This is a genomic window from Agrobacterium bohemicum (assembly GCF_002896715.1).
GTDB classification, from domain to species: domain Bacteria; phylum Pseudomonadota; class Alphaproteobacteria; order Rhizobiales; family Rhizobiaceae; genus Agrobacterium; species Agrobacterium bohemicum.
In genome coordinates this window covers 1-115,343 of the sequence record NZ_PGEL01000016.1, presented here as the reverse complement: position 1 = coordinate 115,343, position 115,343 = coordinate 1, and the positions used below count along the sequence as shown (strand labels likewise).

Here is a 115,343-nt window from a genome sequence, read left to right as displayed (position 1 = left end):
TGGCCAACGCCTACGGCAAGACAGCAACCTTCATGCCAAAGCCAATCTTCGGCGATAACGGTTCGGGCATGCACGTTCACCAGTCCATCTGGAAGGGCGGCAAGCCGACCTTCGCTGGTGATGAATATGCAGGCCTGTCCGAGAGCTGCCTGTACTACATCGGCGGCATCATCAAGCATGCCAAGGCAATCAACGCCTTCACCAACCCGACGACCAACTCCTATAAGCGTCTGGTGCCAGGCTACGAAGCACCGGTTCTGCTGGCCTACTCCGCCCGCAACCGCTCTGCCTCGTGCCGCATTCCTTTCGGCTCCAACCCGAAGGCAAAGCGCGTCGAAGTCCGCTTCCCTGACCCAGCCCAGAACCCTTATCTCGGCTTTGCCGCGATGCTGATGGCTGGCCTTGATGGCATCAAGAACAAGATCCATCCTGGCAAGCCGATGGACAAGGATCTCTACGATCTGCCGCCGAAGGAACTAAAGAAGATTCCAACGGTGTGCGGTTCGTTGCGTGAAGCACTCGACAGCCTCGACAAGGATCGCAAGTTCCTGACCGCTGGCGGCGTCTTCGATGACGACCAGATCGATGCCTTCATCGAACTGAAGATGCATGAAGTCATGCGCTTCGAAATGACACCGCATCCTGTCGAATTCGACATGTACTACTCGGCTTGATCGAGAAAACAAAAAAGGCGCCTTTCGGGGCGCCTTTCTTTTTGCTTAGCCTATTGCCGAGTGACTGAAGAAAATGCGGGATCGACACCAAATATCTTGATATTTTCCATTCAGACCCCAAATTGTGTTGGGAAAGGATGTGCATGCCATGAAACAAAGAGACGCAAAATTTACCATTGGCGAGGTTGTTCGTCACAAGGTGTTTCCGTTCCGCGGTGTGGTATTCGACGTGGACCCGGAATATGCAAACACCGAAGAGTGGTGGAACGCCATTCCGCAGGACATACGCCCGGATCGCGACCAGCCGTTTTATCACCTGCTGGCAGAAAACGATGACACCGAGTATGTCGCCTACGTGTCGGAGCAGAACCTCGTTCATGACGAGAGTGACCAGCCGCTTCGCAACCCCAATATTTCCCGCATATTCGACACCACTCCCAATGGTGAGCTGCGGGCGAAGTCAGCAATGACGCATTGATCTACTGAACGAACATATAGACAACAAAAANCCGGCCTGAAATTTCAAGCCGGTTTTTTATTGTCTGAATGATTAGTTTGCAGGCTTGGACTTTGCAGCGTCCTGAGCGGCTTCGAGCTTCTTGCGAGCTTCTTCAGCCTTCTTCTGCATGCCTTCCTGCAACGAACGCTGGCTTTCTGCAAGCTGGGACTGCGTGATAGGCTGGCCATCATAAGCACCGGTGAAGCCGGACAGGGCAATCTTAATCGGGTTTGGCGCGCGACGGAAGTTGATGGAGGTGAACACGATCTCCGTGCCCTTCTTCATGCTGGCAATCATCGCATCCGTCAGAGGTACTTCAGCCGTGCACTTGTCTGGAAGGCAAACAGCGTAATCCAGCTTCTGGCCCTTGGCACCATCGATCTGCATCATCACGCCGGGTGGCAGAAGACGCGCCGTTGGTACGGAAACCTGAAGCAGCTTGCGGTTGACCTTGCCTTCGACGCTGATGAGGCCGACAGCCGTGATCATCTGGCCGTTCTGCGCGAGAACAACGTTCTGCACGACGCAAACATCATTGTCTTCCTGCTTGCTGCATGTCTTGAACCAGCCGAGCGGTGGTGCGCCAGCGCCTCCGGCAGCCGCCTGCTGGGCCTGCGACACGACAGGTGCAGACACGGCACCCAGAGAAACAACAACAGCAGCCAAGGCTGCGCGGGTGATTGTGTTTGCGGTTGGCATCATAACAGTTCCGTCTCCTAAATTTTTATGTGAAGCAGAACGGTACGAACTGCTTAACATCACCGGTATCCGTCTGCCCGTTCCACTGTCTTTTAAATGAGGCAAATGCGTGACCCGACTGTTTCGGCAACTCTGTTACATCCCGCTGGGCGCGATATCCAGCACTTCTTTGACTTTTTGTTGAAGGCCGACAAGTTTTCCGTCGTCCGATGCCTGCCATAGTCGTGTGTGATACATTCGCGCGGGAATCAATACAAGGCGAGCGGTCTCGCGTCAAAGCGACATACCGTGATTAGATAGCCAGAATGCGACAGGACATTAACATGCGAAGCCTTTTGGCGTTCATCCCCGCCCTTCTTTTTTCAGGTCTGGCGCTGGCGGAACCTCTTCATGGAATTTCGATGCATGGGACACCTGCCCTGCCCGCAGATTACAAGAGCTTCCCCTATGTGAACCCTGACGTGAAAAAAGGCGGTCGCGTTTCCTACGGTGTAGTCGGCACCTTTGACAGCCTAAATCCCTTCATTTTGAAGGGCATGCGCACAACGGCACGCGGTGTCTGGGACCCGGAATTCGGCAATCTCTTGTATGAGCCGCTGATGCAGCGCTCCGGCGACGAACCGTTCTCGCTCTACGGTCTGCTTGCGGAAACCGCCGAGTGGGACGACGACCGCACATACATTCAGTTCAACCTCAACCCCAAGGCAAANTGGCAGGACGGGCAACCGGTCACGCCAGAAGATGTGATCTTCACCTTCAATCTTCTGAAGGACAAAGGCCGCCCGCCATTCAACAGCCGCCTGAACGGGGTGGCAAAANTGGAGAAGATCGGCGAGCATGGCGTTCGCTTCACCTTCAACGAAAATGCCAACCGCGAAACGCCGCTGATTCTCGCTTCCTCGACGCCGATCCTGCCGAAACACGCCATCGACCCCGCTACCTTCGAACAGAGCGGTCTGGGCCCGGTTGTCGGCTCTGGTCCATACCGAATCAAATCCTTGCGTCCCGGAGAGCGGGTCATATGGGAGCGGGACCCTGATTACTGGGGCAAGGATGTGCCATCGAAGGTCGGCTTCGACAATTACGACGAAATCAGCATTCTCTATTTCCTTCAGGTCACCACCATGTTCGAGGCCTTCAAGAAGGGCGATATCGACATCTACCCCGAAGGAGATGCCATCAACGGATCTGCCGACACGTCCCATTGGGGACAGGCCTATAATTTCCCGGCAGTGCATCGCGGCGACATCGCGAGAGACATTTTCGAACCACGAATGCCATCGGGCATGTTCGGCCTCGTCTTCAACACCAGAAAATCCATTTTCGCGAATGAAAAGGTGCGTGAAGGCCTGTCTTTCGCGCTCGATTTNGAATGGATGAATCGCAACATCATGGGCGGATCGTTCAAACGCACGCAGAGCTACTACCAGAACTCGCCGCTCGGCGCTTTCGGCAATGCCGCCGATGCACGAGAGCTCGCCCTGCTTGGCGATGCAGCCAAGAAGCTGCCGCCAGAACTGTTGGCCGGCACCTACGCCATGCCGGTTACCGATGGTTCAGGTGCTGACCGCACCGTTTTGAAACTGGCTGTCGATACGCTGAAAGACGGTGGCTATACGATCAAGAACGGCAAGATGACGAACGCGCAAGGCCGCCAGCTCTCGTTCGAGATCATGACACAGAACCCGGCGCAGGAACGGATCGCACTTGCCTACCAACGTTCGCTGCGGCTGATCGGCGTCGACATGGCCATCCGCTCGGTGGATGACGGGCAATATCAGGCGCGCTCAAACAGCTTCGAATACGACATGATCATCCGCTCACTGCCATCCTCCCTTTCACCGGGTGCCGAACAGTTGAACCGTTGGGGATCAGCCTCACGTGATGCCAACGGCAGCTTCAACTATGCAGGCGTTGCCGACCCTGATGTGGACCGCATGCTGGAGGCGCTTTNGCAGGCACGTTCCACGGAGGATTTTCAGGCGGCGGTACGGGCCTATGACCGGCTGCTGACGGCCGGGCATTATATTATTCCGCTGTATCACATCGGCGCGCAGTGGGTGGCCCGCTGGAAATATATTGCCCGCCCGGAGATAACACCAATGGTCGGCAACCAGAAACAGACATGGTGGGATGCTCGCGTTCAGTGAACGCCCACACGGTTCTCTTTTGGTAACGTCTTGCGCATGGTCGGCAACGCCCCTAGATGGGGCAGGTATTCAAATTCTGAAAGGAAGCACCATGCAGCGTATTGTTATCGACGTCGTCTCGGACATGGTTTGCCCCTGGTGCTACCTAGGAAAGGCGCGNCTCGATCTCGCACTGGCTGAAGTTATGGATGAAGTCAGCGTCGACGTGAACTGGCGTCCCTACCGCCTCAACCCGGATTACCCGTCAGAGGGCGTCGATCAGAAGGCCGAGTTGGAAAAGAAGCTCGGTGGCAAGGAAAAGGTCGAGCAGGCGCATGAAATGCTGACACAGCTTGGCAAGGAAGTCGGCATCAACTTTAACTTCGACGCCATCAAAGTCGGTCCGAACACGCTGGATGCACACCGTCTGTCGCTGTGGGCACATGCGGAAGGTCGTGAGTTTCAGGACAAGGTCGTAAACGAACTGTTCCGCGCCAATTTCGAAGAAGGCCTCAACATTGGCGATCACGCCGTGCTGGCTGATATCGGTGAAAAAGCCGGAATGAACCGGGATGTGGTCACCAAGCTGCTCAGCTCCGATGCCGACAAAGAGACGATTGTCGCGGAAATCGATGCCGCTCAGCAAATGGGCGTTGCCGGTGTTCCCTTCTTCATCCTCGACCAGAAATATGCGGTCAGCGGTGCGCAGAGCAAGGAAGTACTGATTAATGCATTGCGGGATATTGCCAGATTGAAGCTGGAAGAGCATAGGGCAATGAACTGATTGGCAGCGCAATATCGCTGTCGATTTCCGGCCCCTAATAGCTTGGTGTTTCTGTGTCCGATAGCACGTTGAAGGGCATTTTNGCTCGCATTTGCAGCCTTTGCGGCTTACGCTTGGAGCGATGCGAGCGTGAAGCTCATAGAAGGGCAATTATCGCCCATTCAGTCTGCCTTCTTCGGCGCATTGTTCGGGCTCTGCGCCCTGCCCTTCATTCGCAAGCGCAATGACGACTGGCGCGATATCGTCCGCACCACCAACCGCCCCCTATGGCTGCTGCGTTTCGTGACATCCGGCCTCGGTGCCATCACCTCGGTCACCGCTTTCACCCATCTCTCGATGGCCGAAGCCTTCGCGCTCATCTTTCTGCTGCCTGCCTTCGTCACCATTATGTCTGTCCTGTTTCTGAAGGAGCAGGTCGGCATAAAGCGCTGGTCTGCCGTCATCATCGGCTTTGCTGGCGTGCTGGTGATTCTGAGACCCGGTTTCCGCGAGCTCTCGACCGGCCATTTCGCAGCCATCGTTGCGGGTCTGTGCGGTGCGATTTCCATCGTCATCTTCCGCGCCATGGGGCCATCGGAAANGAATATCTCACTTTATGGTGCGGGCTTGCTTGGAACGCTGGTGATTTGCGGCGTGGCGATGACATCGTCCTTTACGCCACCCAATGCCGAACAATGGATGTTTCTGGCCGGTTACGGGCTACTCGGTGCTCTCGCTAATGTGCTTATCATGTATGCGGCGAAATACGCGCCTGCGGCAGTGATCGGACCCACTCAATATAGTCAGATGCTGTGGGCCATCCTGTTCGGTTATCTGATTTTCGGCGATCACGTCGATGGCTGGATGCTGGTTGGCATTGCCCTCATCATCGGTTCAGGGCTGATCACGCTCATCCGTGAGCGGCAAAGACACGTTACGTTGCCAACGTCGATTGCGGCGGCAGACCAGAATGTTGCCATCGCAATGACTCCGGAGAGCAATGGGGAAAAGGCGGACTGATCAGCCCGCCCTCGGCACACATCAATCGCAGACACGCACTCGATACATGTCGCCGTAGCCATCCTGACGCCATGCAAGATGGCAGCGAGGATAAACGGGTTCATAGGCGACCGGCGGGCCGTAAACCGGTTGACTGTAAACCGGTGTGTAACCATACCCGGGCGAGCCGTAATAGTGGTGAGATGCCCCAGCGATAAGCGCACCTCCGACGATTGTTCCGGCAATACCGGCAGCCAATCCGCGCCCGAAATTGTTACGTGCTTCTGCCTGACTGGTGGTGGCAATTGTGGTGCCCGCAATTGTCAAAGCAACCAGACCAGCGGTGACGAACCTGTTCATGGTGGTCAACATAGTCCTGCTCCTTCGTTCAACGGCTGTCGGCGAAAAATGCCGAGCCGATAAAGCCAAGACTATGCCTCTCAATCCTACGGCCAGATGTCCGTTTGATTAAATCGCCGTAAGAAACGGCGACCCTTTATTCGTCAGGATTTCGCCAGTTCTGCCAGCTGCGTCATCACCATGGCAGCCCCCGCCAGACGCTTCTCCGGCGTCGGCAGATCACGGGTCAGGAACACGCTGTGGTCAGGCCGGATCTTGGCCATGGAGCCCTGCTTGGCGATATAGCCGACCAGTGCTGCCGGGTTAGTGAATTCCTTGTTGCGGAACTGCACGACGACGCCTTTCGGGCCAGCATCCAGCTTTTCGACATTGGCGGTTCTGCACAGCGACTTGACGTAGACGATCTTGAGCAAGTGCTGCACTTCCTTCGGCAACGGACCGAAGCGGTCGATCATTTCGGCACCGAAGCCATCGATTTCGTTCAGATCGGTCAACTCGCCAAGGCGGCGGTAAAGACCCATGCGCAGATGCAGATCGGGCACATAATTTTCCGGGATCATGACCGATGTGCCGACCGAGATTTGCGGCGACCAGCCGGTGTCGATGACATCGTCCTCACCCTTCACTTCGGCCACGGCCTCCTCCAGCATTTGCTGGTAAAGCTCGAAGCCGACTTCCTTGATGTGGCCGGACTGCTCTTCACCCAGCAGATTGCCCGCGCCGCGAATATCCAGATCGTGGCTGGCAAGCTGGAAACCGGCGCCCAGCGTATCGAGTGATTGCAGCACCTTCAAACGGCGCTCAGCCATCGTTGTCAGCACCTTGTTGACCGGCAGCGTGAACAGCGCGAAAGCGCGAACCTTGGAGCGGCCCACGCGACCACGCAACTGATAGAGCTGCGCCAAGCCAAACATGTCGGCACGGTGGACGATCAGCGTATTGGCCGTCGGCACGTCCAGCCCGGATTCCACGATGGTGGTAGAGAGCAGCACATCATATTTGCCGTCATAGAAGGCGTTCATGATGTCTTCCAGCTCGCCCGCCGCCATCTGGCCGTGGGCCACCGCTACTTTCAATTCCGGCACATCCGATTGCAGGAAGGCGTGGATATCGGCGAGATCGGCAAGACGTGGGCAGACATAAAAACTCTGGCCGCCGCGATAATGCTCACGCATCAACGTTTCGCGGATGACCAGCGCATCGAATGGCGAGATGAAGGTGCGCACCGCCATGCGGTCCACCGGCGCAGTGGTGATCAGCGACAACTCGCGAACGCCGGTCATCGCAAGCTGAAGAGTACGCGGAATGGGCGTGGCCGAAAGCGTCAGCACATGCACGTCGCTCTTCAGTTCTTTCAGACGCTCTTTATGCTTCACGCCAAAATGCTGCTCCTCATCGATGATGAGAAGGCCGAGATTGGCGAAATTGATGCCAGCACCGAGCAGCGCATGCGTGCCGACGACGATATCCGTCTTGCCTTCGGCCACTTCCTTCTTCGTCAGCGCCAACTCTTTAGCGCCGACGAGGCGCGACGCCTGCTGAACGCGAATCGGCAAGCCACGGAAGCGTTCGGAGAAGGTGCGGAAATGCTGGCGTGCCAACAGTGTGGTCGGCACGACAACGGCTACCTGAACGCCGTTCATGGCAGCGAGGAACGCGGCGCGCAGCGCCACTTCCGTCTTGCCGAAACCAACGTCACCGCAGATCAGGCGATCCATCGGGCGACCTGCACCCAGATCGTCGCGAACGGAATCGATTGCATTCTGCTGGTCTTCCGTCTCGTCATAGGGGAAACGGGCGGCAAATTCGTCGTAAAGGCCATCGGGCGCAATAAGCGTCGGCGCGTGGCGCACCATGCGCGCGGCTGCAATACGGATGAGATCGCCCGCCATATCCAGCAGGCGCTTTTTGAGCTTGGCCTTGCGCATCTGCCATGCGCCGCCACCCAGCTTGTCAAGATTGGCTTCCGCCGCATCCGAGCCGTAACGCGAAAGAAGATCGATGTTTTCGACCGGCAGGAAAAGCTTGGCCTCATCGGCGTAATGTAACTCAAGGCAATCACGCGGCGCACCCGCCGCCTCGATGGTGCGAAGACCGACGAAGCGACCGATACCATGTTCGGCGTGGACGACCAGCGAACCCTCGTCCAGACCGGCGACTTCAGAGATGAAATCCGCACCGCGCTTGCGACGCTTGGATTGGCGCACCATGCGGTCTCCGAGAATATCCTGCTCGCCGATGACGGCAAGATTGCCGGTTTCGAAACCCGCTTCGAGGCTCAGAACCGCAGCAGCGGCCTCGCCCTTGCCAAGCTTTTCAATCTCTTTGAACGACTGGATGGTCTTGATATTCTCAAGCCCGTGCTCGTTCAGCACCTGCAACATGCGGTCGAGCGAGCCCTCAGACCAGCCGGTGATCAGAACCTTCCAGCCCTTGGAGCGGCGCTCCGCGATATGCTTGACGGCANGCGTGAACACATTGACGCGCTCTTCGCTCTCACTCTCCGTCTGCGACTTTGCCCAGCGCGGACCGACATGGGCGTCCAGCGTGGCGACCGGCTTGTCTTTCGAATCCTGCTCGTTGAAGGGTGTCAGGCGCACCGCGTTGACGGCATTCAACGCCTCGTCAAAGCTCTTGCCGCCAAGATAAATCTGGCTGGGCGGTACAGGCTTGTAAGGTGCGCCCTGCGTTGCGCCCTTTGTCTGGCCGGAGGTTTGGCGCGCGTCGAAATAATCATGCACCAGCTTGGAGCGCTCAACGGCGGCTTCGCGGGCTGTGTGGTCGGTGACGATGCGGAAACCCTTGAGATAATCGAAGGCCGTTTCCAGCTTTTCGTAAANCAGGGGTAGCCAGTGCTCCATGCCGGCATAACGGCGGCCCTCGGATACGGCCTGATACAGCGCATCGTCCCGCGTCGCAGCGCCGAACATCGACAGATAGTTCTTGCGGAAGCGGCTGATCGTATCCGGCGTCAGCGTCACTTCGCTCATCGGGCTAAGGTCGAGCGACCGAGCCTGACCAATGGTGCGCTGGCTGGCGGGATCGAAGGTGCGGATGCTTTCCAGCGTGTCCCCGAAGAAATCCAGCCGCACCGGCTCTTCCGTCCCGGGAACGAACACGTCGAGAATGCCACCGCGCAGGGCAAATTCACCCACTTCGCGCACCGTCGCCACGCGGTCGAAACCATTGCGCTCCAGCCGGGCAGCAATGTCTTCCATACGGATCTGGTTGCCGGGCTTGGCCGAGAAAGCGAGGCTCTCGATGACATCGCGCGGTGCCATCTTTTGAAGCATGGCATTTACGGTAACAAGAACGATGGCAGCATGCGGTTTTTTCTGATGGTGGATGAGACCGGACAGGGTGGCAAGACGGCGAGCCGATACATGCGCGCTGGGCGACACACGGTCGTAAGGCAGGCAATCCCAGGCGGGCAATGACAGAACGGGGATGTCAGGCGCAACGAAGCCGAGCATCTGCTCCAGATCGGCCACGCGCTGGCCATCGGACAGCACATAGGCAACAGGCGTGCCCTGTCGCGCCAGATCAGCCAGAAGAAACGCTTCCGTGCCGGTCGGCACATTTCCAATGGTCAACGGCGTATCGGCCGATGCCACCAGCCTGACATCGAATCCGGCTATCATTTNGAGCTGTGTCCATTCTGCGCAGTGACCAGATCGAAATCCGGGCGGTAGGAGATGATCGTGTGGAACAACGGCGTCTGGAATTTTNCAGGGATAGCCTGCGCACCCGTTACCATCTGCACGAGGTCCTGATCTTCCTCGTCCATGATGATTTCAAGCTCGTCCAATTGCTCTTCCGAAAGGTCCGCAATGTTCTCCTCCGCGAACTGGCCGAGAACAAGGTCCATTTCCCTGATGCCGCGATGCCAGCACCGATAAAGAATCCGCCTGCGCCTCGGATCGAGGTCAGCGCTTGTGCGCACCAGTCCTGTCATCGCATTCACCTGTTTGTTGACTTGGCCTTTCCTATAGAACAGGACAGGAACGATTGGGAACCGGTTTTTATCGAAATATTGCCGCACATGCCAAAAACTGCCGGTGATAAACCGAGTTTATCGCCCCGCCGCTCTTGCATTGCGCACGCCCTTCCACGATTTTGCTCGCCATGCGCCCCGCCCTCCTCGATCCGCTATTTGCAACCGTCGCCACGCTGACCGGCGTAGGGCCGAAGCTTGCCGATTTGCTGGCGAAGCTTTTGGGCCGGGAAAGCGCCGAGGAAAGCCGTGTCATCGACCTCCTCTTCCACGCGCCTTACAACATCATAGACCGTCGCAACCGCCCGGGCATTGCGCTCGCGCCACAGGGCGCCATCGTCACCATTCAGGGACGCGTGGACCGCCACCAACCAGCACCGCCGGGCAATCGCTCTGCCCCTTACCGTGTTTNCCTGCATGATGAGACCGGCGAACTGGCGCTGACCTTCTTCCGTGCCAAAGGCGATTGGCTGTCCAAAGCACTGCCGGTGGACGAAGAGGTGATGGTCAGCGGTAAGATCGACTGGTTCAACGGTCGTGCCTCCATGGTGCACCCAGACTTCATGGTGAAGGTCTCGGAGGCGGAGAACCTGCCGCTGGTTGAGCCAGTCTATCCGTTGACCGCAGGGCTTTCGCCCAAGGTCCTGAGACGCGCGATCGATGGTGCGCTCACTAAANTGCCGGTCTTTCCAGAATGGATCGACGAAGCACTTGCGGCGCGTGAGAGCTTTCCGCATGTGGCCGATGCCTTTCGCGATCTGCATGATCCACGCGACGTTGCCGATATCGACCCACAGGCCCCTGCACGCCGACGCCTCGCCTATGACGAATTTTTGGCCGGTCAGCTTTCCTTGGCGCTGGTGCGCCAGAGGCTGCGCAAGGTCACCGGCCGACCAATCCGCGCCAAAGGCGAGTTTGCCGCCAAAATTCTGGAGAACCTGCCATTTTCTTTAACGGCGAGCCAAAGCGCTGCGGTGAAGGACATTCTGACCGACATGGCGGGCGAAGACCGCATGTTGCGCCTGCTGCAAGGCGATGTCGGCGCGGGCAAGACGCTGGTGGCATTGATGGCCATGGCCACCGCCGTGGAGGCTGGCGGTCAGGCCGTGCTAATGGCACCGACCGAAATTCTGGCCCGCCAGCATTTCGCGACGATCTCAAAATTCGCCACAGCGGCTGGCATTTCCTGCGCGGTTCTGACAGGCCGCACCAAGGGCAAGGAACGCCGCGACATCGAAGACCGCATCGCATCCGGTGAGGCACAGATCGTGATCGGCACGCATGCGCTGTTTCAGGATAGCGTCAGCTACAAGAACCTCGTACTGGCGGTGGTGGATGAGCAGCATCGTTTCGGTGTGCATCAACGCCTGCGGCTGACCGCCAAGGGCATCTCTCCGCATATGCTGGTCATGACGGCAACGCCCATTCCCCGCACGCTGGTTCTGGCCGCCTTCGGAGACATGGACGTTTCAAAGCTCACTGAAAAACCGGCGGGCCGCAAACCGATCACGACGGTAACCATTCCAACCGAGCGCATCGGCGATATCGTCGCACGGCTGCGAAGTGCTCTTTCCGAAGGCAAGAAAGCCTACTGGATCTGCCCTCTCGTAGAGGAATCGGAGGAATCCGATCTCATGTCGGCGGAGGAACGTCACGCCGTTCTGTCGAAGTCACTGGGCGCAGACATAGGCCTCATTCATGGCCGTATGAGCGGGCCCGAGAAGGACGCAGCAATGCTGGCCTTCAAGACCGGCGAGACCCGCCTGCTGGTGGCGACCACTGTGGTCGAAGTGGGCGTCGACGTGCCGGATGCGACGATCATGGTTATCGAACATGCCGAGAATTTCGGCCTCGCCCAGCTTCATCAGTTGCGGGGACGCGTGGGGCGTGGCGAGGAGGCATCCACCTGCATTCTGCTCTACAAGGGACCGCTTAGCGAAACCGGCAAAGCGCGCCTTTCCATTCTACGCGACAGCGAGGACGGCTTCCTGATTGCCGAAGAAGACCTGAAGCTGCGCGGCGAAGGTGAGCTTCTTGGCACCCGCCAGTCCGGCACACCGGGCTTCCGCATCGCCAGTCTCGAAGCCCATGCCGACCTTCTGGAAATCGCCCGCAAGGATGCGGCCTACATCATAGAACGCGACGCGGAACTGGTGAGCGACCGTGGCCGCAACCTCAGAACCCTGCTCTATCTCCATCGCCGCGACGAAGCGATCCGTTTCCTCCATGCAGGCTGACCCATCATGAATGACATGCCCCTACCGCCCGCAGCTTTCTGCAAGGGCTACGCCCTTTGCTCTCCTGACAACCTGCTGCTGCCGGAAACCTTCGCGAAAAGCGAGAAGAAGGCAATTGGCAAAAACTTCAAAAAACCGGATCGCAAAAAAGCCTGGGCAAAAGCGCTGGAAGAAGGCTGGAGCGTAAAGTTCGTCTATATGCGCGTTTTTGTACCGGTGTTCCATTCAACGTCGACATCGACGGAAGTCTATGACGACGATTGATCAGGCACCGGCTCGACTGCGGTCTTCGGCGTAAANTCCGGTGCGACGAGGCCGCCTGAAATCAAAAGCTTTGCCCCGTCTTCCGGCGACATGTCCAGCATGATGATTTTATCTTTNGGCACAAACAACAGAAAGCCCGCCGTCGGAACCGGCGTCGGCGGAAGGAAGACCGCGACCATTTCCTGGCCGATCTCGTTGAAGCGGTAGGCCATCTCGCCGGTGGCGTCAGATGCAACGAAANCCATCGCCCATGTGCCGGGTGACGGAAACTCGATGAGGCCTACTTTTTNGAAGGAACTGGAATGCTCTTTCAGAACGGATTCGAACAGCTGCTTGATGCTTTTATAGATCGGCCGCACAAACGGCATGTGGTTCAGAACGGACTCGCCGACGCCCACGATCCATTTGCCGATGAGGTTGTTACCGAGAAAACCGATCAGCGTGATGCCGATGACAGCCACCAGAAGGCCGAAACCCGGAATGGCGACATCGAAATATTGCTCAGGATCGTAACGCGCCGGGATATAGGGCTTAACCCAACTGTCCACCCATTGCAGAAATGTCCAGACCAACCACATGGTGATCGTGACGGGCGCAAGGATGAGCACGCCGGTCAGGAAGCTGTTGCGCAAGCGGGTTGCGAAGGAGATTTTGACAGGGATTTCGGTCATGAATCCGCATAAATTCGAGAAACTTCAGAGATGAAGACTTTCTTGAAACGGACAGTGGCGAAACGCGTTCCGCCTTTCAAGTGAATTATCGAGCCGATGTGCACTGCGATACAAAATCCTGTTCGCAAGTGCGTTATCGCCACGGCTTATCGAGCGGTATCTGGCGCGGTCGTGACCGCGGATTTTACTCCACCGTCACCGACTTTGCCAGATTGCGCGGCTGGTCCACATCCGTCCCCATGAAAACGGCGGTGTGGTAGGCCAGAAGCTGGATCGGCAGTGAGAAGACCATGGGCGCGATAATCTCGTCCACGTTCGGAAGAACGATTGTTGCCATGGTTTCGAGCTTGGAGGCGCTAGCACCCTTCTCGTCCGTGATGAAGATGATCTTGCCGCCGCGTGCCGCGACTTCCTGCATGTTGGAAACGGTCTTTNCGAAAANGCGGTCATGCGGCGCGATCACGATAACAGGCATGTTCTCGTCGATCAGCGCGATAGGCCCATGCTTCAACTCACCAGCGGCATAACCTTCGGCGTGGATATAGGAGATTTCCTTGAGCTTGAGCGCGCCTTCCAGCGCCAGCGGATAGCTGGTGCCGCGCCCGAGATAGAGCACGTCCTTGAAGCGGGAAAGATCGCGCGACAGGGTTTCGATCTGTGGCTGGATGGTGTTCAGAACTTCGCTCATCATGCGTGGCATTTCGATCAGGTGGCGAACAAGGTCCGTTTCCTGCTCAACCGTCAATGTGCCGCGCGCCTTGCCAGCGGCAATGGCGAGCGATGCGAGAACCGCGAGCTGGCAGGTGAAGGCCTTGGTGGAGGCCACACCGATTTCGGGACCGGCAAGAATCGGGAACACCGCATCCGACGCACGCGCCATGGTGGATTCGCGCACATTGACGACGGTGCCGATCTTCAGGCCGTTTTCCTGGCAATAGCGCAGCGATGCCAGCGTATCAGCGGTTTCGCCGGACTGAGAAATGAAAATTGCAGCCTGCGTGGGCAGAAGCGGCATTTCGCGGTAGCGGAATTCCGAAGCGACATCGATCTCAACCGGCAGACGCGCATAACGCTCGAACCAGTATTTGCCGATGAGGCCGGAAAGATAGGCCGTGCCGCAGGCGGAAATGGCAAGGCCTGTCAGTTTGGCGAAGTCGATGGCAGGGTCGGCATCCTTCACGCGTTTCTCAGCGAAATCGATATAATGGCTAAGCGCGTGAGAGATCACCTCCGGCTGCTCGTAGATTTCCTTCTCCATGAAGTGGCGGTGGTTGCCCTTGTCCACGACATACGCCGTTGCCTGCGAAATCTGACGCTGACGCTCGACTGGATTGCCGGCGAAATCAATGATCTCCACGCCATCGCGCGTCAGGATGGCGCAGTCGCCGTCGACCAGATAGGTGATTTCATTGGTGAAGGGCGACAGAGCGATGGCGTCTGACCCTAGGAACATTTCACCCTTTCCATAACCGATAGCGAGCGGCGGGCCGGAACGGGCAGACAACAGCGTGTCAGGATCATCCTGAAAGATCACGCCCAGCGCATAGGCACCGGTCACGCGGTTGAGCATCGCCAGCATGGCGGCGCGGTGACCAAGCCCTTCGCGCGTAAATTTCGCCAGCAACTGCGCTACGACTTCCGTGTCCGTCTGCGTGGTGAAGACGGCACCTTCCGCCGTCAATTCGTCGCGCAATTCTGAGAAATTTTCGATGATGCCATTGTGAACGACAGCGACGCCATCCACGAAATGCGGGTGGGCATTGGTTTCATTGGGAACGCCATGGGTCGCCCAGCGGGTGTGGGCGATGCCGGTCAGGCCTGATAGGGGCTCATCGAACAGCTTCTTTTCCAGATTGAAAAGCTTGCCTTCGGCACGGCGGCGGGCGAGTGCGCCATTATGAATCGTTGCGACGCCAGCGGAGTCGTAACCCCGATATTCCAGACGCTTCAGCGCTTCCACAAGGCGCTCCGCAACCGGCTGCGTTCCAACAATTCCAACTATGCCGCACATGCACTTCTCCAAAACATTTTAGCTAGCGGAAGTCCTAGCGATTTCCGCGAAATCTGCAATTGCGGTTGCAGTCACTTTCAGTGTCTATCCGTTACGATCTCAGGACTTTTTTCTGGCGTCCTTGATGGCCTGCGCACGGGCGCGCAAAGCCTCGGCTCGCCCCTCCTTTGTCTCTTGCCGCGCGCGACCGAAAGCCAAAGCACCTGCGGGTACATCTTCGGTAATGACGCTACCGGACGCGACATAGGCGTCGTCACCAATCGCAACAGGTGCGACCAGCGATGAATTGGAGCCGACAAAGGCATTCTTGCCAATGCGCGTTTCATGCTTGTTGATACCATCATAATTGCAGGTAATCGTCCCTGCCCCGATGTTGCTGCCAGCTCCTATGAAGGCGTCGCCGATATAGGTGAGGTGATTGACCTTGGCCCCCTCGCCGATCTCGGCCTTCTTGACCTCGCAGAAATTGCCGACCTTGGAATTGGCGGCCAGATTTGCACCTGGGCGCAGCCGTGCGTAGGGACCAACGGTCGCGCCACCGCTCACATGCGCACCTTCGAGATGCGAAAATGCGTGGATGACAGCACCGGATTCGATGGTCACACCCGGCCCGATCACCACGTGGGGCTCAATCAATGCATCCTGACCTATCTTTGTATCCCAGGATAGAAACACGGTTTCCGGCGCGATCATCGACACACCGTCAATCATGAACTGATGGCGCGCGCGCTCCTGCCAGAGCTTTTCGATATAAGCCAGTTCAGCGCGATTGTTGCAGCCGGTCAATTCTGTCTCAGGCGCATCGATGGCAACTGCCTTGCCGCCCAGCGAACGGGCGACTTCAACGATATCCGTCAGATAATATTCGCCCTTGGCGTTGTTGTTGCCGATGCGAGAGAGCAAATCGAGCGCCCGGCGGCCATTGATCGCCATCAGGCCGCTGTTGCACCAGGTAACCTTGCGCTCTTCCTCCGTCGCATCCTTCTCTTCTCTGATCGCAACGAGTTCGCCGTTCTCAACAAGCAGACGGCCGTAACCGGCCGGCTTATCGGTATGGAAACCGATGACCACGACATCGACATTGTCAGTCAGCGCCTGACGCGCCTTGTTGAGTGTTTCGGATGTCAGAAGCGGCACGTCGCCATAGGCGACCAAAATATCGTCGTAACCGCTTTCTATAGCCGCGCGCGCCGCCAGAACGGCGTTGCCGGTGCCCAGACGTTCTTTCTGAAGATACGGCTCAACGCTGACGCCAGCACTCCGCGCCGCATCCGCCACCTTGTCCGCATCACGGCCGACGACGAGTGCAGCAGAACTGACGCCTGCGCCCGCGACAGCCTGCATCACATGCGCAATCATTGCCCGGCCAGCGACAGGATGCAGCACCTTCGACATGGACGATTTCATGCGTGTGCTTTCACCAGCGGCGAGAATGACGGCGAGGCAACTGCGTTCCATTGATATCTCCGACTTGATCGTTCATTTGGCCGCCAATCAAACGGCAGACTGTTTCGCCACGCTATAAACGCTCGAGAATAAAGAAACCATGGAAATTGCGTGACAGCAGGAAACCTGCCGTGAGCGGGATATGAAAAGTCGCGCCTGTTTACGGGCGCGGCTTGAATTGGTGAAACTCCACGGTCGTCATGCTTGGTCCCCGGATCAAGTCCGACGATGTCCCGGACATCTACCACGTTGCAATTCAGGAGACCTAGGTAGATCCTCGGGACAAGCCCGAGGATGACGACGGAGAGCAAGCGAACTGCTTACTGCGGCAGCTTGTCGTCCACGCCTGCGACGTAGAAGTTCAGGCCGAGAAGGACCTTGTCTTCAGCCTTTTCGCCAGCCTTCAGCCACTCGGAGCCATCCTGCTTCTTGATCGGGCCGGTGAAGGGGTGCAACTCGCCGGACTTGATCTTGGCTTCGGTTTCCTCAGCCATCTTCTTCACGTCATCAGGCATGTTGGTGTAAGGCGCCATGGTGAGAATGCCGTCTTTCAGGCCGTCCCATATCGATTCTGACTTCCATGTGCCATCGAGAAGCGCCTGTGTGCGCTTGATGTAATAAGCGCCCCAAGTATCGACAATTGCCGTCATTTGCGTGGTTGGGCCAGCCTTGATCATGTCGGATGCCTGACCGAAGGCCTTGATGCCGCGCTCGGCAGCAACCTGCATCGGAGCGGTGGTGTCGGTGTGCTGGGTCAGAATATCGACGCCCTGGTCGATCAGCGCCTTGGCAGCATCGGCTTCCTTGCCGGGGTCGAACCATGTGTTGGCCCATACGACCTTGACCTTGAATTCCGGGTTAACCGACTGCGCGCCCAGAACGAAGGCGTCGATGCCCATGACCACTTCAGGGATCGGGAAGGACGCAATGTAACCGGCGACACCCTTCTTCGACATCTTGGCTGCGATCTGGCCCTGAATGTAGCGGCCTTCGTAGAAGCGCGAATTGTAGGTGGCGAGGTTCTCGGCGTTCTTGAAGCCGGTTGCGTGTTCGAACTTCACCTTCGGGAATTTCTGGGCAACCTTTACCGTCGCGTCCATGAAGCCGAACGACGTCGTGTAGATCAGTTCACAGCCGGAACGGGCCATGCGCTCGATTGCGCGCTCGGCATCTGGTCCCTCTGGAACGCTTTCGAGGAAAGGCGTTTCGATCTTGTCGCCGAAATGCGTCTGCAATTCCTGACGGCCGATATCGTGCGCCTGCGTCCAGCCGCCATCAGTCTTGGTGCCGACATAAACGAAGCAGACCTTCTTGGCGTCTGCGGCTTGGGCTGCGGGAACCACGCCGACGATGGCGGCGGCCGAGGCGGCCAGTGCGATGATAAGTTTCTTCATTTTTACCCCTGATTGGTTAGGTTTGATTTTGTTTTTAGCGATCCGGAACGAACGGTTTGCCGAGCGATGCCGGTGTGTTGATCAGCGTTGTGCGACGATTATGGGAGATGATGATGAGGACCACAATAGTCGCTATGTAAGGCATTGCTGAAAGAAGTTGGGACGGTACGCCGATGCCGAAAGCCTGCGCGTGCAGCTGGCCGATGGTGACGGCCCCAAAGAGGTAGCCGCCCGCCAGAACCCGCCATGGCCGCCAGGAGGCAAACACCACCAGCGCCAGCGCAATCCAGCCGCGTCCGGCCGACATGTTTTCCACCCATTGCGGCGTGTAGACCAAGGACAGCTGCGCCCCGGCCAGCCCCGCGCAGGCACCTCCGAACATGACGGCAAGGTAGCGCGTGCGGATGACGTTGATGCCCAGCGCATGGGCGGAGCCGTGATTATCGCCAATGGCACGGATTTTGAGGCCCGCGCGGCTCTTGAACAGAAACCAGCCAATACCGATGACCAGCGCAATCGACATGTAAAAANTCAGATCCTGCCGGAAANGCGCAGGTCCAATAACGGGAATTTCGGACAGCATCGGAAAGACGATAGGCGGCAGCTTGACGCCGGGAAGGCCGACGAAGCTTTCACCCAACATGCCGGACACACCGAGACCCAGAAGCGTCAGCGCAAGCCCCGTCGCCACCTGGTTCGTCACCAGCGTCAGCGTCAGGAAACCGAACAGCAGCGAGAAGACAGCACCGGATGCGATACCGGCGACGATGCCGATATAGGGAGAACCGGTAAGATGGGCGGCAGCAAAGGCGCAGACGGCACCCATGATCATCATGCCCTCGACACCGAGGTTCAGCACGCCTGCACGCTCCGTCACCAGCTCGCCGAGAGCGGCGATGACCAGCGGCGTTGCAGCGGTAATGACGGTCAGAAGGATCGCCTGAAACATATCCATCATGCGGCTCCTTCGATGTTGCTGCCGCGCCCGAAACGGACCCGTATCTTGTAGATGATCAGCGTATCGCAGGAGAGCACGAAGAACAGCATCAACCCCTGAAACACACGTGTGACCTTGTCGGATACACCGATAGACAGTTGCGCTGCCTCGCCACCAAGATAGGTCAGCGCCAGCACGAAGCCGGATGCGATGATGCCGAGCGGGTTCAAGCGACCGAGAAACGCGACGATGATAGCGGTAAAGCCGTAACCAGGCGAAATCGAAGGCTGCAAATGGCCGATGGAGCCTGAGACTTCCGAAATGCCCGCAAGCCCCGCCATGGCGCCGGACAGAACCAGCGAAAACCACACCATGCCGCGTGAAGAGAAACCGGCAAAGCGCCCTGCCCTTGGAGACTGGCCAAGCACGGTCACCTGAAATCCCTTGAGCATGAAGCGCATCATGAACCACAGCGCGATGGCGGCGATGATGGCAAAGACGATGCCCCAATGGGCGCGACCGGATTCGAGAAGCTCAGGCAGCACGGCGCTTTCGTTGAACGGCGTCGTCTGCGGGAAATTATAGCCAGCCGGATCACGCCAAATGCCGCGCACCAGCCAGTCAAGGAACAGCTGGGCGACATAGACCAGCATCAGGCTGGTCAGAATTTCATTCGTGTTGAAACGCGTTTTCAGCAGCGCCGGAATGCCCGCATAAAGCGCTCCACCCATGGCCCCCATGATCAGCATCAGCGGCAGGATCATCGGCGATTGCCATTCAGGATACAGAACCGGCAAAATGGAGCCCGTGATCGCGCCGGTGGTGAATTGCCCTTCGGCACCGATATTCCAATTGTTGGAGCGATAGCAGATCGACAGGCCAACCGCGATGAGGATCAGCGGCGCGGCCTTGATTGCCAGCTCATGCAATGACCAGACTTCCAGCAGCGGATCGATGAAGAAACTGTAGAGCGCGCTGAACGGGTTCTTGCCCAGCAGCGCAAACATGATGGCGCCGAAGACAAGCGTCAGGAAAAGCGCCAGTAAGGGCGACAGAAAGGCGAAAATGTTTGAGACGCCGGTCCGTTTCTCGAGTTCAATGCGCATGGGCTTGAGCCTCCGCATGTCCAGCGTCAAGACCGCCCATCAGAAGTCCGATCTTTTCACGCGTCATTTCGCCCGCCGGATAGGATTGCGACAAACGCCCATCGGAAATAACGGCAATGCTGGAGGCCACTTCAAAGATTTCATCCAGATCCTGACTGATGACGATGACAGCCGAACCTGCCTTGGCAAGATCGACCAGCGCCTGACGGATACGGCTGGCGGCACCCGCATCCACGCCCCAGGTCGGCTGGTTGACGACCAGCACCGACGGCTGGCGATCCAACTCACGACCGACGATGAATTTTTGCAGGTTTCCACCCGAAAGCGAACCCGCCAGCGGATCATCCCCGCTTTTGCGAACATCCATGGCGGCTGAAATACGCTTGGCGGCATTCTTGATGGTGGAACTGCGGATGACCTTTAGAACCCCAGCGCTGAGGAAGGCTTTTCTGTCGGAGCGACAGCGGGCCAGAAGCAGATTGTCAGACAGTGTCATGGTCGGCACGGCGGCGTGGCCGTGGCGCTCTTCGGGCACGAAACCGGCACCCAGCAGGCGGCGACCATTGATACCCATGCGACCGACAGGCTTGCCACGCAGGAAAATCGAGTCATCCTTNGCCACCGGATATTCGCCGGAGAGAGCGTCGAACAATTCCCCCTGCCCGTTACCGGCAACACCGGCAATGGCCAGAACCTCGCCAGCGCGGACCTTCATGGAGATGTCTTTGAGAGAAACGGCAAAGGGCGTGCGGGCTGCAACGGAGAGACCGATCACTTCCACACTCACGTCACCGGTTGTACCGGTGTCATCGCGCTCAATGCCAGCGACATCGGAACCCACCATCATGCGCGCTAGCGAAGACGGTGTTTCCTTGCGGGGATCGCAGGCGCCCGTGACTTCGCCATGACGCAGAACCGTGGCGCGGTCGCAGATGCGTTGCACCTCTTCCAGCCGGTGACTGATGTAAAGAACCGAGCGGCCCTCGGCCTTCAGCTTCGCCAGTGTTTCAAACAACCGGTCCGCTTCCTGTGGCGTCAGCACGGAGGTCGGCTCGTCCAGAATAATAAGTTGAGGGTTTTGCAGCAGGGCGCGGACGATTTCGATACGCTGACGCTCGCCCACCGAAAGATCGGCGACATGAGCGTAAGGGTCAAGCGGCAAGCCATAGGCCTTGGACAACGCTTCTGCCTCACGGGCAATCTCTTTCAGCGAGATTTTCGGGTCGAGCGACAGCGCGATGTTTTCGGCAACCGTCAGCGCTTCGAACAACGAAAAATGCTGGAAANCCATGCCGATGCCGAGCCGACGCGCCTCGCCTGGGGAACCGATGCGAACCGGCTCGCCCTTCCACAGGATATCACCTGCCGATGGCTCCAGCACGCCAAAAAGCATCTTGACCAGAGTGGATTTGCCAGCACCATTCTCACCCAAANGCGCATGAATTTCACCGGGTGCAATATCGAGATCGATCGCATTGCAAGCGCCGAATGTTCCAAACAGCTTGGTCAGCTGGCGAACGGACAATAGAGGCAAGGCCTCAGACGTCACCGATCCCGTCACCTGTTCCCCTTTNCCAACCCGCCGCCGCACTTTCTTCGAAGTGTTGAACGACTGAGCCGATAGTCATGCACTAAATTTGGGCAGTGCCCTTAATTGATACTAGATACCCGTTTTACGGCTCTGTACAACTGAAAACGCATTCAAAACCACAGTTTTGAACGACTGTTTNCAAGACGGGGTTTTTCCACCCAGTGACGGCAGCAACTGCATAACGCCACCGACGCAGTAAAGGTAGATGCTGGTAATAACGACGCCTGCCACCACCCAATCTGGCGTAGTGAAGTGCAGAAGGAGAGAATACCCGCCCAATGCGCACCAGATAAGGAAAATAGTCATGTTGAGCGGCCGCAAGCGCTTCACCCGCACGGGATGCAGGAAGTTGATCGGCAAGAAGGTCAGGACAACGGAAATCGTAACGATGATCATTGCGGTCGTCGCACTGGCATCGATGACGAAGAGCGTAAAGACGAGCATATTCCACACGACGGGGAAGCCAGAGAAGAAGTATTCATCCGTTTNCATGCCCATGTCAGCATAATAAATCGCACTGGAAACGACGATCATGCCAGCAGCCACGAATGACCATGGCTCGCCGATCATACCGCTTTGATAAAGGGCGAAAGCAGGCAGAAGAACATAGGTCACGTAGTCGATGATATTGTCCAGCGTATCGCCGGACCAGTTGGGCAAAACCTCTTTGACCCGCACTTTTCGTGCAATCGGACCATCGATGCCGTCAACCAGAAGCGCAAGCCCGAGCCACCAAAACATATCCACAAAGCGATGCTCTGCCGCCGCGACCACGCCCAGAAATGCCAGAAACGAGCCTGAGGCGGTGAGAATATGGACGGAAAATGCGCGTATTTCAGCGTAAGGCACACGCTTGTATTTGAATATCTTCATAGTCAGCGCAGGCGCCTCGTGTTTTATCCACTACGTCCAGTCCGGTATGCGGCCATTTATCGCTGTTTGCAACCATGCGCGAAAGCTTATCCTGATGCTAATATGCATTTTACTTCGTCCTCATGACGATTGCGACACAGATGGGTTCTGGATTCGGCACGTCCGAACTTCTATGTTGGAACGCGTATTAGGTGTTGAAGGTAAANGCTGGATTGGACAGGACGATGAGAAACTTCGAGATTGCCATCGTGGGTGCAGGACTTGCAGGTCAGATCGCCGCCATCGCACTCGCCCGTTCAGGCCGCAGCGTCGCGCTGATAGCGCCTATATCCGATAAGACGGATCATCGCACCACGGCCTTGATGGACCAGTCCATTCGTTTTCTGGATCGCCTTGGCCTCTGGTCACGGATCGAGCCATCCGCGGCCAAGCTTTCCACCATGCAGATCATCGATGGCACGGACCGTTTGCTGCGCGCGCCAACGGTGGCTTTCCGCTCGTCAGAAATCGGCCTGCCCGCCTTTGGATGGAACATGGCCAATCACACGCTCCTGACGGTGTTAAGCGAGGCAGTCGCGCAAGAAAATAACATCACTGTTATCGACGGCGTCGCTGACGCGATAGAAATCACAGAACGCGAGGCGACCGTCACCCTTGAAGATGGCGAGCAGATTTCCGCAAGTTTCCTGGTCGGTGCAGATGGCAAAAAGTCGAAGGTGCGCGAAGCCGCGAAGATCGGCGTGCGCTCGTGGTCCTATCCACAGACCGCCATGGTGCTGAACTTCGAGCATAGCCGCCCTCATGGCAATGTTTCCACGGAATTTCACACACAAACGGGGCCTTTCACGCAAGTGCCTCTGCCCGGCAACCGTTCCAGTCTTGTCTGGGTGGTAACACCGCAGCAGGCCGCCGAAATCACCATCCTTCCATTGGAAGACCTCAGCCGCCGCATCGAGGACCGCATGCAGTCCATGCTCGGTAACGTGAAAGTCTCCGATGACGTGCAGACGTGGCCGCTTTCCAGCATGACCGCGCATCGTTACGGCAAGGGCCGCGTGGCGCTGGTCGGTGAATCCGGCCACGGTTTTCCGCCGATCGGTGCCCAGGGCCTGAACCTCAGCCTGCGAGATATCATCGTGTTGACCGAACTTCTCGGCACGCTGACGGGCAAGACGATACCCGGTGATGCAGGCTCGACATTCGACCGTCGCCGCCGCGCAGATGTCGTCAGCCGGACGCTCAGCGTCGATCTTCTGAACCGCTCGCTGCTATCAAGCCTTCTGCCCGTACAGATGGCGCGCGCAGCGGGCCTGCATGTTCTCTCCAGCGTCGGGCCTTTGCGGGGTCTGGTCATGCGGGAAGGCATCGAGCCAGGCCGCGGCATCAAAGCCCTGCCCTCGATGATTTNCGGCAGCCTCAGACGCTCATGGAACGGATGAGATAAAGCACCAAGGAGACGGTGAAAACCGAAAGGCCTGTGGTCACAAGAATCGTTGCCGACGCGCGTTCCTGCCAAACCCCATATTGCTGGCCGATGACGAAGACATTCGTGGCGGTCGGCAGTGCGGCCAGCAGCACCGCCGTTGAAACCCATATCGGATCGAAAGAGCCGAAGGACGACAGAATGAAATAGGCCAGCAGCGGGTGCAGAATGAGCTTCGCAGGAACGATATAGCTGATTTCAACCGGTACTCTTTTCAGCGGGCGCAAAGCCAGCGTCACACCCATGGCAAACAGAGCGCAGGGTGCTGCCGATTGCGACAGATAGTCCACCAGTTGCTGCACCGGTTGAGGTGGCTGCCAGCCGATGACGGCGGCGAGAAANCCCGCGATGACAGATAGAATGAACGGATGGGTCAGAACCTTGCGCGTCACATCGCCCGCCAGCGTCAGCGGCGGTCGTTTGTCTCCCCCGGCAATCGCCATCAACGCCGGGGCCGTCACGAAATGCATGGCATTCTCAAGACAAACGATCAGCGCAACAGGAACGGCGGCGCGCTCTCCGAAGGCCAGAAGTGCAAGGCCCGGCCCCATATAACCGATGTTACCGTAACTGCCGGCGAAGCTTTGAATCGTGGTATCAGCCAGGCTGTTGCGGCAGACCAAATAGCCGATCACGAAGAGCAGCGTAAAAATGGAGTACGTCGCCAAAAGGCTAAGGCCAACGAAATCCATGCGCGCCAGCTGATCGACGGGCGTCTTGGCAACCAGCTTGAAAAACAACGCCGGCAGAGCCGCATAAATGATGAAAGTGTTCAGCCAGCCAAGCGCTTCGGCAGGCTGCTTGGTAATGCGCCCGGCGAGATAGCCGATCAAGATCAGTCCGAAAAACGGAAACAGCAATCCGGCGATCTCAGCCATGGCTCCCCCTCACCGCTTGTAATGCCATAAGTGCTTTAACCGATTTGCATAAGTATTGGAAAGCTTTCCTGAAACCAGATTGCGACATTGGTGATGAAACCGGACATAAAGGCTATCCCCGTCAGGATGAGAAGCACACCCATCGCTTTTTCCACCACGCCGAGATGACGACGAAAGCGGGCCAGGAACCGCATGAAGCTTCCCGAAAATACGGCCGCGATCCAGAATGGAATGGCAAGCCCGGCGGAATAGACGGCGAGCAACATCGCCCCTTCCCCCACCGTATCTCTCGCAGCCGCCACACCCAGAATGGCACCGAGGACAGGCCCGATGCACGGCGTCCAGCCAAAGGCAAAGGCGAGGCCCATGACATACGCCCCCGACAGTGTCGCTGGCTTGCCGCCGCTCTGAAACCGAGCCTCGCGTGAAAATAGCCCGATGCGGAACACGCCGAGGAAATTAAGCCCCATGAGAATGATGATGAAGCCGCCGATCTTGGCGAGGATATCCAGGTTCTGGCGCAGCACCATGCCGATACTGGACGCACCTGCGCCCAACGCCACGAACACCGTCGCGAATCCGAGCGTAAAAAACAGTGCAGCAAACATCACCGCTCGTCGAACTTGCGGCTTTGCCTCAAATCGCTCATCCCGGAACTGCTCCACGGAGATGCCCGCCATGTAGCACAGATAGGGCGGCACCAATGGCAGCACGCAGGGCGACAAAAACGAGAGTGCACCGGCCAGAAGCGCTGTAAAANGAGAGATATCTGCGATGGACAAGGACTGACTCCGCTACATTTCGAAACGCATTTAACGCGGCCAACCCCTTACGACCAATCACCTTTTNGCGCTCGCGACAAAAAANTGCGGGAACGAGAAATATTCGCGTTTTTATGGGTTGACCGCAGACGTGCCTCTACCTATGTTCCGCGCACTTCCAAAGGGCGCTTCACCGCCGCAGAGGAACACGCAGCCCGGCTTTTGAAGCAACTGAATTTGACACAGCTTTTGTGTTTATGTGTCAGAGGGATACGCGGAACGATATGGTGAGAGAGGCTAGCTCAGCTGGTAGAGCAGCGCACTTTTAATGCGCGGGTCGTGGGTTCGAGTCCCACGCCTCTCACCAACAAATTCAAAAACTTACATCTTGATAACGGCCGAGAACGGGCTAGAATCACTCTCACACATGTCTCGCACAGTTTGAGAGGATTAAATGACCTCACATTCCATTCTTGGCGATAAGGTTCGCGTCTATCGCCGCGCCAACAGTTCGCTGTGGCAATGCTCCACATACCTCGAAGGCCGAGAGTGGCGGGTCAGCTCCAAAACCGACAGTCTGGCACTGGCCAAAGAGTTTGCCGAAGACTGGTATCTTGAACTGCGCGGCAAAAGCCGTATCGGCCAGTTGAAGATGGAACGGACGTTTGCCGACGCCGCCAAGCAGTTCATGACCGAATACGTGCCGCTGACCAAAGGCGAGCGCAACCCAAAATACGTCAAAGACCATCAAGCGCGGCTGGACAATCACCTCATCCCCTTCTTTGGGAAGCTCGGCCTCAGCACCATCACGGCGGGCAAGGTACAGGAATTCCGCGTTATGCGNCTGGTGCCTCATCCAGAGACCGGCAAGGTGCCCTCACGCGCTACCCTGCACCATGAGACCGTCACCCTCCGGCAGGTTATGAAAACCGCGCTGCGGCACGACTGGATCAGCCACCTCCCCGACTTTTCCGCGCCGTATCGCGCGTCCGGCAAGATCAGCCACCGCGCGTGGTTTTCACCCGAAGAATACAAGCGGCTTTACACGCATACCCGCGAGCGCATTAAAACCGCCAAGGGAATGCCTTGGGAATATCCACTTGCGCAGATGCATGACTACATCCTGTTCATGGCCAATACCGGCTTACGGCCCGATGAGGCCAACCGCCTGGAATACCGTGACGTAACGTTCGAGACCGACCCAGATAACGGCGAGCGCATCCTGTTGATCGAAGTGCGCGGCAAACGTGGGTTTGGTTACTGCAAGAGCACCACGGGCGCTGTGCATCCGTTTGAGCGGCTGGTGAAGCGCAATGCGCCCAAGCCAACCGATCTGGTGTTTCCGCAGGATCACAAGAAACAGTTCAACAAGGTTCTGACTGACTGCGAACTCAAGACCGACCGCGAGGGCAACCGGCGTTCGGCTTACAGCCTGCGCCATACCTATATCTGCCTGCGGCTGCTGGAAGGTGCCGACATTTACCAGATCGCCAAAAATTGCCGGACAAGCGTGGAGATGATCGAGAAGCACTATGCGGTACATCTAAAGAACACGCTGGATGCCAAGGCTATCAACGTGCGTAGAAAGGTGAAGGCGGTTACTGCCGAGGCGTAACCAGCTTGAACATTTGCGGGCTGCATGTATCAATGCGTAACAGCGCACCTACGCATCACCATGTGTACGCATTGAAGAGGTGGTGATGCGATGCACGGTTTTCTAACCAGCCGTAAGACGAACTGGAGAAAACCGGCAAGTGCGTCAGGGGGACACCCCCTGAACCCCCGTCCGTGCCGGAGCAAGGTGAATTGGCTATCTATCACCTGAATGTCAAAAATATCAGCCGGAGCGACGGACGCTCCGTCGTCGCTGCCGCCGCGTACCGCGCTGGGGAAGTGTTACCCAACGAAGCGGAAGAACGGCTGTCGGACTTCGGTGGACGCCGCGACGTGATCACCAGCAGCATCCGCCTGCCTGTTGGCGCACCCGACTGGATGGCCGACCGGTCGCGTTTATGGAACGCGGTCGAACTGGCCGAAAAGCGCCACGATGCGCGGCTGGCCAAGGAAATAGAATTCGCCCTGCCCCGTGAACTGCCGCGCTCCGCGTGGCTGGGCATTGCCCACGCGATGGCTGACGCCTACACCGCGCAGGGCTTTGTCGCGGATTTCGCCATTCATGACGATGGCACCCAGCACAATCCCCATATCCATATCCTGCTGACCACCCGCGTTATTACGTCGGAGGGCTTTGGCCCGAAAATCCGCAGTGCCGACGGGCGGCAGTTTATCAGTGAAGCACGGGTGACGTGGGAGCGGGTTGCCAACGCCGCCTTGACCAAGGCGGGTGTGAGTGCCGCCATCGACAGCCGCAGTTACGCCAAGCGCAAGCTTGACCGCACACCGGGCCAGCATCGCGGGCCGGACCGAGAGGAACGGCGTGCCCGCAGGCAGCGCCAGCGAGAAAGGGAAAGCATGACTCCGAACCATGATGACCGCGACCTGCCAGTGCCCGACCCGGACGGATCACCTATCCATCCGCGCGAGCTTGCATCAGCCGAACGGCGGATGCTTGACGAAGTCGAACGGGAAGACCTTCCCGTGACTTTAGCGCCGAACGGCGTTCCCCATGCCGCATGCGATGAGGTTGAGCGGCTGAACAGCCGCGAAATCAGTGAGGATGACGCGCTGAACTACAGGCTGGCACCTGAAAACTTGCTGGACTGGCTTGGTGATCCCGCTCCAGCGCAGGATGAAGCGACGCTGGAACGGTGGGAAANCCATCTTGATTGGCTAGAAGTGGATAACAGACAACCCACAAAGAGTGGTCCGGAAGAGCGGCAACGTGAACAAGACCGCAATCGGTGATACATGGGAGCAGTCACTCAATCTCTAAATCGGACGAGATCGCCTTGCCATTCGTCACCATCCCGGAAAAANTACCCGATATAGTCGTTTCTCGCGAACTGCTTATGATCTGGCCCCGCTCTGTGTGTTCCCAACCCGCCGTCTTTCTCCACCCAGACACGCCAAGCAACTTTTAAATCATGATCTTCTGCAAATTTTTCGATAATATCGAGGCGGAAGCACGCAGCGTTATCACCCTGATTTGGCTTGTCTGCAAANGCTGGCTTCTCATCCTGCGTCACGAAAACGGATGACCACCCGTTCTTAGGTTTTAATTTCATATAGCCTAATATGGCTGGATGAGGCGCAATGAAGTCGGGCTCGTCACGTACCCCGCTGTGGTCAAACTCTGTGTATTTGGGTGAGAACGCTTTTTTCGGCCTTGCAAACTGAAAGTCCGCTGCCTGATACTCCAAAGATAAGACGGGCGGAGATGCTTGATGCTTGTAACTCAATTGAGCCCAGAGGTGAAAATCTGTCGAGCCATGGTCAAAGACGTCACTGTTATTTTCGCTGATCTCATCGGTCGTCAAATTAGCTAGTTTGTCCAGATCAAAACGTTTCACCAAAATTAACTCTACGCCATACTGAGCACTTCGAAAGGGCTCCTCTACTTCAAACCCACGCATGTAGTTTTGGCTTCTGCAATGGCAGCGTTGCATCGCCCAAAGTGTTCCTTCCGGATCAGATTGGACAAGATATTGCGTTAGGTCGGGAATATCATCGAGTGTTTNCGTCCAATTCATATTTCGTTTCGGTGTATCCACCACAAACGCCATCGGTGGTACCACAAAGCCGTCAGGCATAAATGTTTCCACTGGCCTACTGTAACTGCCGCTAAAATAGGTTGGATCAATATCCGCGTTTTGGAACGATTCTAGGCACGCCAGAATAGTTGGCTCTTGATCCCAATTCACATACCAGTGATAATCCGCTAGATAGCCAACTAGTTCGCCGTAGGCAATATGCTGATATTTCTTGCCAATTCGTTCGACACGATGATCGCGTCTTCCATCTGAAANTGCGAGTGATTCCCTCTCAACGTTTTCATGCAGAGCTCGATTCCACCCCAATTCCAACGTGCGTTTGAATACCCAGTATTGAGCCTCCAATAGTGAAAATTTACGAATACCTTTTNCACCGTAGCGGTTTAACGGCTTAATACGATAAANCTCGACCCGCAAGTGCTCGGGCAATTTGGCAACAAGCTCTTGCTGTAACTCTGTAAGTCTCGTCTCGAAGTCCTTGGCGCTATCAACGTCTTCCTTGCCTGCGTTTTCGGGATCTACCGACGCCAACAAATCCGAGAAGCGTGTCTCTGTAATCAGGCTGGAAACGTCCGCTATCTCAGTGTGCAGGGCCGTGGCTGACTCCCNAAGTGCGTCCACTTGCTCCCAAAAANCGGAAATTTCCTGCTCCCGCGTTGGGGGCGGAGTGCCTCTACGAACTTCTTGCGAAAAGCTGCTGGAGATTCCTCCCATCGTATAACGGCCAAAATCGCCTGCCATGGTAGGCGCTCTTCCGTCAAACCGGGCTGGAACGAAGCCGATGACCGAACCGAAAATTGATCGCGCTGTCTCCCTCTGCTCCACGACGTCTTCGAGTCTAGGCCAATCTTTAATTGGCTCTGAAGCATAAGGTGGTGCCGCCCTCGCAACCACTTTATCATCGATACCCGCGCTATTGAACACAGCGTGATCCACAATGATCTGCGCATAACGCCTCGTCCATGCATGCCGTTCAACCGGCATTCTAGTGAACACCATATTGTCGACTGCAATTGCCGCTTCTTTTATTAAAGCCTTATCCTCGCAATAAAGGACACCGGCCGAGGCAGCGGCAAGAACTCGCTCCCGCACGTAAGCATCGTCCCACGTTTCAAACTCGTTTATAAGCGCAGGAATTTCCTCTGGATATTTCGTAAGCAGACTAGCAAGCGCTTTCGTCGCACAATCACGCAATTGTCTGTCTGTAGTCGAAGTCATCAACGCCAATGCGGTGGCGGCCAGATGAATCTTACTCAACTCGACGGATATTTTGGGGGCGACCCACGCCCAATCTATCAGTTGCTGCACGACTGACCAGTCATCCTCGTACGTCTCGCTCTTGCCAACCAAATAAACCGACCAGCTTGCGTCCCTTTCACCAAGCGTTAGGGATGCAAGCTCTTGCTTCAAGTATGCAGCATTAATGGGACTATTGGGCAGAGTTGCCATTGCAAGGAGTAGAGTAAACCACTGCGTATCATCAATAACCTGTTCATCACCATGAACTGGTTTGCGTTGCGACTCCAGGAGCTCGACAGTTCGCTCAGTGATAGCCTCACCACGTCGCCAGAGAAGGGACGCAAGAAAGTCTTCAACCGATACATCAACGGCTTCCATGAAGTTGTCATCAAGGTCGAGGAGCTCAACTTGCCAGAGGATCGGCGTCAACGCGAGAAGAGCAACCCTTAACCCTGCAAACTCATGGATGCGGTCTTCCGAAAAAACATATTCGTATGTCCCGCCATTTTNCAGCGCCTCGGCGAGTTGACCGGGAGTTTNGCAATCTCGCAAAATAGCTTCAGCGACAAAGAAGTCGCTAAACTTCTGGAAACCGAAGGAAATCCGTTTCCCACTTTCTGCATCCCGCGACGGAGAATCTAAAAGCACGCCCTCATCGATAAGACGGGAGATGAACCTGTCGCTTTCTTTTGCTGGCGGACCTAGGTTTATGGCGTCTTCACAGAGTTTAGCTGCAACCTCGTAAGCCAGATATTCGCTTCCCGTCGAAGCCATCTCTGCCGCTATTTTGTTCAAGGCATTGGAGATTTTTCCGTCGTTCAATGAAAGTCTGTCAAATCGCTTTTCAACGAGATTTTTCTCGACGGCTTTGAGCCAAAACGAGATAATTTTGGCAATAGAATCCATTCCTCGGGGGAACGAAGTTTGCGCGGATGATTTGAGGAAATCAACAGCTGTCGATAAAAACAGTGGACTTAAAAGAAGCTCATTCAGGCCGAAAACTGGAGCGGAAAACCGTTCAATGCCATGGCGATCCAAATATTCTTTAGCTGCCTCTCCCAAATGGCCTCTAAATCCATAGTGGAAGACCCTTGGAATATCCACATCGGACCGAATGCATAAGTCGTGATAAGAAGAACGCACGGTGATACAAANTGCTAGCCGCTCAAATTTTCTGAGCTGGCCATACAGTGCCGGAATACCAGCCTGCCAGCCCGCAGCATTCAAGCTTTCATTGATGCCATCGATAATCAGTAACGCAGGCCCACCGGCAGCGAGCGCTGCGCTATCGAGCGCCGCCAGAAACGTTTCAAATCTTATATCCGCGATATCGAGATATCTCAGGATCTCCTGTTCGGGTCTGTCGCCGTGGTCCAGTGTTCTTGCTGGTATAAACAGAGCGGGATTACCATCTCTGATGTGAGATTCGACCTCTTTCGCTACTAAATGCGATTTACCAGCTCCGGCGTCCCCCTCCACTAGCAGCGCTGGTTGCCCAAGGATTTTTCGATCTGAAACAGAAAAAACAAGGCTGGCGTTCCTCAAATATCCTGCGACGTCATTTATGGCACTCCTAACTGCACTAGAATAAACATACACAGAGTTTGTTTCGTCCGTTTTAGGGGTGATAACGTCAATTCTCTCAAATCGGGCTTGAAGGAGCGCTTGGTAAGCAGGCATAGCCCGGTCTATCGTCTGGACGTCATCGAGACACTCAGACAAATCGCAGGCGTACAGGTTGTCTACATTAAGGGCCTGCAAAAGCGCGAGAATTCGCTCCACTTCAGCTTGGATCTTGTCGCAATGTTCGCGTAGCGGCTCCGCGCCACTGCCCGTCCCCATGATGTCACGGAGCGCGATGCTCGCGTCAATTAAGTTTTTAGATACAGAGGTAAGACGGTCCCGAACGCTATGGTGGCGTCGCAGTATTTGCAATTTTTTGTTAATGCCGACATCAACGTGATCGTCAGGGCGATACCGCTTACCAATGTAATCGCGCGATTTACTCAGTTGGTTTTCAAACCACTGCTTGTCAAAGGAATTTTCGTCAAACCAATACAACCGCATTCCGGAGTAACGCGCTTCATTCCGTTGCAGCTTACTGACGAAGTAGGTTTCATCCCAAAGCTCTATCGAAACTGACCGCCCTCTTTTATTAGATTCTTGTTGGCTCCATTTTTTGAAATTGATCCACTGTTTCGTCTGAGTATCGTTTNCACCCTCAGCAGAACCTGACAGATTTCGTGGAATAGCAACGTAATAGCGTTCCAACTGAGGAAANTGAGTTAGTGCAGATCTGAATGATTTTTTGAGTTGTGTTACCTCTGATGCCCCAAATCCATCAGGGAAGTATTTGCTCTGCCAGCCCCACACACGCCCATCCGAAAACTTCACGGCAATTTCGACGCCGCCGTCTGCGCCAGGACCACGATTCTCGATGGACGAGTAATTTTCAGGTGGATCAGCCAACACAAGCTGACGAGTGAGTTCCTCAAACCCATCGTTCTGGGAGCTTCGGTGTTTGCGGATATTTCTGAAGTTTATATCGGGAAGTTTCAAGGCACGCTGCTTTCCTGCTGTGTAGGCATGGGCATCATCTCGTATCCGACGGGAACACTCAACATTAGAGTTTGCTGGACAATATCTTTCCACAACGCAAGGAGGTAAATCTTCCCCAGCAGAAGTGAGGATCGCCACATCGAACACTGTTTTAGACTAGCTCCTCAAATCAAGAGGGGCTAATCTTCAAAAANTGAACCAAGACATGCGCACGTTCCCGGCCAATCGTGCCGTCGTACTCAAAAATATCCGCTGCGTGTATTGCGGCGAGATGCTATCGGGCCTGAACCGGACCAAAGACCATGTGATCGGGCGACGTTTCGTTCCCAAAGGCAAGTTCAACGCTCAGTTCAATCTTATCGTCAACGCCTGCCGCGCCTGCAACAATAAGAAAGCCGATCTTGAGGACGATATTGCCGCTATCACCCTTGCGCCTGATGTCACAGGCCGCCACTCCCATGACGATCTACCTGCCATCGAAGAGGCAAGACGACGTGCGGAAAATTCCATAAGCCGGAGAACGCGCAAGCCAATCAGCCAAAGCCGGGAAACCGTCAACTTAAACGGTAGCCTAGGCCCCGGTATTAATCTGAAANTCGCGTTTACCTCGCCCCCCNAAATCGAATTACCACGCGCCTTTGAACTGGCAAGGCTTCAGCTGATGGCGTTCTTCTACCTCCAGACCTACAAAACGGAATCGCAGGTCGGTGGCTATTGGCTTCATGGATATCATCCCGTCCAGATGGTGAGGTGGGAAGACTGGGGAAATGCGGTCATGCGCCAGTTGATGACGGAAATTAATGATTGGGATTNCAGGTTTCATTGCATCACCGCAGACGGATTTTTCAAAGCAATGACACGCAAACACCCTACCGCTGAGACGTGGGTATGGGCGTTAGAGTGGAACCGCTCACACAGGCTGATCGGCTTTTTCGGAGAGCGTGATCCCGCCCAAGCTATCGTAGACAAGTGCCGGATGACTCGCCCAGTCACCATTTNCGAACAGCCCAACCAATCGCTTCATTACCGTGTTGAGACACCTCTGAGCGGCGATGACGACACTCTGTTCGATTGGACCGAAAAAGTCGCGACATAGCCGCTCCCTAGAGCTAGATGATCTCTTTTTACTTGCACGGCGGCAGCATGGCCGGATCGCCGCGCATCGCTTCTAGGTCTTCAAGTTCCTGAAGAGAGGCAACGTTGAGCTTGTGGGTGATGTAGTCAGGAAGCGCGAAGGGGCCGACCGCTTTCTTCGCCGCCACCACGGTGATCCAAACTACCCCGTCGGCGTATTTTGCGTCGAGGCGACCTAAAAGCGATTTCTCATCGCTGACGAGTACTGTCATCGAACGACCCGAAGGGGAGATCACACTCAGCGAGAGTTTGTCGGCGATGACATTGATCATCAGGACCCATGCCCCCGGCCAGCTTAACGCTTTATTTACTTCGGGATTGTTCGGAGATTTTAGGAACGATGAACCTCGCACGGGAATAGCCCGTCGCTTTTCAAAGTCCCCTTCCCGCATCGCCGCCCGCAGATGGCTTGCATACTCTGTGGCCAGGAACGCATCACCTAGCAGCTTATATCCCACCGCCAAGCCAAGTTTGGCGAGCATACGTCCACCCGTGTCAATTGCTACAGCCGGTCGGAGGTGCAGCTTCTCTCCAGCACGGCCTTTCCTATCGACCGCATCTACGGTCTTCATATCTTCGGCTTGAACGGTGTTTTCCGGATCGGGAACGCCGATTCCCCAGTCGGGTGAAATATTGGCATTCACCACGTAACGCTCAGCTTTATCGAAGTGATGGCGGAAGGATTCAAGGCTCACCATGATCCAGAACGGTTCTTCGGAGGTGAGCGCAATGTATGCTCTTCCGCCCGAGCCTTTCTTGATAATCGGATTACCACCTGAGTAAGTGGTCCAGTTGGGATTACCGTCGTCTGGACGAATATGGATAATATTCGCGCCGCACGGACCTGCCCAATAATCCGCGATATGTCCGACAGGAACCGGAATGCCTTGAAGAGGTCCCAAATAGTCCAAGGGTATTGGCGCTACAGCTTTTTNACCGGCCAGATATTCCAGTGAGCCTTGTGACCGTTCCGCTTGTCCGATCCACCCACGGATAAACTCCCCGTCCACAAACAAACCGCTTATACTGTTGCATCGCTGGCAAACCTCGTCTGTTCTCCAGATATCTTTGGGTAAAAANTCGCCTCCAAGGGCATTTGGCCAGATATGCTCGTCAGAAAACTCCTTCTCTGCCTTTTCTTCACTACAATACAAACAGGTCTTCATCCGGCGCTCCGCCTTTCCGATCAATGGGTGCTGTTGCCGCTCGCTTTCGTTGCTCGGTATATTCTGAAATCACTGTAAATGACTTCAAACGACTTTCTTTCAGGTGATCACTTTATTCGATAGGTGCATTTCTTATAACGTGAGCGTCGACAGCTTGCATGAAACGCAAGGTCTCCCGCGTCACGTCCCTAAATAAAATTGCTTGTTCTTGTCCGTAGACAGCTGCAAAAANCTCATCGCCGCCGCCTTCAACAGTTGCCGTCGCCGTATCGATGAACTCGTCGATCTCCATTGATCGCTCATCGCTCAGTTGACATTTTTTCGATATTTCTTCGTAGATATCTTTTTCTGCGGGCCCAAGTTTTGCGAACCAATACTCTTGCGTCATACATATCATCTTATCTTGAGAAATAGCATAAGCTGGCCCAAAGCATGCGCTAACAATCACCACCAAAGAGAATGTTGCAATTATACTGAGCTTCAATCGCCCTGTGGTTTGACCATTCGAGGGCCGAGGTATCTTTGGATTTGAGGCCTTTTTCGCGATGCGTTTTGGTCTCTTCAACATAGGCATCAATCCTCGACTTAATTAGATGTTTTGCTGATCCAGTCGTATCGGCCGCCCGTTTCAGCATAAATCCGGTAGCCTCGTCCAAAGCTCCAGCGGATTTACGTTCAAATTCGCGCACTCTGTTTGTTTCCATCTTTTNCATGTCTTCCAATGTCAATCTTGCGTCATGAGGAACTGAAACAGGTTCGCAGGTAATAAATTTACCCGACAGATAGGGCTTAGTCACATGATTTGTATTCGTGACTTTTATAAATATGCCGTCTTTACCAAGGATAGCCATTCCTTCAATTTCAATAATCTCGTAAATCTCATTATTATCATCACCAGACATCCCCCTGTATTTTGTTTTGAACTTCACTGCATTACCGTTTCCTAGGTTTGTAACTAGCATTCGCTGGGGCTCGAGTCGGACATACTGAATATTTATATTCAGTATGTCACGAAGTAGGTCTTTGATGCTGTGTTGCCAATCTGGTCGTGACAACGTGTACTTACACGATTGGTCCTCTTGGTAAACAATCGTTTCGAGACGGAAAACCTCAGAGCGAACGGCACTTTGCGTTGAAACGAGAAATACAAACATCAGACTCTTAAGTTTCCAGTTCATTGACGCTCCCCGTCTCGCTGAAGACCTTGTCGGTGTAAAAGCAACTGCACTTTCTAATTCTATTTCGAATTTACATAAGCCATCTCCGCCACCAGCGGCAACGTCACCGGGGCTGCCAACACCTCCTCCGCCACCACCGGCTTTTTTACGAACCGCAGATACTTTTCCTTTTCGAGCGCCCGCTTTCGCTGAAGAAAATTGGGATGCGTGGAGAACACCGAGCTATCGACACCATGAATCATGAGCCGGGCATGGTGCCGCTCGTAGGAACTGAGGCGTGGCTTGTGGTGAAGTTTTTCGAGCGCTGAAATCATGTCCTCTTTGCTGGTCAGCGCCGCACCTACGGCGTCGGCCCAGTATTCGCGCCTGCGCGACATCGCAAGGATCAGGAATTCCGACATCCACGTTAGTATCCAGCGGACCCAACGTTGAAGGGTGCGCGAGAATCCAAAATACCAGACCAAGGCGTTCTGGAATGAACGGGCCAGCCCCATGCGCCGCATGTCATTGGTGGCGATGTGGCCAAGTTCATGACCGATGATGGCATCAAGCTCGGCATCGGTCAGGGTGTTGATCAATGGTTGCCCAAGCACCACCATGGCGCTGTTGCGCGTCGCACCGATAGCAAAGGCATTGTTGTGCGGCATGATCGCCACCCACGGGCGAGTGGTGAGGCCCAGTCGCGCCGCGAGAGCCCCAACCCGCTGGGTTAGCGGGTCGTCATCAGGCAAANCCTTAATGCCGAGATCACGTAATGCCTTATTACGCTGACCACTCAGGCCGGTCAGACCCCAGAACGTACCCCACAGCGGCACCGCGATGTAGCCGCCCATGGCACTGGCTGCTGCAATGCCAAATCCCGCGCCGACCGGCATAAACAAAAGACTGCCCCAGAGCAGTCCAACCCAACTGCCCAGCACCAGCCCGACCCACGTCAAAAAACTGCTATTGCGTATGCGACGAACGTCCACGTCCCCTGTCATGACTGCCCCCTATGGCGTTTGCATTCCCACCCTTTGCCTGCATGCTTCGCTTTTCTCGTGGATCACGAGTTGCGTCTTGAACGGGCGTTTGCCCGCGATGTCGGTAATGCCGTAGCGCCAGCCGTCGCCCTGCCATTCCCCGAGTAGTTCCTTGATCTCGTCGCTGGTCAGCAGCGGACGACCAAGGAACTGGATGCCCTCCGTCATGGAAANCCCGCTGTTGGTCGAAGCGTCACCGCTCCAGCCGCCCAGATGCGATGACACGTTGGTATTGCTGCTGGTGGTGCGGATCGCATGGGTCTTGTGACCGAGATAGCCGCTGACCATTCTGGCGGTATCGTCGTCATTGATGCCGAAGAACTGCTTGACCGCGCAGTTCAGGAACGGACGCCAGCTGTTGTTCGGATAATGTTGTTCGATTGAGTAGATGTTCTGGAGAAAAAACCACAAGCGGACCCCTGCCCCCGCATGGGTGTGGATCGCGTCGCGGTATTCGGGAAAGGAGCCAAGACTTAAGAACTCATCGAGGACGAAGAGTACCGGTATGTCCGGCTGGCGCGGATTCACCAGCATGGCATCGAGGGCGGCTTTCAAGACTACACGCAGGTAGCCTGAAAACGTCGTCATCATGTTGAACGGGATTTCGATGTAGACCGTGGCGGTCTGATCCTTGAGGTTTTCGAAGCTTACGTCGTTACCACTGACGCTTCGCTGAATATCCGCGTCTTTCCATTCGTAGAGCTTGCTCGACAGGCTGTCTTGTAGGGTTTTGAGGCTGGTCTGGGAGTTCTTTTCGAGGATGATTGTGCCCGCGTCCTTCGACGGCGGGAACGTGAGCATATCGCGGGCTACGTTGAGCAGCGCCTGCCCCTTCAGCATCGCCATCTGGCACACCGTCGCCATGGTCTGGCGATGTGGTGGAGCCTTGAACCGGACGTACATAATCATGCCGGTCATGATTCCGACGGCGTCGTCCATAAAGAACGACGGGGCCTTTGAATCGTGGGGAAAGAGTTGCATAGCGATAGCGCGGGCGTCGGACTCGCGTTTGACCCGGCTGAGCGGGTCGAACCGGTGGACAGGTTTACCGGAACCGGCATCGAGCGGGGCGATCCGGTACACCGGGCCTAGGGTGCTGCGCCACTTGGACGTTTCCTCGAACAGTTCTCCCTTGGGGTCGAGCACCACGCAGCTTCCCTGATAGCGCAGGAGGTTCGGAATGATCGTGGTTAGTGCCTTGCCCGTCCGTGTACGGGCAATGGTCAGCAGATGGCCGTCGCCATCCCAGTGGACGAACCCAGCAGGTGAGGTTTGGCGTTCGTCGGTGAANGTGCCGAGCAAAATGGAACATGGGTCGTTGAAGGCGGCGCGGTCGCGCAGGAGGCGTTTGAGATCGTCAGAGGTTGGCCAGCAGGCGGAGCCATACAGCGGTGTTGGGTCGGCAAGTTGGCGCTCGCGTTCTTCGCGGGCAGCAAGATCGCGTTTGGCGCGTTCGATGATGGGCTTGGGATCGCGGCCTGAGGTGACAGCAGCTTCGACGGCATCGGCTACTTCGGGACCGTAGAGTTGCTCAACCCGTTTCCGTGCGGAACGGGCTTTAAGATGACGTCCTGCTTTGAAGCCCCATTTGCCCCAGTTGAAGAAGGACGCGATATCGCGCTGCCATCCTCCGAATGGATCGTATTTGCCCATATGACTGCCCCGGCCTGACTTGAGCAGACTAGCGATCGAAACTCAAATTGAAAAGATCGAGCAGGAATAACCTTAAGTTTTATCTCCAGTTGTCTCGGCAGAGATAATGCCTTGGCAACGAGGAACATCGCTTCGATATATATGTGGGAAATTAACAAAGAAATTTATTGGACCGCTAGCAACGTTGAGCTCGGTGGCAAATCGCACGGAGAGTTCTTTCAATCCCAAGAAATTCCCGTAGGAGTTAAATACATTTTGAGATCTAAATGTTGCGAACATCACCAACTCGCCATGCCTGATGGCCACTTGCACCGCACTTAAACAGGGTATCCTCGGGCCGGGATCATTGGGTACAACTAAAGGAATGAAAACTGATTTNGCGTATTTGTTCTCTTTTAACTTTTTGACCGCCAATTCAAATTGATTAACTCCAATATTGTTGAAAAATCGATCCCCATATGTCGAATTTAATTCTTCAATAATTTCCGTTGAAAACATTTTCCTTGTGTATAATTCGATTATTTTTTTTNGAGAATGGCGTGATAAAATGCCATTAACATCATCAAATTCTGATATTGTGAAACATATCGATGTGGTCTCAAATATTTCCTCGCGGTTATCAAAANCCCATTCACCGTTACTAAGCACAGACTGAATATACTCCAGCCAAACCTGACCTATTTCGCTGTTTTNCAATAAAATCATGCTATTTTACTTCATTATCAATATTCTTAAGCAACGCATCGACAGGCACGTGGAATATCTTGAGTCTATCCAAATCTGCCGTTTTAATTTCACTCCATACGATAAGCCCATGCAATATTATGCTAATAAAAACACTAAANGCAATATATGTCCATGAAGATTGCGCTCCATCAGAGTAATATACTCCAATACACATGTACAATGTATTCGTAGCGCAGACTATTACAGAAAAANTTGACGTCCAATGAAGGTTTAATGTGGCCTTAGGGTGCCTAGGATCTTTCTCAATAACAGATCTCCACTTGAGATCATTGATATCATCCTTCAAGAACTGAAANTACAGAAGGCGATAGTTGTTCATGTACCTCATCATTTNGTAAGAATTACAATGAGCAGCGACAAACCGGTGAAACGGGACCAAACCAGCCGCTCCAACCAGTAAGAAAAGCCAAAACACCCAGTTGGGAAAGCTCTTAATCAGCGCTTCAAGTGTGTTGTCGGCTGGATTTATTCTAGTTGCCCATCCAAAAATAGAAAGAGAAACGAAAGGAACCGTCAACAACGTAAGAAACATTTTGATAGATTCCGACCGTTCGCTATGTGAGTACAGGTAAACATCGTATACTTTTTCAAANTCTTTAAGTAAAAATGAAAAATTTGTCTGCCTGTCAATGGATCTTGATTGCTCAATCGTAGCTTCAGCTTGTCTCTTCATCGCCTCTGCTTGCATTTTCAGCAACTCCAACTCGGCCTTTCCAGTGGATGCTTGCTGCGGTGACGTTTCTCTCGGTGGCCTGCTCATCTTTNATCTCACCCGCATGGAATCTGATAAACAACTTATGGAAGAAGAATCGCTGATATTCAAGCAAGACAAAATCTTAAGCCTTAAGAAATCACAGAGAAGAAACTTAGTCAGTTCGGCCGATTTTCTTAGGGAACTACTCAACTTACCATAATACCACTAACTCCGGATGCTCCGTCGCAATCGAAGGCCTGAACGCATCCTGCTCCAAAAACCGTGGCGGCCACGTATAGCTGAATTTCTCTTGATCCAACCACATCTCAAGCGCACGGGCCGCGGCGGTGCCGGACAGATCGAATGGTATCTCCTGCACCACGCGATACTGGCGATGGCCCTCCGCCGCCACGGCGTCGATAGCCGTGGCGATGGTGGCGGGGTTGAACAGTTTCTTGGCGTACTGGGCGCGGTGGTTCATGGCCATCAGAACATTGCCGTCGGAACGTTTCATCAGAATGCACTCCCCAGATAGATATCGGTGATCTTGAGACGGCCATGGCCCAGTTCGGCAGAAATCTGCCGACGCGCGGCGCGGTCGGCTTCGCGCTCAGTCTGGGTCATGGTTGCCCAGTTCTTGCCACCTGCCAGCGGGCATACCTGTCCGCTCAGTGCCACGTAGCGCTTTTGCGCATACGCATGGCGCAGACCGTGCGTATTCCGCAGGTTCACCTTGAGGGTCTGGTATTCAAACCGCTTGAGGTGTTCGATGTAGCTGAGGTGTGCCGGTATCAGCGAGCCGCGACCGGGCATGAGTTTCATGACGTGCTGGAGAACCTGGCGCTGTTCCAGCGTGGTAATTGGCACGGTGCGAGCCCTGCCCCCTTTGGTCCAGCTGCCTTGCAGCGAGATGTACTCGCCGCGTATCGCTGTCAGCGGCTGGAACTTCATCGCCTCTTCGCGGCGCAGGCCGAATGCCGATTGCAGCAGCAGTGAGGCTTGGATGTACGGGCATTCAATCGCTTTGAACTTTGCCGGGTCAAGTGTCTGGGCGCGGTTGCGGGTGATTTCGCCACGCTCCCCGACGCCATAGGCGGCGTTGTCACGGTTGACGACGTTCGGTTTGTTGATCTTCTCCGCCCACCAGCGCAGCCAAGTAAGCCTGTTACGAATACTGGCATCAGTGGTGTCGGCATCGAGCCACTTCTCCACCAGCGCTTGAATATGTTTCGGTTTCAGCGACGCGGCCGATGGCAGCTTATAGCCGAGATCGTCAAGGTCATTCGCCATAGCGGTCAGGCCGCGCCGGCGGTTGGTCTGGGTGCCATACGAGCCATCACGGTTACGCTGGCTCAGACGCACGAGGTCCATAGTTAAGTTATCCATCTTGTTCTCCTCCACAAAANTGGCGGTGAGTGTTGATGGCTGATGGCGATTCCTTGGAAGTCGTCATCCCGCGAAGGTCATTCGCGGCAGAAGCCGGAATGCGTCAGTCATGTCCTTTCGTCGGTAAAAGCCTCCCGAGCCAGCCGGATGGCTGGCCTGCGTGGTTTGCCCTGCTGGGCACCGGCACGGGTTCGCATGTGAACGGGTGTCGGGAGTAGGTACCGCTGCGGCGGCGCGCGAATATAATGAGCATGCATGATGCCCTCCTTTTTGCTGGGGAAACGGTGAGGTAGATGGATCAGCGTTAGGCGTGATCTAGCGGGATAATGAACGCACCCGGTTTGTAATTTCCAGCGGTGTGCGCTGAAANTGATCAGCGAAGCGGAGCGTTAAACCGCGCTCATTTGCGGGTCATGTGGAAACCTTTGCGTGAAGATAGCGGCTGCCGTGGGTTTGGCTGCGGTTCGTCACTCCCCAATAAATTGGCGAGTGACGAACCGCCCGCCGCCCGCATGTCGGATGTTGCACATCCGACCGGTCTCGCCTTTTCACTCCGCTGCCTGCACGCGCACCATGCAATCTCTTCGGCAGACGATGGGACCCTGCCCCGTTTCCGGTAACCCTCCAGCCGTGTGCCGCCGCAAGCGGTCTCCCGAGCACAGGCTGGCCGAACACCGGAGGTCACGGGGCTGATCGGGCCATCTGCCCAAGAGATTGCATGGTACGCGTTCCGCCTGCTCCGTTCCGGCGAGAATGCGGGCGACGGGAGGCTCGTGACGGTGCTTCGCGCTTCCCCCTGTCCTGTGGCGGGAACGGAAGGTGGCGATTGGCTTTCATGTGCCTCCCATTGGCACGATCACGCCCGCGACCGGTATTGGTCGTGGTTAGTCCCTGCGGGTCAGGCCGCAAGGCATCCAGCCGTATCCCAAGGGAGCCTCAGCCGGACCCTCCATTGCAGCCTGCCCCTTATCAGGGCCTTGAGACACCCCGACCGGTCGCGAAGGACGTGACCGTAAACCAACGGGAGAACCTGACATGAGCCAACCTAAAACCACCCTCCGCCCGACCCATGACGTTTACGTGGTGGACGGCGAAGGCGACAAAGCCTTCTGGACCAAAATCGGAGCCGCATGGCAGCACCCCGACGGCGACGGTCTCAACATGACCCTGCATGCCGTGCCGCTCAACGGACGCATCGTAATCCGCAGCGCCAAGGCCACGGAAACACGTAACCGCAAGGGGCGCAGCTAATGCGCCCCGCCAACTACGGCGTCCGTGATGGCCACCTCGTCTTCCCCGAGGTGGCTGTTCCCGAAAACACGGTCATCCATGGCGACTGCATTGCCGTCATGGCCGGATTACCCGCCGCGTCGGTGGACTTCGTCCTCACCGACCCGCCGTATATCTGCAACTACCGTGACCGGCAGGGCCGCACCATTGCCAACGACACCAACGTCGACCGGCTGGAGCCTGCGTGCCGTGCAATCCACCGGCTCGTGAAGCCAGCCGGACACGCTGTGCATCAGCTTCTACGGCTGGACCGCCATCGAAGCATTACCGTCGGCGTGGGCTGCCGCCGCGTTCAGGGCGCGTTGGTCACACTGAGCTCTACAAGGACTATACGTCCCGTAGAGAGCGGTCTGAAGCGCAGCACGAATTATCTGCACGTATTGTCACTAGGCGAGCTGGTGCCTGATTCAGCCATGGTCCGAGGTCAATGCTCTAGCTAAGGCGAAAGCACTTAGCGTCAATATTAGCATCGTGCCCCTAAACGGTTATGCCCTAAGTGCACGAAAAGGTTACGGACGCAGATTAAGAAAAGGCTTGAAAGCTAGGCATCGAAGCACTTCAAAATTGTGAGTAAAAATTGAAATTACCCGGCTAGATTTGATTAAAAAANTCTACTCAGAAGAGATTTTAATTTTTCCACTTGCAACCTGATAATACCAAATATATCATGGTTAACCTAGGGGATTAATACATAACTATCCGATTTTTNATGATTTCATCGCGAAGCGTTGCTTACGATGTCAGTAGCGCATATTTTTCTCCGTTCAGGAAACGCAGATGGCCACGATATCACCTATAGCTGCTATATCTCAGCTCACAAAACTCAACAAAAGTGCTTCAACTATAATAGTTTCAGCTATAGCAATATTCGCTGCTATATCTATTATTACGAACTTTAATATTGATATAAAAACATCAATTCTTGTGGCAGCTTATATAATCGGGATTGGAACAGTCCTGATAATCATCGCTAATATTATTGATGATAGGGTAACAAAATATATCATTGGATACACATTGACTGTTTGCTTTTGTGTCGTCGCAGTATGTTTTGTAGTGTCGGCGTTGTTTAGAGATCAGGGTATTATTAACCCAACGTATTGCTTGGTAAGGTTTNGGGAGAGATGCAACGTCATTGAAGACCGCGTCGCTGAACTCAATAGCCAAGCTATTGATTCTAAAANTGAANTTCCACAGGTTATATCGGGAAATAACGCAGGTGTTACTTCCTCAAATTACAAAGTATTTATCCAATTTGCTGGCCTTATTACACGCGAAAGTATTCAAGACTTGAATGCAGCGCTTAAAGCAGGTGGCTGGAGAGTACAAAGTGATAGTGGTGAGCGCATCAGATCAGCCGCAGGAATAAACGAGATACGATACAAAACTGGTGAAGACAAAGCTGCGGCTGAGGCCTTGGCAAAAGCTATATCGGCATCACGGATCGCATCTGTTCCGTTGGCGGTAAAGCAAGTTTCTCTCGTCGACACAGGAACTCTAGAGGTCTGGATTTCAAATTAATCATCGTAGCGAAAGCTGCCATGTATAGGTGGTAGATTGTACCATCACTGCTTTAAATTGGAGACATTATATGCTTCAAGTAACGCGATCCGACTGGAATGAACTCTTTCCCAAAGCTCCTCAATTGTATATCGACGCATTGGTAGAAAACCCTACCCCTCTACAAAAGGTTGGGATTACTGAAANCCGAACGCGCCTTGCCTATACTTTAGCTAATGTCGAGCACGAATGCGGCGGCTTCACCGTTAAAAATCTGACTGAGAATATAAACTACTCTGCCAAACGGATGGCAGAGGTATGGGACAACCGTTTTTCATCAGCGGCAGATGTTGTCGCAAAATACGGTTATGGGCTGGGATGGCAGAAGAAAGCATTTGACGACATATACGGAAACCGCATGGGCAACAGACCTAACACGAGCGATGGGTCACGGTACATAGGCCGCGGAGCACCGCAAATCACCGGTCGCGATGGCTACAAACAAGTTGGAAAAAGATGTGGGCTTAACCTAGTAGAAACCCCCGAGCTAGCCACTCTTCCAGAGAACCAGCCCGCGATTATTGCAGCCTTCTACGACTGGAAGCAGCTGGAGAAATACGCCGATGAGGGCAACTTTGTAGGTTTCGTTAAAGCTTGGAACGGCGGAACGAATGGGCTTGCAGACCGCAAGTCTGCGATGAAAGGCAATGACCCAATTATTGAACGTTTGAAGAACGTGACGTCGGCGATGCCGATCCTCGACAAACTTATCTAAAANGGAGTTGAAATATGCCATCAGCATTCGTGAATCAACTAATTCAAGTGGCCGCAGATGAATGTGCGTATTTCGGAGATGGAGCAAAGAAAGAATATGAGAGCTCTGTTTTCAAACGCGTTGGGGAATATTGGACTAAACTAGCGAAACATCCGCCCTACTCTTCATGGGCTGGATACAATGGTCGCTCAGGAGTTAAGTTCGACAAAAACGGAAACGTCTCCTCTAATAAAAATCAGCCTTGGTCTGCCGCATTTATTTCATATGTTATGAGCGTTGCAGGCGCAGATAAAAANTTTTCATACGCCCCCTCCCATTCCGTCTACATCGTTAAAGCGTTGGAGCAAGCCAAGAAAACGAAACCGACTGAGGAATTCATCGCTCGCCGCCATAAAACGTACACTCCCAAACTCGGTGATCTCATCGCATGTGAACGTAAACCATCTATTGATCCGAACTTTGACACCTACAAATCGTACGTTGCCGCTGGTCAGTATGAAGCTCACTGCGATATCGTGACGGAAGTTCATGATAAGTTTGTCATCACGATTGGCGGAAACGTCAAAAACTCCGTCACTCGCAAGAAGTGGCCGCTCGATGGCAACAAAATGATCGGGAACCATGATCCTGGGAGCTCAACCTCCGGCGTGATCTGCATTATCGAAAATGGCCTATAGTAACCATCGTACGATAGAGCACACCGGCATTATAGGTAATGCGGAATCACGCGAGGCTAAATTACGCGTCGGATTTCGTCCGTGAGGGTGTCGATATCGCCGCTGAAACTGCCGATCATCGCGTGCAAAAAAGGCTGTGGGCGCAGTTGGTCTTCATTGAAATCAAGGCCCGCATTGCGAGTAAGCAATGTTAAAAACACAAGTTGAATTCGGCCATTGCCTTGTCAGGCTCACTGCGGTCTTTCAGCCAACTTTCTGACCGCCTCCAACAAACGTGCAGCTTCCTCGTCACGCCGGTTCAAGACTTTAACAATCTCTTCTGCCATGCGCTGGTCGTTTAATCGAAGCTCCTCAACGATCCGTTTGGTCTCCGCACGGCTTGCCTCTTGGGTGGCAACGATGTGGTGCGTAAGTTTTTCGAGCGATGGAAGCGTTTGGTCAGGCCAGACGTAACCAACGCCCATCGGTATAAACTGCGTTACGACCGAAATCACGATGGCGAAGACAGCAATACGAATAGCACTTTTAGCGGCATGATCAGTCTGTTCCGACGCCTTGTCGAATTTGTCTAGGAACTGGACGGCATGCGACTGAATATCGGTGGCTATTTTGGCAGCGCCGCCCATGACATCAAGCATATCCTCAAACTTTGACTCAATGTCCTTGAGTTTACGGTTCGTCTCCAAAATTGGATTAGGTGGAATCTTCGGCGTCACAAGCGCAGGGGCGTGAGATTTCACAACTTTTGGCTTCTGAGAGGCTGTGAACTCACCAATTCGCCTCCGCTGCGCGTCTATATCCTCATGAATCTGCCGTATGCTGCCTGTGGAAGCGATCATCGCAGCCATACGCGCGCGTTCTTCTTCCTTTCGCGCAAATAGATTCACCAGGCCTTCCGAGGTGGAATGAAGTCCCATCGCCTTCGCCATTGGGCTCACGCGCCCCTCCCCTTCAAACGTGTTTATAACATCTGAAAGCTTAAAGGTTTTTTTGGAGGGATCACGTTCATCGGTCATATAAATCGTCTCGGAAATCGAGTGAAATAGCCTGAGAGCACCTACGCGCTGCCTTTTGCCTCTGACAGGGCAAGCAAGCGGGAGAAAAAACTCTCGGAATTAAAGTGAGCTTCATCGTTGATCTCAACAAGCGGTTCTTGCGCCGCAGCCTCAAATAACAGTTCACTTCCATAAATCGCATCTTTGTCTGTACTTGGTAGCGTCCACGCCCCCAACTGAGAGTGACCGTGCATTTCCAGTCGCGCCAACGCCTCAAGGCGGAACTGGATAGCCCTTAGTAACGCACGGCGCTCTTTACCGGAAACGGGCTTATTATCCAGCAATCTGGAGAAAGCTAGCGCTGTTGCCGTTCCATCCTGCCTATCTTTTNCAGGTAAGGCAGCGTGGGCAGCGTTGGCTTCCACCAGCAAGCTGGCATCAATACGGGTCTCATTCACTTCGTCCAAAATGCCCAGCGTTAATCCTCCCAGTAGACACGTTCTAGTTTTATCGCGGAAATCACGTGATTCTGTGGATGGTACTTTCACTCACGCCAAACGCCCTTGCAATACGTCCACACGGTTCCCCTTTAGCCCGACGCGCGGCAACCATTTCACGTTCTTTTGGTCCAAGTTTTCGCGGTCGGCCAAACTTGACACCGCGCTGCTTGGCACGCTCCCGACCAGCAGCGGTGTTATAGAGGATTTTAAGGCGATGCTGGCGAGCAGCCCAGCCATAGACGTATGCGATAAGATCATCCGTCTCCGAAAACGTATCGACAAACGCCTCATCTAATAATCGCAAGGTGGCCCCTGCATTTCTAACGGTATTAAGAATAAGCAGCATATCAAGGGGATCACGCGCGACGCGATCACCAACTGTAGCAAGCAAGGTATCGCCAGCTTTCAGTGTTACCAAAAGCCTGTGTAGCTCTGGCCTGTCGGTGGTGTTTTTACCGCTACGCTTTTCATGGAACACGCACTCGCACCCGGCCTTTCTGAGCCGTTCAAGCTGGTAGGCCAAATCCTGGGCTTCGGTGGAGACGCGTGCATAGCCGTAAATCATGACCGCACCTTGCAAGGCAATTTTACGGGGACAGTGGGCAAAGCCATGCTGATAAATACTTTATATCAATTAGGTTTAATCCCAAATTGCACGCGTCACAAATCACGACTTATGCAAGTAGGGCAGATTCACAATTTGTAACTGAACCTCTATTTTAGAACTACTGAAAACTCTCGGTTTTTCTACTTGGGGCCGCAGGGACCGTGCTTGATCTGGCAACCGTCAAAAATCGTGATTTTTGATAGTCAAAAGGCTCCGTACCGCACGCATCCCGCGTAGCAGGCATTAACTTGGAGCCGTTCATGCGTGGCATGCGTCGTTTTCACCCTGTTACCGTACTTGCACTCGCATGCCTTTCCTCACCTGCCCTCGCCGATCCAACACCGGTGGACGTGGTCATCCCCAACTACGAGATCACTTTCTCTGAACTGCCTGAAAAANTTGATGTTCTCGGCCTGCGACCCGGAATGGACGAAGAAACCACGAGAAGTGTGCTAAAAAACGCTGGGTATAAGTATCAAGGGAAAGAAGGCGGTACCGACTGCACATTCCCCACGACGCCTTTTCAGCGGTTTAAAGTGTGCATCGAGAAAGACACCGGCGCGAGGCGCTTCACGTCTGCTAATCCCTTAGAAACGGTCTATCTAAAGTTCGCGCCGGTGCAAGCTGGTGGCAAGCTCCTAGAGATCATACGCTATATCGACTATCGAAACGCGAAGAGTTCGGCAGACATACCCAAGCCGGAGGACGTCGCAAATGCTCTACGGGAAAAATATCCAGCCCCGACGACAGGCACTAATTTNGACATGACCAAANTCCAATGCTGGGCGTACCGCAATGGACAGCCAGTGGAAGAATTTGCATGGAGCCAGACCTATTGCGAAGGAAATGGCAAAGTCGCGGTGGACGTCCGACTGAAGTTGTCCATCTCTGATCGCATGGATACGGTCCTCAGCGACCTTGCCGCATCCCAACAAGCGGAGGAGAAATACCGGGCTTTTCTGAAGGCGGCAACTCAGAAGATTCTTGAAGACAGCGTCAGTGAACGTGCGACAGCACCAAAGCTATAATCGCTCCTCCCACATCTGCTCCGAATATGAGGCCGCGATGAACAAGAATCTTTGCATACTTACTCTGTTGTGCGGCTCCTTGTTGACCGCACCAGCGGCGGCTGCGCAATCGGTTGCCATAGCCAACGCGTGCGGTATTCCGGTCCACCATGCGTTCATAGAGGTTGGCAAGCACGAGCCGCCGCAGGTGTTCACACCGGATAAAANCGACGGGCGCTGGGAGTTCAACTTCCTCGCCACCGCCACCGAGCCGCTGACCGCGATGTGCTTCCGCACGACCGACAAGGCCACCCTGTTCCGCGTGCCGTTGCCGGAGGGACTGACCCGTTGCCATTTTGAGGACAAGGCGCTGGCTTGCTCAAGTGAGAGCGTCCGTGTGGCACCGGTTCCCACCGAGCAACGCTCCATGGAGGGGATGCCCTCCGCTGTGGCGCAAGCTTTTCTGGCATGGCGCAAGGCATGTGGTGATACTGCCGAGGCAGTGTTTNCGGACGACTACCTGACGGTGGTCGATATCGACCATGACGGCGATGATGACTACGTTCTGAATGGCGACGAAGCCACGTGCGTTGCCGATGGCAAGGTCGTGTCCCGTAGTGGCGGTAACGGCGGCACCAGCCTGACAATTTTCACGCAGCAGGCCAAGACAGTCACGAAAGCGTTGGCAGTTTTTACGCAGAGTGCGGACGTGCGTGCCCATAAAGGGTTTGCTACGGTTGCGACAGCCGACGGTATCTACCGTCTCACCAACGGCAAGGCCGCAAAGATCAAGTCCCGCAACGGTGGCGATGTGGTTTACAGCCTCGGACGGTGAACAGGAGGCACAGCCTTGGTGGTACGAAGAGTTATGATGATTTNGGCATTGGTATGCCCAGCCGGGGCTGCCAATGCGCAAGGCGTATGTGGCGACGCCGCCAACCAGCGGGCCATCAATGAATGCTATGGCACGCTGTACAAGCAAGCCGACAGTCAATTGCAGGCCACCTATGATAGTCTACGTAAAAAGCTCACACCGGAGGCGGCCACCCGTCTCCGCGATGCGCAGCGGGCGTGGGTCGCTTATAAGGAGAACTGGTGCGCCTTGCAGTCTTCCACCGTTGAGAACGGTTCGATGTATCCGTCCGTCCTGGCGCAATGCCTGACCCAACTGACCAATGAACAGTTGGAGCGGCTCACCTATCAAAACACCTGCGTAGAGGATGTGGACTGCTGGCCGAAACGATAAATTACAAAACTGAGGCCTAAGACCCACCTTTTGCGCGATATCGGCGGTAACTAAAAATAGTCGCCCTGCATTATATTGAAGGGTGGGGAACAGCGCTCCGGAACTGTCGACTATGCGGCTTTGGAAGCTGACGGCTTGTTGTCTCGCCGTGCATCAATCAAAACTACATCGGGACTGTTCGTCAATTTGAGATCCTTCAAAATACCCCTGACTTTAGCTAACTCTGAGGTAGTGAAATAGATGATGGCTTTGATACCTGTCTTGGCGTCGCTGGCCTTCTGATAAATCTCGACCTGATTTTGAAGATTCTTGGCAAGCTTCGTGTTCTTAGCGAGCTTCATCTCTACGAGGGTCTTCTCTGTCCCTCGGCTTATTTNGAAATCAACCGGTCCGCGACCATCGTTGGCTTCGGCACCAAANTCGGAAGGCGTCCCAAACCAGACCAATCGATAAAGAACGTGCAGGTCCTTTTCTCGCTCGATTGGCACGCCCTTGTCGTTATAGAAGAAACGGTGACCGCCTTTGTTCTCGATGACATCTTTCAGGTACGCGAGGCGCGCATGAGCCTCCTCATATGTCGACTTGCCAATTTCATAGAACTTTGTGTTTGCGACAAGAGATGCTTGCAAGGCACGCAGTTGTTCAATGAACATGTACTCGATTGCCATGACCTTTTCCGCGCTCACATCTGAAGCGTTGTCGCCATTTTGCTCCTTAAGCCGGATGTAATAATCAATGATTTCGGGGAACTGCCGCATTGTTGCGACCGCAGCCTGAGCACGCTCTTTCTGCGTGGGCTCGGGTTGTTTCTTTCCGGGTTGTTTGGGACGGCGTTTCAGCGCGGTCTCGAAATAGTTAAACACAGATGAGCGCAATTGCACGTCAGGGATCGCGGTAGGAATGTTCTCGAACCCGTCGATCAGATCCTCTTTGTTGATCCAGTTCTCATCTCGGGTCAGCATATCCTTGGGCGTAAGTATTACATAGTCACCGTTCACCACCGGCAGCCTGTATTTCGCACGCGACCAGGCTTCGGTGTCGTAGTTGAACCGAGCGCGCTCAACCCAAACTTCACGTACGGCTTCTGGAGGTAAATGGGCAGCAGCAAAGGTTTGGGTGTATTNGCAAAGAAAATCTTTGATCAAATTCGTGGTAAANTCGCTGATATTGTCCCGGCCTACGCCATCAGAAACCAGGCAGACCTTTTCCAAGTGACTACTTTCGGTAATCTGCTCTTGCCCGAAATTTGGAAAAATAACGTTTAGGTTTGCATGAAGATTGCGCGCGAACTCCATCCCGAGACCAGCGCCACCATTTCCTGAAACTGAGAACCCCAGCCAGTTTTGTTTTACCTCTTTGAAACAGTACCAGTTTCGCAATTCGCCCTCGTTAACAGGGCCCGCTGCGGCACGGTCGCGCAGAAAGACAAGATAATTGATTATCGCTTCATGTAATTCTACATATTCAGGTCGGTCGCTATGAAAAAGCAGAAAGGGATCGATGAAGAGCGGCAGGTCATTTACAACTGAGATGTTTAAAGCGCCGTAATCCTCAAAAACCTCCGCGTCCACACCGAAATAGTCGCTGATAAAAGTTGCCATAAGTTCCCCCTTCCTTTTTGACAGTATAAAGGAAGTTAAGACTGAACAACAGTTTACTGTGTAAAGCACACGGTTCTCCCCAAATAGTTGTGAGAGCCGACCTCGTCATCAAATTTTGACTATTTCACTCCGCCCAACGCCGAGTCTGCGGGCCTCCCCTCACCAACGTCGTTCCGAACCCCGTTAATGAACGGTCTCTTCCGGCAAATCGAAGACACGACCAATAGAACGGAGATAAGCGGCAATTTCCAACCGCAAGTGATCGCGTTCGCCGTAGTTGTCACAGATTTCCTGAACCTCTCTCACCACGCGGTCAAAGTCTTCATCCAGTACGTCGATCTCCCCAAATACATAGGTGTCATGTCCCACCGCACATATGGGGCATCCTGTCGCGATAATCTCGTCTACGAATTCTGGGATCTGGTCTTTGCGCATTTTGGCCTCCATGCGAATTGACCAGCAGCCTTAATGTTCGGTCTAGGCGTGGCAATATGCAGATCTGCACTGCCGCTGTGGGTTGTCTGTTATTTGATGGCACGGTTATGCAATTCTGGCACAGATATGACAGCCAGACTTCTTCGGCCACGATAGGGTTTAGACACTTCCTGCGCTTCGGAACGTAGGAAGTACCCGAAGGTCAGAGAGTGGGCCGTCCTCTCCTGAACACGTAATCAGGAGGGGACGGTTTTTCGTTATCAACAATCGCGCCGATGAGAAGCTGTCTCTACATCTTGCATCTGGCACAGCTGTTCAAAGCTCAAAGGCGGCGCGACCGTGCAGCCGAGGCATTGAATCGGATAGTTCGGTTGACTCATTGAATGGAATAATTGCTCGTTTTCAACGTGGGTAATAAACCATCGGTGTACGGGTGTCTGACCTCTGACGGGCGTGATGTCGAATAAGTTGCCCTCTGGGCACCGTACGACAGAGTGCGGGGTGTATTGCTTTTGCTCGCCAAACACCAAANGGAGTAGCCATCCCNTGACTGCCACATATCCACGGTGATGTTGCACATAGTAATCGACGTTCTGATGGCACTCGGACGGTTGCGGCTTCCAGTCGCCAATCGTGACGTCGGGATTAAACGGGACGTTGAGCGCTTCGCCACTCCGGGCGCACACATCACGCTGATACTCATTTCGGTTCATTATTGTTTCCCAACCAGTGCTCCGACGGCGGCAGTTTCGCAAAGCGCCACATAATGCCGGGTGGCCTAACTATCTTTCTGCAAGCGCAGTTTGCCGCGCTGACGCGCATCGGCACGCCAAAGTTTTTTNCGTGCATCCGCTGTTTCGAGATGCCTATATTTCCCGCCTGAGAATTTGGGCCAGTCCAGCGCCATGCCAGCGCTGACCATTTCAGCCGCCAGATCACGGCCATCCGACAAGAAAAATTCCGCGACAACTCGGTCGTACGACAATTCCGGCCTGATCCGGGCGGTGATGGTTTGTCCCTTGCAGAGCTTAACCAGCGCCCATTTGGCTTGTTTGCCATAGGGATGGTCGAGTTCGGGAGCATCGATCCCAGCAAGTCGAATATGGCGGCTATCGATGACAATCGTGTCGCCATCAACAACCCAGCACGGCCCTTGCAGAATGGTATCGACTGGCGCTAGCGGAACAACAATTGAATGTGGGGTCGCATTCTGCTGCGGAGTTGGGCGAGTCACAATCACAACCGGATGCGATTGTTTCTTCCATGAAGACGAGCGCCTTTTCCTCCCGAAAAATGCCCGTACTAAANTACGAAATAACCCCATGTCCCCAACCCACTACACGCATTGTTCCCTTTATCTGGACAATACCCACAAGTTGTAAGTGAGGGAAAGAGAACATCTCGCGGATAAGCGTGTACGGCTGAATCTTTCAGNCGATATCGCTAACATTGCAGCGCGCACTTCAATTACCGTCGACGGTAGTATGCCCCCCACGCCAGCCGGATATCGGCAAACGACCATTCGCGGCGGCGGCCATAGGCAGGGCTTGGACGGGTGTAGCAACTGGCAAGTCCGGTCTCTCGCTGGAATTTCATGAACCATGCCGATGATTTNGGTTTACCGCGAGGCGTGGACTCGATCTGGCGGATGATACCGCTGTGCGCCCAGCAGTCGTTCGGGTTCGGGATTGACGCTGGGTTTGTGAGGTATGTCCTCAGTCTCTGCAAAGTGACATCGTCCGGTGACTGGTGAAGGTCCTTACGCAATTCGGCCACAGCTAAGGCTACGCCCTGTCGTGCCGCCTCCCGTAGCATGTCGTTCAGTTGGATATCTGAAAGCACAATCGCACGAAGGGGTTCCATATGCCGATCCTTTCCTTATGAGGCATTAGGGCGACGGATACCAGTTTGGTCGAGCCTCCCTCCCGTTGAAATGATCCTGCTTAAATGCCTGCCAGTTCGCCAAGGCGCTGGGTTACAGGTCGGAGCGGATCGACAAGCCCGAGGTCGTAGATCATCGTCGTCTCAAGATTGCCCTTGTGATCGACGTAGTGGGAGACCGCTTCGCGGGACACCCCCTGCCCCGTCAGCATCAGCGAAATTGCGATGCGTTTGAGGTCGTAAAGTTGGAAGTGGTCGGGCACACCCGGTAACGCCTTAAACCGCGCCAGTCCCTTGCGGAAATTGTCGCGTGGCTTTGATGGATCAGAATGTGACGGGAACACAAGATTGCTACCGGGCCAACGATCCCGCTGGGCCCGGACCATTGTCGCCACCTTGCTGTGGATCGGCACTGTGCGGTAAGCGTATTCGTAGAGAGAACGCGACAACTTGATGCCTTTGGTGTTGTGCTTGTTCCAGATAAGCTGGTCCAGATCGAAATGCGCAAATTCGGCGTTCGCGAGATCACTAGGGCGAGCCATAGTAAGGAAANGGACGCCCATGTAATTGCACAGCTCTGCCATCTGGTCATTGGCTGTAACGATATGGGCTTTGACGAGAGCCTCATCGCGTTTCGCGATACCGCTCAAGTCCTTGATGTCGGGTACGGCATCGAAANCAGGGTAAANGATATGCGCGGTGATTTGGCGAATTTGCTCCATCGAGTAATCCCGCCGCTGGCGAATGACTTTGCGCTTTTNCAGCGGGTGGGCAGGATTGCGCATATCCACCAGTTGCATGCGGATGGCCCAATTAAACAGTGCCAAAACGTGCCGGAGCGCTGTGTTGTAAACGTACGGTGAGGTAAACTGTTTCTGGTAACGCTCGATGTCCAATGGTTTGATTGTGGATAAGGGCCTATCCAAGAACATCGTGCCGAGATCGGTGTAGTTCCGAATGTTCTTGCCCCTTTTGGTCGCGACNGTCGGGACGCGGCGGAGCCACTTCGCCATCAGCATGACAAATGAATGCTTGTAGCCGTCCGACAAACCGGAGACGTGGCTCTCCCAATAACGGTCTATCGCTTCGCGGACAGTCATGAGGTGAATGCGGCGTGGATCATTTNCATCAAGGTCAGGGTTTTCGCCAGCTTTCAGCCGTTGTTCGCGGTCTATCACCGCCAATCTTGCGGACGCTACGTTCAGGACGACGGTCGATCCCAGCGCTTTCCGATGCCGCTTTNGGTTGAAANCATAGGCATGCACGAATGTCTTGTTTCCAAGCGCCGTGACCCGCAAGCCCAGCCCCGACAAGGAGCCATTACGGATGACACCATCCTCCCCGACGGGGTAATCCCAGAAGATTTCTTGATCCTTTCCGGCAGGACACGATGACCCAAAAACAAACGAGTCGGTTAAGAACAATTTCGGCATTTCATGTAACTTCCATGTAACGGATTTATAGTTCATGTAACGCAGAATGTGAAGTAATGACGAGTGATCATATTGATAAAATGACGTAATAACATGCACTTGTTGTCATTTTATATTTCGAATATTTCGAAATGTAGCCGCTACGAATCTGAGGGTCAGGAGTTCGAATCTCTTTGGGCGCACCAAATTTTCCAAACAGTTACGTGAATTTCACCCGCCATTGCCAGGTTCATGTAACTTTGGTGTAACAGGCAGCTTTTCGCCTTTACCTTCCGATGTGCCCAGTTAGCAGACAGTGTCGCGGCAACATATCTCATCTCAACGTTGCGATTCGACACCACTTCGCACATTATCGCGTGTAACTACGGACTGATATAAAATGGGATGAGTCGCAAATAATGCTTGATCAGATGTTCACTGCGGAGAACTTCCGACGCATCTACGATGCTGAGAACCGCAAGGGGCTCGATCTGGCGACCCGGTATTTCCCAACACTCGAGAATCACACACTCGCGATTCGCGAGAAAGTGAAGGACATCCGCGGACACCGTGCGCTCGGATTGACAATGGCGACCGATGTATTTGAAGCGACGATGCTGGCTTTGAAAGCAGAATTGGCGGAACTCAAGAACGCCAAATCTACAGCGATCGATGATCTCATGGATGAGATCAGCCTGAAGGTACTGAAGCCCAATTTCAAGATCGACCTCTCCCAGAAGACTGGGCCGGGAGGGAAGCCGGTTTTCTGCATCGACGCGGAGCCAGCGACGTTTTTCGTCATCAAGCAACTCCAGCGTAACATCCATCGCATCTATGGCGTGAAGCAGGCGAACCGTCATGACTTGGTCTGTCAGCTTCGTGATATGCTCTGTAGCAGCTTTCCGTTCGAGCTGGTCCGTACCGATATTTCATCATTCTATGAGAGCATCGACCGTAAGCGACTGGTCGAGAAACTGGACCGGGACCAGCTATTAAGTCCCGCCTCGAAGAAATACATCAAGCAGGTGCTAGACTCCTACGGCAAGGTTTCTGGCACCGTGACCGGCGTACCGAGGGGCGTCGGGATCAGCGCATATTTAGCAGAGCTGTATCTTCGACCGGTCGACAAGGCCATAAAGGCGATCCCCGGATTAGTTTTATATTGCCGGTTCGTCGATGACATCGTGGCTGTATTCGCACGACCGCCCGCAGGCACAAGCCTCGGTTCCTACAAAGACCGTACTATCGCCATCTTCGATGACAACTCCCTCACGCACAATACGACAAAGACGTTTGAGGTCGCGATCGCAGATTCCAATCCCAAGGATTTCGAGTATCTCGGTTATAGTTTTAGCCCGAAAGGCGGAAAGCTCGAGATTGGCCCGAGCGCAGCGAAGGTGGATAAATATCGCACGCGCATGAAAGCTGCGTTTGACGCCTACTGGCAGGAAAGGCCCATCAGCCCGAGGATCGCGTACCGAGAGCTAGTGGGTCGCATAAAGTTTTTGACGGGTAACACGCGCCTCTCAAACAGCAAATCGCAAGCGGCTACCGGCATTTATTTCAACAACTCGGTCGTCACCGACTTGTCGAGTTTCGGTCAGCTTGACAATGAGCTAAAGGTACATATCGGCACGCTGAAAAGCACCAGTCTGCAAAAACAATTGAAAAAGCTCAAATTCACCACCGGCTTCGAGCAACGCAGATATCATAATTTCAGTACGAGAGAGTTGCAGATGATCGTAAGGGCTTGGAAACATGGCTAAGCGACGCGTCTCGCTCACCCACCGAAAACAGCGATCCGTGCTGACGGATATGCTGCCATTCGAGGTGCCGCCGACTTTTTCCAATCGAGGCTTTTACCGCTTTCTTCGGGACAACAGCGTCGAGATCGAAAACAAGCAGCTGCGCTGGGTATGCGGAACTGACGCCCTTGATCGAACTATGCGGCTGCTGTTCGGGATCGATACCACTTTTGCGATCACGACCACTGTCGTGACCGAATGGGGCAAACTGAAAACGCGCCGCTCAGTGCCCATCGGCAAATGCAAGATGGCAACTATACCATTTAATTTTCGCGTATCTCACAACCTAGATGGTCGTACATTAAGCGTTATTCATCCGCGCAATCAGGTCGCGGTGGCGAGCTTCTACGCAACGCATAGCGCGCTTATTATCTATCATACGTCTGTCAGCGAGTTTTCGATCCGTCGTCCGGTATCGGTGTCACGCTACGCATACTTCAAGGACAAGCTTCATGAAGAACGCCTAGATGGCGTCGCCGGGCTGGAGGAGGAGGATCGGGAATACGAGCAACTCGGCTCTTATTTCGTTTACCGGAAGTACCGCAACATCCATCGCTTCTTCGAGTCTTACAAATATCACCGCAGTGAAAAAANGTATGATGCGATGGTGCAAATCGACGTGAACAAATGCTTTGACAGCATATACACTCACTCTCTGCCATGGGCTCTTCTGGGCAAGGACCAGACAAAGTTCCATCTTGATGATTCGAAGGCAACGTTCGGCGGGCGCTTTGATGCCCTGATGCAGGATCTCAACCATAAAGAGACCAACGGCATCGTCATTGGTCCTGAGTTTNCAAGGATTTTTGCCGAGATCATTTTGCAATCTGTCGATGCTGAATTGATCACACAGTTGGCTGAAGGAGCGAATCTTACTCACAAAGTCGATTACGAAATTTTCCGATATGTCGATGATTTCTTTGTTTTCTACAACGAAGATTCCACGCAGCTCAAAATTTTCGAGACCCTTCAGCAAATTCTAAAGGCCAAGAAGCTCAGTATCAATACGGCAAAGATCAAGCATTACAAGAAGCCTATCATCACCGAGATCACAATTGCCAAAGAGCGGATTTCGATCCTTTTGAACGGCGAGGTGAATCCGATTTGCGAGGAGGAGCCTCTGGCCGACGCTTCCAAGCCGCCGAAGCAGAAGCTGGTATGCGCCATAAACGCGAACCGTCTGATCATCAGGTACAAAGCGGCTATCAAAGAGGCGGGCGTCACCTACGGCGATCTGCTAAATTATACGTTCGCCATTATCGAGAACAAGCTCGAGAAGCTGTTCGAGGCGTACATTACAAGCAACAAAACGGACCGTGACCGCAAGCATCTTTCTAATGCCTTACTGGCAATTATGGAGTTCGCATTCTTTGCATACTCGGCAAGCCCGAAGGTCAACCACACCATCCGACTTTGCCGTATGATCACGGCTTCGGTGGAGTTTCTACATGTTCAGGGGCTTCCCTACGAGCAGAAGCACCTCCTGTTCAAGTACGTCCACGACAACGTAATGCAGCAACTCGAAAAAANTACGATGAGTGTTCATCGTGAAGTCGAGAGCCTATACCTGCTCATTTCCCTGTCACAGATTGGTCGCGAATACTGGCTGCCCGTGTCGGTGCTTCTCCAGCACTTCCTCATCAAGGAGGAAANGGATACGGGGAATTATATTAGACCCACTGGATTCATGAACCACTTTTCGATCACGATCCTGCTGGCATATATCAAGGACAAGGTCAGATACGGAAAGTTGAAAGCCTTTGTTGAGGCGCATATCATCGCGAAGCTCGAATACATGAAGGCACATTGCCCAAACGATGCTGAGACGCTGATCATGCTGCTTGATCTTGTCGTCTGTCCCTACATTAACGCAGTTACCAAAGATACCATCGGGTTGATCTTCGGACTGGATGCCGTAGGCCTTGCATCCGTTCAGTCGGCTAACGATCACTGGTTTACTGCCTGGGGCGATAAGTTTGATCTGGGGAAGGAACTGGACGCGAAGCGCAGCCGTGAGGTATACTGACGTCGGCGCTCCGCTTTACCCTTAATGGCTGTTGGCAGCCCACACACAAGCGCCCTCACTTCCCCTATATCAATTGGGGGTTGGGTAACTGGACGGTAGGAGCGGGCCGTCCCTTTTCATTGTAGTTGCGAACAAGCGAATTCGGTAGTTGGCTGCCTCCTTTCCGGCTTCCAGTAACGGTCAATATGTGTGAGGCTGGTTTTAACGACTTAATTGCGCAACTGAAAAGGGTCGCGGTGCCCGCGCGATATTTCGCTGTGTGGGGNCCGAGTGGCTTCGCCCCTTCTCTTCCCCAAACAGGTTTTCCGCCCAGCTTCCTCCATTACGCTGCGCTGCATTGCGTGCAGCCGGTTCCCCGCGAATCCCTGTTGTCCCCTTCCAGCCCCACCGCTCACGCGGCTCCGGGAAGCAGGACGGGGTCTTGTTTCTCTGTCCATTTCAAATCAAGTGAAGGGACAATCCTATGACAACAATCCAAACCACCCGCATCCGTGAACTGAATGACGTGTTCCGGACTACGTGGCTCACCGGCACCGTGTTGCTGACCTCCGGCATTCAAAGCCTTGCGGATGCGACGCAATCCCACATCGTTGAAGGCGTCCAAGACTTTAACGCCTTCACACCCGACAATGACCCCCATGGTGAGCATGATTTCGGCGCGGTGACTGTCGATGGGCATAAGGTCTTTTGGAAAATCGACTACTATGACCTGAGCGTGCAATTCGGTTCGGACGATCCCGCTAACCCTGCTGTCACAAAGCGGGTTCTCACGGTCATGCTGGCTGAGGAATATTAGGCAACGAACCGGAAGCCTTAGAGGAAGACGTGAACACTTCGCGCCTTCCTTCATCCTGTACGACCTTGCCACCGTTTTGGCGATTGTTGTATGTTGCTTCCATAAATCGAGCCCCAGATTTCCATTCATCGCACCGTCAGGAAAGTGTAGGATTAAATCGTGTCGCGTGTTATAAATAGGTAGAAACGAAAGTGACGACCATGCGCACCACGCAATCATTAAGTATCACCCTCCCCATCGACATGGCCGAAATGGTCAAGTCCAAGGTCGCCTCTGGCGAGTACGCTACCGAAAGTGAAGTTATCCGCGACGGACTGCGCACACTCGCCGCGCGTGACGCCGCCGTGGAGCGCTGGCTGCGGGACGAAGTTGCCCCTGCCTACGATGCTCATAAAGCAGATCCTACACGGGCGGTTTCCCTCGATGAAGGCATGGCGCAAGTCCGGGCGCGGATCGCCAAAGGCGAAGGCCGCCGCTAAATGAAGTATTATGCCGTGCGCTTGTCGCCCGAGGCGCAGACCGACCTCGTGTTGATGCACGCTAACATCGTGGACAGGTCCAATTCTAACGTCACTGCCGACACATATATTGACCGTATCAGTGGGTTTGTAAGTTCGTTGAACGTCTTTCCAGAACGCGGCACGGTTCGTGACGAGACGCGCGCGGGGCTGCGTATTATTGGGTTTGAGCGCAGCGCCAGCGTGGCTTTTGTCGTAGAAGACAATGAAGTCGTGGTTTTGCGCATTCTGGCTAAAGGTCAAGAGTTCGACCGAACCATCAGCCTCTAGGAAAATGGCAGCGCAAAGCATGATGAATATCGGTGAAGAATTTACTTGGACGAATTGCGGAGCAGATATTAGCAAATACGCGAACACTAGAACTATCACTGATTATCTGAAACACGTGATTGGTCCCGCCATTCTCTCAATTGAAANCAAGATTGAAGAGTACGAGGCCCTAGGCGATGCGTACGCCATTTTTGGTGTTTCAGATCTGCAAAATGTAAAGCGAGAGACCTTACTTGCCTTCAGCTTGGGAATGCAATCGCTCTGGNAACGCCAATTCAGAAACTATCTCCGTCAATCTGCAAGTGAACTGAAGCCCAACGACAAGAAATTTGCCGAAAGATCAAAGGGCCCGAAGTGGGACGATCTGGAAAAACTTTTTGAGGAACTGAGGGGAGTCGAGTTAAAACGATTCAAGTCCTATTATGCCTTGAACACGTTAAACCGTTTGGGAAATGCGGCACGCCATGGGGATGGATATGCACTCCAACACTTGCGAAAAANCAATCCTGAGCTGTTTCCACTTGCCAACAAATTTTCGAATGAAGCGCCGCTTGAGATTATGCAAATCCATCTTAAAGACTTTGCATCGGCCATTTGCTCTTTCTGGAATGAGATGGAGCTCGTTCGCCTTCGCAGTCTGACAGCACGCGATACCAGAATATCAAAGGCAATTGAGGATTTAGTTACAGATATAAACGCATCTTTCCCCTTGGCTGCAATCGGCGGCAATAATGGCTCATCCGAAGCAGTCAACACTTGACCGATTAAGGGTAAAACAATTGCCTCAGATCACGAATCCATCAGACGCTCTTGAGCTTTTTCAAGAAGCCTTCAGCAAGGGCAATATCCCTTTGATGATTTGCAAGTTCGATCCTTCTATGTCGATGTGCGTGGACGAGCCCAACGGGAAACGTCGTATTAGCTTTGTAAAGGTCGAGGGACAGACGCTAACAATACTCGTTATGTTTGTTGTGGTCGGTCTAAGAGATGGCACTCTCTGTTTCAACATCGGCTATGCGGTGCCGCCGTCACATCAGGGGCAAGGGATTGCGAAAATGGCTGTTGAAAACGCGATCATAGAGATGAAAANCGGAATAGGTCGCCCATTTTACGTCGAGGCAATTGTTGGATTAGACAATCCTACCTCACAACGCGTGGCGAATACGACCATCTCTGAGCATGCGACCACTATAACGGATGATGTCTCAGGCCTTCCCGCTTTACTATATCTACGAAGAGTGGATTGACGACTGGTTCATATATTTCTTTAAAAATCACAGATCACATTTAGTTACAGAAGCTAGCAGCTATACGTAGAAGCCGCACACTCACACGCACATTTTTACGCACACTGAAAATCAAACTCGAAATAAAAAANTAGAATCAATATCTTACAGATAGGTCGCGCTGACTTTTAATGCGCGGGTCGTGGGTTCGAGTCCCACGCCTCTCACCACTTCCAACTTCCCCTTATAAGACTACTGACTTCGACAAACGTAGCGAGAGCGTCATTGTTACGCCCGTTCATCCTGCTTTGAGTTGCGCGCCTAGGCATTTGTTAAAGCAAATAATCCCTCTAGTTGAAACCAAACATGCTGATACCACATTGTTATGTATGATGAGTTCAGCCGATTAACGGCTTTGAACAAATTGGAGGAGGCACTTATGAACAACCGTACGATTACTATCGTGATTGCGGGCATCGTCGTGGTTATGGCGATTGCCTACTTTATGACGGGTACCAGCACCACGAGCACGACCGGGACGCCAGCCAGCCCACCGCCAGCAACTACGACTCAACCGTCAACACCTGCACCAGCACCGGCCACACCGGCTCCTGCTACCCCAGCACCGGCAACACCTGCGCCATCAACTCCGGCTCCGGCAACGCCGTAATCTATATAGCCGTTGGCTAATATCGAACATTGAATAGGCAAGAGATACAAACGCCCNGCTATTTCCATGCGGGNCGTTTTTGCGTTTGATAAGTTAATTTTAGAGGCTCTTAGAGGTTCTGCGGCAACGCCAGTTCCAGTCGCGTGGCTCACCCAAATCCATATGAACCGATTCTGTATGGCAGTAGGTGCCCACGCCACCCCTATCCGGTATGGAACGCAAATAATTTGCCAAGTCCCACTTGGAAACGCCGCTGACCTGAATGTCGGCCGCATCGCAGGTATAGTGCTTGGAACCTTGCGTTGTCGCCCTGGGCGGGCGATATCCGGACGTCACTGTTGCGGGCCGCCCATAATGCGTTTCGACTTCCTTGATTCGCTTGATCAGCTCCGGCTTGAAACAACCGACATTAACCTGTTCTGTCTGCACCAACAGCCCATTGGGCGCGATGCGGCTAAGGCCAGACAGCGAAGCAAGCTTCATCAGCCCCGCAGGCTTGTCGTCTTCTTCGACATGGGTATCATCAAACTCGTCGGACATCGTCTGGCGACCGTTGAGAGCGATGCCTGTGGCCTGCTGCGCAGAAACCGGCAAGGCTGCAATCTGGGTCAACCCCGCGGCACTGCCAGAGCCTCGTTTCTTCGCAGCGGTGGCAAAAAACGCAGCGATTGGAACGGCGGTCGTATCCGCGGGAAGGCTCGGCTTTGTCGGCGCAGCAGTGTTCGCCATCGCCTGCGCTGTCCCTGAAACTGCAGGAGAAACACCGCTCGCAGAATGCTGCTCACCGGCTTGCGCAGTAACGGGATTGGTGGATGGCTGAGGTGGGGTTACCGGTGCTGAGTAAACGCTGTTCAGCGCAGGAACAATTTTGGGCGATGGCGCGTAGGCCGGGACGCTTGCCGTTGCAGCACTAGCAGCAGGAGCCACCCCCGAGGCAGAATTTGCGTAAATACTTAGAGAACTGGCCGATATACCCGTCGGCTGTGTCGATAGCCCGGAAATCTGCGGTGTCTGTCCATTGACCTGCTGTGTTGCCTGACCTGGGGCTGCAGCGGCGGCAGTGTGTTGTGCCGCAGTCGAATTAGATCCCGAAACCATTGCGGGATCGACGTAGCCATTACGCTGGCCCTGCACTGGGGCGCCAGCCTGTGCCGCGGAAGCAACCGCAGATGGCGCGGTAGCCGCCGGCATCGGCGCCACAGACGCATTCTTGTCTTCAGAGACTGCCGAAACGCAGCCGGATAGCGCCAGAATAACGGCTGCAGCGAGATAGCCCTTAGCCAAATATGCCGAATTGCCATTGAGGTTTTTCAAGGCAAAGCCTCCGCAAATGCGTTTAAACTCGACCAACCCTCTAGCACAGCGCTGCCGAAACTGGATAGGCATATTCGTCCATTGACGAAACCTGCCAGGCCAGCAACGCCAGCGCCGTTGTGTTTGCCCCCCTTAAAGAGGGAGAATCACCTTACCAGGAGCCGGTATTCTCCATGGATATCCACGGTTCGGCTGGTGCAAGGCTTGCGCCTTTCTGCAATATCTCGATGGAGATGCCATCTGGCGAGCGCACAAATGCCATATGTCCGTCACGCGGAGGACGGTTGATGACGACGCCGCTTTCGTGAAGTTTGGCACAGGTCTCATAGATATCATCGACCTCATAGGCAAGATGGCCAAAGTTGCGGCCACCCGCATAGTCTTCCGCGTCCCAATTATATGTCAGCTCAAGGCACGGCGCCTTGTTGTCGCGGGCTGACGCAACATCATCGGTTGCAGCCAGAAAAACGAGGGTGAAGCGGCCTTTTTCATTTTCGATGCGGCGGACTTCTTCCAGGCCAAAGACTGTCCCATAAAAATGCAGGGATTTTTCGAGGTCCTTTACCCGAACCATAGTGTGCAGATATCGCATGTACTTCTCCTTCTCGTTTTAATCTTGCCGTTACGGCAGGTAAGTCAGCCCTGAGCAAGCCCAAAGACATAAAAGCAGGTGGATAAATCAAAAACTAGGGCTTGCGCGAAACCGTTACCAAGATGTTAATCTATCTTCAGGGAATCAGTTGACCGTAATGGTGCGTGCGTAGAGGGGCTGGGTGGAAATGTCGGACAGAACGTCGTCGAAAAGCGTTGTCGATTTCGAAGATTTTTCGGGCGATGCAGTCGACCTGATCGAAATCACCGGTGTTGTGAAATGGTTTGACGTAGCCAAGGGTTTCGGCTTCATCGTACCTGATAACGGCCTGCAGGATGTTCTTCTACACGTCTCCTGCCTGCGCCGCGATGGCTACCAGACAATTCTCGAGGGCACACGCATCGTGGCGCTCATCCAGCGTCGGGATCGCGGTTACCAGACCTTCCGTGTTCTTTCCATGGACCAGTCGACAGCGGTTCACCCATCGCAGCTGCCACCCGTCCGAACCCACGTGCAGGTAACGCCGTCCAGTGGACTGGAACGTGCCATCGTAAAATGGTTCAATCGCACCAAGGGCTTCGGCTTTCTCACACGCGGGGAAGGCACGGAGGACATTTTTATCCATATGGAAACGCTCCGCCGCTTCGGGTTGGCGGAGTTGCGCCCGGGCCAGGTCGTTCTCGTGCGTTTCGGCGATGGCGATAAAGGATTGATGGCCGCAGAAATCCATCCGGATAATCCTACCCCTATCGGAATGGCGCACTGATGATCGGAAATCTGCTGTCCAGAAACATCGTGAGTGCAGTTGCTGCGCTCACGTTTTTNGTTGCGGCTATCACGCCGCTTTCGGCAGAGGAAACTTTCTCCTCGGAACCACTAACGATTCAGACCTTAGATGGCAAGAAACACGAATTCACCGTCGAACTCGCGACGACGGATGCTCAGCGTCAGCAAGGACTGATGCACAGGAAGTCGATGGGCCAAACCAACGGCATGCTGTTCGATTTCAAGATGGATCGCGAAGTAACGATGTGGATGAGAAACACGCTCATTCCGCTCGACATGCTGTTCATTTCCAAAGCTGGAAAGATCGAACATATCCACGCAGGTGCGGTTCCGCACTCCGAATCAATCATCAGTTCGCGTGGTGCGGTGCGTTACGTTCTGGAACTGAACGGGGGATCAGCGAAGAGTTTTGGGATTAAAACCGGCGACACGGTTCGCAGCGCACAGATTGGGAATATCAACCAATAGTGCTTGGCCGGGCGTCCGCCGCCCGGCATCAAAACGTCACCTCAGTAGCAAGGCTCGACGTGGCTCAGAATTCGGCAATTCGAAATAGAAGAAGCGAGATTGATAGCAATATCAATGGCTTCTACAGAATCAGCTGTGCCTTCAAGATAGATCACATCGTTCTCGACCGATGCCGAAATACTCGACTTCTCGAGGCCCGACTCGAATGCCAGAGCTGACGTTATCGCCTGGCAAACACCGGCCATACGATCGCCAAAAAAGCTTTCCTGTATTCCAGACATATTGAACATTATCGGATCTCCTCGGTTGTTAGTATACAACGTCTAAGTCGTATTTTCGTTCATCTCCGGTTCATTTATTCGTTCATCTTCCATTCATCTTGGAAAAAAGGAACCCNTAACCCGTTCACTTTTTTCGTGAACGGGAACTAATGCGTGAATTTCGGGTTCGTGAGGAGAACTATGGGAAGGAGGAACCCCATGCTAATTCATAGAACAGAACCCTGCCACCACGCCGAGTGGATCAAGCCTGTCGCGATCCATTTGCCACTTTGTGCGGCGCTGGAAATCTACAGCCCGTTGATCGCTCTGGATATGCTCATGTACCGCTGGCCCAACGACCACGGCCCGGAATACACACAGGCGAGACAAAACTGCCTTGATGCATTAGTGGGCAAATGTGATCTGGAAACAGCGCGCGAATCATTCATGATCGCAAGCAATCACGCCCATGTGCTGAACGTTCATTGACGTTCCAGATTTCGGGCTTTTATCACGACTGATTACGCGGTTTNGGTTTGTCCATCTTCGCGTAATTTGCACTGAAAAGATTGACGAATTTTAAGTGCTCCTGAAANCATCGGGTCATTCTGCTGCGTTTGAACTGGGCACATTTAGGATTCGGACATAAAAAAANCCCGCCGGAGCGGGTTTCGAGCTGGGAAATCATACTCGGCTTTGGGGTCGACGTTACCCGATTTGGGAGAGGTCCGACTTGCGGTAAAAGCGCGCAATGAAACCTGTCGGCTCAAAAATCGGCGCGATCCCAGCTAAGTCGAGTTCATTTTNGATCGTTGCTCTATAGCCTTGCCTCGACCTGGCAATTTGGGACAGAGAGACATAATATCTTTCGAAGTCTAGAACAGACTGGCGTTCAACCAGTTTGACTGTTTTACCTGTTTCACGACGGGCGCTTCTGACGTGCAGGTAGCCAAGTTCAATCAGCAAGCTAACCGTAGCGGTGGTTGTCCCGAGAACACGCTCGACTTCTTTCGTTCGCATCCAGTGTTCATCACCACCGGCCATGGGGCTTACATCAGGTTTGAAACCATCATGGTCAACGCGAATCCGGGAGAAGAACGGCTCATCTCCCTGCTGCAGGTAAGACCTGACGGTTCCGCTGAAGATCATGGACGCTACGTGTTGGAAAGAGAGGTGCCAAGCCTGACAGGCTTCAACGATGGAAATCGTTCCGTCGTGGGTCTGCACCGCGGTCATGTTTGCGCCGAACTTGCGCTCAAAACCTCTCAGGTCAGCCTCGCGGATTCGCGTGTAAGGGCGAGTATCGTCTGAGCGTTTTTCAACACATTCGATGATATTCAGTTTCAAGACATCATCCATCCTGGCCTCGGTCAGGCCAAGGACGACTGCCGCCTCCTTGCTTGTAAGGGTTTCCGATGCCGCTCTTAGAATCTGCGCACCCAAAGTTGCATCGAAATACGCTTGAGACGTCGGAAGGTCATGCTGGAACCCTGGAATATTCTCTTGGATCAACGCCTTGATCCGATCCTTGTGCATCCCGAAGTCCGCATGCGCGGTATTCACACAATATAGATGGCGAACCTCTACAGGTTTAAAGATTGTCTCACCTGGGCCAAACGGCATATTTCGCTCGAGAATATCTTGGATCAAGTCGGCAATCGGTACGTAAACCGCCTTCGAGAGGTTGCGGCGGAGCCATCGTGTCATGGGTCCAAGCACAGTCTCGACCCGCCGTTTGTTAGGTGGGTTTTGCTTGATCACATCAGAAATCAACGCACGGATCGCGGGCTCTCCTTTGGACGCGAGCAGGAAACCCCATTCATTTACGCTTCTGCCTTCAGGCATTTGATCCCGGATATCGTGGAGAACCAAGAAATCACCCAGGTAGCGTGAGAACTCGGCAGCCACGTGGACGTCGAGCGCGTCCAGGAAGCTGGCTCCGCCGTCCTTGAACACCCGCTCGCGAAGGTATCGGTCGAGCGCCGGCTGTCGCCTTGGGAGGGGCGCCGCAGCCACCCCCTCGATATGTGCAATGTTGTCTCGTACAAATCGAGGAAAGTCGTGGATATCATCCTCGGAATCCACCGACACCTCGAGTAACGCGCAATCGTGCACGTGGCACCCTTCGATCCCTCGTACGCTCCACCACGCTCGGCGATACGCGCGGGACACCAGACGTCCCGACATCATTCTTCTATCCTCGAGGATGCAACATGCGCAGAATCGGTGCGTCCGACCAGGTCGCATGTCCTTGCTCAGGGTCGCTCGACCCATCTGCCAATTGCCACCCGCCCCGGAACCCACGACCGCCAGTGTCTTAAGGCATGACACGGCGACGCCCGACCAATCGCTGACCATCGACAGTGCGTCGGCCTCACCTTGAACGATGGCCTTTGCGGTCACATCCGTATGACCGAGGAACGACCGCAATGACGCAAATCCGTTCGCTGCGGCAAGACGGGCGACGAAATCGATTGCAGTCTCGTCGGCGTAATGGTCGAGGATTACAGGCAGAACCATCACTCACGTCCCTTCTTTTCAGGGGTCCACAGATCGGCGACAGAGTTCGCGGGATCGATTTCACTCCATCGGGCCGCGGCGTAGATGTTGTCGCTCGGCAGGCACCCGCTGGTACGTGAGTAGTTGAAGACGAAAGCGCGCAGATCGACGGTGTCCTTGCCCTTGCTCCTAGCCAGGGAGCACGCCCCTTGGATTGCCGTAACGATCTCGCCGAAGCAGCCGCTGTTAGCCCAGCACAGCCGCCCGAGGAAATCATCGGTGCGGAGTTCGTCGGGAAGCACCAGGCCGAATTTGGCTTCGACGATGTCGGTAAGAATTCGCTGGATGTCCGCCCGGTTCTTGGGCAGGCTCAAAGGTACGAAGCGCATGATCATCGAGCGGTTCTTAACCTGGCCGTCGCCGCCCTTCAGCAAATCTGCTAGGTCCGGCACTCCCGAAANGATAAGATGCAATGGCCAGTCGGCGATCTGCATCAGAGACTTGATGCGGTCCTGAACATCGAGGATCGCCTTGCTGCTCGTGTGACGGCGTAGATGCTGGGCTTCGTCAACGTGCAGGTAGATGATCCCGCGCTCACGGAACTGGGTCTTCACAGTCGCATAGAGTTCGGCTTCCGTCTGCCTCGCCTTCGACGGAACTCCGATGGCATCGAGGATCGCCACTGCGAAATCCTTCGGCCCACAGGGCTTGGGTGCCTCCAGGCTCAGAAGCGGACGCACCTCCTCGCCATATTCGTTCACCTGCGGCTGGAATTCGGGCATATGGAGGAAATGGTGCTCCAACGCCGTCGACTTTCCGGTGCCCGATCCACCCAACAGGAACAGGGCGCGCNGTCGCGAGCCGACACCGCGACGGCAAAGTTCGACGTTGTCGACCATCTCCCGCAGCAGAGGCATCAACATCTTGTCGCCCGGATTTTCGATGTAGTCGTAAACGTCCGGCTTCTTGCCGCCGTTGTCTTCAACTCCGATGTTCATGGCAACCATATTCAGTACTCCTCGTAATAGTTGTCGGTCGTATCGACAGATGCAGTCTCTTCGGCTGGCGTTTTCGCGACGATGGCGACCTCGCGCTTCTTCTTCCTCGCGTCCCTCTCGCGCTCGGCGTGGAACGATGGCACTGCGGTGGTCGGGGCGATAGAACCGTCGCGGAGCGGGTCGTCTGGAAGCGCGAACGACGACGTTACGGAGGGGGTGTCAGCCGACTGCACTGCCTTCCAGGCACCGAACAGCTCGGACTCGGCAACCTTGTAATGTTCCGCGGTGAAGTTACGCGGTGTCAGATTGGCGCGAAGCGCCGCCGCTACCCCGGTCTCGCGGAGGCGATTGATGGCGCGGTACATCGCCGCCAGTCCCGCCTCCGCTTCGGATGCGTGCTGGGCACGAATTTCGCGTCGCGCCACAATCCATTCCGCGAGGGAAAGATCGCGTCCGATACCGACGAGGTTTTTCACGACAAACCAGCCCTTGTCGCCGCGAACCGCGATGTGCTCCAGGTTTTCGGGATCGGCCTTGATCTCGTACTCCATCTGGTCAACCTTCGTCCGCTGGCGGTGAAGCTCCTCGTTGCCGTACGGAATTCCCATGAACGGGATACCGTACTGGCCGATGTGCCGTTTGAACTTTACGCCGAAGATGTGGAGCATCTGCTCCGGGTCCTGGCTCGGAAACTCGATCCCGTCCTCCTGAACAGCTCGCGTCCAGGCATTGTGCGGCGTACCGCCACCAAGGCCGCTGTGGGGCTTGTTGTGGTAGATGTCGCAGATGGCGAAGGTGAAGAGACGGATCATCTCGTCGACCTGCAGGCTGATCTGGTGCTCGGGATTGTAGTCGCCCTTTTCGGCAACCGAACCGAAGGTCCTGCCCGTGAAGTACGCCGCGATCAGTGGGCCGATCGAATGGAACAGGCTTTCGATGAAGGGACGCGCCTTGGGATTTCCGGCCTGGGGACGATTAAAGGTAATCTTGGCGGCACGCATGATGCCCTCCACCACCTCGTTGGCGAACTCCTTGCCGTTGTCACTGAAAATGTCACGAGGCTGGACCAATCCGATCCAGGGTGTTTCGGCCCCGACGAAATCGGAGATGTGGCGCTTGTCGGACATGATCATGCGGATGGCCGCAGCCGCCGAAACCGCGTTGGGATTCAAGCTCGCACGAAACGCCAGGATGTAGCGCGTGGCCACGTCGATCGCCGCCACGAACCAGATACGCTTGCCGACGACAGCCTCCTTGTAAGAAGACGGCAGGATGTCCCACATCCCGGTTTCGACGAACAAGGTCATGAGATCGACGTTCCAGAAGTCGATCTCGATACGCTCACCCACCAAAGCATTGATGCCGCGCTTGACCATCCCGAACCGCTTGAGCGCCGAGGCGCGTCCGTGACGGCCGTCCCATTTATCAAACGCGTCGAACCTGGAAATAATCGATTCGAACTTGTGTCTGGTGACCTTCAGGAGCGGCACGGTTCGCTCGGCGTTCACCTTTGCAAGCGCGGCGACGTAATCGCGGTAGGACTGAGCCATCGAGGGCTTCCGGTCCGTCATGTAGTTCAGCGCCTCTTTATGGGCGAACGCCACCGAGTCCGCGTCCACCTTTCGCATGTGCAAGCCCGGTCCATGGTGACGATGGACGATACCGAGGACATCTCCACCACAGGCGTGGTAACGCTTGTAGTCTCGACGGAACGTCTTGATGGATGGCTTGGGGAAGGCCTCAACCACGATCATCTCATCGGCGCGCGGACCATCTTCATTGGTGACCGCGTCGTCGAGGCCCAGCATTTCGCAGAGGATTTCCTTCCGCCAGGCGCTGAGCTTATCGTCGAATTCCTTTTCGACCAGCGGGGCTTCTTGCCGAGCACACGGCGCTCGGCATCGAAGCGCTCGATGAGCTTCTCACGGAACAGCGCCAGCGGCCGACGCTTTCCGGTGATACTGTCGATCGTCGTGTCTTCACCAAAGATCGCCCGCAGTCGCTGGTTTTCCGGTGCGTTGTAGCCGTGGCGAATCTTCGCGGCACCGCTCACGAGCCTCGTGTAGACATCTCCGTGCGAGATGAACTGTTCGTCGTTCACGTTCGTCTCGTTGCTGAACGTCCAGCCGTCCACGTCCCGTTTCTTGGGCTTCCAGTTGACCTCGCCTTCGCTGAAGCGATCGGCATGGCGCATCTTGACGATGGCGTGGTTGAAGACTTTAGGCATGATAAGGTCGGTCGGCATCGCAGGCTCCTTTGTTGGGCGATCAGCAGTCGGGTGATGTGTGTGGGGTTATCGGCGGACCGTCAGCATGGTGAGGTCGTCGATTCTAGCGGGTGTCTCCGTCAGGACGACGCGATCGTCGATCAAGAGCAAAATTGCGGTCCGTCGCTTGGCTCGGTCCTCGCACCCTCGGAGAAGTTCCCCGAAGCGAAACCGCCCGTGGAACTTCTGTACGTCCTCGTAGGCTCGGTCGTACTCGGCATCGATACGCATGCGACGAGCGCGCATGATGCGTTCAGCGTTCTCGTAGGCACCGTATGTCGCCTCGCGCTCGGTCATAAGGTGGATGTCGTGCACCGCGCCTGGCGTCGTCGAGCCGTTCCGGTTCTTGCGAAGAAAGCCTTCCGCCTTGATACGCTTCAAAAGGTCCGCCATCACATCCGACTTGCGGGCGTGCTTCACCGCAATGGCGACGGTCTCGTCGTTGTCGAATACAACGCAGAAGTCGCAGACGTGTTCGCGCATGACTCCGTCGGCATCACGGTACAGAAGCACCGGGTACTGGGAGTAGATGGCCTTGATGTCTTTGCGGAGCTGGAGGACCTTCGACACCCGGCGTTCGAGATCGCTCTCGTGATAGACGACGACGTCGTTGAACACCGAGAAGCCACGAAGGGTTTTAGCGTGGGTGGCTGGCGGCTTTCGAACAGCGCGTTCGGCTACCGGCTCGTTCCAGAAGATAGTTTCAGGCGTCGTTCCTACGACGATTCCGCGTTATTCCGCTTTCCCCGGCATCGGCTGTGCCGTTTTCCGAGAGGCGGTTGGCATGCCCAAATGTACGCGGGTTCTTGATCGCGGGCATGCTCAGAAAGCCGAGGCCCGCTTTTTGAAGCGCGATGTGTTTGGAAACCTGACGTGCAAANTGCATGGAGCGCTCCTTGGGCGTGAACATATCGACGACATACGGTGGTTATCCAGACGGTTTCCCGTCGGATCGATCACTTTGCTCGTATGCCTATCAAGTTCATGCCTGGCTCCTTCGGTCAGTCCTTTCTCAATACGGAAAAATTCAGCCGTGCATAGTCCGTCAGGGCTCAACCGAGACATTTCGTGCCCCGGATTGGTGCACATTCGTGAAGCATGGTTAACAATAGTCTGACGAAACATCAGCGTTGTCGGTATCCTCGTTGCACGGCGGGCGGAGAAAGCCGCGTGGTCCCACCCGGCCACAATGTCCCGTCCACCCGATGTCCACGCGAATACATCGTGTTCAGTTCCGTGGAGAACACGCGACACTAAGGAACCTCGCCAGAGTAGCGCGGCACTGGTCAGCGTTGTCCGATGCCTGTGATCCTGACCATACCGTCGCCACACTAAGATGAGTGGCGTGGTTCGATCGCTTCGACTATTCACACGAGCTAAGGAAAATCAGGTATTTGACTGGCTGTCGCCGATGAACTTAAATAGATTTAAATTAGGAGACAACGAATGCCAGCCGACAGGAAACTTGACAAACAAACGATCGAAGATGCTTTCGATGCGATCGCGGAAATGGCATCGCAACGCGGAATCGTGTTGGACATGGCCGTTTACGGTGGATCGTGCCTCGTTCTGGCTTCAGACATTCGTGCGGCATCCGAGGACGTCGATGCCGTCTATCTCAATCATCAAGAACAGGCGAGGAAGATCGTAGATTCCGTCACTCGGCGCAAGCGTCTGCCTGATGGATGGATGAACCAGGCAGCTAAGCAATTCGCCCCACCCNGCGGGAACCCTCAACCGCACCTTCTTCAATTTCAGGATTATCCAAGAGATGGATCGGCTCTAGGGCTACGGATTTTTACACCAGCGCCTGAGTACCTACTGGCGATGAAGGTGCTTGCCAACCGCGCACCTGACGACGACAAAAACCTAACCGACTCTACGGATGCAGTGGCGCTCATGAAGCTCACGGGGATCAATACCTACGAGAAGATTGTTGATCTCATGGAGCAGTGCTATCCTAATATTCCGGGAATCGTGCTTCCAACCGTGTCCGGACGAATGAGCGCGAAGATAAAGGGTCTTGTAGATGAGTATAATGGTGCCAATTCAGCAAGTCCGACCTGGATCGCTGGCCGCGGCNGTCCACTCGCACCTTGAGACGGGTAGCGAGTTTCGTTACCACCTTGCTAGTTTCCTTGATGGGTTTTATCTCGATCCTTCCAGTCGGCGGAGGCGGGATATGCTCTTTGATGCACCCGACTTGACGGGTGACGAACGTTTCGACGCACTCGTCGGCGCAATTGGCGAACATCTCTCCCGCAGGTGGAGGCTAGGTCCAGCACCTAGCTGGACAGACCAACCCGCACGCTTCCTCAGAATGCCATGGTTCTTGGGCTCGGAGCGCATGAAGCCGTTCTTTCTTGTCGAAAGCCCAAGCGCTTATCGGCGCAGGTTCATCTTTACGGAAATGGAGCCGCTTCGGCGAGCACGCATGCCGCGTGACGCGATGTGGTGGTACGCGGAAGAAATTCGCACGGGCATGACCCNGCTCGCGGATGAAGTCGTTCCGACCGAACTCGAAGAAGACTCTCCAAATACGGCGTATCGATTGGCGATGTGAAATCGGTTCATCTAATGCTGATTTTAAGCGCCNGCGGNCAGTGGCAGTTGCTACAAAAACAAAGAAAATCCTCGGCCCCCAAAATACCCCTGAGTGGGACAATCCCGGAGATTCTATTCGGCCTAGCCCGCTGGTCAAGATCATGGAAGCTCTCGGTATCGACAATGCCGATTTGGCCTCCGAGGCACTCGAGGATTACCGTCTTATAGACGCGCTTATCGACGAGATTCAGGTACACTGACTGAATTTTCGAGAGTTACTTCGGGCACCCGCTTGATCCGCATCATGCGGCGTTCACGGTCGATGAACCTTCCGATGCTGTCGAATGTTCTTGCCAGGCGCTAAGGCTGAAGCGCGATATCGGGTAAAGCCCAGCTCTTGTCGAAGAACTTCTCGGTTGGCCCGTACCACCGAAAATATGCAAACCAGCCACGATCCGGCAATGTCCTGACCCAGTTGACGTCGTTTTCCGGCGGCTTCGGTCCGAAATGTACGTCAATCGATCCATCGGCGTTAGGCACGAGTTTGTCGAGACTGGAGACACCCGCCTTCATCGTCTCGGTCTTGATCATCGACCTTGTCATCGCGTCGTAGACGGTGACTGCCCAGAACTCCTTGGCCGGGACATCCGCGGGAACGTGGAGCGTGTATGACCTGCTGCCATTCAGCCATTCGCCGCTCTTGTCCTTTGCCGCGCTCATATACTGCGAGCCGGCGTTCGGTATCTGCTTTATCATCCCGTCGGCCACCGTGATCGCTTCGAAAGTATAGTCCGTGCGCTCGTCGAGTTCGGCGTATCCCGCCGCTTCCTGGTCAGGCCTGAGGGTCAGCACCCACTCCCAATGGGTTCCAGGATAGGAAGAGGCGTTTGCCAAGCGAGGAGCCATGCTCGTTGTCTGCGCCATGAGGAAGCCGACCTGCGCAGCATCCGTCAGGATAGCCTTCTGTCGGGTGTCCGGTGCGAACGGCTTTCCCTTTTCAAAGCCAAGTGGTTTGAGCATCGCGTGGAAGAAGCGGTCGCGGTCTTCGACCGTCTCCTTGTTCAAGACAGCCGAGAGCAGGTTCCAGTAGTCGAAACCGCCTGGGGGAATGGAAGCCATTGGCTTGCTTCCGGCTTTGATCACCCTCGTCTCCGGTGGCTTGTCCGCATTGGACAGCGGATAGACCTTCAGGCCCGCCAACGTGTCAATAGCAGTCTGGATGTCGCCGTTCTTGACGAAGGACCGACCGATGAAAAAGTTCTGGTTGGTTTTCGACCGCGCGGGAAGATATCCGTCCGGAATTGCCCCCGTATAGCCGGGAGGCAGAAGCAGGAACTTTCCGCCCTTTCCCTTGTCGGGGCCGAACGGTCCGACCTCTACGACGGGACGTTGCCAGAAGTCGTCAATGACACCGTAGACACCGACGGGTGATTCGATCACCACAGGTCCGTCACGCCCGAGGTCGGTGAAGATGCCCGCGTAGATAGTCGTGTTGTTTCCGGTCAGCGCGCCGACGGCGGGGNTGGTATATCCATCGACCAGTCCGACATCATTGTAATCAACGCCCCAGTCGCGCTTGTTGGCCACCCGAAGCGCTTCCATCGAGACAATCGGGGTGGCCCAGATATATGCCTGGGACGCACGTTGGAAGTCGATCTCGTCGTATATCTTCCGGACGGATTCCGCATCCGGGTAACCGCCCCGCAGTTCTATCCGACCTATGCGGGTTTCGATTGGCCCGTTAAGAGACCCGCTGTCCTGTGCGGACGCGGGTCCCGCCATAAGAAAAGTTAAGCACGACGCTAGTAGCCTTGTGGTCGACATGTTGTTCCCTCTATCGTTTTATATCGGACGTTACTTGGCGACCGGTCCCACATCCGGAAGAACCCACGTCTTGTCGAACAAGGCTTTCGTGGGGGCGTACAGGCGGAACATCAGCTCGAACTCCCGTTTCGGATCAGTCGGTATCCAGTTGGCTTCCTTGCCTTCCGGAGCTTTCGGTCCGACGAAGATGGAAACCGTGCCGTCGGCGTTCTTCTCGAGGTCGGCGATCTGCGAGGACCTGCTGGCGCGGTCCACGTTCCGGATCAGCGCGTGGGTCTGGCGGTCATACGCCGTCAGCGACCAGTATTGCTGCACCGGGACATCCGCGGGAACGTTTAGCTCGTAGGTCTTTCCGCCGTCGAAGCTGTTTCCGTCCTTATCCTTGATGGATATCAGATAGAACTGCCCTGTCCCCATCCGCTTCAATCCGACGAACGCGTAACTGTATGCAACGCCCCTTAGATCGACAGGGTACGACTCGGCTTCATCGTAGCCCGCCTGGGCGCTCTTCACGAGTTCGGGACTCCCGGCGAAGTTCCAACGGCTGCCGTCGTAGAACGGGATTTGTCCGCTTTCGTATCTGCCCTCGAGCCACTCCTGCCCCTCTTTCACGCCTGCTTCCAAGTGCGTCGTGACGGACGCCGAGGGCAAGAACGCCTCGCCTTTTTCGATGCCGAGGGACTTTAGCTGGTCGATCATGGCCTTGTCCCGCGCGAGCCAGGGTTCGCTCTGGACGACGCGATCCAAGGACCGGAAGAAACTCGCGTCGTATTTGATGGTGGAATCGAACACGACACCCCCGGCATCGGTGAAGACAGTCTCCGGAGGGCTGGCCGCCTGTGACAACGGATAGACTTTGATCTGCTTGGCATAGGCGACCGACTTTGTGACGTCGGCATCCGAGTGACTGGCAAGGTTAGACCGCAGCAGCGCGTAACCGCCGAAGGTGTCGGACTGCAGCGGGATATAGCCCTCGGGCACCTGGTCCTTGTAGCCGGGCGGCAGGACGAGATATTTTCCGCCTTTGCCCTGGTCGGCCCCAGACAAGCCTGCGTCCTCCAGGGCCATCTGCCAGACGTTGACGATATTGCCGTTAAGGGAACCGCCTTCTGCAGGAGGAACCTCGATGACGACGGGACCTTCCTTCGTGTCGNTGAAAGCCATTAGATAGATCGCGTCGGGATTGGGTGTCAGCGTCTGGTTGTGCCAGTCGAGAGGTTTGGACCAGTAAAGAACCTGGTTGGGTTTTCCTTCCGTTTTGGTCAACATTTCCTGGAGCATAAGGTCGTAGTTGACTGCGGGAATCCCCCAGATGACTGCTTCGACCGCCCTCCGCTCGATCGTTCGGGAAGCGAGTTCTTCAGGAGTGTACGATGCCGCGACTCCTGCGGTAGAGCAAAGCAGGAAAGCGGCCAGTGCGAACTTGTGCATTGAAATCTCCGATGTCTTATCTGTCAGCGACCGACAGGGAACTGAAAATTGATGCCTGCGAAAATCTGCCAGCGCGGCGCACCACCGCCTTCGCTCCAGACGGTGTATTGGGGCTCAATGAAAGCGTTCAGCGTCACCCCCTTGTCGAGCTGAAAGACCTTGCCGATGCCGGCGCCGATCGGAACGTAAGACGCGCCGCTCTCGAGATTGAAGTTCCAGGTCGCGGACGATCGCAGATACCATCCGTCCGAAAGGTTCACGTTGAGGATCGGCTGGAAGGTGAACAGGTTCACGTCCTCGCGCTCGTCGGACCCGGCGAAGGATGTCTGATAGGTGACGAGGCCACCGAGCAGTCCCCACTTCTGCGGAGCGACGACGATGCCCGCACCGCCGACCTGCCATTNCCCGCTTCCGAGAGAATCGTCCGTCGCGGTCGGCAGAACGACCAGAGGTCCCGCGCCGAAGGTCACGTCACCCTTTTTCGGGAGGATAAAGATGTCCATCAGCGTCAGATCGCCGAGACCCGCGACATAGCCGGACGGGACATCGGGCGATGTCGCGATGGGAAGCGTGAACCGCAGAAGCTGGGGCGTGCCGAACATGTCGGAGGGAACCAGTCCCCTTAACAGGAACTGGTTGGCGTGCGGGTCGCCCGGCGTGTCGACGAAGGACGGGATGAAGTAGTCCTGCAGATTGATGGTGATTTNCGGGGTCAGGGGATTGTTCGCATCGTTGACGGATTCGTGTGCTTCCTGTCCACGCGCGGCTGACGCGAACGCCAGCGCAAGCGCCGTGGCTCCTACAAGTTCTCGTCGCATTGATGCCTCCGTTTTCAGGGCAATGCACCATGAACTTCCATCGAAGAATAGGTTGTAACGGTTACATCAAGACAGGCCTTTTCGCTGTTACAGTAACACTGTCGCGTTTCGGCTCGGAGCGTGGACGATATAGAGGAGTGATCGATACCGTCACTTTCGAACGGGAGCACCGACGATATGGGGTCCTCCATAAACCGGGCCCGACGCGGCCTTTTCAAGCTGATGATGCGGCTGCCGTCACGACGTGACGAACTCCGTATACTATGGCCGCAAGACGACCCATTCGTCGCTCTGTGCGAAGCCTACGACGACGCGACGGACACACTGGAACGTCTCGTCGTACGACCGTTGCCCGGTGAATTCGGCTTGGTGGCGGAATATCAGGCAGTCTGCAGGGACCTCGAGACGGACGTGGAACAGCGCTGCCGCGCAGCAAGGTTGCAACCACGCTCTGAAACTCCCGGCTCAGACACATAGATATCGAAACGCTAGGTCATATTTCGCAGTTGCCCAGCAGATGAAAAATTGAGCATATTCGAAAAATCTTATAAACTGCGGATGGGGCGCAGTCACCGATGACAGCCAATGGCGAATTCATTGCAGGTGCGATTACCGACAAAGATGCCAGGGCTGAGGCTGAGCGACTTCTATCGGACCCTCGCTTCCATGCTTCCGAGAGGCACAGGGCCTTTCTCAAGTACATATGCGATGCTCTTTTCGAAGGACGAAGCCAGGCTGTAAAGGCTTATTCGATCGCAATCGACGTATTCAACAGACCGACGACATTCGACCCCTCCTCCGATCCGATCGTCAGGATCGAGGCGACACGGCTGCGGGAAGCCCTTGCGAAATATTACGAACAGATTTGCGACGAAGACGGTGTCAGGCTTGATATCGCCCGAGGACGTTACATTCCCGTCTTTACCTCCCGCGGACACGCGCCGTGCGTTGAGGAAGAAGAATACTGCGTGGCTGATGACGACGTTGTCCCTCCCGCCGTAATGAGTGGACCGTCCCCGGACCGTCGGGCGATGCCCNTGAACCGTACTTTCAGTGCCTTCCTCGCTTCAATGGCGATCGTCGCCGTATGCTACATCGCCTACCAATTCGTCGCTCCGCCACACAGAGACACGGACAGGCCTGTCGTTGAAATGACCTTTGCGGATTCCTCGGGAAGTCCGGAAGCTCATATGTTGTCCGAAACACTGGCTTCTTCAATGATGCGCTTCGGTACGGTCAGGCTCAAAACCTCGCCTGTAAGCCAGGTAGCGAATTTTCCGGCGGTCGAGCAGTCCGCATATGATGTCTCCGTTCGATACTCGGAGGACAATGAAGGCATCTATCTCCGGTCTCGTGTTTCCGATCACGCGACAGGAGAAACGATTTGGACGAACGAAGACCGCAGGCCCCTCGGCGGCGGGGTGAAATCCAAGGATTTAACAGAACTCATCCATGCGGTTTCGCGCAAGATCGCAGGCCCGGTCGGCGTGGTGAACGCAACTGAACTCCGTCAACAACTTCCTCTCTCGACCACAGGAAACCTCTGCGTTCTCAGAGGGGAAGCGGCGGTCGATCAGCGAAGTTACGACGGATTGAAAACCGCACGTCTCTGCCTCGAAGCGACTATCGCGGTCGACCCAGGCGATGCGGATGCGATGGCGACGCTCGCACGCGTTTACCTCTGGACAGGCCGTGCCACCGGCGACACGAGTTTATCCGCCCGCAGCCTTGAACTCGCCAATCGCTCGGCCGTCGTGTCCCCTAACTCCGCGCGGNCCGCGCTCGCGCAGATGGCAACGCTGTATCAAGTCGGGCAGAACGACATGTCGATTGCCGCGGGACGTCGCGGAATCGTGCTCAACCCCGAGAATGCAGACCTTCGCGCCAAGCTCGCAATCGCCGTCTTCCTGAGCGGGCACTGGGAAGAAGGGGTCAAGCTCGCGCGGGAAGCGGTCGAACTCTCGGGCGAGACCCTGCGAGACGCGAGCTTCGTCATGATCCTCGACGCGTATCGGCAGGGGCAGTACGCCGAGGCGGTATTTCTCGCGAGACAGGTTCCGACCGCCGACACTCCGATCGCCATCCTGAAGCTGGCGGCCGTTGCCCGGATGGGCGACAAGGCCAACATGAGAAAGGAGATCGCCGTGGCGCGAATGCAGCATCCAGACCTGGAACGGGTGATCTCGTCGATGTTGACGGGAGCGCGCTATGATCGCGATCTGGAACAGGCCCTGCGGGTGGGCATACGCGAGACGGGGCTGACCTCATCCGAATTTGCCGCCCACGACCCAATGTAACAGTAACATTGTTGTTTCGGCGGTCCGAATAGACTTCCTTACTCATCTTCCGCGATGACGGATTGGTTAAAGTTCAAGGGCCTCCTCATGCAAACTCAGCCGACCTACCTCACAATCGCGATCTCTGCTATTTTCGCGAGTTTGATGGCGATGTCCATCGTTCCCAGTGTGGGCCACGCCGCGGAAGGGGGTGCGGGCTTCTACCTTCTCGGCTCGAAAGGCCCCGCCGCGGCGATAACGCCACCACCTGGGGTGTTCTTTTCCAACGATATCTACATCTATTCCGGCGAGCTTGGCGGAGGCCGGGCGCTGCCGTCAGGTGGCCGCCTTGCAGTGGGCGTGGACGGGTCAGCGGTCATCGATGTCCCGACCGTGCTGTGGGTGCTTCCGGAAGAGGTTCTGGGCGGGCATCTCGGATTGACGGCAACGCTCCCGATTGGCTGGAAGAAAACGAAAGCGGATTTGACCCTTTCGGGGCCTCTCGGCGGCACCGCGTCAGGCTCGGTCTCCGACCCTGTTTTTACGGTTGGTGACCCCGTTGTCGGCGGTCTGCTCGGATGGGAGGAAGGCAACTTCCACTGGCAGACGGGTGTCCTCGTCAACGTCCNGATCGGGNACTACCAGGAAGGCGAGATTTCCAACATCGCGTTTCATCACTGGGGCGCGGACGTGTCGGCGGGCGTGACATGGCTGGACCCGGCCGTCGGCCTCGACCTGTCTGCCGTCGTCGGCATGACCTTTAATGCCGAGAATTCGGCGACCGACTATCGGACGGGCAACGAATTCCATTTCGAGTGGGCCGCCGTCCAGCATTTCAATGAGCAGTTCGATGCCGGACTCATCGGCTATTATTACAATCAGGTCACAGGGGACAGTGGAGCAGGAGCAACCAGCGACTTCAAGGGAGAGGTCGCAGCGATCGGCGCGACGATCGGATGGAACTTCAAGGCGGGTGAACTGCCCATCTCCGCCCGCATCAAATACTTCCACGAATTCGCGGCAGAAAACCGCGCGGAGGGCGACGCAGTCTACCTGAGCATCTCCATGCCGCTTGCGATTACCAAACCAACGAACATCGCGGCCCAGTAGGTGCCCCGCATGCACCGCACGGTTCGACATCTGACAGCCCCGTTGCTTTTGGTTTTCCTTTCCGGTTGCGGGCATCCGACCGGAGTGATGCAGCCGATCGCGATTTCACAACGAGCGACAAAANCCGTGCGCGTGGACATGCTCGTCGCAACCACGCGGCAACCCTCAGGTGATCCTTCGACCCTGTTCAACGGGGAGCGGAGCTCGAAACCCTACCTCACCGATGTGGCCGTATCCATTCCGGAAAGGAGGACCGTTGGCGAGGTTCAGTGGCCAAAGCGCCTTCCACCGGACCCAGCGACGGAATTTGCCGTCACGAGGGTCAACCCAATCAATTCGGTTGCCGACGGTCGAACGTGGTTTCGCCAGCATATCGAGGGCGGACATGCCCTCGTCTTCGTCCACGGCTTCAACAACCGCTACGAAGACAGCGTGTTCCGTCTCGCACAGATCGTCCACGACAGCGGAATGCAGGCAACTCCCATACTTTTTACATGGCCCTCGAGAGCGGAACTCACGGGTTACGAATACGACAAGGAAAGCACCAATTACTCAAGAACCGCGTTCGAGCAATCGCTTCGCGTACTAGCGTCCGATCCGGCGGTGAAGGACATTACGATCCTGGCACACTCGATGGGAACGTGGCTCGCAGTTGAGTCATTGCGACAGATGGGTATCCGTGACGGGCATGTGAACTCAAAGATCAAGAACGTCATCCTTGCATCGCCCGATATCGATATCCAGGTCTTTGCCAAGCAGTTCGTCGAGATGGGCGACCCCAAACCCAAGTTCACCATCTTCGTTTCGCAGGACGACCGGGCATTGGCCGCCTCCAGCTTCATCACCGGGAACGTGTCCCGCCTGGGGGCCATCGACCCTTCCGCTGAGCCATATCGCTCACGGCTCGAGAAAGCGGACATCACCGCTATCGACCTGACAAAGGTGAAAACGAACGACAGTCTTCATCATGGAAANTTTGCGGAAAGTCCCGAGATCGTCCAGCTCATCGGCCAACGACTGATGACGGGCCAGACCCTCACGGATAGCAATGTTTCGCTCGGCCAGGGTGTCGCAGCGGTTGTGGGCGGAACAGCACGGACTGTTGGGCGCGTGGCGGGTGCCACCGTGTCGGCCCCGCTCAGGATCGCCGAACAGCCTATCAGAAACAGGCAACCAACCGGGAGCGAGGTGGAATCCGACCTGACAGGCGACGGATCGACCTCACCCTTGACTCAATAAGGCCTGGAGGCGCGATTGTTACCCTCGGCGGCCTGCGTTGTTACTGTAACACGCTTACCTCGCCACCACCCCTCGCGCAGTATTCCCCGGGAACGACAAACCCAGTTCCGATGCCATCCCTTCGCAAGAAGAAAGGAATCCTGACATGAGTATGCCCGTCTACCTAAGACTTCTGGCGGCAACTGCTGCGGTCGCGATGACCGTATCCTCCGTCGCCATCGCACCTTTTGCCTATGCACAGCAACCAGCGCCGACAACCACCGTACCTCCGGCCGCGGAAACATCCACCAAGCCGAATATCCTCGTTATCTTCGGTGACGATATCGGCCAGACAAACATCAGCGCCTATTCATTTGGCGTGGTCGGCTACAAGACCCCGAACATCGACAGCATCGCCAAGGCGGGCATGATGTTCACCGACTATTACGCGGAGAATTCGTGCACGGCGGGAAGATCGACGTTCATCACTGGTCAAGCCTGCCTGCGTACGGGTCTGTGCAAGGTAGGGGCTCCGGGCGCTCCGGTCGGTCTCCAGCCCAGCGACATCACGATCGCACAGGCTTTGAAACCGTTGGGTTACGCGACGGGGCAGTTCGGAAAGAACCACCTTGGCGACAGGGATGAATACCTCCCGACGAACCATGGTTTCGATGAATTTCTTGGAAACCTCTATCACCTCAATGCGGAGGAAGAGCCTGAGGCACCTTACTGGCCCAAGGATGATCAGGAGTTTCTCAAGGCTTACAACCCTCGAGGTGTCATCAAGGCATCCGCCGATGGCAAGGTCGAGGACACTGGCCCTCTAACCATCAAACGCATGGAGACGATCGACGACGAGACGACCGCGGCGGCAATCGACTTCATGGGCAGGCAGGCCAAGCAGAACAAACCGTTCTTCACCTGGATGAACACAACCCGCATGCATCTCTTCACCCATGTCCGCGAGTCCATGCGTGGTCAGAGCGGAATGCCGGGCAATGAATATGGCGACGGGATGATCGAGCACGACGGCGACGTCGGAAAGCTGCTGAAAGCTCTCGACGACCTCGGCATCGCTGACAACACGATCGTTGTTTACACGACCGATAATGGCCCTAACCAGTTCTCCTGGCCGGATGCCGCGACGACGCCCTTCCGAAGCGAGAAAGATACGAACTGGGAAGGCGCTTTCCGCGTACCCGCTATGATCCGTTGGCCTGGTCACATCGCCGCCGGACAGGTATCGAACCAGATGATCTCCGGCCTCGACTGGTTTCCCACACTTCTGGCGGCCGCTGGCGACACAGATGTAAAGTCACGTCTTCTCACCGGATGGCAGCCCGCAGGGACCAGTACGACATTCAAGAACCATCTGGATGGCTACAATCAGCTAGACTACATCACGGGCAAGTCCGACAAAAGCGCTCGCAAGGACTTCTACTACTTCGACGACGACGGCGATCTGGTCGCGACCAGATACGATGACTGGAAGGTGGTCTTCAAGGAGCAATTGGCACCAGGCGGTTTTGCGGTATGGCAGAATCCTCTTGTCACCTGGAGAATTCCAAAACTCTTCAATTTGCGCATGGACCCTTACGAGCGGGCCGACATCGTTTCCGACCAGTACAACGACTGGCTGGTTCGAAACGACTACCTCCTCGTGAAAGGCCAGTTGCAAGGAGCAGCCTTCCTCGAAACCTTCGTGAAATACCCGCCAAGCCAGCGTGTTGCCAGCTTCAACATCGAAGGCGTTCGCGCCCAGGTCGACAAGGCGATCGACCAGTCCTTCAAAGACAGAGGCATCGAGAAGTAGAATCCGCAGGGAGCGCTCCGATGGAGCGCTCCTCCTCCCTCCTGATCGAAGAGACACTCATGGCTGCCCGCGACGACATCCTCGACCTCGGCAAGCGCATCGGTCAATCCATCATTGGCCAGGACCAGATGGTGGAGCGGCTTCTGCTTGGATTGCTTGCCAACGGCCATCTGCTCGTCGAAGGGCTGCCGGGCCTCGCCAAGACCAGGGCGATCAAAAGCCTTGCAAAGAACCTCGATGCGGAACTGTCCCGTGTCCAGTTCACACCCGACCTTCTCCCNGCGGACATCACGGGGTCCGAAATCTACTTCTCCGAGGCTGGCAAAGGCGAGTTCAAGTTTCAGCAGGGTCCGATCTTCGCAAACCTCATCCTCGCAGACGAAATCAACCGCGCGCCTGCAAAGGTGCAGTCGGCACTGCTGGAGGCCATGGAAGAACATCAGGTCACGGTGGGAGGCAAGAGCTATCCGCTCCCCGATCTATTCATGGTGATGGCCACACAGAACCCGATCGAGCAGGAAGGCACCTATCCCNTGCCCGAAGCGCAGCTCGATCGTTTCCTGATGCATGTCGAAGTCGGCTATCCAGACGAACAGTCTGAAGCTGCGATCATGCGCCTCAACCGCGATGAGGAAAACGAGGCCCACGGCGGTTCCAGGCCATCCCAGCCTGACAAGCTCGACCCGCAGGCAGTCTTCGACGCGCGTAAAGAGATCGGCTCGGTCGCGGTCTCGGACCCGGTCGAGAAATACATGGTCGACCTTGTCTTCGCCACGCGCTACCCGGACCGTTACGACAAGGAACTGGCAAAGCTTCTGCAAGTCGGTGTCAGCCNGCGCGGGNTCATCGGCCTCGACAAAGTCTCAAGAGCGTATGCATGGCTAAAAGGCCGCGACTACGTCACACCCGACGACGTGAAGGCGATCGTCCACGGGGTTTTCCGCCACAGGCTGATTCTGTCGTACGAGGCGCATGCGTCGAACACCACGCCCGACCAGGTTATCGACCGTATCGTACAATTGGTGGCAGTGTCATGACCAACGGTGTCCACGTCACGACCGATGACTTGGTGAGACTCGAAACCCGGGCCCGCGACCTGAACTTTATCCAGAAAGCGAGCAGCCATCAGCAACTGGCCGGACGCTTGAATTCGGCGATGCGCGGACGCGGTCTGACCTTCGAGGAACTGCGCAACTACCTGCCGGGAGACGACATCCGGTCGATCGACTGGCGCGTCACGGCAAGGACGACGCGGCCCGTCGTGCGGGTCTATTCCGAGGAGAAAGAGCGCCCTGCCCTCATCGTCGTTGACCAGCGCATCAACATGTTCTTCGGCAGCCGCCGCTCCATGAAGTCTGTGTCGGCCGCGGAAGCGGCCATGCTATGCGCCTGGCGGATACTGGGCTCGGGTGACAGGGTCGGTGGTTTCGTGCTGGGTGACACGGACATAGAGCAAATAAAGCCACACCGAAGCCGCAACGCGGTCATCGCCTTTGCCGACCGGATCGCTGCCAAGAACGCGGCTCTCAAGGCTGACGCGGACGCGTCACCAGAAAAAGGTCGGTTGGATGCGGTGCTCGAGACCGTCGCCAACATCGCGCATCACGACCACCTCGTTGTCGTAATTTCCGACTTCGAAGGCCATACCCCGCGCACCCGCGACCTCCTCCTGAGACTGTCCTCCCGGAACGACGTGATCTGTCTCCTCGTCTACGACCCCTTTCTCCTCGACCTTCCTGACACAGGCGATGTTGTCGTCAGCGGTGGTGGCGCCCAGGCTGAACTGACGTTGAGAACCGCAAGTATCCGCTCGTCGATCGGCGTCTTCGCACGCAATCGCGGACGGGAATTGCTCGCCTGGCAAAACGAACTCGGCCTCCCGATGCTGCCCGTCTCGGCGGCAGAGGAAACCGCTCCACAGCTTCGGCACCTTCTCGAGCAGTCCGCCTGGCGGCAAAGGAGGCGCTGATTTGGAGCCTTCAAANCCAGACCCCGCGTTGCAGACGGCGCTTCTGTCGTTGCGCGACATCGTTTTGCCCGAACCAGTTTCATGGCTGCCGCAGACGTGGGGCTGGGTCTTGGTGGCTGCGGTCCTTACGGTCGGGATCGTCATCGCAGCCTTGCGATGGACCAGCCGATACCGCGCCAACGCCTATCGCCGCGAGGCTCTAGCAATGCTGGAACCCATCCGGCGACTCCTCGAACAGCCAGCGACCCGAAGCGACGGTTTCCGTCAACTCGGGGAGCTGGTGAAGCGGACAGCCCTGGCGGCATGGCCGCGTAGCGAGGTTGCGTCCCTGTCGAACGAAGACTGGGTCGCGTTCCTCAAGGATAATGGCTCCACCGACACCCATGCTCTCGAATGGCTTCTGGACGATTTCGAATATCACGGCCGGCATGTTGTCGCGGGTCTGCCTTCGCGGGTCGGTACCGACGTGATTGTCGCAACACGGTCATGGATCGAGAGCCACGATGTATCAGCTTGATCACCCATGGCTGCTTCTTGCCCTACCCGCACCGTTGCTGGTCTGGTGGTTGCTCCCTCCTCACAGGGAAAGCTCTGCGTCCATACGCCTTCCGTTTTTCTCGCAGGTCGCAGCGGCGGCCGGGGTTCGTCCCACCGACGGGTCCGTGGTTGCACGTCGTAGCCGACTCCAGCTCCTGTGTGAAACAGTGGCGTGGTGCCTCGTGGTTCTCGCGCTCGCCCGTCCCCAATATGTGGAGCCCCCTATCGAGAAGCTGGAACCGCAACGTGACCTCCTGCTGGCACTCGACCTTTCGCAGTCCATGGATGTGAAGGACTTTCCGTCTGCCGACGGTATGACCTTGGCTCGCGTCGAGGCGGTGAGACAGGTCGTCACGACTTTCGTCAAGGAGCGATCGGGAGACCGCATCGGTCTCGTTGCCTTCGGGGATGCCCCNTACCCGTTGTCACCCTTCACCATGGATCATGCGCTGGTCGAGACGATGATCATGGATGCCCTGCCGGGAATGGCGGGACCTAGAACGTCGCTCGGCGATGCGCTCGGACTGGCCATCAAGATGTTCGACCAGACGAGCGTTTCTGAAAAGGTCCTGATCGTGCTGACCGACGGCAACGACACCGCCAGCCGCATGCCGCCATTGAAGGCAGCGGGAATCGCCAAGTCTAAAGGCGTGATCGTGCACACCGTAGGGATCGGAGACCCTGCGGCCACGGGCGAGGACAAACTCGATACATCCACTCTGGAGAAGATCGCGAGCACGACGGGAGGCAGGTATTTCTTCGGTGGGGATCAGGCTCAACTGGCTGCGATCTACGAGGAACTCGACCGGATTACGCCGGAGAACCAGAAGGTTCTCTCGTGGCGACCAAGGGTGGACCTGTACCAGTTCCCTCTGCTGGGTGCCATCGCGGTTCTGTCCGGCTACTACGCGATCGCAGGTGCCGCAGGTATGCTGAGGCGGAGGTCGCCGTCATGATCTCAGACTTTCATTTCCTCCGGCCATGGTTGCTCCTCCTCCTGTTGCTGCCTGCTGCGTTACTGCTGCTCGCGAGGCGATCACAGAATATGCGTGACCGATGGAAGGTGATGATAGCACCGCACCTGCTCGACAATCTCATCGTGGAGGGCACGGCAAGCGCAAGGGTTCTTCCGCCGCTCATGACGNCGACGATGCTGATCGCCGCCGTCATGAGCGCTTCAGGTCCCACTTGGAAGCGGGAGCCACCACCCTTTGTCACAGATGCCGCAACGCTGGTGATCGCCGTCGATCTCTCGGATACAATGGATGCGATCGATGTCACGCCGTCGCGGCTTGAGCGTGCGAAGCTCAAGATCAGAGACGTAGTCAATGCCCGTCAGGGTGCCCGCACGGCCATCGTCGCCTATGCCGGGACCGCGCACCTGGTCGTTCCGCCAACGGAAGATGCGGAGCTGCTCGCGACATACTCAGAGGCACTGGCAACCCGCATCATGCCGAAACCAGGCAAGGACACGCCAGCGGCACTGCGGCTCTCGGACAATCTCCTCAAGACGGAGGGCACGGTCGGCACCATCCTCATGCTGACTGACGGTGTGGAAGCGTCAGCTTTGGACGCGATGAAATCAAGTACCAACGGCATCGTCATTCTCGGGGTCGGGACCGCAGAGGGCGGCCCGGTCAAGATGGATGACGGCAGCTTCGTCCAGAATTCGTCTGGATCACGCCTGTTTTCGAAGCTGGACATCCAAGCTCTTCAGACCGTCGGGAAGGAAGCGAGCGCAGATGTTGCAACAGTGACGGACGACGATGCGGATATCCGCTGGGTCGTGCAACGCATCCGCTCCAACTTCGCGCAGAAGCAGGCGACATCGGATGGCCACTGGGTTGATCTCGGCTGGTGGCTCGTCGGGCCGCTCGCCGTTGCAATGGCTTTCTCTTTCCGCCGAGGCTGGGTCGTTAAAATCGGTGTCGCCGTTCTCGCGTTGAACATGTCGTCACCGCGATCCAGCCACGCGGATGGGCTGACCGACATGTGGTTCACGGGTGACCAGCAAGGACGGCTGGCCTTTGAGCGCGGAGAGTTCGAGCGCGCGTCTGGTCTTTTCGCCAATCCCTTGTGGAAAGGTGTGGCATTCTACCGGGCTGGCAAGTTCCAGGAGGCCGTCGATGCCCTTGCCGCCGTGGAAAGTCCCGAAAGCTGGTACAATCAAGGCAACGCGTTTCTCGAGCTCGGCAAGTTCGAGGAGGCGGTGGGTTGTTATGAAAATGCCCTCAAGGAGCGGAAAGACTGGGAGGATGCTATAGCCAATCTCGATATCGCGCAGCAGCTTCTCAAAGCCCAGAAGGCGAAGCAGGAGGAGCAGCCGGAACAGCCGAGCGAAGCCCCCGACAGCGTTCAGTTCGACGAAAAGGGAAAACAGGGCAAGGAAGGCACGATGAACGTAGCCGAGCAGACCTCGGAGATGTGGATGAAGAACATCGTCGTCAGTCCGACGGACCTGATGGCACGGAAATTCTCCATCGAGGCCGGGAGGTTGGGGAAGTGAAGCTGGTCGTCGTCCTGTTCATAATGTTCACAAGCATGCAGGCGCAGGCAAGCGAACCCTTTGGTCGGGCTTCGATACTGGAAGCAAAGCCGATTGTGCCCGGCCAGCAGGTGCATGTCGTCGTTGAGGTCTTCGCCCCTGACTTCTTTACATCGCCACCGCAGTTTCCGCTGTTCGACGCCCTGGACGCGCTCGTGACGCTCCCCGACGGCAGCGCGCAGAACATGGTCCAGACGATTGACGGGGTGCAGTATTCAGGCATTCGGAGGAGCTACGCGGTCGTTCCGGAAAAGGCGGGCTCCTTCTCCCTGCCGGACATCGGGATCGATCTCGGTTACTCTGCAAACGGAACACCCGTGAAGGTCGTGGTACAAGTCAAACTTCCGACTTTCGAAGTCGCCAATGGTCCGTCCGCCAGCGCAGTCCCCTTTGCAGCGAAGGACCTATCCATCTCGCAGTCGTTCGACCGTGATGCGTCGACGCTAAAGGCAGGCGATGCCTTATCGCGAACGGTCGTCGTTTTCGCGGAAGACACGCAGGCGATGCTCATTCCGCCCGTGGATTTCGGCAAGCCAGACGGTGTCACACAGTATCTCAAGCCTCCGGTTCTCGGCGACGGGGTCGTGCGACGTGGCATGGGTCGCAGTGAGGAAACCGGAAGCACCCGCACACAGACCGTGGTTTACATGACAACAAGCGAAGGCCGATTTTCGCTTCCGGAAGTTTCCTACCCCTGGTTCGATGTCGACGGCGGAGCCGTGTCGACAACAACGCTTCCCGCCACCGATGTCGTCATTGCCAGGCAAGAGGTGGAGGCCGAACGCATCGCACCCAAACTCGAGGAGAACGTAACGGCTTCCGGCAAGAGCGAGCGGCGATGGTGGCTTGTGGCACTTCTGGCAAGCGCGCTCGGTCTGGTCATCTTGGTGTTCATCCAACGTAGATCATCCGCCATCGGTGCCTGGGCGAAACGGCTGCGTGAAAAGCGTTGGAATACCCCGAGGCGACGGCTGAAACGCCTACGCGCTATCATCACATATGGTGGCGAGTTCGCGATCTACCGTGCGCTTCAGGACTGGAGCGGCAGCTTGGGCTACCCGACGCTTTCCGACTGGGTGGAAGCGCAGGCCAATCCCGTTCTGACTGCACAGACCACCATTCTCGACCGAAGACTGTTCCGGTCGCAAGACGTCACTTTGGATCGGAGAGCTTTGGCCCTCGCGGTCAAACTTCCCAAACAGACGCGCGTCGTCGCTAAGGGCGCGCTGCCGGAGCTGAACCCGACAGCAAAGACCTCATTGTTACCCCCATTGTAACGGTAACATTCTTTCCTCAAATAGCGCGTTGGATAAGGTCTGGTCTCCAGCTCTGGAGGCAAAGATGGCTTTGGCATTCGAGGACACGACGGAACTGCGCGGCGACAGCAGCCTGGTTTGGGTTCCCGGTCGCACCTTCACGATGGGATCGGACAGTCACTACCCGGAGGAGGCGCCTGCCCATCTCGTGAAGGTCGATGGTTTCTGGATATCGGAGACCCCCGTCACCAACAGGCAGTTCAAAGCGTTCGTCGAGGCAACGGGTCACGTCACCGTAGCGGAGAAGGCCCCCGACCCGAAAGACTATCCCGGTGCGAAACCGGAAATGCTGAAACCCGGCTCTCTCGTGTTCACGCAACCCAAGTCGATAAGCGGTTCGGATATCGCGCAATGGTGGGTGTTCAAGTTCGGTGCGACATGGCGACGGCCGCTCGGCGGGCTCAGCGATTTACGCGGCAAGCTGGACCATCCTGTCGTCCACGTCGCCTATGCAGACGCTCTCGCCTATGCCATCTGGGCAGGAATGTCGCTTCCGACGGAGGCGGAGTGGGAAATGGCCGCCAAGGGCGGTGTCGATGAGTCCGAATTCGCATGGGGGNATGAGTTCATGCCCGGCGGGGTCGCCATGGCGAACACCTGGCTCGGCACGTTTCCGACCCATTCCACCAAGCCAAAGGGCCATGAGCGCACCTCACCCGTCCGTTCCCTCCCGCCGAATGCGCTGGGCCTTTACGACATGATCGGCAACGTCTGGGAGTGGACCAGCGATTTCTGGTCTACCCACCACCCAGAACCCGCGAAGCGCTCGTGCTGCGTCCCCAACAATCCGCGCGNCGACCTGACAGAGGCGAGTTACGATCCCCGGCAGCCTGCAATCAGGATCGCGAGAAGAGTGCTCAAGGGCGGTTCCCATCTCTGCGCGCCGAACTACTGCCGCCGCTATCGCCCTGCCGCCCGCCACGCGGAACAGGAAGACACGTCCACCAGCCATGTCGGATTCCGTTGCGTGAAGCGGCCGATCCAAGAAGGAGCACCGAGATGAGAAAACCAACGTTCGCACAAGAACCCATCTTCGCCGCAGTCGCGGTCGCGGTCGTCCTGTTGCTAAGTGGCCTGATCCGACCTGCGAGTGCGCAAGAGGTCCTACCCTCGTGGAACGACACCGCCGCGAAGACCCGCATCGTTGAATTCGTCAAGGCGACTGTAACGGAGGGCGGAGACGGGTACGTCGCGCCGTACGACAGGATCGCCGTGTTCGACAACGACGGGACCCTCTGGTCCGAGCAGCCGATCTACTTCCAGTTCGGCTTCATGCTCGACCGCGTCAAGACGCTCGCCCCGCAGCACCCCGAATGGAAGACCGAGGAGCCGTACAAGTCGATCCTCGCAGGTGATCCGATGGGCGCGCTGAAAAGCGGCGAGAAGGGAATGGTCGATCTTGCCATGAAAACCCATGCGGGCATGACCACCGACCAGTTCTCGAAGATCGTGACCGACTGGTTCGCGACGGCGAAGCATCCCAAGACGGGCAAGCCATATGATGAAATGACCTTTTTGCCGATGCGCGAACTTCTAGACTATCTGCGCGACAACGGCTTCAAGACTTACATCGTCTCGGGCGGCGGCGTGGAGTTCATGCGGCCGATGACCGAGAAGATGTACGGTATCCCGCCCGAACAGGTTGTCGGCAGCACGATCACGACCGAGTACGCGATCGTCGGCGACGTACCCGTGTTGAGACGCTTGCCCAAGATCGATTTCGTGGACGACGGCAAGGGCAAGCCATCGGGCATCAACACGTTCATTGGCAGAAAACCTATTTTCGTCGCTGGCAATTCCGACGGCGACTACGAGATGCTCCGCTGGGTGACAGCAGCCAAGGGTCCCGGTTTCGCGATGATCGTCCACCACACCGACGGTGCCCGTGAAGTCGCCTACGACCGCGACAGTGCCATTGGCAAGCTGGACAAGGCGCTCGATGAGGCCAAGCGCCGTAACTGGTTGGTGGTCGACATGAAGGCGGACTGGAAGAAGGTCTTCGCATTCGAAAACTAACCGAGGGGACGCTCGTATGAAGTGGTTGGCCGGGCTATTGTTACTCGTCATGATGTCCGGTCCCGTGCAGGCGCAGGATGGCCCTCGCCCGCAAAAGGTCGACGACCTGGTCAGGCTTTNGCAGGACCCGGAGGTCAGATCATGGCTGCAACAGGCTCCTCAAGCCAGTTCGCAAACGGCCACGGCAGGCGGTGGTCTGGCCGAGTGGGAAACGGCAACGCGCGATCGGCTCGACCGCATGCTCCACGCCATCCCGAGAATACCCGCAGAAATCCGCGCAGTGGCGCAAGAGGCCAGGGCGCAAGCGCTGGCGTACGGTGGCCTTCCAGTCTTTGTGATCTTCCTGGGCCTTGTTGCAGTAGGCCTCGTCGCCGAGAAACTCTTTNCAAAGGCAAGACCCGATAGCCGGATTAGCGACCGCCTGCTGGCGATCGGTATATTCACCGCCGCAATGGCGCTCGTCTTCTTTGCCTTCGACTGGCCCCCTCTCCCACGCATCATCCTCTTGGTCTCCCTGATCGGGGTTATAGCGTACCGCCTGATCTGCGTTCTTCTAGACGCGTCAACGACCATGATGCCGTCATCGAAGCGACGGTCGAAAATGTTCCTGGGCGTGGCGATCGCCGGGATCACCTTCGCATCGCTCGGACGGCCTTTATCCGTTGATCCGGCGACATCGGCTGCTGTCTGGTTTNGTACGTCGGCGATCCTCCTTCTCATGATACTGACGTTTACGATGCTGTCGCGAGGCGTGACGGTCCGTCGGCGCGTCGCACTTTGCCTGGCATACATCGCGGTATGGGCGCTCTGGTGCGTCGGCCTGCACGGTCTGTTCTGGCTGGCGGTCTACGCGATGGCACTCCCGTCCTCGCTCCGGTTGGTCGGGCAGACGGTCGCGGGCCTTATCCCTGAAAATACCGATGAGACCAGGCGCGTTCTTTTCATCCGTGGAAGCCGCGGCGCGGTGATCATCTGCGCGGTGGCGTGGCTGGCGATGGTCTGGCGGTTCGACCCCAACTCTCTCGTCCGCAGCGATCCTCGCGTTGCAGCCTTCTCGTACGGATTACTTAAAAGCGTCGTCGTCCTGCTGCTGGCCGACCTTGTCTGGCACATGGCCAAATCGTGGATCGACCGCAGGCTTCTGGTATCGAGCCCGGTCGGTGACGCGAACGACCTTGCCCGCCAGGGGCGACTGCGGACACTCTTACCGATCTTCCGCAACGTGCTGGCGGTGATGGTCGCCGTCGTCACGGGTCTGATCGTGCTCGCAGAACTCGGGGTCGAGATAGGCCCTCTCATCGCGGGTGCGGGCGTGTTCGGTGTCGCGCTCGGTTTCGGTTCCCAGACGCTGGTGAAGGATGTCATCAGCGGCGTTTTCTACATGCTGGACGACGCTTTCCGGGTCGGAGAATACATTCAGGCAAAGAGCTACAAAGGCACGGTCGAAGGTTTCAGCCTGAGATCGGTCCGTCTGCGCCACCACCGCGGTCCCGTCTATACCGTTCCATTCGGAGAACTCGGCGCGGTGGAGAACATGAGCCGTGACTGGGGTGTCGTGAAGTTTCGGGTCTCCGTTAGCTACGATGCCGATGTCGAGAAGGCACGCAAGCTCACCAAGAAGATCGGTGCCACGCTCGCCGAGGACCCCGAATTCTCGGCTCTGTTTATCGAACCTCTGAAGATGAAGGGCGTGGAGGAGTTCGGCGACTACGGGATGGTTCTCAGTTTCGGGATGACGCTGCGCCCAAGCGGACTCCAGTCCATGATCCGTCGCCGTGCCAACCTGATGATCCGGGCGGCGTTTCAGGAAAACGGCATCGAATTCGCTCAGCCGACGGTCCAGGTCGGCGGAGACGAAAAACAGGCTGCCGCGTTGTCGGCGGCGCGTCTCCTGGAGGCGAAAGCCGCGTCGGCGGCACCGACGTGAGACCGGGACCGACCCCCGTTACGTTACCGTAACTGTAACGTCCTTTGAGGTCGTCCCTTTACATCCTAGCGTCGGAGCATCTTTCAACCGAGGAGGAGAACGCAAGCGATGTCCAGAACAGGAACTATACGTCTCTCTGCCACCGCGGCTCTTGCTGCGGTGTTCATGACGACATCGTCAGTCGCCCAGGACCGGGGGCCAGAAGAGCCGCGCATCGAACCGGGGTCCGTCGAGGCCCTCAAGGCGATGGGAGAACACCTCCAGTCGCTGCAGTCGTTCAAGATCACCGCCCGAACCACGTCCGAGATCGTGCTGGATACAGACCAGAAGCTCGAAATCGGAAGCGTGGCGACCTACGAGGTGAAGCGCCCGGACCGCCTTCGCATCGACCTGGCTTCGGACGTGGTCCACGGCGAACTCGTCTATGACGGCAAGACCATGGTCTATGCCTCGCCTGACCAGAAAATCTATGCGCAGGTGCCCGCGCCCGCGACCATCAAAGAGACATTGGAACAGGCCGCCCAGAAATACGATCTCGCGTTCCCGCTCGCCGATCTCTTCGCGTGGGGTACTCCGGATGCGCCGACCGATCTGATCAGGGAGGGTTTCCTCGTCGGTCATGCCACCATCGACGGCAAGGAAACGGATCACTGGGCCTTCAGAGGTCAGGATCAGGACGCCGAGATTTGGATCGCCACCGAGGGCGGAGCGTTGCCGCTGAAGGTTTCGCTCGTCGACCGCGACGACATGACCAGACCTCGCATCACGACCGTGCTCGAGTGGACCGAAAACGCGGAAATCGCCGACGACGTCTTCCAGTACAAGCCGGAAGACGGCTCCGAAANGATACGCTTTCTGAAGGAGGCAAGCCGATGAAAAAGCCCGGTATCGTTTTAACCGCCCTTCTTGCCGCCGCGATCATCATCCCGCAGACGGCAGAGGCTCGAGGCGGCTTCGGCGGAAGAGGCCCCCGTATGAACTTCGGCGGAGGTGGAATGCACGCGGGCGGCATGCACCACTTCAACGCGCCGACCCATATGCAGCCGCGCTTTCATCCCGCGCAGCATCCACCGCACGTGATACACCCGCGGCCGGGGCCGCACCCCGTGCCGCATCCGTCCGGACTCCATCCTCACCCGCCATTGCCCGGTCCGCATCCAGGCCCCGGCCCGCACCCACCCGGACCGTTGCCACATCCTCCGATCCCGCGTCCCCTTCCGCCACTACCACCTCCGGCCCCGTACTGGCCCGGCTATTGGAGGCCGGGCGTTGCCTGGACCGCGGCGACCGCGTCAGCTATCGTCGTGGGAACGGTGCTCGCCACCCTACCGCCGGAATGCGTGACGGTGGTGGTGAGCGGCATCAGCTACCGAGACTGCGAGGGCCGATGGTTCGAGCCTCGGTATGACGGCCATACGGTGGTATACGTGGCTGTCGCCGATCCACGGTGACGTTCGGTAACGTCGAGTAAATGTCCATTGTGGTACGAGCCATACGATAGCCGTCCGTGACGGGCGATTGCGCCACGCAATCACCCTCATGGTCGGCTATCGCGTCTTGGCACGATTAGCGAGAGGACACAGGACAAGACAGGCATGGGAAATCCAAGAAAAAANCTGATCGAACACTCGATGCGCGGTGCCGGCTTTTATTCGTGGTCGCTTCAAACGAATATTCTGACGGCCGACAAGGCATATTCGGACATTTACGAGATCGACGAGAGAGAACTGGCGCATGGATTACCTGTCGAAAAAATTCTCGCCAGGATCGTCGACCAGGACCGTCCCCGGTTGGCTGCTCGAATTCATGACGTCATCCTTGGCGGGCAGTCGTTCGTTTCGTCATACGGAATCTTTTGTCCAAGCGGCTGCACGAAAGCTCTTCTGAGCATGGGCTCGTGTTCGAAAGACGCAAACGGCGACCCGTCTATTTACACCGGGGTCGTGCTCGTCGAGGAAAATTTCGGCAATGCGGTGGAAGATGTGCAACTCGAGTCACAGATTTCAGCGGCGATCGATTTGGCCCGGAACAGCAAGCGCGATCTGACCGAACGTTACTTGATTTCGGCACTCAACTCCTTATTGCCCGCTGACAAGTGACAGAATATGGGGTGGATGGGTCTGACGGTGCGACCCAGTGTCGACAAGGGGTGTCCCTGCCCCTCTCGCGGCTACGGGGAGATGTTACGCTTCTGCTGGACCTGCCGAGGATGACCGCTTCTCTCAAGCCGCCAGGACGGAGTTAGGAACCGCCGACGGAGGCACTGCTTCGACGATATTTCTGACGTCAACAACCCGCGTCGAAATCAGCAAACGGACGAAAGGGTGTCCTAGCTTTAAGAGAGACCCCGAACCATGGGCTCGTTCGAGTTCAAACGCCACTTCGGCACGTTGAAGTGTCGCTACGGACCTTGCTAACTGCCCTTGGGAAGCCTGTTTCCGGATTGTTTCGTCATTTCTCCGGATAAAGCTGGCGAGTCCTCGCATGAGTCCAGCTTCCTCCTGCAGATGCATGACCGAAATCATTATCTCCGTCGGGTTGTTCACGATGTCGTCCACCATAGTCATCGTCCATGCCACCTAGTTACGTTGTTCAAGCGTGACAGCCCTGACAGACCGGCGCAACGTTGGTAGACGAGCTCTGGTAGGCGAGTAGAACGACCTCGGAATGCTGAATTGCAAGCGCCTCTAGGTCAGGGGCGTGGGATCGTCCTGTCCAAAGGATTCGTGGAAGAGCAGCCCGACGATCATCGGTCCGATTACTGTCGTCGATCCGTTACTAGCGGTCGAGCAGTTCGCCGACCTTCTGCGTCAGACTGTCTACGGAGAACGGCTTGGTGAGAACCTGCATGCCCTTCTCCGGACTGCCTTCTTTCCAGACGGACGTTTCGGCGTATCCGGTTATGAACAGGACCTTGAGCGACGGCTTCACGGCGCGGGCGGCGTCGGCCACTTGGCGGCCGTTCATGCCGCCGGGAAGGCCCACGTCCGTGACGAGGAGTTCTACCTCGGGAAACTGCTGGAGAATCGTCAATCCGGAAGGACCATCGCCCGCCTCGAGCGTTCGGTACCCGAGTTCTTCGAGTACATCGACGGCCAGCATACGGATCGACGGCTCGTCGTCGATCACCAGGACGGTCTCCTTGCCTTTGATCGCGACTGACGGCCCGGTTTCCACGGCATCGTCTATTTCGCACTCGCCCTCAAACCGGGGAAGGTAAAGGCAGATCGTGGTTCCTTTGCCGACTTCTGAATCGATACGGATTTGCCCGCCGGACTGGCTTACGAAGCCATAGATCATGCTCAANCCGAGACCCGTTCCCTGGCCAAGTGGCTTGGTCGTAAAAAACGGGTCCACTGCGCGCGCTCGCACTTCGTCGGTCATGCCGGAACCCGTGTCGATCACGCAGACCGACAGATAGTTTCCGGGTGACAGGCTTCGCTCAGTCGCCGCCCTTCCCCTGAATGTGTGGTTCGATAATTCGATGGACAGCTTCCCGCCGTCCGGCATTGCGTCCCTGGCGTTGATGCACAGGTTCAGGAGCGCGTTCTCTAGCTGATTGGGNTCGACCAAAGTGAGCCAGAGATCGTCGGGCGCGATGACCTTCATCTCGATTTGAGGACCGACTGTGCGCGCCACCAGATCAGACAAGCCATCTACGAGAATCTTTACGTCGGTAGGCTTTGGATCGAGCGTTTGACGGCGGGAGAACGCCAGAAGCCGATGCGTCAGTGCGGCTGCCCTCTTGGCCGCTCCCTGTGCTCCGTCGATGTACTTGTCGACCTCTGTGTACCGTCCCTGAGACAATCGCTTCTGAAGCATCTCGAGACTACCGCTGATGCCGCCTAAAAGGTTGTTGAAATCGTGTGCAATGCCGCCCGTCAGTTGGCCGATCGACTCCATCTTCTGGGCTTGCCGAAGCGCGTCCTGAGCGATTTTGAGGTCGGCTTCCGCAGCCACCTGTTCGGAGATGTCTCGACCAACGGTATAGAAACTGTTGCTTCCGGGGGTCGGGTCAGGAACAGCGGACCACGCAAACGGAACCGCCGTGCCATCTGCCTTTAGAAGGCGGACGAGGAACTGGTGGACTGGCTTGCCCGATTGGAGGGCGGCAACCGTATCGCCAGTTGTGGGAAGGTCATCGGGATGGATAATTTCGGCGAACGGCGTCGCGAGCAGAGCTTCATGCGACCGCTCGAGCTGGCGGGACCAGGCCGGATTGATCGTCTTTAGCATTCCGTCAAACGTAGCGACGCCGAAGAGGTCGCGGGACATTTCGAACAAGCGGTCTCGTTCGCCTTCGGCGGCGGCGAGCAGTTTCCGGTCCAGGAGGACGCGTTCCTGTTCAGCGTGCGCACGAGCGCGCTCCGCCTTTACCCGCTCCGTCGTCTCGGTCGTCGTGCAAAAGACGCCAATTACAGAGCCATCGACTGCCAACACTGGAGTGTATGCGAACGCAAAGTGGGTTTCGGTCGGTTCCCCCTGTCTTGTCATATAAAGGACGATGTCGTCCATGTATGTCGGCTTGCCACGGTAGCAGTCTTCGATGAGCGGACCGACATCGTCCATGATGTCGCTCCAGACTACGTCGAGCCTCTCGCCCATCGCCGCAGGGTGGCGGCTCTGGAGCATCTCGGCGTATCCGTCATTGTAGAACATGCGCCGCTCTTCACCCCATGCAAGGAACATGGGCTGCTTGCTGCTGAGCATTACGCCGACCAACGTCCTGAGGCTTTCAGGCCAGTTCGCGGGAAATCCAACCGGATTATTTGTCCAATCGTATTTTCGGATCGCGTTTCCGGTGTCGCCGCCGCCGACGAGCCATGGCAAAGTCTCTGAATGAGTCAAATCAGTTCCGCCGTAGATATTTTTCTACAATCTAGGCGTTTTGGACAGCGGAACAAGTCGGTGACACAGGAAATCATGACCATCGTGTCGGCATTTAGACACCACCTCAACAACAGAAATACTCGTTCCGCCAGCGAATCGCGCCGCTGATGACAACCTACGTGGCTCAAGCCTTTTTGCGAGTTTTGACTGCGGGCTTGGTGGCCGCTATCAAACGATCCTCTTCCTCTTTTGCAAGCCGCGCTTCACGTAGGCGAGAGGTTTTTNCCTCACGCGATCTGGTCACGTGGTCGATCTCTTCGACTGCATTTCCGCGGCCGAAAAACTGGGATTGCACATCGCTGAAGGCGAGTTCGGCGTGTTCACGAGATTTGCTCTGGGACATGAGGCCCTCCAAAGGTTATTTTAAACTGAAAAAGGCCGGACGATTGTCCGGCCTTTCAAAAATGCTGCTCCTGCGATGCCAGTACGTCCGTGGTCAAAGCGGAAGCAGTCAAAAATCATGCGGACTGAAGGTTCGTCGCCGACATCTTGCCCGACTTCTTGTCACGCTCGAGCTCGTAGCTCAGCTTCTGTCCTTCGACGATTTCGCGCATTCCTGCGCGTTCGACCGCCGAGATATGGACGAAGGCGTCTTCGCCGCCGTTGTCAGGCTGGATGAAGCCGAAGCCCTTGGTGGCGTTAAACCATTTTACTGTGCCTGTGGCCATGATGAACCCTTTCAATACGTCGTTGTCAGTGCGCAAGGCCTGAAGGCCTCGCGAGAAGCATAACGATAGTTTGAAAGAAAAGTTCGTCGAGACGCAGGGGAAGCGCGGTAACCGAAGTTCAACAAGCAAAAGATCGATAGGCAATCATTAGAGGAAACGAATAAAGGCGTCAACTTTTAGCTTTGTGTCTTGTTTTTCGGATTTGCAGATTCTAGCTTTTGTCAGGGTGAAGGAAACGTGCCGGGACGTGGGGCCGTATGCAGACAGATGTTAAAGAAACGAAGCTGTTAAACCGCTTGATGCGAAAAGTGGCGTTTTACTCGTGGTCGATCCCTGAGAATATAATTACCGCCGACGAGACGTTCGGGGAGTTTTACGAGATAGGTGACGATGACCTCGTCCAAGGGGTCGCGGTGGAATTCATTCTTTCTCTGATCGTCGAAGATGATCGCGCGCGCCTGGCCGAGCGCATCCATAGTGTCTTGCTGGGCGGACCGCCNGCCGTTACGTCTTATCGTATTCGTTGCCCTAGCGGACAGTACAAGTCCCTCGTCAGCATCGGTTCCTGTTCGCGCGATGAAAACGGTTTGCCAGTCACGTACTCCGGGATTGTGATTCCTACCGAAGACATGGAAATCCACGAGACAGAGGCAGGGATCGAAGGCCATATTTCCGCGGCCATCGCGCTCGCCCGGCAGAGTGGTAATGCACTTACGGAGCGTTACCTGAAATCTGCGCTCCAAACTGTCGTAAAGACGTGACCCAGAGAGTGGAATTCTAAAGCTTCCGCCTATGTGCTAAATGGAGGCATCAGGGTCTTGTTTGCTAAANCCATGCTCTAACAGTGTTTTATGGACGAGTTCTGCCGTAAACGGTTTGCCTATGAACTTCGCGTTGCCCGAAAGGTCGCCCGGACCGGGAACGATCGCCCCGGACGCGATCACGACGCGGATGTGCGGCCAGCGCTCCGCGACAATGCGCGCCAGACCGAAGCCGTCCAGGTCGCCGGGCATCTGAACGTCGGTGAAAAGAAGCTGGAGCGATGAATGTCTGTCGAGGAACGCAAACGCCTGATCGGCCGTGGACGCTTCCACTACTGAGTATCCCTCGTCCGAAATCATATCCGCCGTGTCAAGCAGAATGAGCGGCTCGTCATCTACGACAAGGGCGATGGGTTTAACGAGCTGTTCGAATTCTGCGGTTTCGATGAACCCTAAAGCAACGGGACGGCGGTTTGTTCCTGATATGCCTGAGGATGACAACCCTAATCCTGTATGAAATCACTTTTCCGAAGGTTTCCCAGCTCCCAGAACATACTGCCTACAGAAGCGTCGGACTCTCCGAACTCGCCTTTTTCCTCGCCCACAGTTCGTCGGTACGGTTCACCACGATCAGCTCAGGCGGAAACGTCCGTTTCTGGATCGCAAGCGCTTCATCAAAGCTTCCGTGGAGCCACTGCTCATATTCGTCGCTCTGAAGCAGTACTGGCATCCGATGATGGACGGGCTGGATCGCAGCGTTCGCGTCGGTCATCACGCCGCTGTAAACGGGACCCCACTCGTCACTCACGCGCCATATGCCTGCCCACGCGAATATCGGGTCGTCCCGATGCGAAAACCATGTCCGTGTCATCCGGCCCTTTTCGCCTTCGGCCTCCGCGAAATGCGTAACGGGGATCAGGCACCGCCATTCGGGCTTTCGGGCAAGGCCGATCCACATCCCTTTTGTCATGTCCGCTACATTGTTCACGGGCCTCGGTTTNGCATCCGGCTTCATCGTTTTAAGACGCAAGGGAAATCCCCATGTCATCGAGCGAAGCTCTCTCAGGCCATCTTTTCCCGTCACCACCATCCCAGGTGTCCCAGGATAGACATCCTCAGGCGCGTTGGTTTGCAAAGTGTTCGGTGCGCGGAAATGGGCGGCAACCTCGCCAGCTGACGTGCGGACAGTATACAAGTTGCACATCGTGATCTCCCGAATTTAAGCGTGGGCTACATAAGCATGTCATCTCGGCAACGTGAAGCTTAAGGCTCTCCATCACTGGAAGTTCCGCGCCTTCAGCTTCAGCATGTCGATGTGCAGGTGCGGTATGGACATGTTTCTCGCTGGGGCCGAATTCTTCAGGTTGTCTTAGGGGGCGAGACCGCCGCCTGTAGAGAAACCGTCCTCGCGCGCTTGTAAATTGAACGATGTGTCTCCGTTGAGGTGGCTAGAAGTAGCCACAAACATCTGTATCCATATTAGTGCACAGCCATTCTTTTTGAAGGGAAATCAAATGTCCAAGGTCCTAGTTCTCTACTATTCCGCGTATGGTCACATCGAAACGATGGCAAACGCCGTCGCCGAGGGTGTGCGTTCCGCAGGCTCCGAGGCTGTCGTTAAACGGGTTCCTGAACTCGTACCTGAAGACGTCGCGAAGTCTTCGCACTTCAAGCTCGATCAGCAAGCCCCGATCGCTACTGCCGATGAGCTGACTGAGTACGACGCAATCATAATCGGTTGCGGGACTCGTTTTGGAACCGTTGCCTCCCAGATGCGCAACTTCTGGGACCAGACAGGTGGCCTGTGGGCGCAGGGGAAGCTGGTCGGCAAAGTCGGATCGGTGTTTACGTCGTCGGCCACACAGCACGGCGGGCAGGAATCCACTATCCTCGGCTTCATTCCAACACTCCTACACCACGGCATGGTGGTCGTGGGACTTCCCTACGCATTCCAGGGGCAAATGGGCGTCGAGGAAGTTAAGGGCGGCTCGCCATATGGAGCGTCCACGATTACGGACGGCGACGGTTCTCGCATGCCGTCGCAGGTCGAACTAGACGCTGCCAAATTCCAGGGCGCTCACGTCGCGAAAATCGCAGCGAAGCTTTCCTGAACTCGATAGGGCGGCAACAAAATCCGCCCGACTGAAAACGAACGGGGATAGCCATGGCGAAACCTTGGCTATCTTCTCAGCGCCATCTAGAAGCCGTCCCGACCTTGCTCACAGGAAATTCCGCGCCTTCACCTTCAACGTATCGATATGGAGGTCCGGTATGAAGATGTCCCTCGCTGGAACGGCAGGCTTCTGGTTGCCTCTGGGATCAGGACCGCCGCCCCTCGAAAACTCGTCGCCGCGCCCGTGTTGCAACGGGAACGCCGTGTCGCGTTCACCGAGGCTGCTGAGGTCGCGGGAGAAGTCAAACAGACGTTGAGCGACCAGATGGACGACATCGCCTTCCCGCTGAATCTTCCCGTTCACCCCCAACATCGAAGCCGACAGGACGACCCGCCGCTGGCGTTCGAACAGGCTCGGCCAGATCACGACGTTCACAACTCCAGTCTCGTCCTCGATCGTCGCGAACATCACCCCCTTCGCGCTGCCCGGCTTCTGGCGTACCAGCACGATGCCCGCGGTCCAGAGCCACTTGCTGTCGTGCTGGCTCGTCGCCTCCGCGCAGGTGACGATGTTCTTCCGCCTCAGGTCTTCTCGCAGGAAGCTCATCGGGTGATCCCGTAGCGTCAGACCCGTGTGTCCGTAATCCTCGACCACCTGTCGGCCTTCGACCATTGGGACAAGTGAAACCTCCGGTTCGACCATTTCCGGGACCGTCTCGGCTTCACGCTCGGCGGCCGCCGCAAACAGTGGCAGCGGGTCGTTGCGCAGTGCCTTGAGCGCCCAGAGCGCATCCCGTCGCTCAAGCTTCAGCGACGGCCTGAAGGCATCCGCCTCGGCAAGCTGTAGCAGGGCTTCCGTCGGCACTCCCGACCGCCGCCAGACATCGTCGGCGGAGATGAACGGTTGGTCCGCCCGAGCGACGACAATGCGGGCAGCATCGCGCATGGCCAGCCCCTTCACCATCCGCATCCCAAGTCGAACCGCATGGCGCTCGGTACCGGGAATGGCCTCAATCGTGCAGTCCCATCGGCTGGCATTCACACAGACAGGCCGGATTTCGACACCGTGCGCGCGGGCATCCGCGACGATCTGGGCGGGTGCGTAGAAACCCATCGGTTGAGAGTTCAAAAGGGCGGCACAGAACACGTCGGGGAAATGGCATTTGAGATAGCAGGAGGCATAGGAGATGAGCGCGAACGACGCGGCATGGCTTTCGGGAAAGCCATAGGAACCGAACCCTTCCAACTGTGAAAACGTCTTTTCCGCGAACTCGGGCGTGTAGCCGTTGCGGACCATTCCGTCGACGAGCTTGGTCTTAAACCGGGAGACCCCGCCAGTGAACTTGAAGGTCGCCATGGACTTTCTGAGCTGGTCGGCCTCGCCCGCAGTAAACCCCGCGCAGACCATAGCCACCCTCATCGCGCTTTCCTGGAAANGCGGAACGCCAAGGGTTTTGCCGAGGACCGCCTCCAGCTCCGGGGTCGGGTAATCGACGGCCTCCCTGCCCTCGCGGCGACGCAGATACGGATGGACCATGTCTCCCTGGATCGGCCCCGGGCGCACGATCGCGACCTGGATGACGAGGTCGTAAAACGTGCGCGGCTTGAGTCTCGGCAACATCGCCATCTGTGCACGGGACTCGACCTGGAACGTCCCGAGCGTGTCGGCTTTCCGGATCATCGCGTAGGTCGCATTGTCTTCCTGCTTGATATTCGCGAGATCGATCACGTCGTTCTTGTGTTCCCTAATGAGCGCAAACGCCTTCGACATGCAGGTCAGCATGCCGAGCGCGAGAATGTCGACCTTCATCATCTTGAGTGCTTCGACGTCGTCTTTGTCCCATTCGATGATCTGGCGATTGTCCATGGCGGACGGCTCGATCGGCACCAGCTCGTCCAGGCGGTCGTTCGTCAGGACGAAACCACCGGGGTGCTGGCTCAGATGTCGAGGCGCGCCCATGAGCTGCTGCGCGAGTTCGAGCGCCAGTCGGAGTCTTCGATCACTCAGGTTCAGGTTGTTGTCCTTGACCTCCTTCTCGGAGACCCCCTCCTTGCTCCAGCCCCAGACCCCTGACGACAGCTGACGGATCATGTCCTCGGGCAACCCCAGAGCCTTGCCTACGTCACGGAGTGCGCCCTTGGCGCGGTAGCGCGTGACCGCCGAACACAGGGCAGCCTTGGTGCGGCCGTAGGTGTCGTAAATCCACTGGATGACCTCTTCCCGCCGCTCGTGCTCGAAATCGACGTCGATGTCCGGCGGCTCGGCACGTTCCTGGCTAACAAACCGTTCGAACAGGAGGTCGTTGGTCTCTGGGTCAATGCTCGTGACCCCGAGGACGTAGCAGACGGCGGAGTTTGCCGCTGAACCGCGGCCTTGGCACAAGATGCCTTTGGACCGCGCGAAACGCACGATATTGAAGACGGTCAGGAAATACGGGGCGTACTTCATCGTCTCGATGAGCTGGAGCTCGTGCCGGATTGTTTNCACAACGGTTTCCGGCACGCCCTCGGGATAACGATCCGCCGCTCCCTCCCAGGTAAACTTCTCCAGGGTGGCCTGAACCCCCAGACCGGGAATGATAGCCTCTGACGGATACTGGTACTCGAGTTCGCTGAGGGAGAACGTGCAGCGCTTCGCGATTTCGACCGTGCGGGCGAGCGCCTCCGGATAAGCATCGAACAGTCGGTGCATTTCCCTGGCGTGCTTGAGATAACGATCCGCGTGGCGTTCACGGTTGAACCCGATGTCGTCGATCGTTTTGTTATGGCGGATGCAGGTGACGATGTCCTGTAGCTGCCGACGGCCCGGCTCGTGGAAAAGCGCGTCATTCGTGACGACCGTGCGGACGCGGTGTCTGACGGCCATGTTCGAGAGGTTATAGATGCGGAGCTTGTCGTTCGGGCGTCGTCTGAGGCACAGGCTGACATAGGCCCGGGCTCCGAAAAGCTCCGACATCCTGCGAAGCTGGATTGCACACGTCTCGTCGGCTTCGTCTGGGATCAGGATGCCGATCATGCCCTCCGCGTAAAGGCTGACATCGCTGAAATCCAGAATACACTTCGCCTTGCCGCCACGGGACTTGCCCAGCGACAGGAGACGGCAAAGACGGGCGTAAGCAGCCCTGTCTGTCGGATAAACCAGGATCGCCATGCCGTCGGTTAAATCCAGGCGGCATCCGACGATCAGGCGCACGCCCGTCGCTTTCGATGCCTCCCATGCCCGCACGATCCCCGACAGTGAATTCCTGTCCACGATACCGAGCGCTTCGATACCGAGTTCCGCCGCGGCGGCGAAAAGCTCGTCGGCGCTGGACGCTCCGCGCAGAAACGAGAAGTGCGTCGTTGTCTGGAGTTCGATGTATCTCATCAACCGAATATCCCGTGTATGAACCAGCGATGCGACCCGGTCGTCGTGTCCACGCCGTCGCCTGCGCGGTAGACCCAGAAGCGCTCGCCGCTGTCGTCCTCGACGACGTAGTAATCCCGGACGGCGTGGAACTCGGCATCCCGCAACCACCATTCCCCGAAGACGCGCTCCGGTCCGTCACCACGCACGATCCGACGACGCTTACCACGCCATGTCATCGTTCTTGGAGGGCTATCCGGGAGGACCGCCAGGACCTCGATCTCTTCGGGACGCGCGAGGAGCCTGCTTGGTCGCGGCCAGTTCGACGGCCAATCGACGCCCTTCTCTTCCGACATGGGACCGATACGCTGGAAGCTCCGTTCGGGGACATCGCCGGCGACCGGGGTCATCCTGTAGATGCGGTGTCCGCGGTTTCCGAGGATATCGACCAGCGGTGTCACGTCGACGACCGTCTCCTCGATCAGGGACGACGACTGCTGCCTTTCGACCAGAGGCTCCGCCCATGTCGCGACGAGCGACAGCTTCTCGATACCGAAGCCCGGATCGATCTTCTCGATCCTGTCGGTCAGCAGACGCGTCAGTCTCTTGTCGTCACGGACGGGTTTCGCGAGGCCAGCTCTGATCGCCTGTATCGTATTGTCGACGCGGTGGACGATCAGGTCGCAACGGCGGACACCGAGGCCGCGGGTCTCCAGCTCGGAGCAAAGCTGCCCGACAAGGCGGCCGACGTATTTCGCTATCGTCTCAGCGGCCCCGATCGGCTCGGCGAACGGGCGGTGTACTTCCACGATCTCGGGGGACCGTATGGGTTCTATCGGCTCGGCCGCACGACCAAACAATTGGTCCAGCCGCCTCCCGACCTCCGGGCCGAAGCGCAGGGTCAACGGCGCTCGTGGCATGGCCGACAATTGGCCGACGGTCTCGATCCCGAGAACCCGCAGGCTGTTCACCGTTTCGGGTGCGAGTCGCAAACAGACGATAGGAAGGCCCAGGACGGCCTTCGTCGTCTCGGACACGGGAACGACCGTCCATTCGGCTGAGGTGCATCTGGCGATCGCGTGCGCCGCGCCCCACGTGTCCGCCACGGCCGCTCGCGTCACCACGCCGACACCACGGAGGCGATTGACCATCCCCGACACCATGAGTTCTTCGCCACCCTGAAGATGATCGGCACCCTCCGTGTCGATGACGATGCCGTCCGTGCCGTCCACGGCGACGACCGGGCTGTATTGCCGGAGCATCCAGAGCGCCATCTTGTCGAGCGCGGCCAGATCGCCGACCGGGTCTGCATCGTACATGGCGAGATCGGCGACCAGCGCCTGGGCCTTGCTCGCGGGCATGCCGATGCGCAGACCGAGCTTTCGCGCGGCATCATCGGCTGCGCAGACGGTCCGCCTGGACCCTGACCGGGATATCACCACCATCGGCTTGTCAGGAGGCGGTGTGCCGTCGGCCCCTGCCCTCCGTATCCGATCCGTAGGCCATCGGGGGAAATATAGAGAGACGACCCTTGCCATCACATGCTCCAACGCAAAACTCTGCACACTCGCCCGCACGCGATCTCATCAACTCCGCCAGCCATCTCGGCCTCCCAACGCCCGCAACCGGGATGCCTTCCGAAGGCAACTGGCTTATCCGCCACCTCGTCACCGATGCGGTCGGCTGGCCGTAGTCGTTGGCTTCGGTCTGCCGTCTCCACCGTCTGAGAGCGAGACCCATGGTTCCCGACTTCTCGGCGGCCAATTGAAGCCGTCTCGAAGCGGTCATCGGCAACCGGACGATTTCACCCACGACCGCCCCGAGGCCGCCGAAGCTCAAACCCTCTTCGAAGGAGGCCAGGACATCCTCTTCCTTGTCCGCCTNGACGTAGATGACGCGGTCGGGATGAAGGCCCGCCTGCGATATAGACGGGGCGAACAGGTCGGGCCTGCTCAGGCACCAGAGGATTTTCCCCTTTGTCCTCGCGGCGATCCCGGCCACCATCAGCGCGGCAGCCGCGCCGTCCACCGTTCCCGCACCGCCGCCAGCGAACTCGTGGAGCGCGCCGAAAGCCAGTCCCCCGCCGGGAAGCTTGCCGTCGATCTCGGGAACTCCGAACGGTAGGCATTCCGCCTTTTTCGCGGACCCGCCTTCGAGCTTGGCGATCTGTTCGCGCAGGTCGTCGATGAGACCTGGAGACCGGGCATACGTTCTCATTCACGGACCTCCTTCGGCTCGAGTTTGGCAGGAATTCATTCCCAAAAATGATTGACGTTCTCTTTCTGTTCCGTTCAATAGACAGAGTCAAGTCGGTAGAATCGGGTATTTTAGATGACGTGCATTTGTCATCACGAGAAANCCGAGATGAATCAGGACTCTAACAGGCGTTGCTAAGTGACCGGTCCGATTGGACTTTTTTCAGACAACCAAGGGAAGCATGGATCAGGAACCAACATTACGATCGATCAAGGGGCCGATCATCGCCGTCGAATGCAGGGCCTGCGGGGTTTACACCGAACTAGACCGAGAGAAGACGGTTCGGCGGTTCAAGGCATCGGCACCAGTATCTCGCGTGCGCCGCGTTGTCGTGGGTGCCTGCGATCGGATGTGCGTCGGCGGGGTGGACAACTGCGGAGCTCGGTTTATATCGCCCCAAACCTCACGGACTAACGATTGATTGACAGGTCACAGGCGACATCGGATCGCCATAGCCAGCGGTCCCATTCAAAGCCAGATTGATGATTCTGATGCCATGAAGTTAATGAGCGCAAAGACGCGGATGAAGTCTGCTGTTGGCCGAGGCTGTGTAAAANCCCGGTTTNGAGGTAGAATCATTTTCGTCGATCGGAGGTGGCAATGTCAGGCTATATCGAAGGCATCAGTCGTGATCAGGCTACGCTTTTTCCAGATCGCCTTGAGGATTGGATCGACGAAGATCACCCCGTTCGAGTGATCGATGCATTCGTCGATGCCATGGACCTGGTCGGCGCGGGTTTCTGCCGGATGTCACCTGCGCAAACCGGACGGCCCTGTTACCACCCTTCGATGTTGCTGAAGCTTTTCATCTACGGCTACCTGAACCGCATCCCCTCAAGCCGACGGCTTGAACGTGAAGCCGGGCGCAATGTTGAGGCCATGTGGCTGACCGGGCGATTGGTTCCGGATCACAAAACCATAGCCGATTTCCGCAGAGACAATGGTCCGCCAATCCGTAAGGCCTGCGCCAGGTTTGTTGAACTATGCCGTCAGATCGGTGTGTTGAGTGGTGGCAATGTTGCGATTGATGGCAGCAAGTTCAAAGCCGTTAACAATAGGGATCGCAATTTCACTTCCGGCAAAATCGAACTACGGATCAGCCACCTAGAAGCAAGCGCTTCGCGATATTTAGAGGAGATGGGAAGGGCCGACACGCTAGAGCAATCCGAGGCGACGCTGCGCAAGGTCACACGGCTGAAGGAGAAGCTCGCTCGTGTTCAACAGGAAGTCCGTCGGTTGGAAGGAATAGCAGAAACGCTGAAGGATGTACCAGACGGCCAGATTTCGCTGACCGATCCAGACGCTCGATCCATGGCGACACATGGCAAAGGCACGGGTGTGGTGGGCTACAACGTGCAGACGGCAGTCGATGTAGAGACGCATCTCATCGTCACGCACGAGGTCACTAATATCGGCAATGATAGATCGCAACTGGGGCCCATGGCCAAAGCGGCAATGGAAACATTGAAGCTCGATGAGCTCGATGCCATCGCCGACCGTGGTTACTTCAATGGAGCAGAACTGCTTAGCTGCCATGAGGCCGGGATCACTGCAACAGTGCCGAGGCCAGAGACGTCGAACAACCGCAAAAANGGCATGTTCGTAAAGGCTGACTTCGTCTACGACGGTAGCGCCGATACATATGTTTGCCCTGCCGGAAAGGCCTTGGCATACAGGTATACAACGGAGGAAAAGGGTCTGATGCTTCGGCGTTACTGGCGCACCGATTGTCCGTCATGCCCTCTCAAGGCACAATGCACAACAGGCAAGGAACGGCGGATCACGCGCTGGGAACACGAGCATCTGATCGACGCTATGTATTCCCGGATGGAAAAGAACCCGAACCTCATGCGCGCCCGACGATGCACGGTCGAGCATCCGTTCGGAACCATTAAAGCATGGATGGGATCAACCCATTTCCAGATGCGCAGGCTGAACAACGTCCGAACGGAGATGGCGCTACACGTATTGGCCTATAACATCAAACGTATGATCAATATGATTGGTGCAGGAGCGCTCATTACAGCCATGGCCGCTTGAGGCGGCAACTGAACGCCATTTTGGGCCGCAAAAACCGCCACACCAACCTTCAGGCCTGTCTCCGACGCCTTACAGCACCCAACAAACACAAAATCCAGCCAATTCCACCAGACCAAGCTCGATTAGGAAATCCCATGGGTTGCGCTGGTGTTTTCACACAGCCTCGGCCCAAAGCGGACAGCCGATTATGGCATTGCCGTTCTTCTGATTCGCTGCAGTATCATCCGTGTACCTTCTTTTCTTCGTTGGCCTGACTTGCCAAATAGCGGCAACACAGGATTTTGAAGGATTCAAATCGATGAACACAACAGCCTCCACCGTGAAGTCTCGGAACATTCTTGTCCTGGGGGCCGGGGAACTCGGCATGCCCGTTCTGCGCAACCTGGCTCTTCGCGCCAAGGACGTCGAGGGCGCGAAGATCAGCGTTTTTCTGCGCGCAAGTGCCGTTGTATCTGATGTGCCGGCGAAGCAGCGCGACATCGCTGAAATCGGAGACCTTGGTATCGAGATCGTCGAAGGTGATTTGGTGAAGAGCTCAATCGACGAACTGGCGTCTCTTTNCTCGAGGTACGACACCGTCATCGGCTGCGCTGGCTATGCGGCTGGGATTAATACACCGATGAAGCTTGCCAAGGCGGCGTTGCAATCCGGGATTCCACGCTATTTCCCTTGGCAATTCGGCGTCGATTTCGAAGCGATCGGACGCGNCGGCCCGCAGGACATTTTCGACGCTCAGCTTGATGTCCGGGAACTCCTTCGCTCCCAGAGCAAGACTGAGTGGGTCATCATCTCCACCGGCATGTTCATGAGCTATCTCTTCGAACCGGATTTCGGCGTCGTTGATCTGCAGACGCACACAGTCAACGCCCTCGGCAGCTACGACACTGCTGTCACGCTGACCACACCCGACGACATTGGTGCTCTCACCGCTGAAATCGTCTTCTACGAGCCGACCATTAGCAACGAGATCGTCTTCCTTGCCGGGGATACTATCACCTACGGTGAACTCGCAGACAAACTGGAAGTAGGTTTGAACCGCCCCTTCAGCCGGTCCGAATGGACTGTCCCGGTTCTGATGGAGGAATTAGCAAACGACCCCNAGAACATGATGCGGAAGTACCGAGCAGCCTTTGGTATTGGGCGCGGCATGGCGTGGGACAAAGCTAACACGTTCAACGTAAGCCAAGGCGTCAAAGTGACGGCTGTGTCCGATTGGATCGAGACGAATCTTTGCGGCAAGTGAGATCGCCCGCAGCCATCATGGACAGGAAACAGTGACTTGGGAGCGTGGTCCGAGAATGCCCCCAAGTCACGCTGCGATCCGCATACGCTAGAATGCGGGCGTGCTTTCCTCCATTTCGACGCAACGCTTGTTCGTCAAAATGTCTGCCAGGAAGGTTTTTCTGGCGGGCAGGAATCGTAATCCTCTCGTGCCTTGAGAAACTCGCCGGAATTCTCCACGACCCATGTCCACAGCGGAACCATTCGGATGAGAAGACCCATCCCTAGTTCTGTTAGTTCGTATTCAACCCGAGGCGGCATCTCAACGAGATCGTGGCGAGTGACGAGACCATCTCTTTCAAGTTGGCGGAGCGTTCGGGTGAGCATTCGCTGCGTGACGCCGTGCATTCGTTTTCCGATATCTGCGTGCCGAAGCCTGCCATAGACACCGAGGGTATGTATGACGCCGAGCGACCATCGGCTTCCCGCGTGTGTAAGAACCTCCCGGCGCACACCGTCTTCGTCCTCACGAAGGCCATCGCACACCGCTTGAGAATAGGTAAGCATCTCTTCTCTGGTCATTACTCTTGCCTCCGGTCTCCCAGCCCTCGTCATACCAGTCTTCAGAAGACATTCCACCTGCCTCTCCTGCGTTTTGAAAGGTTCATAGAATTTGACAGAATGACAGCGTTGTTGGTGTCACCGATGGCTGAAGACGTCCGCTGTTGGCGCAAAGCTGCGAAGACAGCACTTGGCCCAGAGTGGACATGGTGGGAAGCGTTCAGCTCGCCTGCGACGGCGCCGCTTGCGATCACCTCGCTTTTGAGCAATCATCTGCAGAATATGGACAATGCGGGCTGCCAGAGGACAAATCTATGTTTCATCGCTTCATGGCTTAAACCGTTTTGCCTTAGGGAGCCTCTCGTTGAAGAAAACTCGTCGCCAATCAGACCATCAGGCCGAGCAAACCCTGTATCGCTTCGACCTCAATCCTCCCGATGTCGATAGCTGTCTCTCTCAGCTCCACGCGGCTTTCTCCGGCTATCGTCCGCGATGGGATTGGTGCCGCCAGTGCTTCGCGGTAGATGACGAGGCACGAACACGAAGTGCGGGCGATCCGCGTCGCGCCACCCTCGAAAGCTTCGGGCAAATCTACTTCGAGCATCCTAACTGCTCCGNCGGCCGCGACACATTCCTGCATTGGCTGCCCCGTGGGCTGGAACTAACATTCCTGAACTTTGACGATGACTACTTTCCAATGGAAGGCGCTATGCGACTTGGGCTCTGGCGCTGGCCGCGAGAAGAGCAGGATGCTCTGCGCGCCTTGTTCTGCAGCGTCGCGATGAATTGGTTCAACGGCGGCGATCCCGTGCCATTCGAGCGTGTAATGCGCAAGTCGAACACAGACATGGATAACCTTGTGTCCGTACGCATCGTCAAAGCGCTCCTAATGCTCAGGATCAACCCCTTCGAGCTGTTTGCTTGGCTCGGACGAGCGAATTCAACCCGAGCGCGGGGCGTTCTGGTCGGACTCACGACCCATGGGCATCTCGTCGACGAGGGTGACTACTATGTTCTGGACGATACCACCGACGAACCATTGCTGCACGAGGGAATTCGAGCCTTAGATCGCCTCGCTTTGGACGCTCTTCAGCGGATCGCCACCGACAAGCGGCTAATATGTCTGTGGGCGTGGGCTAACCGAGAAGATTTGATGTTGGCCCGCACTATCGAGAACACGGAACCGTTGCGAACGCAACGCGCCCTGCGCTTGTTGGTGACGGAACGCCAGAAGGATCGTGTGATCGTCCAAGCTGCTGTCGTTTGAGCCGCCGCTGGCGTACTACTGTCTAGAAATAGGTGTGCGATATCTTCGAATGCGCGTGACGGCTGTCGCAAAATCGACTGCCTCTTGTACCGCCACCGTTGGGATTGTGAGGCGACCAGAGACCCTTCGAGGAATGTCCGGTGTGGCGCAAAGTTGCCGAGTGAACCGCGCCGGGTTTGCCGGAGGCCATTTCGTTTAAGTTATGCGGCCATGGCTGGTTCGTCCAGCATGGCGTAGT

Annotated in this window: 82 protein-coding genes, 1 tRNA gene and 2 pseudogenes (1 of these 85 running past the window's edge); 42 read left to right on the top strand and 43 right to left on the bottom strand. The window is 56.1% G+C overall.

Annotation, left to right across the window (positions count from 1 at the left end):
* Together glnA and hspQ are read left to right on the top strand one after the other, a co-directional pair.
* A protein-coding gene (glnA, locus tag CUC55_RS02345; RefSeq protein ID WP_067652664.1) for a type I glutamate--ammonia ligase crosses the window boundary here: on the top strand, positions 1-674 show its 3' portion. The gene continues 736 nt to the left of window position 1, outside the view; the window shows 674 of its 1,410 coding nt (coding positions 737-1,410); its start codon lies beyond the left edge, outside the window; its stop codon occupies positions 672-674.
* A gap of 148 nt (positions 675-822) precedes the next feature.
* Complete coding sequence (gene hspQ, locus CUC55_RS02340) at positions 823-1,152, top strand: heat shock protein HspQ (protein WP_067652662.1); 330 nt, start codon at positions 823-825, stop codon at positions 1,150-1,152.
* A 72-nt stretch (positions 1,153-1,224) separates the two neighbouring features.
* Here hspQ and CUC55_RS02335 read toward each other — a convergent pair whose 3' ends face one another.
* Positions 1,225-1,875 carry an invasion associated locus B family protein gene (locus CUC55_RS02335; protein ID WP_067652660.1) on the bottom strand — a complete coding sequence of 217 codons (651 nt, stop codon included), beginning with the start codon at positions 1,873-1,875 and terminating at the stop codon, positions 1,225-1,227.
* A 320-nt stretch (positions 1,876-2,195) separates the two neighbouring features.
* On the opposite strand from CUC55_RS02335, the gene CUC55_RS02330 reads away from it, so the two are divergent.
* The 3 genes and pseudogenes from CUC55_RS02330 (at position 2,196) to CUC55_RS02320 (ending at position 5,784) form a co-directional block, all read left to right on the top strand.
* The gene (locus CUC55_RS02330; protein ID WP_103086859.1) at positions 2,196-4,022 is read left to right on the top strand and encodes an extracellular solute-binding protein; all 1,827 of its coding nucleotides are present in this window, start codon (positions 2,196-2,198) and stop codon (positions 4,020-4,022) included.
* Between the two features lie 91 nt (positions 4,023-4,113).
* On the top strand, positions 4,114-4,785 hold the full coding sequence (locus CUC55_RS02325; protein WP_067652654.1) for a DsbA family oxidoreductase: 672 nt from the start codon (positions 4,114-4,116) through the stop codon (positions 4,783-4,785).
* 53 nt (positions 4,786-4,838) lie between these two features.
* A pseudogene (locus tag CUC55_RS02320) lies at positions 4,839-5,784 on the top strand (DMT family transporter).
* Positions 5,785-5,805: 21 nt separating this feature from the next.
* Here the strand turns inward: CUC55_RS02320 and CUC55_RS02315 are convergent.
* The 3 genes from CUC55_RS02315 to CUC55_RS02305 all read right to left on the bottom strand — a co-directional run bounded on the left by CUC55_RS02315 (position 5,806) and on the right by CUC55_RS02305 (position 10,078).
* On the bottom strand, positions 5,806-6,135 hold the full coding sequence (locus tag CUC55_RS02315) for a hypothetical protein (protein ID WP_067652650.1): 330 nt from the start codon (positions 6,133-6,135) through the stop codon (positions 5,806-5,808).
* A gap of 131 nt (positions 6,136-6,266) precedes the next feature.
* Positions 6,267-9,764 (bottom strand): transcription-repair coupling factor, encoded by a 3,498-nt coding sequence (mfd, locus tag CUC55_RS02310; protein WP_103086858.1) that lies wholly within the window; start codon positions 9,762-9,764, stop codon positions 6,267-6,269.
* A complete protein-coding gene (locus CUC55_RS02305) occupies positions 9,761-10,078 on the bottom strand; it encodes an FAD assembly factor SdhE (RefSeq protein WP_103086857.1) in 318 nt (105 codons plus the stop codon). Before CUC55_RS02305 ends, mfd begins: the two co-directional genes overlap by 4 nt.
* A 170-nt stretch (positions 10,079-10,248) precedes the next feature.
* Between CUC55_RS02305 and recG the strand changes: the two genes are divergently transcribed.
* Positions 10,249-12,354: an ATP-dependent DNA helicase RecG gene (recG, locus tag CUC55_RS02300; RefSeq protein ID WP_103086856.1), complete on the top strand. Its 2,106-nt coding sequence runs from the start codon at positions 10,249-10,251 to the stop codon at positions 12,352-12,354.
* 6 nt (positions 12,355-12,360) lie between these two features.
* Positions 12,361-12,618 carry a hypothetical protein gene (locus CUC55_RS02295; RefSeq protein WP_067652644.1) on the top strand — a complete coding sequence of 86 codons (258 nt, stop codon included), beginning with the start codon at positions 12,361-12,363 and terminating at the stop codon, positions 12,616-12,618.
* Here the strand turns inward: CUC55_RS02295 and CUC55_RS02290 are convergent.
* From CUC55_RS02290 to pcsA, 8 genes and pseudogenes are all read right to left on the bottom strand, one after another.
* On the bottom strand, positions 12,603-13,289 hold the full coding sequence (locus tag CUC55_RS02290) for a DUF502 domain-containing protein (RefSeq protein WP_103086855.1): 687 nt from the start codon (positions 13,287-13,289) through the stop codon (positions 12,603-12,605). The two genes, CUC55_RS02295 and CUC55_RS02290, sit on opposite strands and share 16 nt — an antisense overlap.
* A gap of 184 nt (positions 13,290-13,473) precedes the next feature.
* Positions 13,474-15,300, bottom strand: coding sequence for a glutamine--fructose-6-phosphate transaminase (isomerizing) (gene glmS, locus CUC55_RS02285; RefSeq protein WP_103086854.1), 1,827 nt, complete (start codon positions 15,298-15,300; stop codon positions 13,474-13,476).
* Between the two features lie 99 nt (positions 15,301-15,399).
* The gene (gene glmU, locus CUC55_RS02280; protein ID WP_067652638.1) at positions 15,400-16,758 is read right to left on the bottom strand and encodes a bifunctional UDP-N-acetylglucosamine diphosphorylase/glucosamine-1-phosphate N-acetyltransferase GlmU; all 1,359 of its coding nucleotides are present in this window, start codon (positions 16,756-16,758) and stop codon (positions 15,400-15,402) included.
* A 308-nt stretch (positions 16,759-17,066) separates the two neighbouring features.
* Positions 17,067-18,140 carry a BMP family ABC transporter substrate-binding protein gene (locus CUC55_RS02275; protein WP_067652636.1) on the bottom strand — a complete coding sequence of 358 codons (1,074 nt, stop codon included), beginning with the start codon at positions 18,138-18,140 and terminating at the stop codon, positions 17,067-17,069.
* 34 nt (positions 18,141-18,174) lie between these two features.
* Positions 18,175-19,095 (bottom strand): ABC transporter permease, encoded by a 921-nt coding sequence (locus CUC55_RS02270; protein WP_103086853.1) that lies wholly within the window; start codon positions 19,093-19,095, stop codon positions 18,175-18,177.
* Positions 19,095-20,183 carry an ABC transporter permease gene (locus tag CUC55_RS02265; RefSeq protein ID WP_067652630.1) on the bottom strand — a complete coding sequence of 363 codons (1,089 nt, stop codon included), beginning with the start codon at positions 20,181-20,183 and terminating at the stop codon, positions 19,095-19,097. Before CUC55_RS02265 ends, CUC55_RS02270 begins: the two co-directional genes overlap by 1 nt.
* Positions 20,173-21,732 (bottom strand): ABC transporter ATP-binding protein, encoded by a 1,560-nt coding sequence (locus CUC55_RS02260; protein WP_170063805.1) that lies wholly within the window; start codon positions 21,730-21,732, stop codon positions 20,173-20,175. Before CUC55_RS02260 ends, CUC55_RS02265 begins: the two co-directional genes overlap by 11 nt.
* Before the next feature lie 192 nt (positions 21,733-21,924).
* Positions 21,925-22,647 (bottom strand): annotated as a pseudogene (gene pcsA, locus CUC55_RS02255) (phosphatidylcholine synthase); the annotation flags it as partial.
* Between the two features lie 224 nt (positions 22,648-22,871).
* Between pcsA and CUC55_RS02250 the strand changes: the two are divergent.
* On the top strand, positions 22,872-24,086 hold the full coding sequence (locus tag CUC55_RS02250; protein WP_103086852.1) for a UbiH/UbiF family hydroxylase: 1,215 nt from the start codon (positions 22,872-22,874) through the stop codon (positions 24,084-24,086).
* Here CUC55_RS02250 and CUC55_RS02245 read toward each other — a convergent pair.
* Both CUC55_RS02245 and CUC55_RS02240 read right to left on the bottom strand, forming a co-directional pair.
* A complete protein-coding gene (locus CUC55_RS02245) occupies positions 24,064-25,008 on the bottom strand; it encodes an AEC family transporter (RefSeq protein WP_067652625.1) in 945 nt (314 codons plus the stop codon). The two genes, CUC55_RS02250 and CUC55_RS02245, sit on opposite strands and share 23 nt — an antisense overlap.
* Positions 25,009-25,043: 35 nt before the next feature.
* Positions 25,044-25,790 (bottom strand): cytochrome c biogenesis CcdA family protein, encoded by a 747-nt coding sequence (locus CUC55_RS02240; protein ID WP_103086851.1) that lies wholly within the window; start codon positions 25,788-25,790, stop codon positions 25,044-25,046.
* A 270-nt stretch (positions 25,791-26,060) separates the two neighbouring features.
* Between CUC55_RS02240 and CUC55_RS02235 the strand changes: the two genes are divergently transcribed.
* Positions 26,061-26,136, top strand: a tRNA-Lys gene (locus tag CUC55_RS02235).
* A gap of 1,421 nt (positions 26,137-27,557) precedes the next feature.
* Entirely contained in the window at positions 27,558-28,634 is a 1,077-nt protein-coding gene (mobQ, locus tag CUC55_RS02225; protein ID WP_425352710.1) for a MobQ family relaxase, read from the top strand.
* 5,728 nt (positions 28,635-34,362) lie between these two features.
* On the opposite strand, the gene CUC55_RS02210 is transcribed toward mobQ, so the two are convergent.
* From CUC55_RS02210 to CUC55_RS02170, 5 genes are all read right to left on the bottom strand, one after another.
* Positions 34,363-35,538, bottom strand: coding sequence for an HNH endonuclease (locus CUC55_RS02210; RefSeq protein ID WP_103086847.1), 1,176 nt, complete (start codon positions 35,536-35,538; stop codon positions 34,363-34,365).
* 1,237 nt (positions 35,539-36,775) lie between these two features.
* The gene (locus tag CUC55_RS02195) at positions 36,776-37,549 is read right to left on the bottom strand and encodes a M48 family metalloprotease (protein WP_425352719.1); all 774 of its coding nucleotides are present in this window, start codon (positions 37,547-37,549) and stop codon (positions 36,776-36,778) included.
* A 159-nt stretch (positions 37,550-37,708) separates the two neighbouring features.
* Positions 37,709-39,391: a type IV secretory system conjugative DNA transfer family protein gene (locus tag CUC55_RS02190; RefSeq protein WP_103086843.1), complete on the bottom strand. Its 1,683-nt coding sequence runs from the start codon at positions 39,389-39,391 to the stop codon at positions 37,709-37,711.
* Between the two features lie 1,652 nt (positions 39,392-41,043).
* Entirely contained in the window at positions 41,044-41,346 is a 303-nt protein-coding gene (locus tag CUC55_RS02175; protein ID WP_067652602.1) for a hypothetical protein, read from the bottom strand.
* On the bottom strand, positions 41,346-42,218 hold the full coding sequence (locus tag CUC55_RS02170; protein WP_067652601.1) for a phage integrase N-terminal domain-containing protein: 873 nt from the start codon (positions 42,216-42,218) through the stop codon (positions 41,346-41,348). The genes CUC55_RS02175 and CUC55_RS02170 overlap by 1 nt, the downstream gene beginning before the upstream one ends.
* 1,035 nt (positions 42,219-43,253) lie before the next feature.
* Between CUC55_RS02170 and CUC55_RS02165 the strand changes: the two genes are divergently transcribed.
* The 3 genes from CUC55_RS02165 (at position 43,254) to CUC55_RS02145 (ending at position 46,460) form a co-directional block, all read left to right on the top strand.
* Positions 43,254-43,469, top strand: coding sequence for a hypothetical protein (locus tag CUC55_RS02165; RefSeq protein ID WP_067652599.1), 216 nt, complete (start codon positions 43,254-43,256; stop codon positions 43,467-43,469).
* Positions 43,469-43,948, top strand: a complete 480-nt coding sequence (locus CUC55_RS02160) for a class I SAM-dependent methyltransferase (RefSeq protein WP_067652597.1) — start codon at positions 43,469-43,471, stop codon at positions 43,946-43,948. Before CUC55_RS02165 ends, CUC55_RS02160 begins: the two co-directional genes overlap by 1 nt.
* 1,849 nt (positions 43,949-45,797) lie before the next feature.
* Positions 45,798-46,460 carry a DUF2272 domain-containing protein gene (locus CUC55_RS02145; RefSeq protein ID WP_103086838.1) on the top strand — a complete coding sequence of 221 codons (663 nt, stop codon included), beginning with the start codon at positions 45,798-45,800 and terminating at the stop codon, positions 46,458-46,460.
* A gap of 230 nt (positions 46,461-46,690) precedes the next feature.
* Here the strand turns inward: CUC55_RS02145 and CUC55_RS02140 are convergent, their stop codons facing one another.
* Entirely contained in the window at positions 46,691-47,476 is a 786-nt protein-coding gene (locus CUC55_RS02140; RefSeq protein WP_067652589.1) for a hypothetical protein, read from the bottom strand.
* 498 nt (positions 47,477-47,974) lie between these two features.
* Positions 47,975-48,520, bottom strand: a complete 546-nt coding sequence (locus CUC55_RS02130) for a recombinase family protein (RefSeq protein WP_067652585.1) — start codon at positions 48,518-48,520, stop codon at positions 47,975-47,977.
* 1,917 nt (positions 48,521-50,437) lie between these two features.
* Between CUC55_RS02130 and CUC55_RS02115 the strand changes: the two genes are divergently transcribed.
* Entirely contained in the window at positions 50,438-50,815 is a 378-nt protein-coding gene (locus CUC55_RS02115) for a lysozyme inhibitor LprI family protein (protein ID WP_103086834.1), read from the top strand.
* Positions 50,816-52,599: 1,784 nt separating this feature from the next.
* Here CUC55_RS02115 and CUC55_RS02105 read toward each other — a convergent pair.
* The 3 genes from CUC55_RS02105 to CUC55_RS23495 form a co-directional block, all read right to left on the bottom strand.
* The gene (locus tag CUC55_RS02105) at positions 52,600-52,851 is read right to left on the bottom strand and encodes a hypothetical protein (RefSeq protein ID WP_067652812.1); all 252 of its coding nucleotides are present in this window, start codon (positions 52,849-52,851) and stop codon (positions 52,600-52,602) included.
* A 778-nt stretch (positions 52,852-53,629) separates the two neighbouring features.
* The gene (locus tag CUC55_RS02095) at positions 53,630-54,175 is read right to left on the bottom strand and encodes a thermonuclease family protein (RefSeq protein ID WP_103086831.1); all 546 of its coding nucleotides are present in this window, start codon (positions 54,173-54,175) and stop codon (positions 53,630-53,632) included.
* 619 nt (positions 54,176-54,794) lie between these two features.
* A complete protein-coding gene (locus CUC55_RS23495; protein WP_425352718.1) occupies positions 54,795-55,316 on the bottom strand; it encodes a tyrosine-type recombinase/integrase in 522 nt (173 codons plus the stop codon).
* Between the two features lie 1,247 nt (positions 55,317-56,563).
* On the opposite strand from CUC55_RS23495, the gene drt3a reads away from it, so the two are divergent.
* The 7 genes from drt3a (at position 56,564) to CUC55_RS02045 (ending at position 63,455) form a co-directional block, all read left to right on the top strand.
* Positions 56,564-57,910 (top strand): antiviral reverse transcriptase Drt3a, encoded by a 1,347-nt coding sequence (gene drt3a, locus CUC55_RS02080; protein WP_067652571.1) that lies wholly within the window; start codon positions 56,564-56,566, stop codon positions 57,908-57,910.
* Positions 57,903-59,975, top strand: a complete 2,073-nt coding sequence (gene drt3b / locus CUC55_RS02075; protein ID WP_103086830.1) for an antiviral reverse transcriptase Drt3b — start codon at positions 57,903-57,905, stop codon at positions 59,973-59,975. Before drt3a ends, drt3b begins: the two co-directional genes overlap by 8 nt.
* A 463-nt stretch (positions 59,976-60,438) precedes the next feature.
* Entirely contained in the window at positions 60,439-60,771 is a 333-nt protein-coding gene (locus tag CUC55_RS02070) for a DUF3768 domain-containing protein (protein WP_067652567.1), read from the top strand.
* Between the two features lie 200 nt (positions 60,772-60,971).
* The gene (locus CUC55_RS02065; protein WP_067652565.1) at positions 60,972-61,250 is read left to right on the top strand and encodes a ribbon-helix-helix domain-containing protein; all 279 of its coding nucleotides are present in this window, start codon (positions 60,972-60,974) and stop codon (positions 61,248-61,250) included.
* A complete protein-coding gene (locus CUC55_RS02060; RefSeq protein WP_067652562.1) occupies positions 61,251-61,559 on the top strand; it encodes a type II toxin-antitoxin system RelE/ParE family toxin in 309 nt (102 codons plus the stop codon).
* Positions 61,560-62,290: 731 nt separating this feature from the next.
* Positions 62,291-62,806, top strand: coding sequence for a GNAT family N-acetyltransferase (locus tag CUC55_RS02050; protein WP_103086828.1), 516 nt, complete (start codon positions 62,291-62,293; stop codon positions 62,804-62,806).
* A 418-nt stretch (positions 62,807-63,224) separates the two neighbouring features.
* Positions 63,225-63,455, top strand: coding sequence for a hypothetical protein (locus tag CUC55_RS02045; protein WP_082760326.1), 231 nt, complete (start codon positions 63,225-63,227; stop codon positions 63,453-63,455).
* A 99-nt stretch (positions 63,456-63,554) separates the two neighbouring features.
* Here CUC55_RS02045 and CUC55_RS02040 read toward each other — a convergent pair whose 3' ends face one another.
* The gene (locus CUC55_RS02040; RefSeq protein ID WP_067652554.1) at positions 63,555-64,769 is read right to left on the bottom strand and encodes a YcbK family protein; all 1,215 of its coding nucleotides are present in this window, start codon (positions 64,767-64,769) and stop codon (positions 63,555-63,557) included.
* A gap of 151 nt (positions 64,770-64,920) precedes the next feature.
* Positions 64,921-65,361 carry a lactoylglutathione lyase gene (gene gloA, locus CUC55_RS02035; protein ID WP_067652552.1) on the bottom strand — a complete coding sequence of 147 codons (441 nt, stop codon included), beginning with the start codon at positions 65,359-65,361 and terminating at the stop codon, positions 64,921-64,923.
* A 187-nt stretch (positions 65,362-65,548) separates the two neighbouring features.
* Here gloA and CUC55_RS02030 point away from each other — a divergent pair, with 187 nt between their 5' ends.
* Positions 65,549-66,127 carry a cold-shock protein gene (locus CUC55_RS02030; RefSeq protein ID WP_067652549.1) on the top strand — a complete coding sequence of 193 codons (579 nt, stop codon included), beginning with the start codon at positions 65,549-65,551 and terminating at the stop codon, positions 66,125-66,127.
* The gene (locus tag CUC55_RS02025) at positions 66,127-66,615 is read left to right on the top strand and encodes a DUF192 domain-containing protein (protein ID WP_103086827.1); all 489 of its coding nucleotides are present in this window, start codon (positions 66,127-66,129) and stop codon (positions 66,613-66,615) included. The genes CUC55_RS02030 and CUC55_RS02025 overlap by 1 nt, the downstream gene beginning before the upstream one ends.
* Before the next feature lie 41 nt (positions 66,616-66,656).
* Here the strand turns inward: CUC55_RS02025 and CUC55_RS02020 are convergent, their stop codons facing one another.
* The gene (locus tag CUC55_RS02020; protein WP_067652545.1) at positions 66,657-66,905 is read right to left on the bottom strand and encodes a BON domain-containing protein; all 249 of its coding nucleotides are present in this window, start codon (positions 66,903-66,905) and stop codon (positions 66,657-66,659) included.
* Positions 66,906-67,094: 189 nt separating this feature from the next.
* Here CUC55_RS02020 and CUC55_RS02015 point away from each other — a divergent pair, with 189 nt between their 5' ends.
* Entirely contained in the window at positions 67,095-67,364 is a 270-nt protein-coding gene (locus CUC55_RS02015; RefSeq protein ID WP_067652541.1) for a DUF982 domain-containing protein, read from the top strand.
* A 219-nt stretch (positions 67,365-67,583) separates the two neighbouring features.
* Here the strand turns inward: CUC55_RS02015 and CUC55_RS02010 are convergent, their stop codons facing one another.
* The 7 genes from CUC55_RS02010 to CUC55_RS01970 all read right to left on the bottom strand — a co-directional run bounded on the left by CUC55_RS02010 (position 67,584) and on the right by CUC55_RS01970 (position 78,275).
* Positions 67,584-69,395: a TniQ family protein gene (locus CUC55_RS02010; protein ID WP_103086826.1), complete on the bottom strand. Its 1,812-nt coding sequence runs from the start codon at positions 69,393-69,395 to the stop codon at positions 67,584-67,586.
* Entirely contained in the window at positions 69,395-70,273 is an 879-nt protein-coding gene (locus CUC55_RS02005) for a TniB family NTP-binding protein (protein WP_425352717.1), read from the bottom strand. The genes CUC55_RS02010 and CUC55_RS02005 overlap by 1 nt, the downstream gene beginning before the upstream one ends.
* A gap of 110 nt (positions 70,274-70,383) precedes the next feature.
* The gene (locus CUC55_RS02000) at positions 70,384-72,180 is read right to left on the bottom strand and encodes a transposase (RefSeq protein ID WP_245304028.1); all 1,797 of its coding nucleotides are present in this window, start codon (positions 72,178-72,180) and stop codon (positions 70,384-70,386) included.
* Complete coding sequence (locus CUC55_RS23060; RefSeq protein WP_245304027.1) at positions 72,123-72,617, bottom strand: hypothetical protein; 495 nt, start codon at positions 72,615-72,617, stop codon at positions 72,123-72,125. The genes CUC55_RS02000 and CUC55_RS23060 overlap by 58 nt, the downstream gene beginning before the upstream one ends.
* A 48-nt stretch (positions 72,618-72,665) precedes the next feature.
* The gene (locus tag CUC55_RS01995; protein WP_245304026.1) at positions 72,666-73,256 is read right to left on the bottom strand and encodes a hypothetical protein; all 591 of its coding nucleotides are present in this window, start codon (positions 73,254-73,256) and stop codon (positions 72,666-72,668) included.
* A gap of 2,286 nt (positions 73,257-75,542) precedes the next feature.
* On the bottom strand, positions 75,543-76,784 hold the full coding sequence (locus CUC55_RS01975; RefSeq protein WP_425352716.1) for a DUF1254 domain-containing protein: 1,242 nt from the start codon (positions 76,782-76,784) through the stop codon (positions 75,543-75,545).
* A gap of 252 nt (positions 76,785-77,036) precedes the next feature.
* On the bottom strand, positions 77,037-78,275 hold the full coding sequence (locus CUC55_RS01970; RefSeq protein WP_425352715.1) for a DUF1214 domain-containing protein: 1,239 nt from the start codon (positions 78,273-78,275) through the stop codon (positions 77,037-77,039).
* Positions 78,276-81,696: 3,421 nt separating this feature from the next.
* On the opposite strand from CUC55_RS01970, the gene CUC55_RS01950 reads away from it, so the two are divergent.
* From CUC55_RS01950 to CUC55_RS01890, 13 genes are all read left to right on the top strand, one after another.
* Positions 81,697-82,641 carry a SphA family protein gene (locus tag CUC55_RS01950; protein ID WP_425352714.1) on the top strand — a complete coding sequence of 315 codons (945 nt, stop codon included), beginning with the start codon at positions 81,697-81,699 and terminating at the stop codon, positions 82,639-82,641.
* Positions 82,642-82,650: 9 nt separating this feature from the next.
* Positions 82,651-83,880, top strand: a complete 1,230-nt coding sequence (locus tag CUC55_RS01945; protein WP_103086817.1) for an alpha/beta hydrolase — start codon at positions 82,651-82,653, stop codon at positions 83,878-83,880.
* A 145-nt stretch (positions 83,881-84,025) separates the two neighbouring features.
* Positions 84,026-85,672, top strand: coding sequence for an arylsulfatase (locus tag CUC55_RS01940; protein WP_067652513.1), 1,647 nt, complete (start codon positions 84,026-84,028; stop codon positions 85,670-85,672).
* Between the two features lie 59 nt (positions 85,673-85,731).
* Positions 85,732-86,709 carry an AAA family ATPase gene (locus CUC55_RS01935; RefSeq protein ID WP_103086896.1) on the top strand — a complete coding sequence of 326 codons (978 nt, stop codon included), beginning with the start codon at positions 85,732-85,734 and terminating at the stop codon, positions 86,707-86,709.
* The gene (locus CUC55_RS01930) at positions 86,706-87,641 is read left to right on the top strand and encodes a DUF58 domain-containing protein (RefSeq protein ID WP_067652511.1); all 936 of its coding nucleotides are present in this window, start codon (positions 86,706-86,708) and stop codon (positions 87,639-87,641) included. Before CUC55_RS01935 ends, CUC55_RS01930 begins: the two co-directional genes overlap by 4 nt.
* Position 87,642: 1 nt before the next feature.
* Entirely contained in the window at positions 87,643-88,158 is a 516-nt protein-coding gene (locus tag CUC55_RS01925; protein ID WP_103086816.1) for a DUF4381 domain-containing protein, read from the top strand.
* The gene (locus tag CUC55_RS01920; protein ID WP_067652508.1) at positions 88,145-89,134 is read left to right on the top strand and encodes a vWA domain-containing protein; all 990 of its coding nucleotides are present in this window, start codon (positions 88,145-88,147) and stop codon (positions 89,132-89,134) included. The genes CUC55_RS01925 and CUC55_RS01920 overlap by 14 nt, the downstream gene beginning before the upstream one ends.
* The gene (locus CUC55_RS01915; protein ID WP_103086815.1) at positions 89,131-90,684 is read left to right on the top strand and encodes a VWA domain-containing protein; all 1,554 of its coding nucleotides are present in this window, start codon (positions 89,131-89,133) and stop codon (positions 90,682-90,684) included. Before CUC55_RS01920 ends, CUC55_RS01915 begins: the two co-directional genes overlap by 4 nt.
* Positions 90,681-92,000 (top strand): BatD family protein, encoded by a 1,320-nt coding sequence (locus tag CUC55_RS01910; RefSeq protein WP_067652504.1) that lies wholly within the window; start codon positions 90,681-90,683, stop codon positions 91,998-92,000. The genes CUC55_RS01915 and CUC55_RS01910 overlap by 4 nt, the downstream gene beginning before the upstream one ends.
* 64 nt (positions 92,001-92,064) lie before the next feature.
* Complete coding sequence (locus tag CUC55_RS01905) at positions 92,065-93,042, top strand: formylglycine-generating enzyme family protein (protein ID WP_103086814.1); 978 nt, start codon at positions 92,065-92,067, stop codon at positions 93,040-93,042.
* Positions 93,039-94,055 carry an HAD family hydrolase gene (locus CUC55_RS01900; RefSeq protein WP_067652502.1) on the top strand — a complete coding sequence of 339 codons (1,017 nt, stop codon included), beginning with the start codon at positions 93,039-93,041 and terminating at the stop codon, positions 94,053-94,055. The genes CUC55_RS01905 and CUC55_RS01900 overlap by 4 nt, the downstream gene beginning before the upstream one ends.
* A 16-nt stretch (positions 94,056-94,071) precedes the next feature.
* Entirely contained in the window at positions 94,072-95,982 is a 1,911-nt protein-coding gene (locus tag CUC55_RS01895; RefSeq protein ID WP_103086813.1) for a mechanosensitive ion channel family protein, read from the top strand.
* Positions 95,983-96,090: 108 nt separating this feature from the next.
* Entirely contained in the window at positions 96,091-96,858 is a 768-nt protein-coding gene (locus tag CUC55_RS01890) for a DUF2092 domain-containing protein (protein ID WP_245417675.1), read from the top strand.
* Positions 96,859-96,875: 17 nt separating this feature from the next.
* On the opposite strand, the gene CUC55_RS22660 is transcribed toward CUC55_RS01890, so the two are convergent.
* The gene (locus CUC55_RS22660; protein WP_157940890.1) at positions 96,876-97,037 is read right to left on the bottom strand and encodes a hypothetical protein; all 162 of its coding nucleotides are present in this window, start codon (positions 97,035-97,037) and stop codon (positions 96,876-96,878) included.
* A gap of 540 nt (positions 97,038-97,577) precedes the next feature.
* Between CUC55_RS22660 and CUC55_RS01880 the strand changes: the two genes are divergently transcribed.
* Positions 97,578-98,081 (top strand): PAS domain-containing protein, encoded by a 504-nt coding sequence (locus tag CUC55_RS01880; RefSeq protein WP_103086812.1) that lies wholly within the window; start codon positions 97,578-97,580, stop codon positions 98,079-98,081.
* Positions 98,082-98,760: 679 nt separating this feature from the next.
* On the opposite strand, the gene CUC55_RS01870 is transcribed toward CUC55_RS01880, so the two are convergent.
* Entirely contained in the window at positions 98,761-100,641 is a 1,881-nt protein-coding gene (locus tag CUC55_RS01870) for a hybrid sensor histidine kinase/response regulator (RefSeq protein WP_425352713.1), read from the bottom strand.
* Positions 100,642-101,330: 689 nt separating this feature from the next.
* On the bottom strand, positions 101,331-101,540 hold the full coding sequence (locus tag CUC55_RS01860) for a cold-shock protein (RefSeq protein ID WP_067652490.1): 210 nt from the start codon (positions 101,538-101,540) through the stop codon (positions 101,331-101,333).
* Between the two features lie 257 nt (positions 101,541-101,797).
* Between CUC55_RS01860 and CUC55_RS01855 the strand changes: the two genes are divergently transcribed.
* On the top strand, positions 101,798-102,301 hold the full coding sequence (locus tag CUC55_RS01855) for a PAS domain-containing protein (protein ID WP_067652488.1): 504 nt from the start codon (positions 101,798-101,800) through the stop codon (positions 102,299-102,301).
* Positions 102,302-102,337: 36 nt separating this feature from the next.
* Here the strand turns inward: CUC55_RS01855 and CUC55_RS01850 are convergent, their stop codons facing one another.
* Complete coding sequence (locus CUC55_RS01850) at positions 102,338-102,802, bottom strand: response regulator (protein ID WP_245304023.1); 465 nt, start codon at positions 102,800-102,802, stop codon at positions 102,338-102,340.
* Between the two features lie 58 nt (positions 102,803-102,860).
* The gene (locus tag CUC55_RS01845) at positions 102,861-103,505 is read right to left on the bottom strand and encodes an SOS response-associated peptidase (protein WP_067652486.1); all 645 of its coding nucleotides are present in this window, start codon (positions 103,503-103,505) and stop codon (positions 102,861-102,863) included.
* A gap of 310 nt (positions 103,506-103,815) precedes the next feature.
* On the opposite strand from CUC55_RS01845, the gene wrbA reads away from it, so the two are divergent.
* Positions 103,816-104,412, top strand: a complete 597-nt coding sequence (gene wrbA, locus CUC55_RS01840) for an NAD(P)H:quinone oxidoreductase type IV (protein WP_067652483.1) — start codon at positions 103,816-103,818, stop codon at positions 104,410-104,412.
* A gap of 108 nt (positions 104,413-104,520) precedes the next feature.
* Here wrbA and CUC55_RS01835 read toward each other — a convergent pair whose 3' ends face one another.
* The 3 genes from CUC55_RS01835 to CUC55_RS01825 are packed head-to-tail and all read right to left on the bottom strand — an operon-like array spanning position 104,521 to position 109,977.
* On the bottom strand, positions 104,521-107,781 hold the full coding sequence (locus tag CUC55_RS01835) for an error-prone DNA polymerase (protein WP_103086808.1): 3,261 nt from the start codon (positions 107,779-107,781) through the stop codon (positions 104,521-104,523).
* Positions 107,781-109,298, bottom strand: a complete 1,518-nt coding sequence (locus CUC55_RS01830) for a Y-family DNA polymerase (protein ID WP_082760322.1) — start codon at positions 109,296-109,298, stop codon at positions 107,781-107,783. The genes CUC55_RS01835 and CUC55_RS01830 overlap by 1 nt, the downstream gene beginning before the upstream one ends.
* Positions 109,213-109,977, bottom strand: coding sequence for an ImuA family protein (locus CUC55_RS01825; RefSeq protein ID WP_103086807.1), 765 nt, complete (start codon positions 109,975-109,977; stop codon positions 109,213-109,215). Before CUC55_RS01825 ends, CUC55_RS01830 begins: the two co-directional genes overlap by 86 nt.
* Positions 109,978-110,616: 639 nt before the next feature.
* Here CUC55_RS01825 and CUC55_RS01820 point away from each other — a divergent pair.
* Together CUC55_RS01820 and CUC55_RS01815 are read left to right on the top strand one after the other, a co-directional pair.
* On the top strand, positions 110,617-112,056 hold the full coding sequence (locus tag CUC55_RS01820) for an IS1182 family transposase (RefSeq protein ID WP_103086806.1): 1,440 nt from the start codon (positions 110,617-110,619) through the stop codon (positions 112,054-112,056).
* A gap of 298 nt (positions 112,057-112,354) precedes the next feature.
* A complete protein-coding gene (locus tag CUC55_RS01815; protein ID WP_103086805.1) occupies positions 112,355-113,299 on the top strand; it encodes an aromatic alcohol reductase in 945 nt (314 codons plus the stop codon).
* Positions 113,300-113,433: 134 nt separating this feature from the next.
* On the opposite strand, the gene CUC55_RS01810 is transcribed toward CUC55_RS01815, so the two are convergent.
* Positions 113,434-113,859 (bottom strand): winged helix-turn-helix transcriptional regulator, encoded by a 426-nt coding sequence (locus CUC55_RS01810; protein ID WP_067652796.1) that lies wholly within the window; start codon positions 113,857-113,859, stop codon positions 113,434-113,436.
* Between the last annotated feature and the right edge of the window lie 1,484 nt (positions 113,860-115,343).

Coding starts and splice junctions, on each gene's coding strand:
- hspQ (WP_067652662.1), top strand. CDS start 823: ATGAAACAAAGAGACGCAAAATTTACCATTGGCGAGGTTGTTCGTCAC.
- CUC55_RS02335 (WP_067652660.1), bottom strand. CDS start 1,875: ATGATGCCAACCGCAAACACAATCACCCGCGCAGCCTTGGCTGCTGTT.
- CUC55_RS02315 (WP_067652650.1), bottom strand. CDS start 6,135: ATGTTGACCACCATGAACAGGTTCGTCACCGCTGGTCTGGTTGCTTTG.
- CUC55_RS02295 (WP_067652644.1), top strand. CDS start 12,361: ATGAATGACATGCCCCTACCGCCCGCAGCTTTCTGCAAGGGCTACGCC.
- glmU (WP_067652638.1), bottom strand. CDS start 16,758: ATGGAACGCAGTTGCCTCGCCGTCATTCTCGCCGCTGGTGAAAGCACA.
- CUC55_RS02275 (WP_067652636.1), bottom strand. CDS start 18,140: ATGAAGAAACTTATCATCGCACTGGCCGCCTCGGCCGCCGCCATCGTC.
- CUC55_RS02265 (WP_067652630.1), bottom strand. CDS start 20,183: ATGCGCATTGAACTCGAGAAACGGACCGGCGTCTCAAACATTTTCGCC.
- CUC55_RS02175 (WP_067652602.1), bottom strand. CDS start 41,346: ATGAAACGTTCCGACGGCAATGTTCTGATGGCCATGAACCACCGCGCC.
- CUC55_RS02170 (WP_067652601.1), bottom strand. CDS start 42,218: ATGGATAACTTAACTATGGACCTCGTGCGTCTGAGCCAGCGTAACCGT.
- CUC55_RS02165 (WP_067652599.1), top strand. CDS start 43,254: ATGAGCCAACCTAAAACCACCCTCCGCCCGACCCATGACGTTTACGTG.
- CUC55_RS02160 (WP_067652597.1), top strand. CDS start 43,469: ATGCGCCCCGCCAACTACGGCGTCCGTGATGGCCACCTCGTCTTCCCC.
- CUC55_RS02140 (WP_067652589.1), bottom strand. CDS start 47,476: ATGACCGATGAACGTGATCCCTCCAAAAAAACCTTTAAGCTTTCAGAT.
- CUC55_RS02130 (WP_067652585.1), bottom strand. CDS start 48,520: ATGATTTACGGCTATGCACGCGTCTCCACCGAAGCCCAGGATTTGGCC.
- CUC55_RS02105 (WP_067652812.1), bottom strand. CDS start 52,851: ATGCGCAAAGACCAGATCCCAGAATTCGTAGACGAGATTATCGCGACA.
- drt3a (WP_067652571.1), top strand. CDS start 56,564: ATGCTTGATCAGATGTTCACTGCGGAGAACTTCCGACGCATCTACGAT.
- CUC55_RS02070 (WP_067652567.1), top strand. CDS start 60,439: ATGACAACAATCCAAACCACCCGCATCCGTGAACTGAATGACGTGTTC.
- CUC55_RS02065 (WP_067652565.1), top strand. CDS start 60,972: ATGCGCACCACGCAATCATTAAGTATCACCCTCCCCATCGACATGGCC.
- CUC55_RS02060 (WP_067652562.1), top strand. CDS start 61,251: ATGAAGTATTATGCCGTGCGCTTGTCGCCCGAGGCGCAGACCGACCTC.
- CUC55_RS02045 (WP_082760326.1), top strand. CDS start 63,225: ATGAACAACCGTACGATTACTATCGTGATTGCGGGCATCGTCGTGGTT.
- gloA (WP_067652552.1), bottom strand. CDS start 65,361: ATGCGATATCTGCACACTATGGTTCGGGTAAAGGACCTCGAAAAATCC.
- CUC55_RS02030 (WP_067652549.1), top strand. CDS start 65,549: ATGTCGGACAGAACGTCGTCGAAAAGCGTTGTCGATTTCGAAGATTTT.
- CUC55_RS02020 (WP_067652545.1), bottom strand. CDS start 66,905: ATGTTCAATATGTCTGGAATACAGGAAAGCTTTTTTGGCGATCGTATG.
- CUC55_RS02015 (WP_067652541.1), top strand. CDS start 67,095: ATGCTAATTCATAGAACAGAACCCTGCCACCACGCCGAGTGGATCAAG.
- CUC55_RS02000 (WP_245304028.1), bottom strand. CDS start 72,180: ATGCTGGGCCTCGACGACGCGGTCACCAATGAAGATGGTCCGCGCGCC.
- CUC55_RS23060 (WP_245304027.1), bottom strand. CDS start 72,617: ATGCCGACCGACCTTATCATGCCTAAAGTCTTCAACCACGCCATCGTC.
- CUC55_RS01940 (WP_067652513.1), top strand. CDS start 84,026: ATGAGTATGCCCGTCTACCTAAGACTTCTGGCGGCAACTGCTGCGGTC.
- CUC55_RS01930 (WP_067652511.1), top strand. CDS start 86,706: ATGACCAACGGTGTCCACGTCACGACCGATGACTTGGTGAGACTCGAA.
- CUC55_RS01900 (WP_067652502.1), top strand. CDS start 93,039: ATGAGAAAACCAACGTTCGCACAAGAACCCATCTTCGCCGCAGTCGCG.
- CUC55_RS22660 (WP_157940890.1), bottom strand. CDS start 97,037: ATGAAAGCGCGGCTGCATATGGGTCGGCGCGTTGAAGTGGTGCATGCC.
- CUC55_RS01860 (WP_067652490.1), bottom strand. CDS start 101,540: ATGGCCACAGGCACAGTAAAATGGTTTAACGCCACCAAGGGCTTCGGC.
- wrbA (WP_067652483.1), top strand. CDS start 103,816: ATGTCCAAGGTCCTAGTTCTCTACTATTCCGCGTATGGTCACATCGAA.
- CUC55_RS01830 (WP_082760322.1), bottom strand. CDS start 109,298: ATGGCAAGGGTCGTCTCTCTATATTTCCCCCGATGGCCTACGGATCGG.
- CUC55_RS01810 (WP_067652796.1), bottom strand. CDS start 113,859: ATGACCAGAGAAGAGATGCTTACCTATTCTCAAGCGGTGTGCGATGGC.